This window comes from Novosphingobium sp. TCA1 (assembly GCF_009811895.1).
Lineage (GTDB): Bacteria > Pseudomonadota > Alphaproteobacteria > Sphingomonadales > Sphingomonadaceae > Novosphingobium > Novosphingobium panipatense_A.
Window position 1 is genome coordinate 227,282 of the sequence record NZ_BLJH01000005.1, and the last position, 85,035, is coordinate 312,316.

At 65.2% G+C, this 85,035-nt stretch carries 79 protein-coding genes, 2 tRNA genes and 1 pseudogene (1 of these 82 running past the window's edge); 39 read left to right on the plus strand and 43 right to left on the minus strand.

From position 1 onward, the window contains the following. A protein-coding gene (locus tag NTCA1_RS08895; RefSeq protein WP_159830078.1) for a sterol desaturase family protein crosses the window boundary here: on the minus strand, window positions 1-137 show its start. 385 nt of this gene lie to the left of the window's left edge; the window shows 137 of its 522 coding nt (coding positions 1-137); its start codon is at window positions 135-137; its stop codon lies off the left edge, out of view. A gap of 287 nt (window positions 138-424) precedes the next feature. Here NTCA1_RS08895 and NTCA1_RS08900 point away from each other — a divergent pair, with 287 nt between their 5' ends. The 8 genes from NTCA1_RS08900 (at window position 425) to NTCA1_RS08930 (ending at window position 5,390) form a co-directional block, all read left to right on the plus strand. Beyond that, window positions 425-799: a hypothetical protein gene (locus NTCA1_RS08900; protein WP_086490231.1), complete on the plus strand. Its 375-nt coding sequence runs from the start codon at window positions 425-427 to the stop codon at window positions 797-799. 97 nt (window positions 800-896) lie between these two features. Beyond that, window positions 897-2,330, plus strand: a complete 1,434-nt coding sequence (gene leuC / locus NTCA1_RS08905; protein ID WP_159830080.1) for a 3-isopropylmalate dehydratase large subunit — start codon at window positions 897-899, stop codon at window positions 2,328-2,330. Window positions 2,331-2,337: 7 nt separating this feature from the next. Then, window positions 2,338-2,502 (plus strand): hypothetical protein, encoded by a 165-nt coding sequence (locus NTCA1_RS28475; RefSeq protein ID WP_167381806.1) that lies wholly within the window; start codon window positions 2,338-2,340, stop codon window positions 2,500-2,502. Continuing rightward, window positions 2,502-3,101, plus strand: a complete 600-nt coding sequence (gene leuD / locus NTCA1_RS08910) for a 3-isopropylmalate dehydratase small subunit (RefSeq protein ID WP_159830082.1) — start codon at window positions 2,502-2,504, stop codon at window positions 3,099-3,101. The genes NTCA1_RS28475 and leuD overlap by 1 nt, the downstream gene beginning before the upstream one ends. 213 nt (window positions 3,102-3,314) lie before the next feature. Further along, window positions 3,315-3,632, plus strand: coding sequence for a DUF1476 domain-containing protein (locus tag NTCA1_RS08915; protein ID WP_159830084.1), 318 nt, complete (start codon window positions 3,315-3,317; stop codon window positions 3,630-3,632). 21 nt (window positions 3,633-3,653) lie between these two features. Continuing rightward, a complete protein-coding gene (locus NTCA1_RS08920) occupies window positions 3,654-3,887 on the plus strand; it encodes a BolA/IbaG family iron-sulfur metabolism protein (RefSeq protein WP_086490235.1) in 234 nt (77 codons plus the stop codon). Window positions 3,888-3,916: 29 nt separating this feature from the next. Beyond that, entirely contained in the window at window positions 3,917-4,246 is a 330-nt protein-coding gene (gene grxD, locus NTCA1_RS08925) for a Grx4 family monothiol glutaredoxin (protein WP_086490236.1), read from the plus strand. Between the two features lie 349 nt (window positions 4,247-4,595). Next, the gene (locus tag NTCA1_RS08930; protein WP_159830086.1) at window positions 4,596-5,390 is read left to right on the plus strand and encodes an NUDIX domain-containing protein; all 795 of its coding nucleotides are present in this window, start codon (window positions 4,596-4,598) and stop codon (window positions 5,388-5,390) included. A gap of 108 nt (window positions 5,391-5,498) precedes the next feature. Here NTCA1_RS08930 and NTCA1_RS08935 read toward each other — a convergent pair whose 3' ends face one another. The 4 genes from NTCA1_RS08935 to NTCA1_RS08950 form a co-directional block, all read right to left on the minus strand. Continuing rightward, window positions 5,499-6,767, minus strand: coding sequence for an MFS transporter (locus tag NTCA1_RS08935; RefSeq protein ID WP_159830088.1), 1,269 nt, complete (start codon window positions 6,765-6,767; stop codon window positions 5,499-5,501). 150 nt (window positions 6,768-6,917) lie between these two features. Continuing rightward, the gene (locus NTCA1_RS08940) at window positions 6,918-7,247 is read right to left on the minus strand and encodes a PilZ domain-containing protein (protein ID WP_086490239.1); all 330 of its coding nucleotides are present in this window, start codon (window positions 7,245-7,247) and stop codon (window positions 6,918-6,920) included. A 35-nt stretch (window positions 7,248-7,282) separates the two neighbouring features. Continuing rightward, window positions 7,283-8,278, minus strand: a complete 996-nt coding sequence (locus tag NTCA1_RS08945; RefSeq protein ID WP_086490240.1) for a bile acid:sodium symporter family protein — start codon at window positions 8,276-8,278, stop codon at window positions 7,283-7,285. Window positions 8,279-8,374: 96 nt separating this feature from the next. Further along, a tRNA-Arg gene (locus NTCA1_RS08950) sits at window positions 8,375-8,451 on the minus strand. 99 nt (window positions 8,452-8,550) lie between these two features. Between NTCA1_RS08950 and NTCA1_RS08955 the strand changes: the two genes are divergently transcribed. Together NTCA1_RS08955 and recF are read left to right on the plus strand one after the other, a co-directional pair. Next, window positions 8,551-9,390 carry a queuosine precursor transporter gene (locus NTCA1_RS08955; protein WP_159830090.1) on the plus strand — a complete coding sequence of 280 codons (840 nt, stop codon included), beginning with the start codon at window positions 8,551-8,553 and terminating at the stop codon, window positions 9,388-9,390. Window positions 9,391-9,442: 52 nt separating this feature from the next. Next, window positions 9,443-10,546 carry a DNA replication/repair protein RecF gene (gene recF, locus NTCA1_RS08960; RefSeq protein ID WP_133084314.1) on the plus strand — a complete coding sequence of 368 codons (1,104 nt, stop codon included), beginning with the start codon at window positions 9,443-9,445 and terminating at the stop codon, window positions 10,544-10,546. Between the two features lie 139 nt (window positions 10,547-10,685). On the opposite strand, the gene NTCA1_RS08965 is transcribed toward recF, so the two are convergent. Continuing rightward, complete coding sequence (locus tag NTCA1_RS08965) at window positions 10,686-11,408, minus strand: arylesterase (protein WP_236549191.1); 723 nt, start codon at window positions 11,406-11,408, stop codon at window positions 10,686-10,688. Window positions 11,409-11,445: 37 nt separating this feature from the next. Here NTCA1_RS08965 and NTCA1_RS08970 point away from each other — a divergent pair, with 37 nt between their 5' ends. Continuing rightward, a complete protein-coding gene (locus NTCA1_RS08970; RefSeq protein ID WP_159830170.1) occupies window positions 11,446-12,156 on the plus strand; it encodes an ABC transporter ATP-binding protein in 711 nt (236 codons plus the stop codon). 31 nt (window positions 12,157-12,187) lie between these two features. Next, a complete protein-coding gene (locus NTCA1_RS08975; RefSeq protein WP_159830172.1) occupies window positions 12,188-14,689 on the plus strand; it encodes an ABC transporter permease in 2,502 nt (833 codons plus the stop codon). A 4-nt stretch (window positions 14,690-14,693) separates the two neighbouring features. On the opposite strand, the gene NTCA1_RS08980 is transcribed toward NTCA1_RS08975, so the two are convergent. Next, the gene (locus NTCA1_RS08980) at window positions 14,694-15,158 is read right to left on the minus strand and encodes a DUF805 domain-containing protein (RefSeq protein WP_159830092.1); all 465 of its coding nucleotides are present in this window, start codon (window positions 15,156-15,158) and stop codon (window positions 14,694-14,696) included. Between the two features lie 730 nt (window positions 15,159-15,888). Here NTCA1_RS08980 and typA point away from each other — a divergent pair. After that, window positions 15,889-17,715 (plus strand): translational GTPase TypA, encoded by a 1,827-nt coding sequence (gene typA / locus NTCA1_RS08985; protein ID WP_159830094.1) that lies wholly within the window; start codon window positions 15,889-15,891, stop codon window positions 17,713-17,715. A gap of 230 nt (window positions 17,716-17,945) precedes the next feature. Here typA and NTCA1_RS08990 read toward each other — a convergent pair whose 3' ends face one another. Next, window positions 17,946-18,818 (minus strand): outer membrane protein, encoded by an 873-nt coding sequence (locus NTCA1_RS08990; protein ID WP_159830096.1) that lies wholly within the window; start codon window positions 18,816-18,818, stop codon window positions 17,946-17,948. A gap of 267 nt (window positions 18,819-19,085) precedes the next feature. On the opposite strand from NTCA1_RS08990, the gene NTCA1_RS08995 reads away from it, so the two are divergent. The 3 genes from NTCA1_RS08995 (at window position 19,086) to NTCA1_RS09005 (ending at window position 21,537) form a co-directional block, all read left to right on the plus strand. Then, window positions 19,086-19,466: a hypothetical protein gene (locus NTCA1_RS08995; protein WP_086490248.1), complete on the plus strand. Its 381-nt coding sequence runs from the start codon at window positions 19,086-19,088 to the stop codon at window positions 19,464-19,466. A gap of 275 nt (window positions 19,467-19,741) precedes the next feature. After that, a complete protein-coding gene (locus tag NTCA1_RS09000) occupies window positions 19,742-20,242 on the plus strand; it encodes a hypothetical protein (protein ID WP_159830098.1) in 501 nt (166 codons plus the stop codon). Window positions 20,243-20,385: 143 nt separating this feature from the next. Further along, a complete protein-coding gene (locus NTCA1_RS09005; protein WP_086490250.1) occupies window positions 20,386-21,537 on the plus strand; it encodes a glycosyltransferase family 1 protein in 1,152 nt (383 codons plus the stop codon). A 163-nt stretch (window positions 21,538-21,700) separates the two neighbouring features. On the opposite strand, the gene NTCA1_RS09010 is transcribed toward NTCA1_RS09005, so the two are convergent. Then, complete coding sequence (locus NTCA1_RS09010) at window positions 21,701-22,138, minus strand: hypothetical protein (RefSeq protein WP_159830100.1); 438 nt, start codon at window positions 22,136-22,138, stop codon at window positions 21,701-21,703. An 89-nt stretch (window positions 22,139-22,227) separates the two neighbouring features. Between NTCA1_RS09010 and NTCA1_RS09015 the strand changes: the two genes are divergently transcribed. From NTCA1_RS09015 to NTCA1_RS09030, 4 genes are all read left to right on the plus strand, one after another. Continuing rightward, window positions 22,228-23,550: a replication-associated recombination protein A gene (locus NTCA1_RS09015; protein ID WP_159830102.1), complete on the plus strand. Its 1,323-nt coding sequence runs from the start codon at window positions 22,228-22,230 to the stop codon at window positions 23,548-23,550. Window positions 23,551-23,560: 10 nt separating this feature from the next. Further along, on the plus strand, window positions 23,561-24,445 hold the full coding sequence (locus NTCA1_RS09020; RefSeq protein WP_159830104.1) for a hypothetical protein: 885 nt from the start codon (window positions 23,561-23,563) through the stop codon (window positions 24,443-24,445). An 85-nt stretch (window positions 24,446-24,530) separates the two neighbouring features. Continuing rightward, window positions 24,531-26,279: a DUF885 domain-containing protein gene (locus NTCA1_RS09025; protein WP_159830106.1), complete on the plus strand. Its 1,749-nt coding sequence runs from the start codon at window positions 24,531-24,533 to the stop codon at window positions 26,277-26,279. A 262-nt stretch (window positions 26,280-26,541) separates the two neighbouring features. Next, window positions 26,542-26,617 (plus strand) — tRNA-Thr (locus NTCA1_RS09030). A gap of 16 nt (window positions 26,618-26,633) precedes the next feature. On the opposite strand, the gene NTCA1_RS09035 is transcribed toward NTCA1_RS09030, so the two are convergent. From NTCA1_RS09035 to NTCA1_RS09050, 4 genes are all read right to left on the minus strand, one after another. Continuing rightward, window positions 26,634-27,605 (minus strand): MarR family transcriptional regulator, encoded by a 972-nt coding sequence (locus NTCA1_RS09035; protein ID WP_159830108.1) that lies wholly within the window; start codon window positions 27,603-27,605, stop codon window positions 26,634-26,636. A 243-nt stretch (window positions 27,606-27,848) separates the two neighbouring features. After that, window positions 27,849-28,871, minus strand: coding sequence for a ferrochelatase (hemH, locus tag NTCA1_RS09040; RefSeq protein ID WP_159830110.1), 1,023 nt, complete (start codon window positions 28,869-28,871; stop codon window positions 27,849-27,851). Further along, window positions 28,871-31,156 (minus strand): molybdopterin cofactor-binding domain-containing protein, encoded by a 2,286-nt coding sequence (locus NTCA1_RS09045; protein WP_159830112.1) that lies wholly within the window; start codon window positions 31,154-31,156, stop codon window positions 28,871-28,873. The genes hemH and NTCA1_RS09045 overlap by 1 nt, the downstream gene beginning before the upstream one ends. Beyond that, the gene (locus tag NTCA1_RS09050) at window positions 31,156-32,124 is read right to left on the minus strand and encodes an Mrp/NBP35 family ATP-binding protein (protein WP_159830114.1); all 969 of its coding nucleotides are present in this window, start codon (window positions 32,122-32,124) and stop codon (window positions 31,156-31,158) included. Before NTCA1_RS09050 ends, NTCA1_RS09045 begins: the two co-directional genes overlap by 1 nt. Window positions 32,125-32,244: 120 nt before the next feature. Here NTCA1_RS09050 and hflK point away from each other — a divergent pair, with 120 nt between their 5' ends. From hflK to NTCA1_RS09065, 3 genes are all read left to right on the plus strand, one after another. After that, a complete protein-coding gene (gene hflK, locus NTCA1_RS09055) occupies window positions 32,245-33,537 on the plus strand; it encodes a protease modulator HflK (RefSeq protein WP_236549192.1) in 1,293 nt (430 codons plus the stop codon). Next, entirely contained in the window at window positions 33,537-34,376 is an 840-nt protein-coding gene (hflC, locus tag NTCA1_RS09060) for a protease modulator HflC (protein ID WP_159830176.1), read from the plus strand. The genes hflK and hflC overlap by 1 nt, the downstream gene beginning before the upstream one ends. 169 nt (window positions 34,377-34,545) lie before the next feature. Continuing rightward, window positions 34,546-36,078 (plus strand): Do family serine endopeptidase, encoded by a 1,533-nt coding sequence (locus NTCA1_RS09065; protein ID WP_201282448.1) that lies wholly within the window; start codon window positions 34,546-34,548, stop codon window positions 36,076-36,078. Between the two features lie 239 nt (window positions 36,079-36,317). On the opposite strand, the gene NTCA1_RS09070 is transcribed toward NTCA1_RS09065, so the two are convergent. From NTCA1_RS09070 to NTCA1_RS09090, 5 genes are all read right to left on the minus strand, one after another. Further along, window positions 36,318-38,531, minus strand: a complete 2,214-nt coding sequence (locus tag NTCA1_RS09070) for a transglycosylase domain-containing protein (protein ID WP_159830116.1) — start codon at window positions 38,529-38,531, stop codon at window positions 36,318-36,320. Window positions 38,532-38,664: 133 nt separating this feature from the next. Continuing rightward, a complete protein-coding gene (locus tag NTCA1_RS09075) occupies window positions 38,665-39,537 on the minus strand; it encodes a dienelactone hydrolase family protein (RefSeq protein WP_159830118.1) in 873 nt (290 codons plus the stop codon). Between the two features lie 77 nt (window positions 39,538-39,614). Beyond that, the gene (locus NTCA1_RS09080; protein WP_086493878.1) at window positions 39,615-40,016 is read right to left on the minus strand and encodes a VOC family protein; all 402 of its coding nucleotides are present in this window, start codon (window positions 40,014-40,016) and stop codon (window positions 39,615-39,617) included. Window positions 40,017-40,074: 58 nt separating this feature from the next. Beyond that, complete coding sequence (gene purU, locus NTCA1_RS09085) at window positions 40,075-40,929, minus strand: formyltetrahydrofolate deformylase (protein ID WP_159830120.1); 855 nt, start codon at window positions 40,927-40,929, stop codon at window positions 40,075-40,077. 12 nt (window positions 40,930-40,941) lie between these two features. Next, window positions 40,942-41,955 (minus strand): nitronate monooxygenase family protein, encoded by a 1,014-nt coding sequence (locus NTCA1_RS09090; RefSeq protein WP_159830122.1) that lies wholly within the window; start codon window positions 41,953-41,955, stop codon window positions 40,942-40,944. 243 nt (window positions 41,956-42,198) lie between these two features. On the opposite strand from NTCA1_RS09090, the gene NTCA1_RS09095 reads away from it, so the two are divergent. Both NTCA1_RS09095 and NTCA1_RS09100 read left to right on the plus strand, forming a co-directional pair. Then, window positions 42,199-43,734 (plus strand): catalase, encoded by a 1,536-nt coding sequence (locus NTCA1_RS09095; protein ID WP_159830124.1) that lies wholly within the window; start codon window positions 42,199-42,201, stop codon window positions 43,732-43,734. Between the two features lie 213 nt (window positions 43,735-43,947). Continuing rightward, window positions 43,948-45,243 carry an acetyl-CoA hydrolase/transferase family protein gene (locus NTCA1_RS09100; protein WP_159830126.1) on the plus strand — a complete coding sequence of 432 codons (1,296 nt, stop codon included), beginning with the start codon at window positions 43,948-43,950 and terminating at the stop codon, window positions 45,241-45,243. A 59-nt stretch (window positions 45,244-45,302) separates the two neighbouring features. Here the strand turns inward: NTCA1_RS09100 and NTCA1_RS09105 are convergent, their stop codons facing one another. Further along, window positions 45,303-46,547, minus strand: a complete 1,245-nt coding sequence (locus NTCA1_RS09105; protein ID WP_201282449.1) for an aspartate kinase — start codon at window positions 46,545-46,547, stop codon at window positions 45,303-45,305. Window positions 46,548-46,645: 98 nt separating this feature from the next. Here NTCA1_RS09105 and ubiG point away from each other — a divergent pair, with 98 nt between their 5' ends. Beyond that, the gene (gene ubiG, locus NTCA1_RS09110; RefSeq protein WP_159830130.1) at window positions 46,646-47,395 is read left to right on the plus strand and encodes a bifunctional 2-polyprenyl-6-hydroxyphenol methylase/3-demethylubiquinol 3-O-methyltransferase UbiG; all 750 of its coding nucleotides are present in this window, start codon (window positions 46,646-46,648) and stop codon (window positions 47,393-47,395) included. Between the two features lie 163 nt (window positions 47,396-47,558). On the opposite strand, the gene NTCA1_RS09115 is transcribed toward ubiG, so the two are convergent. From NTCA1_RS09115 to NTCA1_RS09130, 4 genes are read right to left on the minus strand one after another with little or no spacing between them, the layout of a single operon-like run. Next, on the minus strand, window positions 47,559-48,065 hold the full coding sequence (locus tag NTCA1_RS09115; RefSeq protein ID WP_159830132.1) for an AAA family ATPase: 507 nt from the start codon (window positions 48,063-48,065) through the stop codon (window positions 47,559-47,561). Further along, on the minus strand, window positions 48,062-48,628 hold the full coding sequence (pnuC, locus tag NTCA1_RS09120) for a nicotinamide riboside transporter PnuC (protein ID WP_159830134.1): 567 nt from the start codon (window positions 48,626-48,628) through the stop codon (window positions 48,062-48,064). The genes NTCA1_RS09115 and pnuC overlap by 4 nt, the downstream gene beginning before the upstream one ends. Before the next feature lie 10 nt (window positions 48,629-48,638). Then, window positions 48,639-48,986 (minus strand): ArsC family reductase, encoded by a 348-nt coding sequence (locus tag NTCA1_RS09125; RefSeq protein ID WP_159830136.1) that lies wholly within the window; start codon window positions 48,984-48,986, stop codon window positions 48,639-48,641. Continuing rightward, on the minus strand, window positions 48,983-49,297 hold the full coding sequence (locus tag NTCA1_RS09130; RefSeq protein ID WP_147219627.1) for an antibiotic biosynthesis monooxygenase: 315 nt from the start codon (window positions 49,295-49,297) through the stop codon (window positions 48,983-48,985). The genes NTCA1_RS09125 and NTCA1_RS09130 overlap by 4 nt, the downstream gene beginning before the upstream one ends. Window positions 49,298-49,391: 94 nt before the next feature. Here NTCA1_RS09130 and aroC point away from each other — a divergent pair, with 94 nt between their 5' ends. After that, window positions 49,392-50,459 carry a chorismate synthase gene (aroC, locus tag NTCA1_RS09135; RefSeq protein WP_159830138.1) on the plus strand — a complete coding sequence of 356 codons (1,068 nt, stop codon included), beginning with the start codon at window positions 49,392-49,394 and terminating at the stop codon, window positions 50,457-50,459. Between the two features lie 6 nt (window positions 50,460-50,465). Beyond that, window positions 50,466-50,975, plus strand: a complete 510-nt coding sequence (locus NTCA1_RS09140; protein ID WP_159830178.1) for a GNAT family N-acetyltransferase — start codon at window positions 50,466-50,468, stop codon at window positions 50,973-50,975. Here NTCA1_RS09140 and NTCA1_RS09145 read toward each other — a convergent pair. The 3 genes from NTCA1_RS09145 to NTCA1_RS09155 form a co-directional block, all read right to left on the minus strand. Continuing rightward, complete coding sequence (locus NTCA1_RS09145) at window positions 50,959-51,540, minus strand: Smr/MutS family protein (RefSeq protein ID WP_086493910.1); 582 nt, start codon at window positions 51,538-51,540, stop codon at window positions 50,959-50,961. The two genes, NTCA1_RS09140 and NTCA1_RS09145, sit on opposite strands and share 17 nt — an antisense overlap. Before the next feature lie 7 nt (window positions 51,541-51,547). Then, a complete protein-coding gene (locus NTCA1_RS09150) occupies window positions 51,548-52,789 on the minus strand; it encodes a murein transglycosylase A (RefSeq protein WP_374705169.1) in 1,242 nt (413 codons plus the stop codon). 179 nt (window positions 52,790-52,968) lie between these two features. Further along, complete coding sequence (locus NTCA1_RS09155) at window positions 52,969-53,667, minus strand: Tim44/TimA family putative adaptor protein (protein WP_159830140.1); 699 nt, start codon at window positions 53,665-53,667, stop codon at window positions 52,969-52,971. Between the two features lie 404 nt (window positions 53,668-54,071). On the opposite strand from NTCA1_RS09155, the gene secB reads away from it, so the two are divergent. The 3 genes from secB (at window position 54,072) to trpS (ending at window position 57,491) form a co-directional block, all read left to right on the plus strand. Next, window positions 54,072-54,584, plus strand: coding sequence for a protein-export chaperone SecB (secB, locus tag NTCA1_RS09160; RefSeq protein WP_086493891.1), 513 nt, complete (start codon window positions 54,072-54,074; stop codon window positions 54,582-54,584). A gap of 123 nt (window positions 54,585-54,707) precedes the next feature. Then, on the plus strand, window positions 54,708-56,279 hold the full coding sequence (gene murJ / locus NTCA1_RS09165; protein ID WP_159830142.1) for a murein biosynthesis integral membrane protein MurJ: 1,572 nt from the start codon (window positions 54,708-54,710) through the stop codon (window positions 56,277-56,279). A 195-nt stretch (window positions 56,280-56,474) separates the two neighbouring features. Further along, window positions 56,475-57,491 (plus strand): tryptophan--tRNA ligase, encoded by a 1,017-nt coding sequence (gene trpS, locus NTCA1_RS09170; protein WP_159830144.1) that lies wholly within the window; start codon window positions 56,475-56,477, stop codon window positions 57,489-57,491. Window positions 57,492-57,526: 35 nt separating this feature from the next. On the opposite strand, the gene NTCA1_RS09175 is transcribed toward trpS, so the two are convergent. Then, window positions 57,527-58,204 carry an MOSC domain-containing protein gene (locus NTCA1_RS09175; protein WP_086493894.1) on the minus strand — a complete coding sequence of 226 codons (678 nt, stop codon included), beginning with the start codon at window positions 58,202-58,204 and terminating at the stop codon, window positions 57,527-57,529. 203 nt (window positions 58,205-58,407) lie between these two features. On the opposite strand from NTCA1_RS09175, the gene NTCA1_RS09180 reads away from it, so the two are divergent. Further along, window positions 58,408-59,094: a DUF4136 domain-containing protein gene (locus NTCA1_RS09180; RefSeq protein ID WP_086493895.1), complete on the plus strand. Its 687-nt coding sequence runs from the start codon at window positions 58,408-58,410 to the stop codon at window positions 59,092-59,094. A 172-nt stretch (window positions 59,095-59,266) separates the two neighbouring features. After that, on the plus strand, window positions 59,267-59,434 hold the full coding sequence (locus NTCA1_RS09185; RefSeq protein WP_236549196.1) for a hypothetical protein: 168 nt from the start codon (window positions 59,267-59,269) through the stop codon (window positions 59,432-59,434). 15 nt (window positions 59,435-59,449) lie between these two features. On the opposite strand, the gene NTCA1_RS28670 is transcribed toward NTCA1_RS09185, so the two are convergent. Both NTCA1_RS28670 and dut read right to left on the minus strand, forming a co-directional pair. After that, a complete protein-coding gene (locus NTCA1_RS28670; protein WP_236549197.1) occupies window positions 59,450-60,019 on the minus strand; it encodes a dUTP diphosphatase in 570 nt (189 codons plus the stop codon). Window positions 60,020-60,077: 58 nt separating this feature from the next. Beyond that, window positions 60,078-60,548 (minus strand): dUTP diphosphatase, encoded by a 471-nt coding sequence (gene dut / locus NTCA1_RS09195; RefSeq protein WP_037515999.1) that lies wholly within the window; start codon window positions 60,546-60,548, stop codon window positions 60,078-60,080. 142 nt (window positions 60,549-60,690) lie between these two features. Between dut and NTCA1_RS09200 the strand changes: the two genes are divergently transcribed. Beyond that, window positions 60,691-61,323 (plus strand): sce7726 family protein, encoded by a 633-nt coding sequence (locus NTCA1_RS09200; RefSeq protein ID WP_146037330.1) that lies wholly within the window; start codon window positions 60,691-60,693, stop codon window positions 61,321-61,323. On the opposite strand, the gene NTCA1_RS09205 is transcribed toward NTCA1_RS09200, so the two are convergent. The 5 genes from NTCA1_RS09205 to NTCA1_RS09225 form a co-directional block, all read right to left on the minus strand. After that, a complete protein-coding gene (locus tag NTCA1_RS09205; protein ID WP_146037329.1) occupies window positions 61,280-62,365 on the minus strand; it encodes a beta family protein in 1,086 nt (361 codons plus the stop codon). The genes NTCA1_RS09200 and NTCA1_RS09205 overlap by 44 nt on opposite strands. 11 nt (window positions 62,366-62,376) lie before the next feature. Beyond that, on the minus strand, window positions 62,377-63,642 hold the full coding sequence (locus tag NTCA1_RS09210; protein ID WP_037516014.1) for an XRE family transcriptional regulator: 1,266 nt from the start codon (window positions 63,640-63,642) through the stop codon (window positions 62,377-62,379). Then, window positions 63,639-64,094, minus strand: a complete 456-nt coding sequence (locus tag NTCA1_RS09215; protein WP_201282443.1) for a hypothetical protein — start codon at window positions 64,092-64,094, stop codon at window positions 63,639-63,641. Before NTCA1_RS09215 ends, NTCA1_RS09210 begins: the two co-directional genes overlap by 4 nt. A 334-nt stretch (window positions 64,095-64,428) precedes the next feature. After that, window positions 64,429-66,333, minus strand: coding sequence for a UvrD-helicase domain-containing protein (locus tag NTCA1_RS09220; RefSeq protein ID WP_037516019.1), 1,905 nt, complete (start codon window positions 66,331-66,333; stop codon window positions 64,429-64,431). Further along, on the minus strand, window positions 66,330-68,645 hold the full coding sequence (locus NTCA1_RS09225) for an AAA family ATPase (protein ID WP_037516022.1): 2,316 nt from the start codon (window positions 68,643-68,645) through the stop codon (window positions 66,330-66,332). The genes NTCA1_RS09220 and NTCA1_RS09225 overlap by 4 nt, the downstream gene beginning before the upstream one ends. A gap of 239 nt (window positions 68,646-68,884) precedes the next feature. Between NTCA1_RS09225 and NTCA1_RS09230 the strand changes: the two genes are divergently transcribed. Next, window positions 68,885-69,121 (plus strand): hypothetical protein, encoded by a 237-nt coding sequence (locus tag NTCA1_RS09230; protein WP_037516025.1) that lies wholly within the window; start codon window positions 68,885-68,887, stop codon window positions 69,119-69,121. Between the two features lie 34 nt (window positions 69,122-69,155). Here NTCA1_RS09230 and NTCA1_RS28480 read toward each other — a convergent pair. Further along, window positions 69,156-69,680, minus strand: a pseudogene (locus NTCA1_RS28480) (GIY-YIG nuclease family protein); the annotation flags it as partial. 347 nt (window positions 69,681-70,027) lie between these two features. Between NTCA1_RS28480 and NTCA1_RS09240 the strand changes: the two are divergent. Continuing rightward, window positions 70,028-70,999 (plus strand): hypothetical protein, encoded by a 972-nt coding sequence (locus tag NTCA1_RS09240; protein ID WP_037516029.1) that lies wholly within the window; start codon window positions 70,028-70,030, stop codon window positions 70,997-70,999. A gap of 435 nt (window positions 71,000-71,434) precedes the next feature. Here the strand turns inward: NTCA1_RS09240 and NTCA1_RS09245 are convergent, their stop codons facing one another. The 5 genes from NTCA1_RS09245 to NTCA1_RS09265 form a co-directional block, all read right to left on the minus strand. Beyond that, window positions 71,435-74,677, minus strand: coding sequence for an efflux RND transporter permease subunit (locus NTCA1_RS09245; protein WP_037516031.1), 3,243 nt, complete (start codon window positions 74,675-74,677; stop codon window positions 71,435-71,437). Further along, window positions 74,674-75,825 carry an efflux RND transporter periplasmic adaptor subunit gene (locus tag NTCA1_RS09250; RefSeq protein WP_037516039.1) on the minus strand — a complete coding sequence of 384 codons (1,152 nt, stop codon included), beginning with the start codon at window positions 75,823-75,825 and terminating at the stop codon, window positions 74,674-74,676. Before NTCA1_RS09250 ends, NTCA1_RS09245 begins: the two co-directional genes overlap by 4 nt. Next, window positions 75,822-77,090 carry a TolC family protein gene (locus NTCA1_RS09255; RefSeq protein ID WP_037516042.1) on the minus strand — a complete coding sequence of 423 codons (1,269 nt, stop codon included), beginning with the start codon at window positions 77,088-77,090 and terminating at the stop codon, window positions 75,822-75,824. Before NTCA1_RS09255 ends, NTCA1_RS09250 begins: the two co-directional genes overlap by 4 nt. A gap of 53 nt (window positions 77,091-77,143) precedes the next feature. Further along, the gene (locus NTCA1_RS09260; protein ID WP_103097430.1) at window positions 77,144-77,521 is read right to left on the minus strand and encodes a hypothetical protein; all 378 of its coding nucleotides are present in this window, start codon (window positions 77,519-77,521) and stop codon (window positions 77,144-77,146) included. A 65-nt stretch (window positions 77,522-77,586) separates the two neighbouring features. After that, the gene (locus tag NTCA1_RS09265) at window positions 77,587-78,921 is read right to left on the minus strand and encodes an MFS transporter (protein WP_103097443.1); all 1,335 of its coding nucleotides are present in this window, start codon (window positions 78,919-78,921) and stop codon (window positions 77,587-77,589) included. 91 nt (window positions 78,922-79,012) lie between these two features. Between NTCA1_RS09265 and NTCA1_RS09270 the strand changes: the two genes are divergently transcribed. Beyond that, the gene (locus tag NTCA1_RS09270) at window positions 79,013-79,282 is read left to right on the plus strand and encodes a metal-sensing transcriptional repressor (RefSeq protein WP_037516050.1); all 270 of its coding nucleotides are present in this window, start codon (window positions 79,013-79,015) and stop codon (window positions 79,280-79,282) included. 10 nt (window positions 79,283-79,292) lie between these two features. Here the strand turns inward: NTCA1_RS09270 and NTCA1_RS09275 are convergent, their stop codons facing one another. From NTCA1_RS09275 to NTCA1_RS09285, 3 genes are read right to left on the minus strand one after another with little or no spacing between them, the layout of a single operon-like run. Further along, on the minus strand, window positions 79,293-80,018 hold the full coding sequence (locus NTCA1_RS09275) for a superoxide dismutase (RefSeq protein ID WP_037516052.1): 726 nt from the start codon (window positions 80,016-80,018) through the stop codon (window positions 79,293-79,295). Window positions 80,019-80,022: 4 nt separating this feature from the next. Next, a complete protein-coding gene (gene chrA, locus NTCA1_RS09280; RefSeq protein WP_037516055.1) occupies window positions 80,023-81,435 on the minus strand; it encodes a chromate efflux transporter in 1,413 nt (470 codons plus the stop codon). After that, entirely contained in the window at window positions 81,432-82,385 is a 954-nt protein-coding gene (locus tag NTCA1_RS09285; RefSeq protein ID WP_080727134.1) for a chromate resistance protein ChrB domain-containing protein, read from the minus strand. The genes chrA and NTCA1_RS09285 overlap by 4 nt, the downstream gene beginning before the upstream one ends. Before the next feature lie 127 nt (window positions 82,386-82,512). Here NTCA1_RS09285 and NTCA1_RS09290 point away from each other — a divergent pair, with 127 nt between their 5' ends. Together NTCA1_RS09290 and NTCA1_RS09295 are read left to right on the plus strand one after the other, a co-directional pair. After that, window positions 82,513-83,775, plus strand: a complete 1,263-nt coding sequence (locus NTCA1_RS09290; RefSeq protein WP_236549199.1) for an alginate export family protein — start codon at window positions 82,513-82,515, stop codon at window positions 83,773-83,775. 413 nt (window positions 83,776-84,188) lie between these two features. Beyond that, window positions 84,189-84,722, plus strand: a complete 534-nt coding sequence (locus NTCA1_RS09295; protein WP_037516058.1) for a hypothetical protein — start codon at window positions 84,189-84,191, stop codon at window positions 84,720-84,722. Window positions 84,723-85,035 lie beyond the last annotated feature (313 nt).

Consider the following 85,035-nt stretch of genomic DNA (forward strand, 5'->3'; position numbering starts at 1 on the left):
TTGTCGTGCGGCTCGTGGTGGTCGCGGTGCCAAGCCCAGCCGAAGCCATGCATGATGTACTTGTGGCTGGCCCAGGCCACGAATTCCATGGCGGCGGCGGAAGCCAGCACGATCAGGGCGGCGGAGAGGAAGGACATGATCGCCTTCTAGCTCTTTGCGCCATCGATGTCAGGGTGTCTCGAAAAAGAACGGGAATGCAGATGCAACCGCGACGACGCGGGGTGGTACACGGCTGTACCTGCATTCCTCTTTTTCTTTCAGGCGCCCTCTCCCGTCGGGTCGCAAGAGCCCTCTACAGCCTCTGCCCGGCGACACTTAGTTACAAATGCCGACAGGACTGTGACCTGTGAGTCTTCTCCCGTTCATATTCGCCAGCCTAATTCTGAATGCACGGAACAAGACCCAAAAAAAGAAGGAAAGTCCCATGCGCAAGATCGCCCGTTTCATCGCCCCCGCCCTGGTCGCCACGCTGGGTCTCTCGGCCATCGCCCCGGGTATCGCCGAGGCTGCCGCACCGCACCGCGAAGCCGCCCGCATCACTCCGAATCGCGAAGCCCGGATCCGCTCGGACATCGCCGGCCTGCGCAGCCAGATCGATCGCGCCGCCGCACGCCGCACGATCAGCCAGCGCGAAGCCAAGGGCCTGCGCAACGACGCCGCCCAGGTCCAGCGCCTCCACACCGCCTATGCCCGCGGCGGCCTGACCGCCTACGAGGCACAGACCCTGGAAGGAAAGGTCAACCGCATTCGCGGCGCCCTCCACCTGGAGCGCAACGATCGCAACGGCTATCGCCGCTAAGAAGCTCCAGTTGACCGCTTAGCGAATAATGTTGCGCGAAAAGGCGCGCCGGTTCCCCTTGAATTGCGGGTCCGGCGCGCCTAATCGCGCTTTCACCATGACCACGAAACCGCGCACCCTCTACCAGAAGATCTGGGACGCCCACGTCGTCGACACGCGCGACGACGGAACCAGCCTCATCTATATCGACCGTCACCTCGTTCACGAAGTGACGAGCCCGCAGGCCTTCGAAAGCCTACGCGTGGCCGGTCGTCCGGTGCGCCGCCCCGATCTTACCCTCGCGGTTCCCGATCACAATCTGCCGACCACGGCGCGCAAGGACGCGGAAGGGCGCGTCCTGCCGATCACCGATCCCGAAAGCGCGCAGCAGCTGGCCGCGCTGAAGCGCAACGCGCCCGAATTCGGCGTGCGCTACATCGACGCCACCGATGCCGAACAGGGCATCGTCCACGTCGTCGGTCCCGAGCAGGGCTTCTCCCTGCCCGGTGCCACGATCGTCTGCGGCGACAGCCACACCGCCTGCCACGGCGGCATCGGCGCGCTGGCCTTCGGCATCGGCACCAGCGAGGTCGAGCACGTGCTCGCCACCCAGACCCTGCTGCTCAAGCAGTCGAAGAGCTTCGAGGTCCGCGTCGACGGCCAGCTTGGCGCCGGGGTCACGCCCAAGGACGTGGTCCTGCACATCATCGGCGTGATCGGCACCGCCGGCGGCACCGGCTATGTGATCGAGTTCCGCGGCAACGTCTTCGAGGAAATGTCCGTCGAAGGCCGCCTCACCGTCTGCAACATGGCCATCGAAGGCGGCGCCCGCGCCGGCCTAATCGCGCCGGACGAAACCACGATCGCCTATGTCGAAGGCCGTCCCTATGCGCCCAAGGGCGAAGACTGGGACAAGGCCGTGGCCTGGTGGAACAGCCTCGCCACCGATGCCGGCGCGACGTTCGACAAGACCGTCTCGATCCGCGCCGAGGATATCCAACCGACCGTCACCTGGGGCACCAGCCCCGAGGATACCTCCGCGATCGGCGGCGTGGTCCCCGCGCCGGAAGACTTCGCCGACGCTTCCAAGCGCGACGCGGTAAAGGTCAGCCTCGACTACATGGGCCTGACGCCCGGCACCCGCCTCACCGACGTGGAAGTGCAGAACGTCTTCATCGGCTCCTGCACCAACAGCCGCATCGAGGACATCCGCGCCGCCGCCGCCGTGCTCAAGGGCCGCCACAAGGCCGACAACGTCAAATGGGCGATCGTCGTCCCCGGCTCGGGCCTGGTCAAGGCGCAGGCCGAGGCCGAGGGGCTGGACAAGATCATCGTCGAGGCGGGCCTCGAATGGCGCGAACCGGGCTGCTCGGCCTGTCTCGCCATGAACCCCGACAAGGTTCCGGCCGGGGAGCGCTGCGCCTCGACCAGCAACCGCAATTTCACCGGCCGCCAGGGACCCGGCAGCCGTACCCACCTGATGAGCCCCGCCATGGCCGCCGCCGCCGCGGTTACCGGCAGGCTCACCGATGTGCGCGAACTGGTAGGATAAGCACGACATGTCGAACGATTCGGAAAACAACCTGGCCGGCAAGGCCGCTCTCGCTGCCGGTGCCGCCATCGGTTCCGCCGCCATCGCCGCAGCGCTGCTTTTCGTGAAGCGCCGCAAGGCCCGCGCCAGCGAAAAGCCGCTGCACCCCGAACAGGCACCCGAGACCGATTGATGAAGCCGATCTCCCACGTTGCCGGACGGGCCATCCCGTTCGGCCGCAAGAACGTCGACACCGACGTCATCATCCCGGCGCACTGGCTCAAGACCATCACCCGCGAAGGCCTCGGCAAGGGCGCTTTCGAAGCGGTGAAGAAGGAAGAGGGCAATGTGTTCGAGAACCCCGAGTTCTCGGGCGCGCCGATCCTGATCGCGGGCGACAACTTCGGTTGCGGTTCGAGCCGTGAACATGCCGCCTGGGCCCTGCTCGACATGGGGATCACCAGCGTGATCGCCCCGAGCTTCTCGGACATCTTCTCGGGCAATGCCTTCAAGAACGGTATCCTTACCGTGGCCCTGCCGCAGGAAGCGATCGACCGGCTGATGGAAGTCGCGCAGACCGACCCCATCGACATCGACCTTGAAACGCAGACCGTCACCACGCGTTTCCAGGACCGCTACAGCTTCGAAATCGACCCGTTCCGCAAGCACTGCCTGCTGGGCGGTCTGGACGAAGTGGGCCTCACCATGGCCCAGGGCGATGCGATCGCGGCCCATGAAGCGAAGGCCCGCGACGCCCTGCCGTTCCTGGCGAAGACGCCCGCGACGACTTGAAAAGTCGTCCTGATAACCCGTCGTCCCGGACTTGATCCGGGACCGCTTGCCGTGAACAGCCTACCTCGCGGCAGGGCGCTCTCAAGCAAGCTACCGCCTCAAGAACTGCCAGCGGTCCCGGATCAGGTCCGGGACGACGATGTATAAATCATCATTGCCCCCGCCCGCTTCGCCCCCTATCGGCAGGGTGAAGTTCCAATCCGAGGGTATCCGATGACGAGTTTCCAGGATCGCGAGCGCGCCGAAGAGGCGAAGTTCGTGCATGATGCCGACACCCAGTTTCGCATCCAGGCGCGCCGCAACCGGCTGCTGGGCGAATGGGCTGCCGCGCGCATGGGCCTTTCCTCGGCGGAAACGGAGGCCTACGCCAAGGCCGTGGTCCAGGCGGACTTCGAGGAAGCCGGCGACGAGGACGTGATCCGCAAGCTGCTGGGCGACCTGATCGCGGCGGGCGTCGATGCCTCGGAACCCGAAATCCGCGTCGCTCTCGAAGAAAAGCAGGTCGAGGCGCGCCGCGCTTTCCTCGGCTGAATTTAGGAAAGAACCGTCACCATGGCGATGCCAGCCAGTGAAATCGAAGCCATGATCCGCGCTGCCCTGCCCGACGCGGAAGTGGAGATCACCGATCTTGCCGGAGACGGCGACCACTATGCCGCGCGCGTCACCAGCGCCGCCTTCGCGGGCAAGCCCCGCGTCGCCCAGCACAAGATGGTCTACGAAGCGCTGGGCGGCCGCATGGGCGGCGTGCTCCACGCCTTGCAACTCACCACCGCCGTCCCCAATTGATGTCGGCACAGTCTGAAGGTTTAACTGAAATGTCCGACGTCAACGCCCGTATCGACGAGATTGTAAAGAACAACGACATCGTCCTGTTCATGAAGGGCACGCCGCTGTTCCCGCAGTGCGGCTTCTCCAGCCGCGCGATCGCCATCCTCGAGCAGCTTGGCGCGCCTTACGAAAGCGTGGACGTGCTCCAGGACATGGATATCCGCCAGGGCATCAAGGCCTATTCGGATTGGCCGACGATCCCGCAGCTCTACGTGAAGGGCGAATTCGTCGGCGGCAGCGACATCATGATGGAAATGTACGAGGCAGGCGAACTGCATCAGCTGTTCATCGATACCGGTCTCGCCACCCAGGGTTGATCCCAAGGTTTATCTGGGGGCTGGTTTCAGCCCGAACGAATTCGCGAAGCGCCCGGGGGCAACCTCGGGCGCTTTTTCGTAGCTTCGGGGAAGGGGAGATTCTCGGGGAGACGGGGCCGGGAGACAATCGGCCCCGTCTCGGTCGAGATTTACTCGAGGGTACGTTATCCTATAAGCACGAGCCGTGCCACTTTGCCCTTTCCCGCACGATTTCGGCATTTTCGAGCAAGCCCCGGTCCCCGCGGCAGACGGAACTGTAAAGTATTCCGGCAATCCCGCGTCGGCGGCATGACGATGCAATGACGCAAAACCGCTTGCCTCTCGCGGTCCAGGACGCAAACTCGCGAACATGATCCTCTATGCCCCCAGCAACGAGCCGATGCCGGCGGACGGCCCGAAAGTGATACCGGCGGCAACCCTGGTGATCTTCCGCAATGCCGCCCATGGCGGTCCCCCCGAATTGCTGATGGTCCAGCGCGCGCGAGCGATGCGTTTCGCCGGCGGCGCAGCGGTCTTTCCCGGTGGCCGCGTCGATCCCGCCGACCGCGAGCTTGGCGCTGCGCTGATGCCGGATCAGCCGATCGAGCTGGCGGCCGCGCGGATCGCCGCCATTCGCGAAACCCTGGAAGAGACCGGCCTCATGGTCGCCATCCGCCGTCCGGTCACGGCCGAGGAAGCGGCGCAGGGGCGCCTCATGCTGCTGGAATGCGGCGCGCTCGCCCCGGTGCTGGAGCGGTTCGGCTGGGAAATCGTCCCCAAACGCCTGGTTCTCTACGCCCACTGGTGCCCGCCGTGGGACAAGGGCTTCGACACCCGTTTCTTCGTTACCGATCTCGGCACCGGCGCCGTCGACGTGACCGTCGACGCCACGGAGAACACGCGGCTGTTCTGGACCAGCGCCGCAGAGGCGCTCGCCATGGCCGCGCGCGGGGAGATCGCCGTGATCTTCCCCACCCGCCGCAATCTGGAACGGCTGGCCCGTTATGGCAGCCACGAGGACGCGATCGCCGATATCGCCCGCCACCCCGTCGAACGCATTCATCCCGGCATCGAGATGGTCGATGGCGAGGCGTGGCTGATGATCCCGGACGGCCACGGCTATCCGGTGCGCGGCCAGCTCAAGGCCCACGCCGATCGCGGTTGACCCGCGATCGGCTTAAGAGCCTGTTTGAAAATGCCCTAAAGGGGCATTTTTGTGCGGCACCGCCAAAATCCGCCTGCGGCGGATTTTCAAACAATCTCATACAGGAAATCAGGCAGGTTCGGGTTCCGGCTCGGGCGCTGCGAGCGGTCCTTCGATTTTCGGTCCGGTCGCACCGTAGAGCCCCAGCACCACGGCCAGCACGAAGAACACCGTCATCGCCTTGATCGCCGGATCGTAGCTGCCCGTCAGCGAGAATGCCTTGGCCGATCCGATCACGGAAGAGGCGATGAAGGGCAGGCCGATCAGCGTATTGAGCCCGAAACCGCGGCTGTAGCTCGCTTGCCCGAAGCTGTCCGACAACCCCCGCCCCAAAGTCGGGATCGCGCCGCCTCCATGCAGGCCGATCAGACCGACGACCACGGCGGTCACCGCGAAAGGCGGATGGAACAACAGGATCGCCCAGAGCAGTGCGCAGTTGAAACCGATCAGCGCCAGCGAGCGGCCTCCACCGAGCCGGTCGGCGATCCAGCCGAACATAACCGATCCAAATATGCCGGCAAGCGACATGACCGACTGCAATTGCGCCGATTCGGCCCTCGTAAAGCCCCAGGATTCGCCCATCGGCACCAGCAGCGAACCCAGCATGACCGAACTCGCCATGCTGGCGACCGCTGCCAGGCAGAGCGCCCAGAACCGGGGCCTCGCAAGCAGTTGGGCGACGCTGAGCGACCCGTCCGAAGTGCGCCTGTCGCGCGAGACCGGGGCTACCGTTTCCTGCCCCGGCGGATGATCGACCGCCAGAAGGCTGAGCGGGACGAGGATCGCTGCAGTGACCAGCCCGATCGCCATGTAGAGCGTGGTGGGTGCCATGCCGTCCAGCGCCTTGTGCAGGAGCCAGGGCATGACCGCGATGACGACCGGCAGATGGACCACGCCCAGCGCCAGCCCGCGATTGCGGTGGAACCAGCGCGTCACCAGTGTCGCCGGCCCCACCGAGCCTGCAAGGCTGAGCGCAGGGCCGAAGAACAGGCCATAGGCAACAAGATAGAGCGCATAGCTATGGGTGAGTGCCAGCAGGACGTAACCCGCCGCGGCCAGCAACGCGCCCGCCAGCAAGAGCAGCCGCAGCGAGACTTTCGCGATCAGCACGCCCACGAAAGGCGCCAGTATCGACGATCCGACAAGGACCAGCGGAATCCCGGCCGCGGCCGCTTCGCCGCTGACGCCGAGCCGCTGCTCTACCGATGCCAGCATGATCCCGAAGGATCCCATTATCGTACCGATAACCAGATTGTGCGCGACCCCCGCGATCACGCCCATGCGGACGGCCAGAGGGTGGTTCGGAATATCCGGCGCATTGCCGGCTGCATGGGCCATGGCTCTCTCTCCCAGATGGCGACCAGATGGCTAAGTGCCGGCTTTTGCCGGGCATGACTTTGCCGGGAGGATAGGGCTCGGCGCCGTGCTGGCGAGGAGATTGGACGCGGCGCGGGGAAATAACGCCCTGGCGTAGCAGGCCGGAAGCGATCAGCCGACCGCGCGCCACTCCGGCGTGAAAGTCGCGTGAAGGCGGACGAGATGGTCCACGACCGGCGTGTAGAGCGGACAGTCGAACTCCACCCCGGCGCAGTTTCCGCTTACCCAGCGGACGATGCCGGTCAGCCCCTCCAGCCCCTGCGGCCGGATCACCAGACGCATGCCGACTCGAAAGAACAGCCCCGTCACGCGCAGGCAGCAACCTTCGGCGGTGATGTCGGAAATCTCGCCCTGGTCGCGCAAGCCATTGGCAGTGCGGCATTGTGCCGCGAGGGAGACCGGCTGCCGTCTGGATCTGCGCTGGAGGAAGGGGCGATTCATGCTGCCGATTATCGCACGAACCGGTTGATCAACCCTTAAGCAGGCGCCTGAACGCCCGAGCCTTCGACCGCTTCGGCCTTGGCGGCCAACCGCTTGGCCAGGACCGCGCAGACCATCAGCTGGATCTGGTGGAAGAACATCAGCGGCAGGATGATCGCACCCACTTGCGCGGCGGGGAAAAGCACGCCCGCCAGCGGCACGCCCGTGGCAAGGCTCTTCTTGGAACCGCAGAACAGGATCACCACGCGGTCCTCATGGCTGAAGCCCAGCAGGCGCCCCAGCACGTTGCCGATCACCATGATCGCCGCCAGCAGCGCCAGCGAGAGGGCGGCGATCAGCGCCAGTTCCTGCACGGTCACCTTCTGCCACAGCCCTTCCAGCACGGCGGCCCCGAAAGCGGTGTAGACCACCAGCAGGATCGACCCCCGGTCGGTATAGCCGAGCAGCTTCTTGTGGCGCTGTACGAAGCCGCCGATCCACGGGCGCAGCAGGTGCCCCGAAACGAAGGGCAACAGCAGTTGCAGCGAGATCGAGATGATCGGGTCGGTGGAAAAGCCCTGCGCCTTGCCGGTGATGAGCAGCGCCGTCAGCACGGGGGTGATGAATATGCCCGCCAGGTTCGAAAACGAGGCACTGCACACCGCCGCCGCGACGTTGCCTCCGGCAATCGCGGTGAAGGCGATGGACGACTGTACGGTCGAGGGCAGGAGCGTCAGGAACAGGACGCCGGTGGCCAGCGACGGCTCAAGCCCCGGAATCGCCCTGATCCCCAGGCCCAGCAGCGGGAAGATCACGAAAGTCAGGCAGGCGACCGTCAAATGCAGCTTCCACGCCCGCGCCCCGTCGAGGATCGCCTCGCGCGAGAGCTTGGCGCCGTGAAGGAAAAACAGCAGCGCAATCCCGGCATCGGCCACGCCCCCCGCGATTCCCGCCCAGATGCCGCGCGCGGGCAGCACCGAGGCAAGGCCGACGGTCGAAACCAGCATGAGCAGATAGGGGTCGATGTTCAGGCGCGAGAGCAGGCTTTTCATGAGACCTCTCTAAGCGCGCCTGCCGCCGAGCAAAACCCCGCCATGCCGCGCCACGCGCACAAAAACTTGAAATCCTGCGTCCCGTTACTCGGGAATTGGCGCGCCCGACAGGGTTCGAACCTGTGACCCCAAGCTTAGAAGGCTCGTGCTCTATCCAGCTGAGCTACGGGCGCGCGTCGCGCTCCCCATAGCGCGGTTCGCCGTTCACGCAAACCGCATGAACGGTTCAACTTGTGCTTTGCGGCATCGCAGCAGGAGGTTACGCACAGCGAATGAGCGAAGCAGACCTTCCCGCCGGCCACCTTTCCCGCGCCCATCTTTCCCGCATCGACGGCATGACCGGCGCCCGCCGGCATTTCCGCTATTTCGATTTCGTGATGGTCGCCTTCGTGGTGATCCTGCTGCTCTCCAACCTGATCGGCGCGGCCAAGCAGGCGCAAGTGGACTTTCCGCTGCTGGGGCCGGTCACCTTCGGCGCGGGCGTGCTGTTCTTCCCGGTTTCCTACATCATCGGCGACGTGCTGACCGAAGTATACGGCTATGCCAATGCCCGCCGCTGCATCTGGGCGGGCTTCTTCGCGCTGCTGTTCATGGTGCTGATGAGCGTGGTCGTGGTGGAAATACCCGCCAATCCCGAATGGGCGCTCGCCTCGGCCACGTACACGGTTGCGGGCCGGGAAGTGACGGCGCCCAACCAGGCGGCCTATTACGCGATCTTCGGCCAGACCCCGCGCATCGTCTTCGCCTCGGTCTGCGCATTCTGGGCAGGCGAGTTCGTGAACTCCTTCGTGCTGGCGCGCATGAAGGTCATGACCCAGGGCAAGCACCTGTGGACCCGCACGATCGGCTCCACGGTGTTCGGCCAGGGCGTGGACAGCGCGCTGTTCTACCCGCTCGCCTTCCTGGGCGTAGCCGGGTTCACGCCGCATTCCATTGCCTTGCTGGCGGTGACCCAGTGGCTGATCAAGACCGGCTGGGAAGTGGTGCTGACCCCGGTGACCTACCTCGTCGTCGGCTGGCTGAAGTCGCGCGAAGGCGTGGACGTGTTCGATCGCAATATCGACTTCTCGCCTTTCGCCAAGGCGCGCAAGACAGCGACAATCCCGGAATAAACCGCCCGCCGCGCTTGGCAGGGCCGGCCCGCCCCGGTAGGCCCCGCAGGCCATGCTCGACCGCATTCTCCTGTCCCGTTTCCGCAACCACCGTGAGACCGCGGTGGAAGGCACGGCCCAGTTCAACCTGCTGGTGGGCGAGAACGGCGCGGGCAAGACCAATGTGCTGGAGGCGATCTCGCTGCTTTCGCCGGGCCGGGGGCTGCGGCGCGCAGGGCTGGCCGACATGCCGGGACAGCAATTCGACGGCGGTTTCGCGGTAAGCGCAGCGCTTACGCCGCCGGGCACGCCTCAGGGCGAGGAACCGGTGCAACTGGGCACCGGCGTCCTGCCGGAGCGCCCCGGCAGGCGCCTCGTCCAGATCAACGGCGCCGAGGCACCGGCGGTGCGGCTGGCCGAATGGCTGTCGATCGGCTGGCTGACCCCGGCGATGGACCGGCTTTTCGTCGAAGGCGCGGGTGCGCGGCGGCGCTTTCTCGACCGGCTGGTGCTGGCGGTGCGGCCGGACCATGCCGGTAATGCCACCCGGCTCGAAAATGCCCTGCGCGAGCGCAATCGCCTGCTCTCGGACGACCTTCCGCCCGATCCGCGCTGGCTAGATGCGATCGAGATGCAGCTTGCCGAAGCCGGGGCCATGGTCGCGGCAGCCCGCGCGGAACTGGTGGAGCGGCTGGAGCAGGCGCTAGGCGCCCTGCCCGACTCGCCTTTCGCGCGCCCATCGCTCGCCTATCAGCCGGGCGGACCGATCGAGGCCGAGGCCCTCGCCCGCGCCCTGCGGAGCGGCCGCCCGCGCGAGCGCGCGGCACAGCGCACGCTCACCGGGCCGCACCGCGACGAAGTGCTCGTCACCATGGCGGGCAAGGACCAGCCTGCCGCCGAATGCTCCACCGGCGAACAGAAGGCGATGCTGATCGCCATAACCCTGGCCCATTCGCAGCTGCTCGAAACCAGCCTGGAACAACGCCCGCGCCTTCTGTTGCTGGACGAAGTGGCCGCCCATCTCGACCCGCTGCGCCGCGAAGCCCTGTTCGACCGCCTTCGCGCGGGTTCGGCGCAAGTCTGGCTGACCGGCACCGAACTCGCCCCGTTCGAGGCTATCGCCAACGAGGCGGCAGTATGGGAAGTCAGTTCGGGCTCGGTGCGCCGACTGGACTAGGGCGGATCGACATTCAGCCCATGCGGGCCTGCGAAGCGCGATTTCCTGCGCTTCGGTGCTCACGGACCGAAAGTCCGCTGCGCTCCGATGCTCGAAAATCACGCTTCTCGGCTCCACCTGAACTGAATATCGATCCGCCTTAGGTCGACTTGCGGGGCAGCGCCGCCGCCACATCGTCCACCGTCGCCGTCACGATCGCGTCGATGCCCAGTGCCGTCGGATGGACGTGGTCCTTCTGCATCAGGTCCGGCTTGTCGATCACCGGCTGGAGGAAGAACGGCACCAGCGTCGCGCCATATTCCTGCGCAAGCTGCGGGTAGATCGGGTTGAATTTCTCCGCATAGTCCTTGCCGAGATTGGGCGCCGCCATCATGCCCAGCAGCACCACGCGGATATTGTCGCCCTTCAGCCGCTTGAGGATAGTTTCGAGGTTGCGGCGCGTCTCGGCAGGCGGCAGCGATCGCAGCATGTCGTTGCCGCCCAGGCTGACGATGGCGAGTTCGGGCTTGGGAGACTGGCTGCCGAGCGTGAAGTCGAGCCGCTCCAGGCCCGCCGCCGTGGTATCGCCCGAGACCCCGGCATTGGCGATCTTGGCATTCACCCCGCGCGCGCGCAGCGCCTGTTCGAGACGGTCGGGATAGCTCTCTCCGTCGTCCAGGCCGTAGCCCGCCAGCAGCGAATCGCCGAAGGCCAGGATCGGTCGCTCCGGCCCCATGACCGGAATCGCGGGCGGCGCATCGACCGCGCTCTGCGTCTGCTCCTGCGCGGGAGCCGCCGCACTGTCCCTAGAATTGTCACAGGCGCTCAGCAGCACCGGCAAGAGCAGAGAGGCCACCAGCAGGATTTTCGCGTGAGCGCGCAAGGCTTTCTCCTTGAACTACGAGGCTTTGCCTACCCATATGGGGCAAGTGAGCGATCCTTCCCAGCCCCCCGCCCCGTCAATTCTTGCGCAGGACCTGCGCCTCACCCTCGGCAGCGGCACAAGCGCGGTCGAAATCCTGAAGGGCATCGACCTTGTCGTGCCGCAGGGGCAGACCTTGGCGCTGCTGGGGCCTTCGGGGTCCGGCAAGTCCTCGCTGATGTCGGTCCTGTCCGGGCTGGAGCGGGCAAGTTCCGGGGCGCTGAGCGTGGCCGGGCAGGATTTTTTGGCCATGGACGAGGATGCGCTGGCCCAGGCGCGCAGGGGGCGGATCGGCGTCGTGCTCCAGGCCTTCCACTTGCTGCCGACGATGACGGCGCTGGAAAACGTGGCCACCCCGCTGGAACTCGCAGGGCTTGACCATGCCCGCGAACGGGCCGAGGCGGAACTCGCCGCCGTCGGCCTCGGCCACCGGCTTTCGCACTATCCCGCCCAGCTTTCCGGCGGCGAACAGCAGCGCGTGGCGATCGCCCGCGCGCTGGCGCCGCGCCCTTCGCTGGTCTTCGCCGACGAGCCGACCGGAAATCTCGACGCCGCCACCGGCGCCACGATCGTCGACCTGCTGTTCGCCCGCCGCGCGGAAGCGGGCGCGACCCTGCTCATCATCACCCACGACGAAAGCCTCGCCCACCACTGCGAGCGGGTCGTGACTCTGGCCGACGGCCGGATCGCGAGCGACCGGCTTGCCTGAGCGCGGTCCCGCTTCCGCGCTGCCCTGGGCCATGGCCTGGAAGCTGGCGCGCCGCGATCTCTCGGCGCGCTTCAAGGGCCTGCGGCTGCTGCTGGTCTGCCTGTTCCTCGGCGTCGGCGCGCTGGCCGCGATCGGCACCCTGACCGGCTCGATCGAACGCGAACTGACCTTGCGCGGCCGGGAAATGCTGGGCGGCGATATCGAGCTGCGCACCTGGCAGCGCAGTCTTTCGGATGAGGAACGCGCGGCGCTCTCCCGTTATGGCAAGGTCTCCGCGGGACTGCGCCTGCAAGCCATCGCCCGCAAGGGAGACCTTACCGCCCCGGTCGCGCTCAAGGCCGTCGATGCAAACTGGCCGCTTTACGGGAAGCTCGAACTCAAGGACGGCCGCAATCTGGGCGCGCCGCCCGCAGGGGTCGTCTGGCTTTCCGAGGGCACGGCTGCCAGGCTCGGGGTGAGGCCGGGCGACACCGTGTCGCTGGGCGGCGTGGAACAGCGCGTCGGCGGCCTGATCGCCGCCGACCCGGAGAAGCTGTCGGAAGGCTTCGCACTGGGCGACTCTGCGATTTCCGCGCTGGACCTGCCCGAACGCGCAGGGCTCACCCAGCCGGGCGCCATGTATCGCAGCGCCACGCGGGTGAAGTTCGCCGATCCCGGCCGCGATCCCGAGGCCGTGGTCGAAGCCCTCGACAAGCGCTTCGGCGACGATGCCTTCGACACGCGCACCCGCAATTCCGCCTCGCCCTCCACCCAGCGCTTCGTCAGCCGCATGAGCCAGTTCCTTGCGCTCGTCGGCCTTGCGGCGCTGGTGATCGCCGGGATCGGCATTGGCGGCGGCGTATCCTCCTACCTCGAAGCGCGGCGCACCTCGATCGCCACGCTCAAGGTGCTGGGCGCGACCAGCCGCGACATTTCGCGCATCTATCTGCTGCAGGTCGGCGCGGCGGCCTTGGCAGGCAGTCTTGCCGGACTGCTGGCGGGCGTTCTGGTGACGCCGCTGCTGGCACGCGCGCTCGGCGCGCTGCTGCCGGTCGATACCGGCTTCACCGTCTCGCCGCTCGCCCTATTGACGGCGGCGGGCTACGGGTTGCTGGTGGCGCTGGTCTTCGCCGCCCCGCCGCTCGCGCGGGCGCGCAGCTTCCCGGCCATGGCGCTGATGCGCGCACAAGTCTCTCCGCTCGGCGGCGGGAGGCGGGCATGGCTGTTGCCGGTCGGACTGGGCCTTGCCGCGATCGCCGCCATTGCCCTCATCAACGCCGCGCAGCCGCTGGTGACGCTCGGCTTCCTCGGCGGCGCCGCGTTGATGCTCGCGATCCTGGCCCTGGTCGGGCTCGGCATCCGCCGCCTTGCCGCCGCGCTCCCCCGCCCGCGCGACCCGATGCTGCGCGCGGGCCTTGCCAATCTTCACCGCCCCGGCGCCCAGACCGGCGCGCTGGTGACGGCGCTGGGCTTCGGTCTTTCCGCCTTCGTGCTGATCGCGGGCGTCCAGACCAGTCTCGACGCCAATATCCGCAAGACCGTGCCCGACCGCGCGCCCGACTTCTTCGTGCTCGACGTGCCCAAGGCCGAGGGCGACAGATTTGCCGGGATCGTGGAGCGTCAGGTTCCCGGCTCGGCCGTGCGCATGGTGCCTAACATGCGCGGCCGCATCCTCGCCTATGGCCCGAAAGACCGCATGACCCGCGTATCGGATCTGAAGGAAATTCCCGAGGACGCCTGGGCCCTCAAGGGCGAGCGCGGGCTTACTTATGCGGCGCGGGTACCCGAAGGCAGCACCGTGACGTCGGGCAAATGGTGGCCGCAGGACTATCGCGGCGAGCCCCTCGTCTCGGTGGATGAAAAGTTCGCCCAGACCGTGGGCCTGAAAGTGGGGGACAGCATCACGGTGGGCCTCCTCGGGGTCGAGCGCACCGCCCGGATCGCGGCGCTGCGCCGGATCGACTGGGACACCCTGGGCTTCAACTTCGTGCTGGTGTTCTCGCCCAATGCGCTGGCAGATGCCCCGCACAACCTGGCCGCGACGATCGAGGTTCCACGTGGAAAATCGACCGCAGGGCTGCTGCCCCGCCTCGCGCGCGCCTTCCCGTCAAGTTCGGTGATCGAGACCGGCAGCCTGCTGCGCGATGCGCGCGACTTGCTGGACCAGATGACGCTGGCCATCCTCGCCGCCGCCTCGGTCACGGTGCTCGCGGGGCTTGCCGTGCTGTTCGGCGCGATCGCGGCGGCGCGCGCCAGCCGCACTTACGACAATGTGATCCTGCGCGTGCTGGGCGCCAGCCGGGGCCAGCTGCTGCTGCTGCAAGTCGCGGAATATGGGCTGATCGCGGCGGTGCTGGCCGTCGTGGCGCTCGGCGCGGGCAGCGCGATGGCCTGGGCGGTGATCGTCAGGCTGTTCGAGTTCGACTGGCTGCCCGACTGGCCGCGCATCCTGGCGGTGCTCGCCGCCGGTATCGTGCTGATCCTGGGCTTCGCCCTGGCCGGTTCGCTGCCGCTGCTGCGCGCGAAACCCGCCAGGGCGCTGCGGGAACTTTAAAAACTCAGGCGAAGACTTCGGCGCCGGTGGGATCGCGCGGATCCATGCCGAAGCGGTTGGGGCCGGGCGTGCCGGGCAGGCAGGTGATCACGAACGACGCGATCGTGGCGATCCAGCCGACGAACGGGATCAGGCCGAGCACGATGAAGCCCAGATACCACCAGCCGCTCATGTCGCGGTCATGGAAGCGGCGCACCGCGACGGCGATGCTGGGGATGAACACCGCAAGGCTGTAGATACCGGCGAGGCCGACCAGCGTGAAGAAACCCGCGCCGAACAGCACCGAAGGATCGCCGCCCTGTTCCACCTGCTGGAACGCGCCGAACGAGAAGCCCAGAACCATCGAAATGCCGAGGATCACGGCATAGACGATGAAGTTGAGCAGGGCGAAACCCCAATATTCGATTCGCAGCGAGCGCCCCTTGAAGTCGGCATAGCGCTTGAACGGCATGACCATATAGTCGAGCATGTCTTTCCCCTCGTATTCAATCCATTGAATTATAAGGACCGAAACGCGCGGAGCAAGCTTGTGAAATGGTTAAGATATTAACCATGAAATATCCGCAGGGTTTGTTTGAAAAATGCCCGAAGAGGGCATTTTGAGCGGCACCGGCCCACACCCCCACCCACCACCCGCAGGATACTACCGTTGGGTGGTGGGTGGGGGTGTGGGCCGGTGCCGCAAAAATCCGCCCGCGGCGGCTTTTCAAACAGTCTCTCATATCCAGAAAGACGATAGCAAAGGAAAAGGGACGCACAGGCGTACCCGCGCGTCCCTGGCTGAGTTTGCGGTTCCTGCGTCTCCTCCCCTGCCGCCGGCTCCGCTTGTCACGCTCCGGCTGTGCGCCGGTAACGCGCCGCCGTGCCATGAAGGCGCGGCTGGATCTGTGTCTTGATGGCGAAGCCTCGCCCGGGGTGGGGGAAACCTTGCGCATCCTCTCTCCGGCCGCGGTGCATTTTTCGCATCACCGTCGTGCCTGATAATGAGGCGATCCTAATGGAATAATGCGGCGGAAACAATGGCTCTTTCGGGGGTTCATCCGTATCATGGCCATGCTTCCGCCCGGATGTGACAGAAGCGCCACAATTGCACGCAGCGCCTTGCGTGCTTGCCGAATTTGCCGGGATCGGTTAAGGGCGCGCCAATTTTGCGGCGCAGCATGCGCTGCTGGCCAACTCCTCGAACCGATAGGCAACGCATGTCCGCCCCGCTTCCCTTGCGCAATATCGCAATTATTGCGCACGTCGACCACGGCAAGACCACCCTCGTCGACCAGCTTTTCCGCCAGTCCGGCACGTTCCGTGAGAACCAGCGCATCGAAGAACGCGCCATGGACTCCAACGACCTCGAAAAGGAACGCGGGATCACCATCCTTGCGAAGCCGACTTCGATCGAGTGGAACGGCTACCGCATCAACATCGTCGACACCCCCGGCCACGCCGACTTCGGCGCCGAAGTGGAACGCATCCTCTCGATGGTCGACGGCGTCGTCCTGCTGGTGGACTCGTCGGAAGGCGCGATGCCGCAGACCAAGTTCGTCACCGGCAAGGCGCTGGGCCTCGGCCTGAAGCCGATCGTCGTCGTCAACAAGATCGACCGTCCCGACGGCCGTCACGCCGAAGTGCTGGACGAAGTGTTCGACCTCTTCGTCAGCCTCGACGCCAACGACGAACAGCTCGACTTCCCGACCCTCTACGCTTCGGGCCGCAACGGCTACGCCAGCTACGATCCGGACGCGCGCGAAGGCAACCTGACCCCGCTGTTCGAAAAGATCGTCGAGCACGTTCCCGCGCCCGACCTCGACCAGGACGCGCCGTTCTCGTTCCTCGCCACCCTGCTCGACCGTGACAACTTCATGGGCCGCGTCCTCACCGGCCGCGTCCAGACCGGCAAGCTCAAGGTCAACGACCCGATCCGCGCCATCGACGCCGACGGCAAGGTCATCGAAATCGGCCGCGCCACTAAGGTGCTGTCGTTCCGCGGCCTCGATCGCGTTCCCGTGGAAGAAGCCCGCGCCGGTGACATCATCGCCCTGGCCGGCCTCGAAAAGGCGACCGTGTCGAACACCATCGCCGACCCGCAGGTCACCGTGCCGATCAAGGCCCAGCCGATCGATCCGCCGACCCTGGCCATGCGCTTTGCCGTCAACGACTCGCCGCTCGCGGGCCGTGAAGGCGACAAGGTGACCAGCCGCATGATCCGCGACCGCCTGATGCGCGAAGCGGAAACCAACGTCGCCATCCGCGTCACCGAATCGGCCGACCGCGACAGCTTCGAAGTGGCCGGTCGCGGCGAACTTCAGCTGGGCGTCGTGATCGAAACGATGCGCCGCGAAGGCTTCGAGCTGGGCATCAGCCGTCCGCGCGTGCTGTTCGGCACCGACGAGAACGGTGGCCGCACCGAGCCGTACGAAACCGTCGTGATCGACGTGGACGACGAATTCTCGGGCACGGTCGTCGAGAAGATGCAGCGCCGCAAGGCCGAGCTTACCGACATGCGTCCTTCGGGCGCCGGCAAGACCCGCATCACCTTCTCGGCCCCTTCGCGCGGCCTGATTGGCTACCACGGCGAGTTCCTGTCGGACACCCGCGGCACCGGCATCATGAACCGCCTGTTCGAGAAGTATGACGCGCACAAGGGCCCGATCGAAGGCCGCCAGAACGGCGTGCTGATCTCGAACGGCACCGGTGAAGCCGTCGGCTACGCACTGAACAGCCTCGAAGATCGCGGCATCCTGTTCGTGAAGCCGCAGGAAAAGATCTACGAGGGCATGATCATCGGCGAAAACGCCAAGCCCGACGATCTCGAAGTGAACCCGATGAAGTCGAAGCAGCTGACGAACTTCCGTTCGACCGGCAAGGACGACGCCATCCGCCTCACTCCGCCCCGCGTGATGACGCTGGAGCAGGCGATCGCCTATATCGACGACGACGAAATGGTCGAAGTAACCCCGCAGTCGATCCGTCTGCGCAAGGCCTTCCTCGACCCGAACGAGCGCAAGAAGCAGAGCCGCAAGAAGGACTGATCCTTCGGCAGCTTCGGCTTTCGCCGAATGAAAAAGATGACGGGCGGCAATCTCGCGATTGCCGCCCGTTTTCTTGTGGCCGTTTTGGCCCTCTCCCAATTTTGGTTGGGGGGCGGCACCGGCCCTCTCCCCCACCCGACCTCTCACGAGTGTATCCTAGATGGGAGGTCGGGTGGGGGAGAGGGCCGGTGCCGCCAAAATCCGCCTTCAGCGGATTTTCAGACTGCCCCTTAGAACTGGTAGCCGATCGTCGCGCGCAGCGAGTGATAGGAGAAGTTCTTGTTCGATCCCTTGATGTTGGTCGAGCCCGAATCGATCAGGAACGGATTGGTCGCGGGCGCCGTGCCCGGACCGACCTCGACGTTGTACTTGTTATCGCTGTAGCGGTTGTAGAGATATTCGAGGCCGAGGCTGACGTTGCGCGCGACCATGATTTCGCCGCCGCCGCCGGCCTGCCAGCCCCAGACCATCTTGTTGCCCCGCTGCGGGTCGAACGAGTTGGCCGTGTTGGTGGTGAGGAAGTCGTGGTCGATCTTCGCCACGCCGCCGCCGCCGGTCACATAGAACAGCGCACCGCCGCCGGGCGTATAACCGGCGCGCGCACGGGCCGAGACGCCGTAGTCGAGCTTGCGCTGGATGACGTAGCTGGCAGGCGTCGTGCTGAAGCCCGAAGTGGCGTCCTTCGCCTCGCTCTTCACGCCTTCGACGAGGCCGCCGAGCACGAAATTGCCCATGCGCTTGTCGTAGCCGAAGCGGACGCCGTATTCCGCGCCGTCCTTGTCGCTGCGGCAACCGTCACCCGGCGTAGCGCCCAGCGCGCGGCCGTTGCAGAAGCCGGGGCTGAAGGCATTGGCGCCTGCCGCCGTATTGACGGTGTTGTCGTGGCGGCCGTCGCCATCGGTATCGAAGCGCAGGCTGTCGCCGCCATCGCTTCCGCGCGTGGACAGACCGCCGAACGCCTGGACGTAAGGGCCATCGAAATGGCTATCGCGCGCCGGGGTATCGACGGCGATGGGGGCCGCGTCATCCTGGGCCATGGCCGGAAGAGCCACGACGGCGACCGTCAAGCCGATCGCCGAGGAAAGGAGGCGGGTAATTCTCATGGTAATATCCCTGTCAAAATCCATGTCTGGCCCTCCCCGAAGTCCAAACCACGGATTTTGTTTCCCTTTATGCGGCGAAGCGAGGTCAGGTTTCCGATGGACCGACAGAAGCATGCAAACGATTCATACAAACTCGTACAAAGCTGAACGAAATCTGCCTTGTTCGCTTCGATCCGGTTCAGCCGGGAGGGCGTAGAAGAAACTCAACAAGGGACGAGACCCCGGCCCCACCCACCGGAGCCCCTGCCCAGCAAGGAGTTTCGAACTATGACTTTCTTCCGCAATGCGATCCTGGCCTCGACGCTCGCCGCGACGGCACTGGCCACTGCTACGCCCGCCATGGCCCGCGACCACTATCGCCACAACGACAACACTGCCGCCGTCGCCATCGGCGCGGGTGTGATCGGCCTGGCGCTCGGCGCGATCATCGCCTCGAACAACAACGACGACCGTTATCGCGACGACCGCTACTACAACACCGGCTATGCCTACGGTCCGGCCTATACCAGCGGCTGGGAATACCGGGACGGCTGGTACTGGGACCGCCAGGGCGGCCGCCACAGCCGCAACGACTACGACCGCTACCAGCGCGGCGACTACCGCCGCGGCTACGATCACGACCGCGGCGATTTCCGCCGCGGGTACTGATCCTCACAAGCCATCCACACTGGCCACCGAGGCTGACCGGGCATCCCCTCCCCGGTCGGCACCAGACGCCCGGCCCCTCCAGGCCGGGCGTCGTTGTTTGAAAATCCGCCTGCGGCGGATTTTTGCGACATCGGCCCACGCCCCCAACAAAACCTCAGCTCGTCGCAAGGTTCTGCGAATTCACGCCAAGTTCACCCCCGGAAGCGGATTTTCAGGGTCCGACGCGCCCGCCGATTCCGCCGTAACTTGGTTGGCCCGGAAAGGAGTGCGATATCATGAAACTGAACTGGAAGACCCTGGGCTTCGCCACGGCGCTCGCCGCATCGGCGCTGACCGCTTCCGCGCCTGCCATGGCGCGGGACTATTACGACCGGGGCGGCAACGACGCGGCCGTGGCTATCGGCGCGGGCATTCTCGGCCTGGCCGTAGGCGCCGCGCTCGCCGATCGCGACGATGGGCGCTACTACGATCGCGGGTACTACGATTCCCGCCGCTACGTCACCGTGCGCGGCCGTCCGGGATACTACTATTACTACGACGGCTATCCCAACCGCTACTACCGCGACCGGTACTACGACCGCTACTATGCGCCCTATTACCGGGATCGCTGGAACGGGCGCGACCGCTGGCGCGATGGTCGCCATGCCTGGCGCGATGACCGCCGGGGCTGGCGCGGCGATCGCAACTGGCGGGACGACCGCCGCTGGGATCGCGGCCGCGACCACTGGCGTGACGATCGCAGGCGCGAAGACCGCAGACGCGACTGGCGCCGCTGAACACCGTTCCTGGCGCGCTCTCCCGGCGCGCCAGGAACAACACGTCAAGAATGTCACATATCGGGCGGTTTTCCGCAGGAACGGGGCAAGAGCCATGAAGCCCACTCGCCAATCACGGCGCGGAAGGCTATGGGGCGCCCACCATGGAAACCGCCGATCTGCGCATTGCCCTGTTTTCGGGCAACTACAACTATGTCCGTGACGGAGCCAACCAGGCCCTCAACCGCCTCGTCGGCTACCTCCTGCGCCAGGGCGCGCAAGTGCGGGTCTATGCTCCCGTCGTGAAGAATCCCGCGTTCGAGCCGACCGGAGACCTGATCGGCATCCATTCGCTGCCGATTCCGAACCGCCCCGAGTACCGCGTCCCCATCGCCATCTCGGCCAAGGCGCGGCGCGACCTCAAGGCTTTCGCGCCCAACGTCGTCCATGTCTCCTCACCCGATCCCGTAGGCCATCAGGCCGTGACATGGGCACGCGCGCGGAACCTGCCCGTGCTTGCCTCCGTCCACACCCGGTTCGAAACCTATCTGCGCTATTACAACATGGCCTGGGGCGAACCCGTGATCGAGGCGATCCTGCGCCGCTTCTATCGCCGATGCGACGCCCTGGTGGCGCCTTCGGAATCGATGGCCCAGCTCCTGCGCCAGCAGCGCATGAACTACGACGTCTCGATCTGGTCGCGCGGCGTCGATCGCGAGATCTTCCACCCCGACCGCCGCGACCTGGCATGGCGCCGTGCGCAAGGCATAGCCGACCATGAAATCGTCGTCGGCTTCCTCGGCCGTCTGGTCATGGAAAAGGGGCTGGACGTCTTTTCCGACACACTGGATGACCTCACGCGCCGAGGCATCGCCCACCGCGTACTCGTCGTCGGCGAGGGACCGGCGCGCGAATGGTTCCAGGACCGCCTGCCGCAGGCCGCCTTCGTGGGCTTCCAGCAGGGCGAAGACCTTGCCCGCGCGGTCGCCAGCATGGACATGCTGTTCAACCCTTCGGTCACCGAGACTTTCGGCAACGTCACGCTGGAAGCGATGGCCTGCCGCCTGCCGGTCGTCGCCGCCGCCGCCACCGGCAGCCAGAGCCTGGTCGACGATCACGTCTCCGGCCGCCTGATCCCGCCCGGCGCCATCCACCAGTTCGCCGAGGCCCTGAAGGCCTATATCGAAAACCCGCAGCTGCGCGCCAGCCACGGTCTTGCCGGAGAAAACCGCGCGCTCGATTTCAGCTGGGACCGGATCAACCAGGCGGTTGCCGAAACCTACGTGCGCCTGGTCCGCCAACGTTCGCGTGGCTGACGGGTTTACGCTCGAACCTTACTCTACGTCATCCTGAACTTGTTTCAGGATCCATCGTGCCGATCGAACCACCGTCGATGGTCAGAAATGGATCCTGAACCAAGTTCAGGATGACGTATGAGTATGAGACAAGCGTTGCAACATTGGGGAAGTGCATAAGCCCCTAGCGCAGCACCCCGGCACTACGCAGCCGCATCGCATACCAGAGCAGAAACAGCGCCACGGCCCAGATCACCAGGGTAATGCCGATGCTGGCCGGGCTGGTCAGCATCGCCGGCACGTCGGAGACGAAGGGGTAGATCTGGTTCACCGCCAGCCCCAGCAGCGAAACCGTGAAGGCCGCCACTGCCCAGCGTGAGCGCAGAAGGAGCAGCAGCGATCCCGCCAGTCCGCCCCAGACCCCCAGCGCCCAGGTGACGATGGTCCAGCTTGGCGCGGCATCCAGCCAGTCGATCATCTCGGGCGAGAGCGGCGCCAGCCACTCGGGATTGCGGGTGACGGTCATCGAGAAGTCGGTGCATCCGAAGGCGTTCCACACCAGCGCCAGCACACCGACGATCCAGATATGCCGCGGCGTTCGGGCTCCCAAGGTTCCTGCCATCGCTAGCCTCCCTGTCTCCATTATGGCCCCGCAGAATACCCCTGCGCCGGAAGCGATGCAATTCCCGGAACAATAGCTAGATAGTCCCCATGGCCGATCTCTTTGCCGATGACCTTCCGCCCTCCTCCGCCCCCGGCGAACCGCGCGAGGATGCCCCTCTGGCGGACCGCCTGCGCCCGCGCACGCTGGACGACGTGGTGGGGCAGGAACACCTGACCGGCCCGGAAGGCCCGATCGGGCGCATGGTGGCGGCGGGCCGCCTCTCCTCGATGATCCTCTGGGGGCCGCCCGGCACCGGCAAGACCAGCACCGCGCGCCTGCTGGCGGACGCGGTGGGCATGCGCTTCACGGCCGTCTCCGCCGTGTTCTCGGGCGTGGCTGATCTCAAGAAGGCTTTCGCCGAAGCCGATCTCGCCGCCCGCGCGGGGCAGCGCACGCTGTTGTTCGTGGACGAGATCCACCGCTTCAACCGCGCCCAGCAGGACGGCTTCCTGCCTTTCGTCGAGCGCGGCACGGTCACCCTCGTCGGCGCGACCACGGAAAATCCCAGCTTCGCGCTCAACGCCGCCCTGCTCAGCCGTGCGCAAGTGCTGATCCTGCACCGCCTCGGCCCGGAAGCGCTCGGCGGCTTGCTGGACAAGGCCGAAGCGCTGGAAGGCCCGCTGCCGCTGGACGACAACGCCCGCGCGGCGCTGGTCGCCTCGGCGGACGGCGACGGACGCTTCCTGCTCAACCAGGCGGAGACGCTCTACGCCGCGCGGATCGCCGAGCCGCTCGATCCGGCCGGGCTCGGTCAGTTCCTGCAACGCCGCGTCGCCGTCTACGACAAGGACCGCGACGGCCACTACAACCTGATTTCCGCCCTGCACAAGGCAGTGCGCGGATCGGACCCGCAGGCCGCGCTCTATTATCTTTCGCGCATGCTGACCGCGGGAGAGGAACCCCTGTTCCTCCTGCGCCGCCTGGTACGCATGGCGAGCGAGGACATCGGCCTTGCCGATCCGCAGGCGCTCGCCCAGTGCCTCGCCGCCAAACAGGCCTACGAGTTCCTCGGCTCGCCCGAAGGCGAACTGGCGATCGCCCAGGCCTGCCTCTATGTCGCCACCGCGCCGAAATCGAATGCGGCCTATGTGGCGTACAAGGCCGCCACCCGCTCCGCGCGGGAGACGGGGTCGCTCATGCCGCCAGCCAATATCCTCAACGCTCCGACCAAGCTGATGAAGGATATCGGCTACGGCAAGGACTATGCCTACGACCATGACGCGCCGGACGGCTTCTCGGGCGACGACTACTGGCCCGAGGAAATGACGCCGCAGACCTTCTACGAGCCCGTCGAGCGCGGCTTCGAGCGGGAGATCCGCAAGCGCATCGAATGGTGGGACCGCAAGCGGGCCGAGCGGCGCGAGGAATAGCGCGAACGCGATGCCCCGGTTCCGGCATTTCATGGCGATCGACTGGTCCGGCGCGCTCGGCCCGCGCCAGAAGGGCATTGCCGTCGCCCTTTGCGACCTCGACGGCACGCCGCGCCTGCTGCGCCCGCAAAGCCATGCCCACTGGTCGCGCGAGGAGGTGCTGCGGCTGCTGCTGGACGGGCTGCCCGAAGATACCCTGGTCGGCCTCGACCTCGGCATATCGCTGCCTTTCGCGGATGCCGGGGCCTTCTTCCCCGACTGGCCGGACAGCCCCCCGGATGCCCGCGCGCTCTGGGCACTGGTCGACACAGTCTGCGCGCAAGACGAGCACCTGGCCGCCGCCAGCTTCGTCGACCACCCCGAACTCAGCGCCTACTTCCGTCGCCACGGCGGCCGGGAAGGCGCACGCTTCCATCTCCCCGCCGCACTCCACCGGCGCGGGCGCATGCGCGTAACCGAGGAAGCGCAGGCCCGCGCGGGGTGCAAGCCCTATTCCAACTTCAACCTCGTGGGCGCAGCGCAAGTCGGAAAGTCCAGCCTCACCGGCATGAGATTGCTGCACCGGCTCGGCGCCGCACTTCCGGTCTGGCCGATCGATCCCCTGCCGGAAAGCGGATCGGTAGTGACCGAGATCTACACCACCCTCGCCGCCGTCGCCGCCGGACGCACGGCAGGCCGGGCCAAGGTGACCGATCGTGCCGCCCTCAACCACGCTCTCTCGGCGCTGGGCTCCGCCCCCGTCACGGGAACCGGCCCGATCGACGATCACAGCGCCGACGCCCTGCTCACCGCCGCCTGGCTGCGCACCGCCGCGCCGCGCGCCGACCTGTGGAAACCCGTTGATCTGACACCCGAACTTGCCCGGACCGAGGGCTGGACCTTCGGCGCGGCATAGCCCAGAACCATGGCCATCGGGGCGGCGCAAGATCCGCTCCCAACATGGCCAACAGGGCCAAATGACTGACAGGGAAAGTTCCGATATGAAACATGCGTTGCTGGCAGGGATCGCCTGCCTTGCTCTGGGTCTCGGAGCACAAGCCTCGAACGCGGCACCCGCGCCCCGATCCACGCCGGGACCGACGCCCGTATCGGTCGCCCTGGGCAAGCCGGCCACGCCGTGGAAGGCCTTCGTCAACCGCACAATCGAAGCCTGGATGGCGCAGGACCCGTCGTTCGCCGTCTACCAGGGCGCGCATCAGTTCGACGGCAAGCTGCCCGACTGGAGCCCGGCAGGCCTCAAGGCGCGGGGCGCGTTCCTGAAGAAAGTGATCGCCGATGCCGGCGCCTTCACCGGGCTCTCCGCCGAGGACGGGTTCGAGCGCGACTATCTCGTCCAGGTCGCCAAGGGGCAGTTGTTCTGGCTGGAAGACGCCGACAAGCCGCACAACAACCCCGGCTACTACATCGAGAGCGGCCTCGATCCGAACGTCTACGTCAGCCGCGCCTATGCCGACAAGCCGACGCGCATGAAGGCCATGATCGCCTTCTTCAAGGCGGTGCCCAACGCCGCCGCGCAGATTCGCGGCAACCTGAAGACGGCCATGCCCGCCAGCTTCATCAAGCTCGGCACCGCAGGCTTCTCGGGCTTTGCCGATTACTACCGAGGCGATGCCCGCGCCGCCTTTGCCGATGTGAAGGACGCGAAGCTCCAGGCCGAGTTCAAGGCCAGTTCGGAAAGCGCGGCCAAGGCCATGCAGGATCTGTCCGACTGGCTCGGCAAGGTCACGCCCACGCAGGACTTCGCCATGGGCGCAGAGCGGTTCTCGCGCATGCTCGCCGCCACCGAGGCCGTCGATGCGCCCTTGAGCGAGTTGGAAGCCGTGGGCCGCGCCGATCTCAAGCGCAATCAGGACCTGCTCAAGGCCGCCTGCGCTGAATATGCGCCGGGCAAGGACATCCAGGGCTGCTTCGACAAGATGCGCGCCGACAAGCCGGAAGGCGGCCCCGTCGCCGCCGCGCGCCTCCAGATCCCGGAACTGACCGCTTTCGTGCGCCAGCACGACATCGCCACGATCCCCGGCACCGAACAGGCGCTGGTGGAGGAAAGCCCGCCCTACAACCGCCAGAACTCGGCCTATATCGATCCTGCCGGGCCGCTGGAGAAGGGCATTCCCTCGGTCTACTACATCTCGCCGCCCGACCCTTCGTGGTCGCAGCAGATGCAGCAGGACTACATCCCCGGAAAGAACGACCTGCTGTTCACTTCGGTGCATGAGGTCATGCCCGGCCACTTCCTGCAATTCCTCCACTCGAACCGCTCGCCTTCCTGGGTAGGCCGTCTCTGGGTCGGCTATGCCTATGCCGAAGGCTGGGCGCACTATGCCGAGGAGATGATGTGGGACGCGGGCCTGGGCAACGGCGATGCGGGCGTCCATGTCGGCCAGCTTTCGAACGCCCTGCTGCGCAACTGCCGCTATCTCTCCGCCATCGGCCTCCATGCGCGCGGCATGACGCAGGCGCAGTCCAAGCGCCTGTTCATGGACGAATGCTACCAGGATGAAGGCACCGCCGAACAACAGGCCGCGCGCGGCACATACGATCCGGCCTACCTCAACTACACGCTGGGAAAACTGATGATCCGCAAGCTGCGTGACGACTGGACCGCCTCACGCGGCGGCCGCGCGGCCTGGAAACCGTTCCACGACCAGTTCCTGAGCCACGGCGGCCCGCCGATCCCGCTCGTGCGGCAAGCCATGATGAAGGAAGACGCCCCTCACGCGATTTTCTGAGAGTCATTCTGAAAATCCGCCGCAGGCGGATTTTGGCGGCACCGGCCCCAGTTGGATTTAGGCGCCCCCACCCGACCTCCCACGAGTGTATCCTGATGGGAGGTCGGGTGGGGGCGTGGGCCGGTGCGGATCAAAAATGCCCTTCAGGCATTTTTCAAAAAGATCTGAGAAGATATTTCATAAAAGCAACTGGACCGGCGCCCCTCCCTCGCGGTAAGGGCGCCGGACTTGTTTCGCGCATCGCGATCTTCCGATGCGCCGGGCCGGCTTAGCTCAGTTGGTAGAGCACCTGATTTGTAATCAGGGGGCCACGGGTTCGAATCCTGTAGCCGGCACCATATCCATCTTCCAGAATCAGACGGGAAGCGCTTCCATCGACGAGATCTCGTCGAAGTAGCGGCCGAGGCGGTCCACGGCCTGTTCGGTGAGTTCGATGAAGGCGCGGCGGCGGTCGTTTTCGTCGCAGACGCGTTGGAACAGGTCGGCCTGGACCAGTGCGCCGATCCAGCGCAGCGCGGTCGTCGGCGGGACGCCGGAGGCGATGCAGAGCGAGGTTACCGACACCTGTTTGCCCTCCACACGGGCGGCGGCGAGATCGAGCAGCATGTCCCAGGCGGGATCGGCGAAGAGATCGCCATCGATGAAGCGCGCGCGCAACTGGCGCTGGCGGATGATCCGGCGGATCAGGCCGGATTCGGGCAGAGCCGATGTTCCCGGCGAGCCTGAATATCCATGCAAGGGCACTGCCCGCTTTTCGGCCGGGCCGCGCGTCGCAGCCGCCACGGGCGCCTCGCGCGGTGCCATCCGGTCCATCTGTCCGGCGATCTGACCGACCTGTTCGCTGAGACGCAGCAACATCAGCCGGTCGTCCTCGGAAAGTTCGCGCAGGCGGGCGGCGGGAAAACCGGCGAGAACCTCACCCAGCGCCATGACCCGTTCGGCCCGGTTCGGATCCACCAGCAGGAGCGGCGAGGACATGTCCATGCAGGCGAAGACATCGTCCAGCGCATCGACGCTGGTGGATACGATCAGCCGCGTGCCCCCCTTTGCCGCGCGCAGATCCAGCCGGGCGAGCGCGGCCATCGTGGCGGCGTCCAGAAGAGGGCAATCGAGCAGCACCACGTCCGCCAGCGCGCGTCCATCATTGTCCAGAAGTTCGCCGAGCGGCGCGGAAAGGGAAACGTGCAGACCGGCCGCTGCCGCATCCTCGCGCATGGTGGCGCGAAGGTGCGGCCTGTCCGCGAAGATCGACAGGGACACGCCGGTGCCCCCCGATGCCTCCGGCGAGACTCCATAGGAAAAATCGGCGGATTCGCTGCCCTGCATGATCGCTTGCCCCCAAGCCTGAACGCGCTTCAGGGGTAGAAGAGAGGCCCGCAGAGTCAACGCAGGCTATGGTTAAAACCTTGTTAGTGAGGTGCTTGAGAAATGCCTGAAGAGGCATTTCAAAGAGCGGCACCGGCCCGCGCCCCCACCCACCACCCGCAGGATACTACCGTTGAATGGTGGGTGGGGGCGCCTATAGAGATTTGGGGCCGGTGCCGCTCTAAATCGGCCTGCGGCGGATTTTCAAACAGACTCATCCAGCCAGCCGGAAAGCTCCCTGAGCACCAGCGCCTCCAGCATCTCCATGCCGGATTTCCCGTCGTTGAGGCAGGACAGCACCGCGATCCTCGTGCCACCGGCTTCCTCGAAGACTTCCCGCCCGCGGATCGCCAGTTCTTCCAGCGTTTCCACGCAGTCGGCCGAAAAGCCGGGTGCGGCAATGGCGATCCGGCGGGTTCCGGCTTTCGCCTCGGCGGCGAGAACGTCCTCGGTCGAGGGTTCCAGCCACTTGGCGCGGCCGAAGCGGGACTGGAAGCTCGTCTCGATCCTGATGTCCGGCCGCGCCTGCGCAAGGCGTCCGCCCAGCAGGCGCGAGGTTTCCAGGCAGTGGCGGTAATAGGGGTCGCCAAGGTCGGCCGTGCGCTGGGGCATGCCGTGATAGGAAAGCAGCAGCACTTCCGGCACGAAATCCAGCGCATCGAACTGCCGCAGGAGATCGGCCTCCAGCGCATCGATATAGGCCGCGTCGGCGTAATAGGGCGGCAGGGTGCGGATCGCGGGCTGCGCGCGCATGGCCGAGAGCGCGTCGCCCAGCTTGTCCATGACCGAGGCCGTGGTCGCGCCAGAATATTGCGGGTAGAGCGGCGCGACGAGAACGCGGTCGCACCCGGCCTCCATCATCGCCTGAAGCCGCGCGGGAATGGAAGGATTGCCGTAGCGCATGGCCCAATCGACATGCGCGCGGGCGCCCAGTTTTTGCTTCAGGGACAAGGCCTGCGCCCGGGTGATCGCGGCGAGCGGCGAACCCTCTTCGGTCCAGACTTGCGCATAGGCATGGGCGGACTTGGCCGGACGGGTGCGCAGGATCACGCCGTGGAGGATCGGCTTCCAGGCGATCGCCGGGATTTCCACCACGCGCGGGTCGGAGAGGAATTCGGCCAGATAGCGCCGCACTGCCGGAGCCGTGGGCGCGTCGGGCGTGCCGAGATTGACGAGGAGCACGCCGATGGCACCGTTACTGTCGGCAGGCTGATCATGGGCAGGCATCACATATCCTCGGCAAAGAGCGGCAGGCGGCGGAACCGCAGGCCTGTCGCGGAATAGAGCGCATTGGCGACGGCGGGCGCGACGACGGCGGTGCCCAGCTCGCCCGGATCGGCGGGGTCGGCGTCGCTCTCGATAAACTGGACTTCGATCGCGGGGCAGTCCGCCAGCGTCGGCAGGGAGAGGTCGGACAGGCGCTCGCCGTCGGGCCTGCCGCCCGCATAGCCGGGGCTGCACCCCAGCGCGAGGCCGAGGCCGAAGACCAGCCCGCCCTCGATCTGCTGGCGGGCCACGTCATGGTTCACGATCCGGCCGATGTCGGCAACGGCACTGAGCCGGTCCACCCGCACGCCGTTCTCGTCGCGGCGGGCACTGGCGACAAGGGCGATGCGGCCCTCGCCAATGACGTGGCAGGCAATGCCCTGCCCGCTGTTGTCGCCCCCGCCGCCCCACTGCGCAAGGCTGGCGGCGCGCTGGAGACATTCGGCCAGGCGCGGATCGTGGCCGAGCATGGCCATGCGGTACGACAGCGGCTCGCGCCCCGCCCGGTGCGCCAGTTCATCCACGAAGCTCTCATTGAAGAACGCCGTATAGCCATGGGCATTGCCGCGCATGCGCCCCGTCGGCAGGCCGATTGCGGCGGGGATATGGTCCACCGCCAGATCGGGCACGGCATAGGCGGGAACCGCGCCCTCCACCGCCATGGGATCGGCGACCGCTGCGACGGCATCGAGTGCGTCGAACGGGGCGAGGCCGGAGAACATGCGGCGGCCGAATTCGCGCGCGGTGGCGGGCGCGGCGATGCGGGCGCGCCAGGCGGTGGGCCTGCCTTCCGCGTCGGGCCGCGCCGCCATGACCGCCACGACGGGCGCGCGGGGGAACGTGGCGAAGTGCTCCTGCCGCCGCGACAGGGTAAGCTGGACGGGACGGCCGGCTTCCCTGGCCAGAACCGCGACTTGCCCGGCATGGGCACATTCCAGCCGCCGGTCGAAACTGCCACCGATCGCCATCGGATAGAGCACCACATCGCCCGCCGCGATCCCGATCGCCTCGGCCGCAGCCGCGCGGGCGGCGCCCGGCGCTTGAGTGCCGATCCAGAGTTCGAGCCGCCCGTTCGCGTAGCGCGCCGTGGCCGAGGCCGTTTCGATGGTGGCATGAACGGCAGGCGCGACTTCGTAGCGGATCTGGACCGGCAAGGCGCCTTCGACCGCGCCCGCTTCCCCCGTCAGGTGGACGCGGGTGGGAGAGCCCATGGTCATCGCCTGTTCCAGGGCTTCATCGACCTCGCCGCTGTCGCTGCCGCGCGCCACGCGAAAGCGCGGTGCGGCGCGGGTAAGCGCGGTTTCCGCCGTCCACCAGTCCCTGGCCAGCGCCGCGACCCAGTCCGGCCCGCGCACGAAGCGGAGGAAGCCCGGAAGGTCCTTGCCCGCGTTCTCGTCGAGCCGGGACAGGCTGGCCTTGCCGATCGGCGCATGGCGGATGGCGGCGCGGAGCATGTCCGGCAGGCGCACGTCGCCCGCGAACATCCACGATCCGTCCACCTTGGAGGGCATGTCGAGACGCGGATAGCGCAAGGGCGCGCCGGGCGGGAACTCGCCGGGCTTCTCCGCCATCGGCTCGGCCCGCAGCGGCGGCGGATCGGGTGGGGAGAAGGCGGCGGCCTCGGCCGCCAGCGGACCGAAGTTCAGCCGCCTGTCACCGTGGATGGCGTCGCCGTGGATGACAAGGCCGTTCGCCACCTCGCATTCCTCGGGCGCCACCCCCCAGCGCGCGGCGGCAGCCCGGACCAGCACCGCGCGGGCCGAGGCGGCGGCGGCGCGGGCCGGTGCCTCGTAGGCGGCCAGCGAGGTGCCGTCGGCGGTGGCGTTGAAGCGGTGATCCTGCGCCCAGCGCTGCGCGAGAAAGCCGTCCGGCGCCTCGGCAAGGCCGGGCATGACCGGAAACCACAGCGGCGCCCACTTCGCCGCCAGCACCGTATTGACATAAAGCGCGCTGACCGGCGCGGGCTCCACCGCCACCTGCCGCCAGTCGGCGCCGAGTTCGTGGGCGACGATCTGCGGCAGCAGCGTCGTCACCCCCTGCCCCATCTCCACTTGCGGCACGGCGACGCTGACCACGCCGTCCGCCGCGATCTTGATCCAGGCGCCGAAGGCATATTCGTCGCGCCCCGGCTCCAGCGGCAGCGGAAAGCGGCGCGGGCGCAGCAGGTATCCCACCGCAAGCCCGCCGCCTGCCAGCGCGCCGATCAATATTCCCCTCCGGGAAACAGGCGCGCGCGGCGATGCCATCAGTGGCTGTCCAGCCAGTCGGACACTTGCGCGGCCAGTGCGGCGAAAGCCTCTGCCTGCGGGCCGTCTCCGGCGGCGGGCGGCCTGCCCGCGTCGCTTTCGCGCCGGATCGCGATGTCGAGCGGGATGCGGCCGAGGAAGGCCTGTCCCATGTCCCGTGCCGCCGCCTCGGCACCGCCGACGCCGAAGGGATCGCTCACTTCGCCGCAATGGGGGCAGGCATAACCGGCCATGTTCTCGACCACGCCGACCACCGGCACGCCGCTCTTCTCGAACAGCTCCACCGCGCGCGTGGCGTCCATCAGCGCCAGATCCTGCGGGGTGGAGACGATCACCGCACCGGCCGGCTTGAACTTCTGGAGCATGGTAAGCTGCACGTCGCCGGTGCCGGGCGGCAGGTCCACCACCAGTATCTCGGCATTGTCCCAGTGGCCTTCGAGCATCTTGGTGAGCGCGCCCGCCACCATCGGCCCGCGCCAGGCGATCGCCTGTCCCGGCTCCAGCAGGTTGGCCATCGACAGCACCGGCACGCCGAAAGCACTGGCAAGGGGCACCAGCCTGCTTTCATGGGCGACCGGGCGCTGCCCCTCGGTGCCGAGCAGGCGCGCCTGCGACGGCCCGTATATATCCGCATCGACAAGACCGACCTTGCGCCCCATGCGCGATAGCGCGACCGCGAGATTGGCCGCCAGGGTCGACTTGCCGACCCCGCCCTTGCCCGATCCCACCGCCAGGATCCGCCGCACCGGCTTGTCCGCCATCACTGCCACGCGCACTTCGGCCACGCCCGGCTGGCCCTCTAGCGTTCCGGCGACAAGCTGCTCCAGCCCCGCCCGGTCCTGCACGGAAAGCCCCGAGGCGTCGATCACCAGGCTGGCCTTGCCATCGGCCAGCCGCAGCGACTGGACCCTACCGGCCACCTCGTCAGGCAGGAGGGCTTTCAGTCGATCGGCATCGGGGCTTGTCATCTCGTCCTTTTCCAAAGTTCGTATCTGGGAGGGGGGAATTTGCCGTTCAGGTGGAGCACGAGGCGAAAAAGGGCAAGAGAGGCACTGTATTTTGCCAATAGCGCACTTATAGATGAACATATGAAAGCTATTGGTGATGCAATCTCGCCCGACGGTCTTGCCATGAGCGGGCGCCAAAGCCCCTGGGGCGGCGGCGGAAATTCGGGCGATGGTTCCGGCGGTGAACCGGAACAGGGGCCTGAACAGGGCGGCGACAGCGGCAATTCGGAAACCGGAGGCTTCGGCGACGAAACGCCCAAGGGCGAAAGCGCCGAGCCCAAGCCTTCGGATCGGCCCGCGGACAAGCCCGCCGACCGGAAGGGACCGCGCAACCCCTGGCTTCCCAGCGGCGACGGCCCGCCGCGTCGCTCGGCCGGTCTCGACGACATCTTCCGTCCGCGCGAACCGCGCCGCGGCGGCGGTGGCGGAGGCGGCGGTTTCGGCCCCGGCGGCGGCTTCCCCAACATCCCGCGCCGTGCGGACGGCAAGTCGTGGCTGCCGCTCGGCATCGGGGTGGCGGTCGTCGCCCTGCTGGCAATTTCCAGCGTCCACATGCTCGGCCCCAAGGACCAGGGCATCGTCACCCGCCTCGGCGGCTATTCGCGCACCATCGATTCCGGTCTTTCACTCACCATGCCCTGGCCCTTCGAGGCGGTGGACGTGAAGGACGTGCGCAGCTTCAACGTCTATTCGATCCCCGATGGAGAGGGCGAGAAGCTGATGCTGACAAGCGACAAGAACCTTGTCGACCTCAGCTATCTGGTGCGCTGGAACATCAAGAACCTTAAGGACTACACCTACCGCCTTGCCGACCCGGACGAGACGGTGCGCGAAGTGGCCGAAGCGGCGATGCGCGCCTCGATCGCGCAGATCTCGCTCAACGATGCGCTTTCGGGCGCAGGCCGCGCGGTGGTGGAGCAGGACGTGCGCGACCGCACCCAGCGCATCCTCGACTATTATCACGCCGGGGTCGCGATCCAGGGCGTGGAAATCAAGAAGGCGGACCCGCCGGCCAAGACCCGCGAGGCCTTCGACCAGGTCAACGTCGCCCAGCAGGAAGCCGACCGCGACCGTTCCAAGGCCCGCGCCTGGGCCCAGCAGACCATGGCCCGCGCCCAGGGCGCCGCGGCCTCGTTCGACAAGGTCTACGAACAGTACAAGCTGGCGCCCGAAGTAACACGCCGCCGCATGTACTATGAAACGATGGAGAGCGTGCTGCGCGACAACGATGTGGTCGTCAGCGATTCCAAGAACATGACGTCCTATCTGCCCTTGCCCGAGGTGAAGCGCCGCGCGCCCGCCAGCGAAGAAACCGTGGTGACCGTGCCTGCCGGTTCGGTTCCGGCCGCGCCCGCCGCCAAGGGAGGCCAATGATGAACAGCTTCTGGCAGGACTACAAGGTTCCCCTCGCCCTCGGCGGCGTCGCGCTGGTCGCGCTCATGCTCAGCCTGATCGTGGTGCCCGAAACCGAGCAGGCCGTCGTCGTGCGCACCGGCCGCCCGGTCGCCGTCTACAACCGGTTCAACCCCAAGGCCGATTTCGGCCAGACCGACGCGGGCGTGCATTTCCGCATTCCCATCGTCGACCGGGTCGTGCGCATCGACAAGCGCCTGCTCTCGGTGGACATGCAGCAGCAGCAGGTGCTCTCCACCGACCAGCTGCGCTTGAATGTCGATGCCTATGCCCGCTATCGCATCATCGATCCGATCAAGATGGTGGAGACGGCCGGAACCACCGAACGCGTGACCGAGCAGCTCGAACCGATCCTCTCCTCGGTGCTGCGCCAGGAACTGGGCAAGCGCACCTTCCAGTCGCTGCTGACCGCCGAACGCGGCAAGGCCATGGAGAACATCCGCGACGGGCTCGACCGCGAGGCCCGCGAATACGGCGCCCAGGTGGTGGACGTGCGCATCAAGCGGGCCGACCTTCCCGAAGGCGCGCTGGAAAGCGCCTTCACCCGCATGCAGGCCGCCCGTACCGAGGAATCGCGCACGATCGCCGCACAGGGGCAGAAGGACGCGCAGATCATCCAGGCCGACGCGGAAGCCCAGGCTGCCAAGATCTATGCGGACAGCTTCGGCAAGGATCCGCAGTTCTACGACTTCTACCGCTCGATGCAGAGCTATTCGGTGACTTTCGCCAAGGGCGACAACGGCAAGACCATCCTGCTCTCGCCCGATAACGCCTATCTCAACCATTTCAGGGAACCGTAACCGGGGCGAGGAGTCTTCCTGTGAAAAGCCCCCTGGGGCTTTTCCGCTGCGGCAAGAGCCCGCTCCCCCATCTATTCAAACCCGGTTAAGCTCATACTGCTTCAATCGGAACCAGTCGGCGAATAGTGATGCTACCGCCCAGACGGAGGAATTAAAGGACGTGAAGCCCGTGCGATACGCTTATGGATTGACCACAGCGCTCCTGCTGGGGGGCGCCACCGCCACTTTGGTGACAGGCTTCCCCGCGGGAGCCCAGGTCGCCCAGAACGAAGCCAGCCAGATGGCCCGCGTCGTGCCCCGCGCCGGCGCGCCTGACAGCTTTGCCGACCTGACCGAGCAGCTTCAGCCTGCGGTCGTCAACATCTCCACGCGCCAGCGCGTGCAGGTGGCGGGGGGCGGCAACAATCCCTTCGCGGGCACGCCGTTCGAAGGCCTTTTCGGCGGCGGTGGCGGCGGTACGCCGCAGACGCGCGAAGCCCAGTCGCTGGGTTCGGGCTTCATCATCTCGGCCGACGGCTACATCGTCACGAACAACCACGTGATCACGGCCGAGGGCAAGGGCGAGATCGAATCGATCACCGTCATCATGCCCGACGGCACCGAGTACCCCGCCAAGCTGATCGGCAAGGACGCGCAGTCCGACCTCGCGGTGCTCAAGATCACTGCCGGCAAGGCCCTGCCCTACGTCAAGTTCGGTGACAGCTCGAAGGCCCGCGTGGGCGACTGGGTGCTGGCGATCGGCAACCCCTTCGGCCTCGGCGGCACGGTCACGGCGGGCATCGTCTCGGCCGTCTACCGCAACACCGGCGCGGGCGGCGCCTATGACCGCTATCTCCAGACCGACGCCTCGATCAACCGCGGCAACTCGGGCGGCCCCATGTTCGACATGAAGGGCCAGGTGATCGGCATCAACAACGCGATCTTCTCGCCCACCGGCGGCAGCGTCGGCATCGGCTTCGCAATCCCTGCCGAAATCGCCTCGCCCATCGTCGAGAAGCTGATGAAGGGCCAGGCGATCGAGCGCGGCTATCTGGGCGTCACCATCCAGCAGCTCAACGAAGACCTCGCGGATTCGATGGGCCTTGAGCACAACAAGGGCGAGTTCATCCAGAGCGTCGTTCCCGACGGTGCCGGTGCCAAGGCGGGCATCCAGGCCGGCGACGTGGTGGTCAAGGTGAACAACAAGGAAGTCACCCGCGACCAGACGCTCTCGTTCCTCGTCGCGAACACCGCGCCGGGCACGCGTATCCCGATCGAGTTGATCCGCAACGGCCGCCGCCAGACGGTGACCGCGACGGTCGCCAAGCGTCCCACCGACGACGAGCTTCAGCAGAGCTTCGATCCCAGCACCGGCAGCGACGATCCGCTCGGCAATGCGCCCCAGCAACAGGGCGAGAACGCCGTGCAGAAGGCGCTCGGCCTTTCGGTCATCCCGCTGACGCCGCAGATCTCCCGCCAGCTCGGCGCAGCGGAAGGCACGCGCGGTCTGGTGATCGTGGGCGTCGATCCCAGCTCGGATGCCGGCCAGAAGGGCTTTGCCCGCGGCTTCATCATCCTCTCGGCCAACAATGCGCCGGTCGCGACGCAGGCCGACCTCGAAAACGCGATCAAGGCCGCCAAGGCAGAGGGCCGCTCGGCCATCCTGCTGCGCGTCCAGCCGCGCGGCCAACCCGCAGCCTACGTCCCGGTGCGCCTGCGCTGAGACGCCTGCGCTGAGACTGGGCTTCAGCCGAAAACAGAAACGCCCGCCGGAGCGATCCGGCGGGCGTTTTCTTTTGTCCTGACATCCTTCGACAGGCTCAGGATGAGCGAATCTCGGCAAAGCACACCCTAAAAACCCGCCCAGCCTGAGCCTGTCGAAGGCCCCTCGCCCACACACCCATCCCGCAACAAAAAAGCCCGCCAGAACCGGCGGGCTTTCTCGTTACCACTGACGCGGCCTCAATCCCCCGGCGTCCGCGTGGGGTTGGGACGCGGGTTGGGGGCGCCTTGACGCTGCCCCGCACCGCCCGTTCCCTGGCCTAGTCCCTGCCCTGCACGAAGGCCGGGATCCTCGCTGCGCGAGCGGCCAGTGGCGCGGTCGAGGAAATCCTCGCCCGCTGCCGGCGGAGCCGCAGCCGGGCCGTAGTCAGGCATCTGCGGCGCGCCCGGACCGGAGCCGGGGCCCATCGAGCCGTCCTCGTAGCGCGGCTGCCCATCCGGCCCCTGTGCGCCGTCTTCGGGCCGCACGATGTTGCCGTTCTCGTCGACGTAGTAATAGTCGTCGGGATTGCCCTGCATCGCCTCGTCGTCGGGTTCGAGCTGCCATTCGGGAAGCTTCACTTCCGTCTGGAACTGCTCGACCGGGCGCTTCGCCACCGCGACCTTCATGTAATCCGAGAAAGCGCGCGCCGGAGCATGGCCGCCCGAAAGACCGGGAACCGCGCGGGCATCGTCGCGGCCCATCCACACGCCGGTGGTGATGCCGCTGGAAAAGCCGAGGAACCAGCCGTCCTTGTTGGAACTGGTCGTGCCGGTCTTGCCCGCGACCGGACGACCGATCTGCGCGGCGCGGCCGGTGCCGGTGGCCACTGTCGTCTGGAGCAGGTCGGTGATCCCGGCCGCGACATTGGGCGGCACCAGCACCTGCCCGCGCACGGACTTGTGCTCATAGAGCACTTCGCCCGAAGCCGCCGTCACCTTGACGATGCCGTAAGGCTCCACCGACGTGCCGCCCGCCGAGATCGCCGCGAAGGCGCGGGTCATGTCGATGACGTGTACTTCGGACGTGCCGAGGACCATCGCCGGCTTGGTGTTGATCGGGGTCGATACGCCGAAACGCCGCGCCATGGAGGCCACCGTGCCGAAGCCCACTTCGTTGCCGAGCTGGGCGGCGACGGTGTTCTTCGAATAGGCGAAGGCCGTGCGCACGTCGATCTGGCCGGCGAAGTTGCGGCCGTCGTTCTGCGGGCTCCAGCCGTCGATCGTCACCGGCTCGTCCACCACGCGGTCGTCGGGCGTGTAGCCCGCCTCCAGCGCGGAAAGGTAGACGAACAGTTTCCAGGCCGAACCGGGCTGGCGCAGCGCGGTGGTCGCGCGGTTATAGTTGGAGTTCACATAGTCCGTGCCGCCGACCATCGCCAGCACGGCGCCGTCGCGGTCGAGGCTGACGAGCGCGCCCTGCGCGCCCTTGGGCGCATTGGCGATGATCGCGCTGGTTGCGGCCTGCTGCATCTTCGGGTCGAGCGTGGTCCAGACCTCGATCGGCTCGTTGGTTTCGGGCAGCAGGGTTTCGAGCTGGGGCAGCGCCCAGTCGGTGAAATAGCGGACGGCGTTCTGGCCCTTTTCCTTCACCACCTTCACATCGGCGATGTCGGCCTGGTCGGCCTCGCTCTGGCTGATCGCGCCGTTCTTGACCATCAGCCCCAGCACGACCTCGCCGCGATCCTTCGCCGCCTCCACGTCGGCGGTGGGCGAATAATTCGAAGGCGCCTTCACGAGGCCCGCGATGATCGCCGCCTCGGCGGTCGAAAGTTCGGTGGCGGGGTGGCCGAAGAACTTGCGGCTGGCCGCGTCGATGCCATAGGCGCCGCCGCCGAAATAGACCTTGTTGAGGTAGAGTTCGAGGATCTGGTCCTTGGAGAACTTGCGCTCCAGCGCCAGTGCCAGCACAGCCTCGCGCGCCTTGCGCGTGAACGAGCGACTGTTGTTCAGGAACACGTTGCGCGCCAGCTGCTGGGTGATCGTCGAGGTCGCCTTGGCGCGGCCGCCCGTCGTCGTCGAGACGTAGACGGCGCGCACGAGGCCCAGCGCATCGACGCCGATATGTTCGCGGAAGCGGCGATCTTCCACGGAGACCATCGCACCCTTCATCACTTCGGGGATCTGCTCGTAGCTCAGCCACTTGCCATAGCTCGGCCCGAGCGAGACCAGCTCGGTGCCGTCCCGCGCGCGCACGACGATCATCTTGCCGTTCTGGCTGCTCTTGAGCGCGTTGTATTCCGGCAGTTCGCTCATCGTGAAGACGACGGCGGTGCCCAGGAAAATCACGCTGAGAACCGCGAGCGCGGCACTCCAGATCAGCACGCCGCGAACGATTCGGCGCCAGAGTGGTTTCTTCTTGGCAGGAGACGAAGGCCCGCTGGTCGAGCGGCGCCGGCCGGAATCATTGGCCATTTTCTAGGTACAAATCCCTTAAGCGGACCACACGGCCCGAGCGCTTCCTACACTCTGGACGCGGCTATTGTAACCCGGCGTTAACAGGGAAATGACGAAACCGGCCATCCATCCCGGCGTCCACCACCTGCCGTTACAGGCGCGCGAAGAGCGCCAGCATCCGCTGCCAGGCCTTGTCCGCGGCGTCAGGATCCCATGCCGGGGAATCCGGCACGCACCAGCCATGGTCCGCCGGATAGACCTCCACTTCGGCCGGACGTCCGGCAGCGGCGGCGGCGGCCTTCAGGTCGGTCTTCTGGCTCGGCTGCCTGGCATCGTCGTTGCGGGCGATGGCGAAGAGATAGGACGCCTGCGTGCGCGCCAGCATGCGGTGCGGGCTTTCGGGCTTGTCGGTCACCAGCCCGGCGCCGTGGAACGAGGCGGCGGCGCGAACGCGGCCGGGCTCCGCCGCAGCCGTGCGCACGGTGAACGGCCCGCCCATGCAATAGCCGCTGGTACCGATGCCGCGCTGGCGATCCACCGACTTCTGCCCGTCGAGAAACGCCACATAGGCCTTGGCATCGCGGGTGATCGCATCGGGCGTGAGCGCGGCGCGCAGCGGCTCCACTTTCGCCTGTCCTTCCGGGGTGCGGAAACCGGCGAAGCTTTCGAACACGGGGGCCGGTTGCCCCCGGTAGTAGGGGTTCACGACAAGCACCGCATGGCCTTCCGCCGCGAGCGTGCGCGCCATGATCTTCTTCGCCTCGCGAAGCCCCGCAATGTCCGGCCACATGATCACGCCGGGATGGCTGCCCTTGGCGGGATGGACGAAGAAGGCATCGGCCACGCCGTCCGCCGTGGTGATCGAGACCATGCGTTCCTGCACGGAGTTGGCGGGGTGCGTTTTCATGATGCTGGTGCAGCCCGCCAGCGCCGCGCTGGCCCCGAGCGCCGTAAACGCGCGCCGGTCGAGACCACGCCTGGCCAGGTTCGCCTGTTCGGCTTCCGCCGTGAAGTCATCGCACATCGAAAGAGCGCTCCGGTCCTTGGAAAATCAGCTTGTTGCGGCCAAGCTACCGAACCGGGAGCGGGATGGCGAGCCTTTCAATTGCCCGCGAAGTTGAGTTCCAGGTTCACCGCATTGGGATCGACCAGGAAAACCTGCCGCAGGCCCAGCGTCGGATGCTCGGCCACGCGGTGCGCAAGGCCCCGTTGCTCGATTCTGGCCACGGTTTCGGCAAAGCCGGTGCAGCGCAGGGCAAAGTGGTGGAGCGCATTGGTCGGCTGTCCGGGATGGTAGGCTTCGTAGCGCGTCCCGGCCGTGGTGCGGTCCACCAGATGCACGATCGCCTGCCCCGCCGCATCGCGCATCCAGTATCCGGCGATACCCTTGGCGATCGTCGGATTCTCGCTGCGCGCAAGGCCGAGGACCTGCTCGTAGAAAGAGGCTGTCGCTTCGAGATCGTCGGTAAGGATATTGACGTGATCGACGCCGTTTACCGGCATGGCCGCTCTCCCATGGCTAGGGCGACACCATCAACCGATGCGCGCCGCCCCGCAAGTCTCAGCTGCGGAAGACCACCGTGCGTGCGCCGTTCAGCAGCACCCGGTCCTCAAGGTGAAGCCGCACGGCCTCGGCCAGGACGCGGCGTTCGATGTCGCGGCCCTTGCGGACCATGTCCTCGGGCGTGTCCGAATGCGTTACGGCTTCGACGTCCTGATGGATGATCGGGCCTTCGTCGAGGTCTGCCGTCACGTAGTGCGCGGTCGCGCCGATCATCTTCACGCCGCGCGCATGGGCCTGGTGGTAGGGCTTGGCGCCCTTGAAGCCCGGCAGAAACGAGTGATGGATGTTGATGCATCGGCCGGAGAGAAAGGCCGCCATCTCGTCCGAAAGGATCTGCATGTAGCGGGCCAGCACCACCAGTTCGGCGCGCGTCTCTTCCACCAGGGCGCGGATCCGGGCTTCCTGCTCCGCCTTGCTGTCCTTGGTGATCGGCAGGTGATGAAACGGAAAATCCCCGATCATCAGCGAATTGATCGCCTCACGCGGATGGTTGGAGACGATGCCGACGACTTCCATCGGCATTTCCCCGATGCGCTGGCGATAGAGCAGGTCGGCCAGGCAATGGTCGAACTTGCTGACCAGCAGCAGCACCCGGCGCGGCCGGTCGCGGCGCGTCATCGACCAGGCCATGCCGTATTCGTGCGCAATGGCGCCGAAGCCTTCGCTGAACGCCTCGCGGTCTGCGGAGCCCGGATCGAAGGCCACCCGCATGAAGAACTTGTCTTCCTCAAGGTCGTTGAACTGCTGCGCCTCGATGATGTTGCCGCCCGCCTGCGCGAGATAGCCGGTAACACGCGCGACGATGCCCGGACGGTCGGCGCAGGAAAGCGCGAGGATAAGCGGTTCGGCCATCGATCGGGGTCCTCAGGCGGCGCGGTTAGTAAGGGCGGCCTCGGATTCGGCCATGAGCGCGGCGATGATCTCGCTCACCGGCTCTTCCTTGCTGACCATGCCAACCGACTGGCCCGCCATGATCGAGCCGTTCTCGACGTCGCCCTCGATCACCGCGCGGCGCAGGGCACCGGCCCAGAAGTGCTCGATCTTGAGCTGCGCTTCGCCCATGTCCACCTCACCGGCGTCCAGCAGGCGCGCCACTTCGATCTGCTTGGCGGTGAACTCCTCGGTGCCCTTGTTCTTGAGCGCGCGCACCGGGATCACCGGCAGGCGCGGATCGACCTGCACCGAGGCCACGGCATCGCGGGCATTGGCGCGGAAGAAGGCCTTCTTGAAGTCCGGGTGCGCGATCGATTCGGTGGCACAGGCGAAACGGGTGCCGAGCTGCACGCCAGAAGCGCCCATTTCGAGATAGCCCGCCATGGCCTCGCCGCGGCCGATGCCGCCCGCCACGAAGACCAGGTGATCCTCGGCCAGGGCAGGCAGGATTTCCTGCGCCAGCACCGAAGTGGAGACCGGGCCGATGTGGCCGCCGGCTTCCATGCCCTCGATCACCAGCGCGTCCGCGCCGGAGCGCAGCAGCTTCTTGCCCAGTGCCAGCGTGGGCGCGAAGCAAATGACCTTGGCGCCTGCTTCCTTGATGGCTTCCACGCTGCCCTTGGGCGGGATGCCGCCTGCCAGCACGACATGGCCGACCTTGTGCCGGGCGCAGACCGCGATCAGGTCGAACAGCTGCGGATGCATGGTGATCAGGTTCACGCCGAAAGGCTTGTCGGTCAGGGCGCGGGTGGCCTCGATCTCCTTGTCGAGGAGTTCGGGATTCATCGCGCCGCAGGCAATCACGCCGAAGCCCCCGGCATTGCTGATGGCCGAGACGAGGTTACGCTCCGACACCCAGGACATGGCGCCGCACAGGATCGCATATTCGGTACCGAGAAATTCGCGTCCGCGCGTCATCAGTGCGGAAGTCTTGGAGGTGGCCATCGATGCTCCCATAGCCGGCAAATTCGAGAAATGAGCCTGCGCCATAGATGGCGGCAGCGCTGCGCACAAGCGCCCCCGCCGGAGAGCGTTCCGTTGTAATCACCGGAGAGCCTTTCCTTGTAACTAATCGCCTCGTCCGATCACACTTACATCTTGGTATAGTTTCATCGATCGCCATTCCTGCGTTAAACCCCTCCCGTAGCCGGGAAAACCGGCCGGAATGACACGACAAGGAGTGAGACCATGACCGACACGACAGCCAGCGGCGGTAAATGCCCTTTCGCGCACGGCGAGACCTCCCTCACCCCCACCCCGCTCACCACGGCTTTCGGCGCCCCCGTCGTCGATTCCTCCAATTCCATGACCGCCGGTCCGCGCGGACCACTGCTGATGCAGGACGTCTGGCTGCTGGAAAAGCTGGCCAACCTCAACCGCGAGGTCATTCCCGAGCGGCGCATGCACGCCAAGGGCTCGGGCGCCTTCGGCACTTTCACCGTGACGAACGACATCTCGAAGTACACCCGCGCCCGGTTCCTCGGCGACGTGGGCAAGCAGACCGAACTCTTCGCCCGCTTCACCACCGTTGCCGGTGAGCGCGGCGCCGCCGATGCCGAGCGCGACATTCGCGGCTTCGCGGTGAAGTTCTACACCGAGGAAGGCAACTGGGACATGGTCGGCAACAACACGCCGGTGTTCTTCGTGCGCGACCCGCGCCACTTCGCCGACCTCAACAAGGCGGTGAAGCGCGATCCGCGCACCAACATGCGCAGCGCCCGGAACAACTGGGACTTCTGGACCCTGCTGCCCGAAGCCTTCCACCAGGTCACTTATGTCATGGGCGACCGCGGCATCCCGAAGTCCTACCGCCACATGGACGGCTTCTCCAGCCACACCTACTCGTTCTACAACGAGGCGGGCGAGCGATTCTGGGTGAAGTGGCACTTCAAGACCCAGCAGGGCCACGCGCACCTGACCGACGCGGAAGCCGCCGAAGTTGTGGCCGGCGATCGCGAATCGAACCAGCGCGATCTCTACGAGGCGATCGAGCGCGGCGAATTCCCGAAGTGGAAGGTCATGGTCCAGATCATGCCGGAGGAAGAGGCGGCGACGTGCGGCTTCCATCCCTTCGACCTCACCAAGGTCTGGTCGCAGAAGGTCTATCCGCTGATCGAGGTCGGCATGATGGAGCTTAACCGGAATCCCGAGAATTTCTTCGCGGATGTCGAGCAGAGCGCCTTCTCGCCCTCCAACCTCGTGCCCGGCATCGGCGTCTCGCCCGACAAGATGCTCCAGGCGCGGCTTTTCGCCTATTCGGATGCGCAGCGCTATCGCCTGGGCGTCAACCACCACCAGATCCCGGTGAATGCCGCGCGCTGCCCGGTGTTCAACAACCACCGCGACGGGCAGGGCCGGGTCGACGGTAATTACGGCGGGTTGCCGCACTACCAGCCGAACTCGTTCGGCCTCTGGGAAGGGCAACCGGAATTCCGCGAGCCGCCGCTCAGGATCGACGGAAACGCCGACTTCTGGAACTTCCGCGAGGACGATGACGACTACTACAGCCAGCCCCGCGCCCTGTTCGAACTGATCGACGCCGACCAGAAGCAGCGCCTGTTCGACAATACCGCCCGCGCCATGGGCGACGCGCCGGACTTCATCAAGCAGCGGCACATCGACAACTGCACCCGCTGCCACCCGGCCTACGGCGAAGGCGTGGCCAAGGCGCTGGGCATGAGCCTCAGCCCCGCGCTGTCGCCCGTGCCCGAAACCGCAGACTGACCTTAAGGCCGTCGCATCCCCCCCCCCCCCGCCCTCGCGACGGCCTCGATCCCGCCCCCTCCCCCGGGGGGCGGGATCCTCTCTTCCGAACCGTACCAGCCTTCCGAACGGACGGTTACATTTCATGGCTCCGAAAGGGTGCGCTTCCCGCGCCCTTCCCCTCGCCCCGCAGCGATGGCACACCTGTGCGAAATCGAAAAAGCGAGTGGGAACATGGACGTCAGGCAGATCTACGCCGCCAAGCTGACTTCCGCCGATGCGGCGGTCATGGCCCTCGCCAGCGACAGCGACCTTGCCATGGGCATGGCCGTGGCCGAGCCGCCCGCGATCCTCGCCGCGCTGGCCCGGCGCGCGGAAGCGGGAACCTTGCGCGACCTGCGGGTCTGGTATCTCCTATCCCAGACTCACGCGGGATCGACCATCCTGCGCCGCGACCTGCTGGGGGCGATCCGACCGCGCTGCCTGTTCATGAGCGGCGTGGAGCGCGCCCTGATCAAGGCCGATCCCACCGCCGAGGCCCTGATCGATTTCGTGCCCTGCGCCTTCAGCGGCTCGCCCCGGTTGCTGCGCGACGAGATCGCGCTGGACGCCTGCGTGCTGACGGTCTCGCCGATGGACGACGACGGCTACTTCAGCTTCGGTGCCGCCAACGACTATACGTCGGTGGCCGCGCACTGCGCGAAGACGGTGATCGTCGAAGTGAACCCGGCCATGCCGCGCGTCGCCTGCTCGACGCCGCTGCACGTCTCGCAGGTCGCGGCCATCGTCGAGAACCACATCCCGCTGCTGAGCTTCGCGGAAGGTGCGGCCTTGTCGGAAGACGAGGCGATCGCCGCGCATATCGCGGACATGGTCGATGACGGCGCCTGCCTGCAGATGGGCATCGGCAACCTGCCCGCCGCCGTCTGCCGCCGCATCGGCAACCGCCGCGACCTTGGCATCCATACTGAGCTGCTCACCCCGGCGATGGCAGGGCTGGTCCACTCCGGCGCCGTCACCAACCGGCGCAAGACCACGCATCCCGGCCGCAGCGTCTATTCCTTCGCCATGGGCGACGAGCCCTTCTACCGCTGGATGGACGGCAACCCCGAAGTCTATTCGCTGCCCGTGGACGTGGTGAACAATGCCGCCGAAATCGCCCGCAACGACCGCGTCGTCTCGGTCAATGCGACGATCCAGGTCGATCTCCAGGGTGCCTGCAATTCGGAGTTCATGGGCGGAATGCAGCACTCGGCGGCGGGCGGCCAGCTCGATTTCGTCCGCGGCGCCTACGGCTCTAAAGGCGGCATCTCGGTGATCGCCTGCCGTTCCACCGCGAAAGGCGGCACGGTCAGCCGCATCGTCCCCAGCCTCGACGGCCCGGTGACGACGCCCCGCAACGACGTCCATTGGATCGTCACCGAACACGGCGCCGCCAACTTGCGCGGCAAATCCTTGCGCGAGCGCGCCGAACTGCTGATCGGCCTGGCCGATCCCAGGTTCCGGGACGAGCTGGCACGCGGGCTCTAGAAACGAAAAAGGCGGCGCTCACCGCGCCGCCTTTTCCTCATTCGCGCTAAGTCGCGTTATTACGCGGCAGCGTCGAGCCCGTAGGCCGTGTGCAGCACGCGCACCGCCAGTTCGGTCTCGTCGGTGTCGATCAGCACCGAAACCTTGATCTCGCTGGTCGAAATGGCGATGATGTTGATGCCGCGATCGGCCAGCGTCTTGAACATGGTGGAGGCGACACCGGCATGGCTGCGCATGCCGACGCCGACGACGCTGATCTTCGCGACGTTGCTGTCGGCGATCATGCGGTAGTAGCCGATCGATTCCTTGCGCTCTTCCAGCAGCGACTGCGCGCGGACGAGGTCGGCCTGCGGCACCGTGAAGGTGACGTCGGTCTCGCCCTTGTCCTTGGCGACGTTCTGGATGATCATGTCGACGTTGATATTCTGCTCGGCAAGCGGCGCGAAGATCGCGGCCACGGCGCCGGGACGGTCGGGCACGCGGGTCAGCGTGACCTTGGCTTCGTTCTTGTCAGCGGCGATGCCGGTGATCAGCTGGCGTTCCATATCGCTTCCTTCGAGTTCTTCGTCGCTGACGATCATCGTTCCGGGGAGGGTGTCTGCGGCCGGGGCATTCTCGTCGATGAACGAGGAGAGCACCTGCACGCGCACGTTCTCCTTCATCGCGAGGGAGACCGAGCGGGTCTGCAACACCTTCGAGCCGACCGAGGCCAGTTCGAGCATTTCTTCATAAGTCACCAGCGGCAGCTTGCGCGCCTTGGCGACGATGCGCGGGTCGGTGGTGTAGACGCCGTCGACATCGGTGTAGATGTCGCAGCGGTCGGCCTTCACCGCAGCCGCCACGGCCACCGCCGAAGTGTCCGAACCGCCACGGCCCAGCGTGGTGATGCGGCCTTCCGGCGAAACGCCTTGGAAACCGGGAATCACGGCGATTTCGCCCGCCGCCATCGAGGCCAGCAGCGCGTCCGAATCGAAGTCCTCGATACGGGCCTTGGCATGGGCGTCATCGGTCTTGATCGGCAGCTGCCAACCCAGCCACGAGCGCGCCTTGCAGCCCATCGCCTGCAAGGTCAGCGCCAGTAGACCCGAAGTGACCTGCTCGCCCGAGGCGACGACCACGTCATATTCCGCCGGATCGTAGAGGGCATTGGCTTCGCGGCAGAAGTTCACGAGGCGGTCGGTCTCGCCGGCCATGGCCGAAACGACGACGGCGACTTCGTGGCCCGCTTCCTGCTGGCGTTTGACAATGCCCGCCACGCGCCGGATTCGCTCGGTCCCGGCCATGGAAGTGCCGCCGAATTTCATCACGATACGTGCCAAGGTGCCACTGCTCCCCGTCGGTTGTTGCGCAAAGAAGAGATGCGCGTGTGGATAAGAGTCGGGCGCGCTGTTAGGGGGGAGTGATGGACAATGCAACTGCTTCGAACACGCCTTCTCGCGCAACAATCGATCCGAAAGAGGCTGCTCACTTCGGTGCGCTCGCGGCGGAATGGTGGGATCCCAAGGGTTCCTCGGCCATGCTGCACAAGCTCAACCCGGTCCGGCTCGGCTTCATCCGCGGCGAGATCGACCGGCATTTTTCCGCCGACTCCCGCACGCTGCGCCCGCTTTCCGGCAAGCGTGCCCTCGATGCGGGTTGCGGCGCGGGCCTGCTCTGCGAACCGCTGGCCCGCCTCGGCGCGGCCGTGACCGGCGTGGACGCGGCGGCGGAGAACATCGCTGCGGCTTCCGCCCATGCCGAAGCGATGGGCCTTGCCATCGACTACCGCCACGGCGAACTGGGCGCTCTGGGCCTCTCCGGCTACGACCTGGTCTGCTCTCTGGAAGTGATCGAGCACGTCACCGACAAGGCGCTGTTCATCGGCCAGCTTGCCGATGCGCTCGCGGACGACGGGCTGATGTTCCTCTCCTGCCCCAACCGTACCCCCGCCTCGCGCCTGCTGCTGGTGGAAGCCGCCGAACGCCTCGGCAAAGTGCCGCGCGGCACCCACGACTGGAACGCCTTCGCCACGCCGGACGAACTGCGCGACCTTGCGGATGGCGCCGGGCTGGTGCTGGGCGAACCGAAGGGCATCGCCTGGTCGCCGACGGCGGGCCTGCACCTGTCGGACGATCTCTCGCTGAACTTCATCGCTACCGCGCGGAAGAAGTAGGAGAAAACGCAGGGGTTAACACCCCTGCACCCCATTACCGTCGATGTAGCGCGCGCCCTATCTGTCCGCACCCATGGCGGCGCCGGGAGACATATTGGCTGCGCCGCAGGGAGCGCAAAACCGCAATCCGCGCGCAAGATCGACATTCCGAGGGTCTGGGGGATCATCCCCCAGGACTTTCCAATTCCCGAATAATCCTGCGAGCTTGCGCCTCGCGCTCATCCCACGAACCGCCGATCCGCGTGAACGGCACCCCGGCCCGCACCAGCATCGCCTCGGCCAGTGCGGCGAAGCGGCCCCGGGCATCGTCGGTCCCGAAGAACCGCGTCCCGTCATCGCGCCACGGCACATCGGGCGAGAACAACAGGTAGTGGTCGGCCTTGGGGTAGCTCAGCAGAACCTCGGGCACTTCGCCGAAGAGCATCTGCGCCCAGGCGGCGGTCATGAGCTGGTCGGTGTCGAACAGGAGCACCGGCGGGCGCGCCGCCATGGCCTTGCGGTTCTCCTCGGCCTGCCCCTCGGCAATCGCCAGCAGGTCTGCCATCGTCAGGTCGGTGCCGTGTTCCTCGCAGTAGGTCCGGCCATATTCCGGCACCCAGGGATGGCCCAGCCGCCCCGCGAGTACCGACTTGCCGGTGCTTTCCGCGCCGTGGAGGCAGACGGTGATCACGCCTCTTGCGCCTTTTCCGCCGCGATCCACTCGCGCAGGCCCAGCACCGACATGACCAGCAGCACCAGATAGAGCGCGGCGGTCGGCCAGAGTTCCTTGTAGAGATAGACCCCGATCGAGGCGAGGTCGATTGCGATCCACAGCACCCAGTTCTCGATACGGCGGAAGCCCAGCAGGATCTGCGCGGCAATGCTGGCGCCCGCTATGGCGGAATCCGCATAAGGCAGCGAGGCGTCGGTGAAGCGGTGCATGACCCAGCCGAGATTGAGCGCCAGCGCCGCCGTGCCGGTCAGCCAGAGCAGCCGCGCAAAGTGGCCCAGCCGCCGCACCGGCACCCGGCTTTCTCCGCCACCCGCGCGGACCCACAACGCCCAGCCCCAGACTTGTGCGGCGAAGAAGAACACTTGCAGCCCGGCCTCGCCATAGAGCTTCGCTTCCCGGAACACGACGAAGTAGAGCGCGACCATCGCCATGCCGAACGGGAAGTTCCACACGCTGCGCCGCACCAGCAGCGCAATATTGGCAAGACCAAGCCCTGCCGCCACCCATTCGACCGTGTTCATGAAACCCCGATCAGCCGAGCGCCGCTTCCCATTCCGGCTCCTTGAAGCCCACCAGCAGCCCGCCCGGATGCTCGACGACCGGGCGCTTGATGCAGCTGGGGTTGGCGACCATGATCGCCACCGCCTTGGCCGCATCGATATCGGCCTTGTCCTCGTCCGGCAGCTTCTTGAAAGTGGTGCCCGCACGGTTGAGCACTTTCTCCCATCCCGCTTCGGCCACCCACGTCTCCAGCCGCGCGGCGTCGGCGCCTTCCTTCTTGTAGTCGTGGAAGGTGTAGTCGGTGCCGCGCGCCTCCAGCCACTTCCGGGCCTTCTTGACGGTGTCGCAGTTGGGAATGCCGTAGAATTCAAGGCTCACGATTCGGTTTCCCTCTCGAAATGCCGCACGCGCGGTTCGTTGCAGGCGAAGGCGGTGTAGCTCTGGTAGTAGTGCTCGCGGCCCTTGGCCTGCACTTCGGCATGGGCGGCAACGCGGCGCCATGCAAGGGCGGCGGCTTCGTCCTGCCATTCCGACAGCGCGATCACTTCGCCGTCCTCGCTGGTGTAGCTCTTGAAGGAGAGGAAGCCGGGCTGCGCGCGGGCGAGCGCATCCATGGCCTCGGCATCGGCGGAATAGGCAGCCGCGTCGATGTCGGCGCGTTTGCGATTGCGGAATACTACCAGGAACATGGCCGCGCTCATGGGCCTTCGCGGGGCCTTCCGCAAGCATCTGGCTCGCACCCCATGCTGGACAATCCGAAGATTGCGCGCCAAGGCGCGGGGCATGAGCGTGAACACTTTCGGCCGTCTTCTGCGATTCACCACCTGGGGCGAGAGCCATGGCCCTGCCATCGGCGCCGTCGTCGACGGGTGCCCGCCGGGCCTTGCCATCGACGAGAGCGTGATCCAGCCCTTCCTCGACGCGCGCCGCCCCGGCCAGTCGAAGTTCACCACCCAGCGGCAGGAGCCGGATCAGGTCCGCATCCTCTCGGGCGTGTTCGAGGGCAAGACTACGGGTACGCCGATCAGCCTGATGATCGAGAACGTGGATCAGCGCTCGAAGGACTATTCGGACGTCGCCAAGGCCTACCGCCCTGGCCATGCCGACTATGCCTATGACGCCAAGTACGGCTTCCGCGACTATCGCGGCGGCGGTCGCAGCTCGGCGCGGGAGACCGCTAGCCGCGTGGCAGCGGGCGGCGTGGCGCGGCTGGTGATCCCGGACGTGACAATCCTGGCCTATGTCTCCGAGATCGGCGGCGACGCCATCGACATGGCGAACTTCGACGTGGCCGAGATCGCCAACAACCCCTTCTTCTGCCCCGACGCCAAAGCCGCGAAGCGCTGGGAGAAGATCGTCGACGATGCACGCCTTGCCGGGTCCTCGGTGGGCGCCGTGGTCGAATGCGTCGCTACCGGCGTTCCGGCAGGCTGGGGCGCGCCGCTCTACGGCAAGCTCGATGCCGATCTGGCCGCCGCGATGATGGGCATCAATGCCGTAAAGGGCGTTGAGATCGGCGACGGTTTCGCCGCCGCGCGCCTCACCGGAGAGCAGAACGCCGATCCGATGCATCCGGGCTCCGAAGGCCCCGAATTCAGCGCCAACCACGCAGGCGGCATCGCGGGCGGTATCTCGACCGGCCAGCCGGTGGTCGTGCGCGTGGCCTTCAAGCCGACCAGTTCGATCCTCACCCCGCAGCCGACCATCAACCGTGACGGCGAGGCGACCGAGCTGTTCACCAAGGGCCGCCACGACCCCTGCGTCGGCATTCGCGGCGTGCCGGTGGTAGAGGCGATGATGGCGCTGGTCCTGGCCGACCACAAGCTGCTCCACCGCGGCCAGTGCGGGTGAACTGCGATTAGCGCGGTCACCCTTCGCCCCGAGCGGGACGGCGACGCCGCCGCCATCCGGGCGCTGGTGACCGCCGCTTTCCTCGGCGCCGAACATGCGAGCGGCACGGAAGGCGCGATCGTCGATGCCTTGCGGGATTCCGGCGCGCTCACGATCTCGCTGGTGGCCGAAAGCGATGACGCGATCGTGGGCCATGTCGCCTTCTCGCCGATCACCATTGATGGCGCGGAGATCGGCTGGTTCGGCCTCGGCCCTGTGGCGGTCGCCCCCGACCTTCAGCGCGGGGGCATCGGCGCCCGGCTGATCGAAGCCGGACTTGCACGACTACGGGAAATGGGCGCGCAAGGCTGCGTGGTGCTGGGCGATCCCACTTACTACGCCCGCTTCGGCTTCGTGAGCGATCCCGCGCTGGCTTATCCCGGCGTCCCCGCCGAATACTTCCAGCGCCTGGTGATGACCGGAGCGGCGCCCGCCGGAACCGTGGCCTATCACCAGGGCTTCAACGCCGCTTCCTGAGCACCACGTAGATCGCGCCCTGCCCGCCATGACGGCGGTGCGCGCCGCGAATGGCAACGATATCGTGGGCATGGTCGCTGGCGGCCAGCCAGTCGGTAATCTTGGCGCGGATCGCGCCGCGCGCGGTTCCCCGGTCCATGGCATCGACGGGGCGGGGCTTGCCGGTCACGATCAGCACCACCCGCGCGCCCATGGCCTTGGCCTGCGTCAGCCCGTGCATCAGCCGCACATAGGCCTGGTCGAGGTTGGAGCCATGAAGGTCCAGGCTGAAATCGGGAACCAGCGTGCCCTTGGAAATCCGCTTTTCCCAGGATCCGTCGAGATGGAGCGGCGCATCCGCTTTCGGCGCCTGGACGACGGGCTTCGGGGCAAGCGGCGGCGGTATGCGGCCTTTCACTTTCTTCGGCGGCGGCGCGGACGGCAGCACGACCGTCTTTACGGGTGCCGGTGCGGGCGCGGCGGGTGTGGCGACAGGTCTGCGCTTCTCGAGCGGCGTCACCGTCCGGGCGACTTGCGCCCAGATTTCCGCCTCATCCGCCGTCAATCGCCGCCCCGGCCGCCGCATCATCCGTCTACCGCACGCCGAGGCGTGCGAGCGTGCCCTTCGGCACGAGGATCAGCGCCTCGCCCCGGCCGCTCATGCCGCCCGCCGTCAGCCGTGCCTGGTCGCCTGAGCCCCAGAATGTGTCGAAGCGGTTCGCGCCCTTGATCGCGCCGCCAGTGTCCTGCGCCACCCAGAGCCCGGTCGCCTCGCGCCGGTCGAGCCGCAGCCATACCGGCGCGCCCAGCGGCACGAAGCGGGGATCCGCCGCGACCGAGGCATGGGCGCGCACCGGCACGCCGAGCGCGCCCAGCGGGCCGTCGCCTCTCAGTTCCTTGAAGAAGACCCACGACTTGTTCTCGCGCATGAGCGCGGCGCCGTCGCGCGGGTTGTCGTGGATGTACTGGATGATCCCCTGCATCGAGCCGGAATATTGCCCCGGCCCGGAGCCGACGAGGCCCCGGTCGCGCATCACGCCGCCGATCCCGGTGTAGGGTAGGCCATTCTGTCCGGCATAGCCGATGCGCATGACGCTGCCGTCCGGTGCGCGCAGGCGGCCCGAGCCCTGCACCTGCAGGAAGAAGAATTCGATGGGATCCGCCACCCAGGCGATCTCCAGCCCCTTGCCCGAAAGCGCGCCCTGCTCGATCGCGGCACGGTCGTGATAGGGCACGAAGCTGCCGCCCGCATCGTAGCGGCCAAGCGGCATGCGCCCGCTGGAGGTCGGCGTGGCATCGCCCGGCTTGGCGCGCACGAGATCGCCCGGCATCGCATAGACCGGCACGGCATAACCGGGCACCGGCAGGCGCGATCCGGCGATTTCCGGTTCGTAATAGCCGGTCGCGAAGCCCCGGCCGTCGCCGATGCGGGCAGTCTCGAAGTAGCTTGCGAAGAACTGGGCGGCAGGCTTTGCGCCCCAGCTTGCGGCAGCGGCGCAGGCCGCCCGCCAGTCCGCCGGGCGGGTAAGGCCGCTGGCGTCGTTTCGCACGGTGACGCGGGGGCAGCTTTCGCGGAACGAGGCCAGCGCGGCGGCGGCATCGCTTCCGCCCAGCGACAGCGACGACACCGCAGGACCTGCCTTTACCCCCGCCGCGACCGCGCTGGCAGGCTGCGGCTGCGCGGGCTGCGTAGACGGAGCAGGCCGGGGCTTCTGCACCGGCGGCCTTGCCGCAGGACGCGACGCCGCAGGACGTGAAGGGCCCTTGGGTCCGGGCACCACCTGGACGCAGGCGGCTAGGAGAACCGGCAGGATGAAGGCAGACAATCGGCGCAATGGAAAACGCGGCTCCTGACGCCGCGACACGCTCGCTCCCCGCAAGATCGATCTCCGAAAACCTGATGCGACGCCGATGACGCGCCGATAATGACACCAATAACAACAAGGCCGGACCTCTCGGCCCGGCCTGTCGATCCTTGTGGGATCACTGGCGCGAAATCAACCGCGCGAGGCGATCAACCGGCGTCGGTTTCGTCGAGCAGCCAGTCGGGGCCGGACGAATTGAGCTGGCGGCTGAAAGTCCAGACGTCCACCGCCTCGATCGCATCGTCGAGCGAACCGGCGATCACATGCCCCTCGGCATCGCGCGTGACGGCGGCAATGTCCGAACGGAAGCGCAGGGTGATGCGGGCCTGGCCGCTTTCCACGCCTGCCGAGACGATCGCCACGTCCTCGATGCGGATGAGGCGGTTGTCCATGGTCTCACCGGCGGCCGCACGGGCGTCGATCGCAGCGGCGAAGCTGTCGTAGACGTCGCCGTCGCAGAGCGTGCGAAGCTCGGCCTTGTCGCCCTTCCAGAACGATTCCAAGATCAGGCGATAAGCGCTGCGCGCGCCTTCCAAGAAGGCATAGGCGTCGAAGCGACGATCCGCGCTGGAAATTTCCGCAAGGCCGCGCTCGACGGAAGGCGGCGCCAGCGGCATTTCGCGCAGGCGTTGGGGCTGACCGATCCGGCCGCGCTCGTCTCCCTTGGCTTCCGCCTTGGCGTCAGTCTTCGGGGTCGGGACGCGCGGCGCACCGGGCTGGCCCTGGCGGCCTTCGAAGCGCCCCTGGATCGGCTCTTCCTCATGCTCGGCACGGCGGCCGAGTACCGAATAGAGCCGCAGGCCGAGGAAGGCTGCGATCATGGCCAGGATCACGATTTCCGGTGTCACGTTCCTTTGTCCATCCTTGTGTTGGACGCTTCGGGGGGCACGGGTGGAGCGTTTTCGCCATCCGCCCGAAGGCGCCATCATAGACCCAGATAGGTACGGTTTTCAAATGAACAACGCGTGAGTGCCGAATACCGTCGTTTCTCCGGGGCTTTTCCGCCGATATTCCGGCATCAAGGCAAGCAACGTTTCGTGCCCGCCCCGGTTCCACCCCGGGCGCCCGGTACGGCGGCAATGGGCGAATCGCGCGCGGCTCATCGCCGCCCCTGCCGTTCGCCCGCCATTTTCGAACAATTTACGCCCCCTTGGGTGTTCCACAGGCCCGCAAAATGCTTTAGGCGCGCGGCCAGACTTTCCATGCGCAGGCCTTTCATGGGCACTCGCGTGCTTTAACGGGAACGAAGCAAATGGCCGACGAAGGCAACGTCATCTCCGACCTCAACCTCGGCAACGGCGAGGATTCCGCGCCGGCCGCCGGCATCATCTCGCAGTACGTCAAGGATCTCTCGGTCGAGAATCCCAACGCGCCGCAGAGCTTCTCGTGGCAGGACCAGCCGCAGATCGAAGTGCAGTTCAACATCGGCGCGCGCCAAATCGACGGCGAAGTCCATGAAGTCGAACTGAAGATCACCTGCGCCTCGAAGGGCCCGCAGGGCACCGCTTTCGCGGTCGAGCTGGCCTATGGCGCGCTGATCGGCATGCGCAACCTCGAAGAAGGCCAGGCCCACGCATTCCTCTATGCCGAAGCCCCGCGCATCCTGTTCCCCTTCGCCCGCCGCGTCGTTGCCGATGCCGTGCGCGATGCCGGTTTCCCGCCGCTGATGCTGGAGCCGATCGATTTCAACGGCCTCTACATCCAGCAGCTCCAGGCGCAGCAGCAGGCAGACGCCACCCAGGGCGAGCCGGTCGGCCACGCCTGAGCGTCCGCTTGAACGGCGTATGACGCACGTTCCTGCACAATCGGCCCGCGCCTCCAACCCGGAGACGCGGGCCGTTGGCGTATCAGGGCCTTCCCTTTCGGCGATCATCAGGAGCCTGCGGGCATGAACCTTACCAAGGCGCTGGCCAGCGTCGGCGGCCTCACTCTTGCCAGCCGCGTGCTCGGCCTCGTCCGCGACAGCCTATTCGCCCGCTTCGTCGGCGCGGGGTTCGCCTCGGACGCCTTCCTGATCGCCTTCCGCCTGCCCAACATGTTCCGCGCGCTTTTCGCGGAAGGGGCTTTCGCCTCGGCCTTCATCCCGATGTTCAACCAGAAGGTCGCGGACAAGGACGGCCCCGGCCTGCCTGCGGGCATCACTTTCGCGGAACAGGCGCTCGCGGTGCTCCTGCCGATCCTGATCGCCATGACGGTCGTGCTGGAAGTCTTCGCCTGGCCGGTGACGTTCCTGCTTTCCGGCAAGTTCAACGGCGTCACCCACGAACAGTTCGCCTATGCCGTGCAACTCAGCCGGATCACGATTCCCTATCTGGCCTTCATCAGCCTGGTCTCGCTGCTCGGCGGAGTTCTCAACTCGCTGAACAAGTTCTGGGTCAACGCCGCCGCGCCGATCCTGCTGAACCTGACACAGATCGTAGCCATTCTGGGATTCCATTCGACTGACGCACTGGTGACAGCACGAAACCAAGCCATTGCGGTTTCGGTGTCCGGTGCGCTCCAGCTGCTGTGGCTGATATGGGCCTGCCGCGCCAATGGCGTATCGCTGAAGTTGCGGATGCCGGCTTGGAATCCGGACGTGAAGCGCTTGATGAAGCTGATCCTGCCCGCCGCAGCCGGAGCAGGCGCCATGCAGATCAACCTCATGATCTCCACTGCGCTCGCCGCCTCCCTACTTGTCCACGGCTCGGTGACGTACATTTACCTGGCCGATCGGCTGAACCAGCTTCCGCTCGGCCTCATCGGTATCGGGCTCGGCACCGTGCTGCTGCCGACGATCTCGCGCCAGCTCGGCGGCGGCGAGCATGCGGCGGCGATGGACACGCAGAATCGCGGCATGGAACTGGCCCTGCTGCTCACCCTGCCCGCCGCCGTCGCCCTGATCGTCTGCGGCCAGCCGATCGCCGCCGCGCTCTTCGGCTATGGCAAGTTCGACGCGAACGACGTCGCCCGCACCGCCGAGGCGCTGGCGGCTTTCTCGATCGGCCTGCCCAGCTACATTCTGGTAAAAGTGCTGACCCCCGGCTTCTACGCCCGCCAGGACACCAGGACGCCAGTCCGTTTCGCAATGATGTCGATGGTGGTGAACCTTGTAGGCAACCTCGTGCTGATCGTGCCGCTCCAGCACATGGGCCCGCCGCTGGCGACCGCCATCGCCTCCACTGCCAATGTCGCCATGCTCTACTGGACGCTGGTGAAGCGCGGCCATTTCCAGGCCGATGCCCGCCTCAGGCGCCGCGCCCCGCGCCTGGCACTGGCCGCCGTGGCCATGGGCGTGGTGCTGTGGTTCGGGCAGGACCTGCTGACGCCCTACCTCCACGGCACCTGGCTGGTGCGTGGCCTGGCCCTTGCCGCGCTCGTTTCGGCCGGCGGCGCGGTCTATGCGGCAGCGACACTGGTGACGGGCGCCTTCACCCGCGCCGACCTCGCCCTGCTGCGCCGCCGCCGCGCAGCGTCGTGAGGGTTCCATCCATTTGCGTTTGTGGTATGAGCCCCGCCCATGCAGGACCTTTCGCTCTCGAAGTCTGCCCTTTCTCGCCGCACTTGGCGATGGCGGAACGCCGCGCGCTCGTCGCGCTGACCGCACCTGCATCTGTGCCTTTCGGGGCGCAACCTCCACACTTCTGACAACCCACAACTCGCGAAGGACGCGTCCATGCGTATCGTCTCCGGCATTCAGCCCACCGGCAACCTGCACCTCGGCAACTATCTCGGCGCGATCCGCAATTGGGTGAAGATGCAGGACGATGTCGCCGCCGAAGGCGGTGACAGCCTTTATTTCCTGGCCGATCTCCACGCGATCTCGATGCCGCACGATCCGGCCACGCTCTCCGCCAACACGCGCGAGATGGTAGCGGCGCTGGTGGCCTGCGGCGTCGATCCCGACCGCTCGATCCTGTTCAACCAGACCCAAGTTCCTCAGCATGCCGAACTGCAATGGCTGCTCAACGGCACCGCGCGCATGGGCTGGCTTAACCGCATGACGCAGTGGAAGGACAAGGCGGGCAAGAACCGCGAAGGCGCCTCGGTGGCGCTGTTCACTTATCCCGTGCTCCAGGCCGCGGACGTGCTGCTCTACCAGGCCACGCATGTCCCCGTCGGTGAGGACCAGAAGCAGCACCTCGAACTCGCGCGCGACATCGCGCAGAAGTTCAACAACGATTTCGGAACTGATGAAGACCCGGTCTTCACCCTGCCCGAACCGATCATCCCCCCCGAAGCCGCCCGCATCATGAGCCTGCGCGACGGTGCGTCGAAGATGAGCAAGTCCGATCCCTCGGACATGGCCCGCATCAACCTGACCGACGATGCCGACATGATCATGCAGAAGGTTAAGAAGGCCAAGACCGATCCCGAGCCGCTTCCCTCGGAGAAGCAGGGCCTCGAAGGCCGCGCCGAGGCGCGCAACCTGGTGGGTATCTATGCGGTGATGGCCGGAACCACGGTCGAAGCCGTGCTCTCCGACTTCGGCGGTGAGGGCTTCGGCAAGTTCAAGCCCGCGCTGGGCGAACTGCTGGTGGAGAAGCTGGCGCCGATCAACGCGCGCTTCGTGGAACTGCGCGAAGACCGGGGCGCGCTCGACGCGATCCTGCGCAAGGGCTCGGAAAAGGCGCGCGCACTGGCCGTGCCGACGCTGGAGAAGGCCTACGAGGCGCTCGGCCTGGTACGCTGAGATACCGTCGTCCCGGGCTTGACCCGGGACGACGATCAGTCGAGGCCCAGCAGCTTGGCCCGGCGCCGGATCCAGGGGGCGGCAAGCGTGGCGACTTCACCCAACGCCTCCAGCCCTTCGCGGTCCTTCTTGTGATCGCCCGCGATCAGCAGCCCGAAGACCCGCTGCACGGTCCAGTCGGGATAGGGCCGCTCGGCCAGCACCATGCGGTCTCCGGCCGCGACCTCGCCGTCCTCCAGTACCCGGTAGTACCACCCCGCCCGGCGCGACCGGACCACGCCGGCATTCACCGCCGCGCCGCCGAAGCGGTGGTCCAGTTTCCAGCACGGCTGGCGCCCCTGGCTGACCTCCACCAGCGCAGTGCCCATGCGCCAGCGATCGCCCACGCAGATGGTGTCCTCGGTCAGGCCCTCGGTGGCGATGTTCTCGCCGAAGGCGCCGTAGTTCGACAGCAGTTCATGGCCGCCGATTGCCTCACGCCAGAAGGCGTAATGGTCGTGGGGATAGTGGTGGATCGCCTTGTCAGGCCCGCCGTGAACCGCAAGATCGGCCTGCTCGTCGCCCTCCAGGCCAAGCCGCCCAACGCGAATCGGGCCTGCCACCGGCACCTTGCCGATGGCGCTGGGTTCGTCCTCTCCGCGAAAAGGGCTGACTTTTCCGCATTGAATCGAAAGAATCACGGCGGATTGCGAGTCGGGGGAACTGGTCAACATCCTGACGGCTTCCTACATGACAACCCTGATCTCAAGCCGTGACTTGCGGCTGAATGGCGCATCAGGCCCGGAATCGTTCCGCCGCCGCCCTGCCTCCATTCAACCGCTATTCAGGGCATTGATATTAAGGCAGAGTCGTTATGAATCACAGGCCACGCTTGGGAAGGGCGTTTCGGGCCTGTCGGGTTCGTGGAGTGAAACCGATGACAGAAAATCCCGGAACCCATCTCGGAAAGGTCAGGCTCGTCGCCGTGACCGTGCTGCTGATGGCCCTTGCCGCCTGCGCAACGCCCTTCAAGGCCGACGTTTCGCGCTTCCAGTCGCAGCTTCCGGCACCGTCCGGCCAGAGCGTCGCCGTCGTGGCCGACGATCCCAAGCTTGCGGGCGGCCTTGAATTCGCCACTTACGCCCGCCTCGTGAGCGACCGGCTCCAGAAGCTGGGCTATGCCACGGTGGACGATCCCGCCAAGGCCACCCTGATCGCCCGCTTCGATTACGGCGTCGACAACGGCCGCGAACGCATCCGCTCCTCGCCCGGCATGGGCGGCTACTGGGGCCCGTGGTACGGCGGCGGCTGGGGCGGCCGCGGCTTCTACGGTCGCGGCTGGGGCGGCGGCGGTTGGGGCTGGGGCGGCCCGTGGCGCTATGGCTGGTATGATCCGTTCTTCGACGGCGGCGTGGATTCCTACACCGTCTTCACCAGCGGCATCACCCTGAAGATCGACCGCGCAGCCGACAACCAGCGCCTGTTCGAAGGCAAGGCCGAGGCCGTTTCGACCTCGAACCACCTCCAGTACATCGTGCCGAATCTGGTCGAAGCGATGTTCACCAATTTCCCCGGAAATTCGGGCGAGACGGTCCGCATCACGGTGGCGCCTGAAAAGAAGTAGTTACATCAAGGAAACGACTGGCTCCCCCTGAAAAGAGGGAGACACCGAGGGACGGGTCCGCTGAAATATGCGGGCCCGTCCTTTCTTTTTGCCGTTCCGGCCCGTATCGCGAGCCCCTCCGGTTGACCCTCGCCAACCGCCTTGGAATGCTCACCGCACGATGAATACGTTCATGGCCATCATGTCGCAGCTCTTCTGGGGCGTGACCGTGGGCGCGCTTTCCGCAGCCTTTTCAACGCTGGCCAAAGGGCTTGCGCTGATCCTCGGCGTGGGCGGCGTGGGCTGGTATTCGCTCAGGCGTCGCCGCGAGAAGCGCGCGCGAATCGAGCGCAAGAACTGAAGCGGGTCGAGAGCCTCAGCTCCCCAAAGACACCACACCGCCGGTAGAGCCGAACCCGCCCTCGCCGCGCTCGGTCGATTCCAGTTCCTCCACGGTCAGCCAGGCCGCGCGCGTTACCGGGGCCAGCACGAGCTGGGCCACGCGGTCGCCGCGCAGGATCTCGAAGGGCTGTGCGCCGTGGTTGATGAGGATCACCTTCAGCTCACCGCGATAGTCAGGCTTCAGGTCACCAGTTTGGGTGAACCCTATATGGAATAGGGGTGTTTGTAGGTTCACCCATTTTCTTTGGGTGAACCTGACCCCTGATTCGCGACGGTTGTTGGTAAGACCGACGCCCATTCTGGACGATCGGTTGACTTCGAAATTTATTTTCGAAGTCAACCGATCGTAACCGCCGAAGGCGGCAACTCGCTCGCCAAGTGCACTGGTGTCGCTGAGGAAGCGCCTGCGGGCAAGCCAAGGAGCGCGGGTGACCGGGCTAAAGCCAGGTACTTCACCGCTTGGATGCCACTTGAAGGGTTGTCGCCTAAGAGCCGCACTGGTCACTTTAATGTCCTCTTTCAGTTCCGTCAGATTCGCCCCCATCCTTGAACGCCGGCGAGCGCCCAAATGTCTGGGAGTGATCTACTGAAACCTTTCGATCTCAAACACCGGTTGAGCCAAACCCACCCATCCCACGAGAGGTGGTGGCTGAAAATTCCTCTACAACGCGGAACGAAGGTCGCAGGATAGGCAAGAAGACGAGTTGTGCGATGCGATCGCCCGGATTGATCATGACCGGATCGCTCCCCGGCGGGGTACGCAGCCACGTGCTAATAAAGATCTGATTGGCATAATCAGCATCGATGGTGCCTACGGACTGGCCGAGTATGACACCCTTTTTGTGACCCAGCCCCGACCTAGCGAGAAGAAAAGCGACAATGTTAGGGTCGTTCATAAGTATCGCCACGCCGGTTGGGATAAGCACCGCATCAGCTTGAGGCTGAAGTTCGAGTGGCTCATCAAGGCATGCATACATGTCGATACCTGCCGACATATCCGTCTGAAACGAGGGAAGGCCCCATTCTCTGACTCGTTCATCAAGCACGCGCAGTTCAAATTCAGGGGTGTTCAACTCATTTCCTTCGAAAATTTGTTTTCTAAATCTGGCTAGGCACCTAGGTTAGCCTAACCTCGCAGAGCTATAAAGGGGGGCACCAACACACCGTACATTCCCAATCCGATAAGTCATGGCAGGCCCGGCGTAACATTGACCGTTGCCACTCAGCTATAACCACGGCTATCGATTCGGGATGGCTTTGAGACGGCTTCGAGACAGTGATATCAGGCAGGCCGCCTATCGGCGGTTGCTGACGCACGCCCGAGCCTGTCCCGATACTCTGGTCATCGACGAACTCGGCCTCGATCACGGCAACTGCCGGATCGACATTGCTGTGATCAACGGGCACATCCGTGGCGTCGAAATCAAGGCAGAGGCTGACACTCTCGAGCGCCTGCCCAGGCAGGTGGCCGCCTATGGCGAGGTCGTCGATAAGGCCTTGTTGATCGTCGATCCCAAACATCTCGCATCGGCCATGACGATGGTGCCTGATTGGTGGGGCATCATGGTCGCCGAGCGCGGCGCGACCCAGGGCGTGCGGTTCCGTCGTGTCAGACCGGAACGAGCAAACAAGGGTATCGATCCACTTATTCTGGCTCGTCTGCTGTGGCGACCTGAAGCGCAAGCGATCCTGAGAAGTCTTGGCGTCTCGGAGCGAGAACTCCGCGCTCCACGCGCGACGCTCTACAAGATGTTGGTGGATAGGCTGCCGCTGCGCCGTCTATCGCAGACTGTCCGCGAGACTCTCAAGGCCCGAACATCGTGGCGAGATCGGCCACCACTTTTGTGATGTGATGGTTCGAGCCTACCCACCGCCATGTGGACAGGCTCCCGGTGCCGGCAATCCCGTCTCGGCACTGCTCGATATAGTCACTGCCGGGCGAGAAACCCGAACCCAGAAAGTGGGCTGATCCTGTAACGGTGCCGCTGCATCCCCGATACTGCCCGAACCCGTTGTCACGCACGTTGACACCCTTGGCAATAATCCAGCCATCGTCACAGGCGTAGCGGATCGTTGCCGAAGGCTTCACTTTCCTCATGTCCATTTGTGAGTACCCATTGGCGGCAATGGCATAGTCAGCAAATGTCGGTTTGCGGAGGGTCTCGCCCAGATTAGCCAGTAGCGCCCGGAAAAACGTCCATTCCCGCCGAGGCCAGAACTGAATGGGTCCGGTCACCTCGCCCATAGAAGCGGGAAATGATGTACCCGCGAGGATGAGGCTGCGCGCAGTCGCCATGGCATTCGATGCTTGGATCGCAGCGGTGACTATGTTGATCAGCACGTCCTGAGGATCCCAGGCAGGGGCTTCGAGGTCGAGAACCACATCGCATTCGGCGATGGTCACACCGAGTTGCTGAAGTGCTACACCAACATTGCGGTCGAAATCGGGATCCAGAGCTTCGTCCAGAGAACAGCGCAATATCACTCCGGTCTGCATCAATGCGTTCGCGGCTCTCACGGCCGTGCGATAGCCTGCGTTGCTGTTCAGTCTAATGACCGGGACAAGCGTGGCTCCCTGTGCGAAAGCCTCCTCGCACAGGTATAGCATTGGATGCTTTCCGCCCTGCATCACCTCAGCCGGATCCAGCAGGCCGCAGTCGAGCAGCGCGAGGCGCGTTCCCCATTTGGCTCGAAAGCGAGCGGCAAACTTTGCAACGTGATCGTCGATCGACTTCGAAGGTGTCCACGCCTCGAAATCGAAATCCGGGGGTGTGATCTCGATAAGAGGAACGGTCCTGTCCTTAACGGCGTCCGGCAGGCGAAAGAGCGCTTGGTACTCGCCCTGCCGCCATTTGAGGATCGGCACGTAGTCGGTGTGCGTAATTGGCATGTCGTCGTCCCTCAAATATCGAACTGGCGGCGAACTTCGCCATTGCCGACGAGCGTCCGGAACAGCGTGTAGTCATTCGCGTCCCGCCGGATCCGGCCAGCGATCACCGCAGGTGCCACGCCAAAGCGTTTGGCATCGGCCACGACCGCCTTGTCGTTGCGGGTGAAGCGCGACACAGCAAGGTTCCAGTTTGCCTCTGGGATCAGGGCTTCCTGCGCAAAATAGTCGGCATCCTGCTCAACCTTGTCGGCTGCCGGCGAGTCGTTGTCGTCAAAGATCGCCGCGTATTCTCCCAACCGGATGTGCAGCTTCAGATGGCCGATCTCGTGGAGCAACGTGAACCAGAAGTTGTCGAGCCGGTCGTGACGCAGGGTCATCGCGACAATGGCATGATGATCGGCTGACGCCAGCGCGGCACCGTCAAGCAACGTGCCTGGCAGGTGGCGTTCGATCACCAGCGATATGCCTACATCGCGCAGATAGTCGGCTGCAAGGCGTGGTCCATTGTGTTCCAGACTGAGCCCGACCAGGCCGCGCACCCATTCCGCAGTGAGACGGTCTCGGTCGAACGCGCAGTCGGGCGGATTTCGATCGGCCAGTGCCCGAACTCGCGCTTCCCAAGCGGCAATGGAGGCTTCATGGACTTGTCCGCTCGATCGTACCGACTTGCGGTGAAGGGCCATCGGCGCAAACTGCGAGTGAGTACCCCGCAGGAATGACGGGATTAGATCGCTGGCAGTCTTCTTTGCCTGTGAGAGCGTGCCCGAGAAGTCCTCGAACCAGCCGCGTTTATACATTTCGGCGACCGGGAATGCCTGCCAAACCGTCGGATCGACGCTATCGAGTCTCGGGCCTCCGACCAGTTGGGCGCGCTCGACGATGCGCACGTTCAGGGCGTCGGCCACCTCCGTGAGTCGGTCGAGGCTTGCCATGCGATAGCGGTCGGATTCGTAGCGCTGGATTTGCTGTTCGGCGACGCCGAGGAAATCCCCGAGATCCTTCTGGCTCATGCCGCGCGCGATGCGGGCCTGAATGAGGATATCAGGAAGATCGTGAAGGCTATCCGCCGAGAATTCCGAAATTTTGCCCGCGCGGAGGTCTTCGTAGAAGCGCACGTCCTCCTCGAGTTCGTCGATTTGGCTGCGCAGTGCCGAGCGCTGCGCCTTCGCGAACACTTCAGGGAAGTCGCTGGTCGGCGTCTCGAGTGCGGCAAAGGCTTCCGCGAGCTTTTCGATCGAAGCCTTCGACGACCTGTACTGCTTTTCGTTGGTGATCATGGCGTCGCTCCTTTCAGCGGCGCGAGCGGAATGCGGAGAATGCCCTTGGCTTGGCCGGATGACTTCTCGACTTGGAAGAAGTCGAGAAAGGGTGCGCCCGGCCCGTTGGGCATTCCGGCAATGAACATCTCACCGAGGTATTTTGCTTTTTGCGCTGCTCGCTTGTTGTCGAAATCGAGAAGAACCGGATCGAGCTTGGCCGGGTCGACCCCGACATGCTCCCAGCAGCCGTCGTAGTCACCGGGGTGCGGTTTCGCGGTCACGAAGCTTCCATCCAGATAAACATAACGGCAGCCGGCGGCGGCCAGAACCTGAACCATGCGGACGAAGCCATCGAACAGCCACTTGCGATGAGGTGTGGTCGCGAAGCGAGCCTCTACCTCAGCGAGGGTCGTGTCGTGAATGCCGGGCGGCAGCACGGCCCAAGGGCAAGGTGAGCCCAGCTCGATCAAGTCTGGTATCATGAACACAACTATATCGTTGTGTCCATTTCTGTCCAGCGAAATAGTGGCGTTTGCGGTTTGCGAGAACCAAGCATTCGCCTCATTTGACGGCGACTCGTCGGCTGCTGCTGAAAGCGAAACTCCGCATCGTGGAACAAAACCGCCATTCACCGACGAAGCGACGAACGGCGGGCATTGTCAAATACCGACGTTCTGCGATCGCACCGCTAATCTTTTTGGCCGACTGAGATTGGACCGCCTGCTGACATATTGCTTTCAGCTGCGGGAGGCAAAATGCGGCTATTTGACAGGTTTCGCAACCACTCGGTTGTGACACTCGGCCTCAGTTCACAATCTCGATTTCATCTTCTGCGAACCAACCCTGCTGCAGCAGCGCGTCGCGCGATGCTGTGGGATTCTCAGCGTAATAGACGACTGCCAAACTCCGCTCGGCGCGGCTGCACGTCACATAGAAAAGGCGCCGTGTACGATCGATTGTCGTCTCTTCGCCTGCCGCCTCATTGTCGAGATCGGTCTTGCTCTTCCCCTTTGCGCCGAACAACTTGTCATAGTTGAATAAGAAGCCGCGAGCCTCCTCGTCGCTGATGACGACCATCACCCTTGGAAACTCCAAGCCCTTCACGCCCTGATGGGTGTCGAACTGCGAAAAGCCGCAGACATAGCGGTCATATTTGTCGATCTGACCGAACGGCGCCTCAAGCGCTTGCCGCCAGGCGGCGATCTCACTCTTAATGTCGATTTCTTCCTCGTCCTCGTCCGCGTCGTTCCCGTCTACCGGGTCGGGGTCGGGGTCGGCGGCGGCAAAGGGCAACAGCACGTCCGGCACAGTGAACAATCGGTGCTCGGCGACATAGCGCAACACGTCACGCAGGCTCGCCGAGGGTTGCCCGTCGACCAGCGCCAGCAGCCCCGAACAGGCCCCTTTCGCTCGATCGAGCAGGTCCTGCTGCGCCTCGCCGGCATCCCTCAGCGCGTCACGGTCAAGCAGCGGCGAGGTCTTGCGGATTATTGCCGCCGTCGCGAACCGATCGCCAACTCGTAGGGCCTTGACCAACGGCAGGATCTCACGCGTAAAGATGCCCAGGCCAGCACCAGTCCCGTCGAGCAGCCCGGTGTTGATACGCTGGACGGCATAGAGCGGTTCGAAGAACTGCTCGAACCCGAACCGGCGCGCCGACATCATATGCTCAAGCGCCAGCGTCTTTATCGCTTCCGAACCGTCTGCCCAGGCTGGATCTCCAGCAATATCAGCCATTCGTTGCGCGATCGCTGCTTCCGCCGCTGACTTGTTTGCGGTCGTATGGGGAAGCAGGAAGAGCCGGGCTACCCCCGGTTGCGCATCGGCGCGCGGCCGCTGTTCTTGGCCGTCATCGTCACGCCGAACCTTGTTGATAAGCTCAATGACCCGCGTCGGACAGCGGTGATTCATCTCTTTACGCGGCTTTGCCCAGTCTTCTGGAATGGCTTCGGCAAGGCCGGTCTTTCCATCGGCATAGATGCGCTGCATCGTGTCACCGAACAGGCCCAGGATGAAGCTTTCGCGATGCGCCGCTTGAACGTCGAGCAGCGCATCCATCAGCCGTCGGCTTGTGTCCTGGCTCTCGTCAATCAGCAGGATTGGAAATCGCGTAACTAACAGCCGACGTAGACCAGGCTTGGCCGTCAAGAACTCCGCTGTCATCGCGATCACCTCGGCATGATTGAGGGCATCGCGTGTGCGGTTGTCTCCGGTTGGGCTGTAGATGAACCGCTGAATAGCATCGAGCCCGGCATGGCGTCGGCGCTTACTCTCGATCGAACGGGCACGATCGATCGCGGCCTTGCTCGTCGCGCGGCCCTTGGCCTGCGCTTTTTCCAGTTCCGCGATGTCCTGCAGCATTCGGGCAGCGACCCATTTGCGGATGTCACCGTCGTAGCCGCCGATCAGCGACCAGGCGAAGGCGTGGATGGTCGAGACCTCTACGCGGGGATCGAACTCAAGACGCTGCTTAATCTCGTCGCAGGCGGCATTGGTATAGGTGATGACACCAATCTTCTGTCCGGCGAGCGAGAGACGCCGCCCCTGTTCACGGCACACGATACGGATCGCTTCGACCAGCGATCGCGTCTTGCCGGACCCCGCACCGGCATAGAGGAAGAAGCTTTTAGGCTTGTCGAGATCAAGGCAGGCAAGGATGGTCTCGTCGGCCTTAGCGTCAAAGACATCATCGTCAGGCACGGTGCTCACACGGCTACCTCCACCTTGGGCAGGATCTCGACGCGCTTCTTCTTGAGCTGCAGTAGCAGCCACTCGAGCCCTTCAGCGATGTATCGCGGAACGACAAGATCTTTGAATCCTTCGGTCTCAATCACGTCAAGGGCGAATTCAGCCTTCTTGCCATTCTTGAGGGCAAGGTACATCTGCTCGCCGATTGCGGCGGCCCCGCCGCCTGCCTCGATTGCGTCGCTGAACTTGCGTACGAGACCGGTGCCCTTCAACGCAGCAAAGAACGCCAAATTCTCGAACACCAGCGCGTCCTCGAACGTGTAGGGCAGAGCGATCTCCGGGGCATCGGTTCCCGGCAGCGTCACGGTAAGCGGGGTCTGATAAGCGACACGCACCGCAAAGAGCTGATCTTCAGGCTGCGACTGGATCTTATACGCGACTGGTGCATCGAGCAGCGTGTCGACGTCATCGGTGCCCGGCACCCAGGTCTTGAGGGTCGCATTGTTGGTTTTCTGATCAACACCCATTGCCGGCTGCACCGATGCGCCGCCCGTTTTGTCGAGCGTGTCGAGGTCGGTAACGATAAGGGTAAGTAGGCCAAGATGATCGATCAGCGATTTCAAGCGATGCGCGTGACTGCCGCCAATCTCGAGCAGCGTGATGTAGCATTGGTTGAGCTCGTCGTAATGCGCGCGGATGAAGTTCGGCAGCAGCATGCGCTCGGCCGGACCCTCGACCAAGATGGCCGCGTCGGCGAAGAACAGATCGGCATGCTGAGCACGCAGGTAGCGCGTCACGAACCGCTCGGTATCGTTGCTGGTCCCGAATACCTCGGAGAGGTTGATGACCGTCGAGACCGGCACTTTTGCCACCATGCCGGCCGGCAGCCTGCGGAAGTAACGCAGGCAGGCGAACGACGTCTCGTGTGCGACGTGGCTCGAATGGGTGCTGACGACGAGCTGGGTGCGCAGCTTGTCATTGCCGATCAGGTCGTCATGCGCGCGCAACACCGCATAGGCCTTTTTGATGAAGACCTGTTGCACCTGGGCGTGCAGATGCGCCTCGGGTTCTTCGACGAGCACGAGGTGCAATGGTTCGGTGCTATTAATGACACCGCCCTTTGAGGCCTTGCCCACCCGCATCCAGGCGTCGCGGAAGCTCATAAGCCGAAAGATCATCGAGATGAGGTTCTGATAGCCTAAGCCGTTGTTAGCCTCGGGTAGCCGTAGAAGCGGCATGGTCACACCATCCTCTGCGATGACATCGACTTCAAAGCTGACCGCGGCTGAGTGGTTGAGCCCGTCAATTGCCTTGAGCCGCGTCGAGACTCGAGGCCGGGGATCGGTGACGCCGGGATAGCCCATGCCCTCGACCTCGCTGAACGCCGCCGTGAAGCTTTCGGTCAGCCGCTTATCGAAGGCGTCCTGCGCAGCTTCAATTGCCTGCAGAGCACCGAGATCCTTAGGGTCGGGGCCCTTGGTCGGGTCGAGATGCTTCGCATAATAGCTGCGCAGCTGGTCCGAGAGCCGGTTGCTCGATGCGGACACCGGCGTATCGTCATCATCGTCCCCCGACTGCTCTTCGCCGAAGCCGCGCTGGGCGGGGATATCATGGACCCGGATAAGACCCTTCAGCGGATCGCCCTCGATCGGCAACGAGGCGAGAGGCAGTGCTTGCGGTTGGGCCTGTGATTTGACCGGGTCGACAAGCAGCGCCGGATCGAGCGTATAGGCGCGGATCGTGAAATGCGCAGAGAGCCGCTTGCTGAGAAAGTCGATCAGGTTGGTCGGCCATACCGTTAGCTTGGGCGGGTCGGGCTGCGGATCGACGTCCGGGTGCTCGACCGCGACCGCGGCGATGGCAGCGGCCTTCATGGCCTCGGCATCGGTCACGGCGCCCATGAAATCCTTGTAGAGCAGCCCGAGATCTTTGGGCTCGTACCGTAGCCGGACCCCGAGACGGCCGCCCTCCCAGTCTAGCGTCGGTATGAGATCGCGCACATGGTGCATCTCGCCCGTCTCGACATGAAGCCAGAGATCGAGCGTCGGCAACGAACTCACCCACGGTGCGATCGTCAGATCGACGACTTCATCCGCATCGCGTGCTGCAATCCAGCTTTCACCGAGCGTAATAAGGTTCGGCCAGTGGCATAGAGTCAGGTCGTGAATCTCAAACGGGCAGCGTCGCGGCGAGAGGAACCGCCGCATTGCAAGCATCGCCGAGGTCTTGCCGCTATTGTTTGCCCCGACAAACAGCGTTGTTGTGGTAGAAAGATCGACACGCGCGGACAGCAGCTTCCTAAAATTGGCAATCTCGACAAACTCGATGTGCACGCGGACCCTCCCGGCTTTTGGGCTATATAATGTGACGCCAAATTCTTGAGACGCAACACTATTGGCGCCTGACCTGCTGCCGCATCTGAGTTGGGAAGCCAAAGCCAAGCCGTGAGACCGTTGTGGATTTTCCCAATTTCACAACCGCTCTTTCGCGGCGCTGTTGTCGCCACCATCTCCAGGGTGTTTCGTCGGCCCTTCGCTATAACGCGTCAGCTTCGCCGGGCGAGGAGAGGTCGATGGCTGGCATGGAAATGATGTTTGACGCGATGATGTCGGCGGGCGGCGCAATGACGGTGGGCGCGGTCGAGCAGCGCCTGCCGAGGCTCGCCGCGCGGTTGGACAAATTCGACCGGGCGGCGACGCTGGCGAAGTTAGGTGGTCTTCTGCGGCGCACGGCAGCGTTGCGATCGCGCCATCACCGGTGCGTCGGCCTCGAACCAATCCAGATCAATCATCTCTGGATCGAGATGTAGATGCGATCACGGATCTCAGCTTGGCGCTGACGGACTAACGCAGACGTCCATTGCGGCGAAGATGCTCGGGATAATCCGGTGCGCCGCCCAAAATCGCGAGCCGGTCCATTCCTGTGGGGGGAGCCGGAGGATTGTCCGCCAGCCAGGCGCGATATGCCTCTTCAGTGTCGAAGTCTGGCGTCTGATGGGAGAAGTCGCTCAGACGTCCGCAGCTGATGCAATGATAGGCTTGGGATGCCTCCTGGAAGTGCATCCCGCACATGGCACCACAGAATGGACAGCATTCTTCGAATTCGAGGTCCGCCCATTCCCAGACACCGAGATATTCTGGGACGGCGTCACGATCATGGCCGATGATTTCGAATGCGTCGGCATGCCGAGCGACGAAGCCATCGCTGCCGGCGTGCACCAGATCCTCCAGAATTTTGCCGGGCTCGAGATGGAACCACTCGCCTGCGACGCGGTGGGCATGGTACTTGCGGTGCAACTCTGCCTCAAGGAGGCTTTCCGTATTGGACTCAATCCACCCAACCAGCACCAGCGTATGCGGATTTCCGGTCTGTAGCGCGTCGCGGCGCTGTTAAATGTCCTTGGCGCGTCCAATTTTCAGCAACGGCTCGCCAGCGCTCAATTGGTAGATGAAGTAGACAGGCATAGCTCTTGCACTTTCAGTTTGAGCACTGACGGAAATCTCTATTGGGCGGGGCGGAAGTTCGCTGATGCGGGTCGTTCCTACGCGACATATCATCACGTCCATTTCCTCCACTCAACACTTTGTCTACACGCTGAGTTATGCCTCACTGCCGGAGCGAGTCAGTTTCCTCGCCCCGAACTTCGCTTGGCCGATAGAAGAATCATCGCCAATCATCTAATTGGCAGGCATTCATTGCAATCTCCTGAGAGACTATGCCTTCATTGTTAGAGAACGCGACTGCTTCGATCCGGATGGGAGTCGAGGATTTCCGCCAGCAGGATCACGATCGCGATATTTCAGCGGTCCGTAATTTCTATGCGGGTGTGCTCCTGCTTGCGAAGGAGGCGCTGATCCGAGCAGTCCCGAATGCTGATCCGCAGCACGTCATTGGTGCCAAGCTTAAGCCTGTGCCAGACGGTCAGGGCGGCATCGAGCTGGCACAAGTAGGCCATTCGACCATAGACTTTCAGCAAATCGGTGAACGCGCCAAAGATTTCGGAATATCCTTGGACCATAAGGCGCTCAAAGCGCTCAACACCATCCGCAACGATATGGAACATCACTACACATCGGAGTCGGCGACCGCGATCCGCGCGGCGATCAGCAAGGGTTTTCCGGTTGTGGCTTCCCTGTTTCGCCAGATGGAGGAAGATCCAGTCGCGCTTTTGGGAGAAGCATGGACAACCATGCTGGAAACTAAGGAGTTGTACGACCAAGAGCTCCGGGAAGCGCGGGCCACACTAGAGAAAATTAGATGGCGATCTTCCTCAATCATGGCTGAAGTCATCAAATGCGGAGATTGTCAGTCCGAGCTCGTCGAGCAGGTCGAACCCGAAAACGAGAGCCAAGATTACGCACAGCTGCGCTGCAAGACCTGCGGGCAAGATGTAGATGTAGCCGATGCCATCGAACAGGCGATCGAGAAGGCGCATGGAGCCGAGGCGTATGTCCGTTACAAGGATGCATTCGAGGATGGCCCGATCTATCAGTGTCCCGTTTGCGGGCGGTCGACGTTGTTGGAAGGGGAAGACGGTTGTGCGAACTGCGGCGAAGCTTTGGATTTTAACGCTGAATGTTTTCGCTGCGGAGCAGGCATCAGCATACAGGATTATCTAGACGGGCTCGATGAAGGGCTTTGCTCCTACTGCTCTCACATGCAGGAAAAGATTTTGCGGGAAGACTGAGATGCTTCCTCGCTCATGTCCAAATTGAGGCAATCAGGCAGTTGCCCTAGTGGCGCCCCATCGACAGTTGCTTTTTGATTTGGACGTCTGCCAGGCAGATCTAAACGACCTTTTTTCGTCGGCAGCGGAGTCAGAGTAAGCGTCAGCTATTCCCGCAATCCGGCTCCTGATTGGACAGTCGTTTACACCGGCTTTCCGCCGTGGTCGGGGCTCCAGAGAATGTTTGGTTCTGGGAAACTGAAATGAGAACCTGAAAGGCAACGATGGGTCGAGGGCGGCAAAGGCTTCTACGCGCCCAACCAAGCCGTTCAACTGGGAAAATGGCGTGCCCATGAGTCGCCAGTCCGCTTGTGACCGGGGCTGGGACTAAGCCGCCATTTGGCGCCCGCAGCGCCAATGGCGGCTATTGTCAAAAGCGGCCGCAGCTGCGACGTCTCAGCCAGATTGTGAAATGACTGGGGTCTGCGCTTGCACTCCATCAAATCGGGTCCGCCATCGATCGACGAATGCAGCAATTGCCGGAAGCACGAGCAATGTGAGCGCCGTGGAGGTTATGAGACCTCCGATCACGACGGTCGCCAATGGTCGTTGAACTTCCGCGCCAGTTCCGGTTGCTAGCGCCATCGGAACGAACCCGAGGCTTGCGACCAGTGCCGTCATCAGCACGGGACGCACGCGCTCCATGGCGCCATCGATGATTGCTTTGTCCCCGCCCGCACCGTCGTCCCGTCGCTTACTGATTGCGCTCATCATCACGAGGCCGTTGAGGACCGCGACGCCTGACAATGCAATAAACCCTACCGCCGCAGTGATCGAGAACGGGATGCCGCGCAACAGCAGCGCGAAGACGCCGCCCGCAAGCGCCATCGGCACGGCCGAGAACACGATGGCTGCGGGAATAAACCCGCCAAGCGCCAGATAGAGCAGCGCATAGATCGCGACGAAGCAGATCGGCACGACTATCAAAAGCCGCAGCCGTGCCGATTGCAGGCTCTCGAACGTGCCGCCCCATTCCGTGTACATGCCCGGCGGCAGCGTCATCGCCCCGATCCGTGCCTGCGCGTCCGAGACGAACCCGCCCAGATCGCGACCGCGAACATTCACCTGAACGGTGACCATGCGCTTGCCATTCTCACGGCTGATCTGGTTGAGACCCTGCGTGTAGCTGAACCGCGCCACTTCCCTCAGCGGGATCGATCGCGCGACCTGCCCGTCCGAAGCGGGCAGCATGATCGGGATAGCCCCCAGCGTTTCGAGATCGTCGCGCTGCGCGTCGGGAAGCCGGACCACGACCGAGAAGCGTCGGTCGCCTTCGAACAGAAGGCCGGCCTCGCGACCGCCGAGCGCCGCGGATACCGTGTTCGCAACCTCCTCGACCGTCAGACCGTAGCGGGCCGCCGCCAGTCGATCGATCTTGACGTCGAACGTCGGCGCACCGTCGGTCTGTTCGGCGCTGACATCTCCCGCACCGGGGATCGAGCGCAGCACGCCCGCGATGCGCCGCGCCTCACCGCTCATCTGGTCGAGATCGTCGCCATAAAGCTTGACCGCTACATCGGCGCGCACGCCCGCAATCAACTCGTTGAACCGCATCTGGATCGGCTGCTGAATCTCGGTGCGGTTGCCGATCAGCGGCTTCATCCGCGCCTCGATGCGCTTGAGGATATCCTCCTTGCTCCGCACCTCGGCCGGCCACTCACTCTCGGGCTTGGGAATGACATAGGTGTCCGAAGCATTTGGCGGCATTGGATCGGTGCCGAGATCGGCGTTGCCGTTCTTGGAAAAGACCAGCGCCACCTCGGGCAGGGTCTTGAGGGCATTCTCGATCTGGAGCTGCATCTGCGTCGACTGATCGATCGAGGCGGACGGCACCCGGAAGTTGGTGACCGTGATGTCCTTCTCGTCGAGCTGAGGCATGAACTCCTCACCGAGCAGCCCGAACGCGAGCACGGCCGCGAGGAATATGCCCGCGCCGCCGAGTACGAACGGCAAAGGGCGAGCGACTGCGCGTTCGAGCAGCGGGGCGTACTTCTCCTTGAACCATCGGATCGGCTTGACCTCTGTCTCGCTGACCTTGCCCTTGATGAGGATCGCCAGCATCGCCGGAACGAAAGTCAGCGACAGGACGAACGCGCTCGCCAGCGCGACCATGAGCGTCACCGCCATCGGCGAGAAGGTCTTGCCCTCGATACCCTGGAAGGTGAGCAACGGCACGAACACGAGGAAGATGATGAGCTGGCCATAGACAGTTGGGCGGATCATCTCCTTGGCCGCAAGCGTGGTCTCTTCAAGCCGCTCGTCCATGCTCAGCAACCGCCCTTCATGCTCCTGTCGTTCGGCAAGGCGCCGCAGGGCGTTCTCGACGATGATCACCGCGCCATCGACGATCAGGCCGAAGTCGAGGGCGCCCAGACTCATGAGATTGCCCGAGACGCCGAGGCCATTCATCCCCGCCGCCGTCATCAACATGGTGATCGGGATGACCGCCGCGGTGATCAGGGCCGCGCGGACATTGCCGAGCAGCAGGAACAGGATAACGATGACCAGCAATGCGCCTTCGACGAGGTTCTTCTCGACCGTCGCGATCGTCGCGTTGACCAGCTTCGATCGGTTGTAGACCGGCTCGGCGAAGACGTCGGGCGGCAGCGCCTTGTTAATCTCGGTCAGGCGCTCGGCGGCGCTGTTGGCGACGATGCGGCTATTCTCGCCGACCAGCATCAGCACGGTCGAGATGACCGCCTCCGATCCCATGCGACTGCCCGAGCCGGTTCGCACCGCGCCGCCGATCACGACCTGCCCGACATCCTTGACCCGCACCGGGGTGCCGCCGCGGGTCGCGACCACCGCTTCTTCGATCTCGCTGATCGAGCGGAGCCGCGCGTCGGCACGCACAAGGAAGCTTTCACCGGCGCGCCGCACATAGTTGGAGCCTGCCGACAAATTGGCCTTCTCCAGCGCATCGGCCAGCTCGGTGATCGAGAGGCCGTAGGTCGCGAGCGCATTGAGGTTCGGCTCGACCAGATATTGCTTCACATAGCCGCCGTTGGAATCGACGCCGGCAACGCCTTTCACGTTGCGCATCTGCGGACGGATGATCCAGTCCTGCACGGTGCGCAGATAGGCTGCCTTCGCCAGTTCGGTAGTCAGCCGCTCACCCTCGGGCGTGAGGTAGCTGCCGTCGGTCTGCCAGCCGGGCTTGCCATCGACATGCTCGGCACCGCCCTTGCCGTCGGGGTGACGAAAGGCGACCGAATAGAAGAAAATCTCGCCAAGGCCGGTGCTGAGCGGCGCGAGATTGGGCTGGACGCCGGCCGGAAGGCTGTCCTTCGCCTGCGCGATCCGCTCGGTCACCTGCTGGCGCGCGAAATAGATGTCGGTCGAATCCTCGAACACGGCGGTCACCTGACTGAAGCCGTTGCGCGAGAAGCTGCGCGTCATCTGCAGCCCGGGAATACCGGCGAGCGCGGTCTCGACCGGGAAGGTCACCTGTTTCTCGATATCGACTGGACCGAGCGTGGGCGCGAAGGTGCTGATCTGCACCTGCCGGTTGGTAACGTCGGGAACCGCGTCGATCGGCAGTTTGGTGATCTGCCACGCGCCGAAGCCGATGACGATGAGCGTGAGGAACGCGACGAGCCATCGTCCGCGAACCGAGAGCGCAAGGATGCGACCGATCATTCCGCCGACTCCTTCTCGAGTTCGGCCTTGAGCAGAAAGGCGTTGGTCGTAGCGATCTGTGTCCCGCCCTTGAGGCCGGAGACGATCGCGACCAGCCCGCCACTGCGCGCGCCTGCCTGCACCGTCTGCGCCCTGAACCCGGCGGCTGTGCGAACGAACACTACCGTGCGCTCGCCGAGCGTCTGCACCGCATCCTGTGGCACCATCACGCCGCTTTTGGTCGCGCCGCCACTGGCGAAGATACGCGCCTGCACGAGCTGCCCTGGCGCAAGCACGCTGCTCCCGGCACTCGCCTCGATGACGACGGTCGCCCCCCGAGTTTGCGCATCGACGACCCCGGTCGACGACCGGACCCGCCCGGCGATGATCGCGCCATCGGCGAGGCTCAACTCGACGCGGTCACGCACCCGCACGCGGGTCGCATCAGCGGGCGGCACGCTCGCCGTGATCTGCAACCGGCTGGGATCGGCGACGCGGAACAACTCAGCTTCGGCGGAGACGAACTGGCCAAGATTTGCCGACGCGGCGGTCACGCGCCCGCTGACCGGGCTCACCACTGCGACCGAGCGGCCGTCACCCGCCACCCGCGCGGCCCCTGCGGCGGCGCTGGCACGCATCGCATCTGCGCGGGCAACCGCGAGATTGGCTTCGGCGGTTTCATAATCGGCGCGCGGGCTGACGCCCTGGGCCAGCAGGCTGCGCTCGCGCGCCAGCTGCTTCGTGGCGAGCGTGACCCGGGCACTTGCCGCCGAGCGGTCGGCGGCGATCGCCGAAGCGTCGCGGCTCTCGACCAGCGCCAGCGTTTCGCCTGCGCGCACCGGATCGCCGATGCGCTTGAAGATGCGAACGACGGTACCGGCCGCGCGCGGTGTCAGCACCGCTTCGGCGTCGGGAGTCGAATCCACCGTGGCGCTGGCTGCGATCGCGGCGTCGAGTTCGCCTGAGGCAGACTGCGCCACCACGATCTGCGAGCTGCGGATACCAGCAGCGTCGATGGCGACATCGTCGCCCGGCTTCGCCTCGGCGGCGGGGGTTTGCGCAGCGGGTGGCGCGGGCTGGGTGAAACGGGCGATGCCGAACCCGGCGCCGGCGGCAAGCAGGAGAGCGACGGCGGAGCCGATATACAGGCGGTTCTTGTCGGAGGTCATGGGATCAGGTCTCCGGTGATGGTGCGGCCCTGGAGGCGGGCGAGCGTAGCGTTGGCGGCGAAGCGCGCGGCGAGCGTGTCGAGCACGACCCCGCGAGCACTGCCGAGATTGTGGCGGGCGGTGAGCAATTCGATCAGCGGTGCCTTGCCGGATTCATAGGCGATCCGGGCGAGCCGATAGGCTTCATCGGCCGTTGCGAGCGACGCTTGCGCGGCCGTCACGCGGCTCTCGCTCGCCTCGGCCTGGGCGATGGCGCCGCGCAGTTCGGCTTCGGTCTCGATCCGCGCAGCCTCGGCGCGCGAGGCCGCTCCCTGCGCCTCGGCGCGGACCGCGGCGACATTGCCGCGATTGCGGTCGAACAGCGGCAGGGGCACCGAGACCCCGACGATCATCGCGGTCGCATTGTCGCGCTCCAGACGGCGCACGCCGAGCTGCCCGGTGACGTCCGGGATTGCGCGCTTCTCCTCGACCCGGATGCGCAGCGCCGCCGCGTCGCGTTCGGCGAGCGCCAACCGGTAGATCGCCGAGCTGCCGGCATCGACCGGGCCGACGATCGCCGGCCGCTCGAACATGGCGAGCACCGAGCCGCTGATGCCGGTAAAGGTCTGGGGCGCACCGGCAAGGGCGGACAGCCGCGCCAGCGCGCCGGTCAAATTGGCGCGTGCGAGGTCGCGATCGGCCCGCAGCGCGTTCAGCGCGGACTCGGCCTGAAGACTCCGCAATCTTGCTTCCTTGCCGACATCAACCAGCGCGCGTGCGAGCTTCAGGTCGGCCTCGGCTTCCTCGACCTCGTCATCAGCCAGTTCGACGCGGCGCTGGGCGATTTCAACCATGGCGTAGGCGAGCGCGAGATCGTGGGCATAGGTCGCCCTGGCACCCGAGGCTCTTGCTCTCGCGACGCCAACCTCGGCCTCTCCGGCAGCAATACGCGCCGAGCGCTTGCCGCCCAGTTCGAACGGCTGGTTATACTGGAGCGTGTTCTCCGCCCCGTCGAAGCCGCGATAGGGCGCGCGGCCCGCGATGTTCTCGGCCATCACGCTGACGGTCGGGTTGGGGCGGGCACGAGCCTGTTCGGCAAGCCCTTCGGCGCGAGCGACATCGGCGGCAATCGCTGCCGAACGGGGTGCGTTCTCGCTGTCGCGCAGCAAGGTGGCGAAGGGCGGCGCAACCTGCGCGCGCACTGACTGGACAAGCAGCAGCGCGCCGCTCGCGACCAGCATGCCGGTCACCGCAATGCGCGGCAGCCGGCCTGAATAGGCTCTCATGGATCAATCCCCTTAACGGCATGTCGAACGCGCGCCAGATCGGCGCCGAGCGTTCAGCCGCGTGGGGGTCGCAATATCTCGACGGGCCTCGCCGAGACCGGCAGGCTGGTGGTGACCAGCGTCCAGCGCAGCGACACGATGAACAGCGTTACGCTAACCAGCGGTCGCGAAGAGAGGTCCACGGTCTGGGCAACGGCATGAGCTGCCAGATGGAGCGCGTCCGACGGATCGGGCTGATCCGAGGGAGCATGGTCATGGTGGTCGGTATCGATGCTCGCGGCATGAACTGGCGCATGGCTGTGCGGCAGGCCGTCATGCCAGGTCGCAAGCCCGATCACGCCGATCATGGCGAGCAGTCCCAACAATGCGGCGACGCACTGCAGACGGCTCGCCGGCGCGCGGCGGGAAGCAAGGACCAACGGTCGGGCCATGGCGCGCAACCTATCGCCACGGTGCATGAGCGGCAAGTAATCCCGCACTATCGCAAATATTGCTGTCATGACCGGCGCGGCCAGCGTGGATGAAGATCGTCGATCACATAGTCGTGTCCCGACTTTCCGTGATCGCGCCAGTGCGGATGATCGGCCGGAAGATCGTCATGATTGTGTTCGACCGTGGTCGCGTCGCGTGCCGGCCAGACCAGCAAAGCCGCAACCGTACCGAAAGCCGCCAGACCCGCCATGGCGGCAAACGCCGCTGACAACCCAGAGGCCGCACCCAGCTGCCCGGCGAGCGGATAGGCTATCAGCCAGCAGACATGGCTGAGCGCGAACTGGGCCGCGAACAGGGCCGGCCGGTCCTCGGCGTTCGCCGAGCGCTTGATGAGGCGGCCCGATGGCGTGATGCTTGCCGCATAAGCCATGCCGAGGAACGGCCAACCGATGAGAATGACCGGCCATGCGAGCGAGTGGCCCGGCGCCGTCAAGCCGGCTGCGGCAAGGCCCGCGAGCAATATGGCCAGCGCCACCGACGCGATCAGCATCACGCGCCGATCGGAAAACCGGTCGAGAATGCGCGGCAGTGCAAAGGCGGCCAGCATCGAACCACCGCCATAGGCGGCGAGCGTGATCGCGACCTCGCGCTGGCCGAGCCCGAGCGCGCGGACGATCACGACCGTGTTGACGATGACCATCGCGCTCGCGGCAGCGGCGGAAAGCGTGACCGCGAGCAAGCCGCGCAGACGCGGCGTGCGCAGATAGATGCGGATGCCGCGCGTGGTCTTGGCATATATGCCGTCGCGGACGGCGGTCGATTGACTGACGAGGCTGGGCAGGCCGGAGCTGACGACGAGCGCGGCCGATGCAAGGAAGCCGAGGGCGGTGCCCGAGAACAACCAGTGGAAGTTTATCACGGTGAGCAGCGCGGCCGCCAGGACCGGACTGGTCAGTGTCTCCATGTCGTAGGCGAGCCGGGAAAGAGAGAGCGCGCGGGTATAGTCGCGCTCTTGCGGCAGCACATCGGGAATGGTCGCCTGAAAGGTCGGTGTGAACGCGGCCGATGCCGATTGCAGGACGAAGATCAGGACGTAGATCTGCCAGACTTCGCTGACGAACGGCAGGAACACCGCGACGCCGGCCCGGACGAGGTCGAGCGCCACCAGCAGGGCCTTGCGCGGTACGCGATCGGCGAAGGCGCCCGCAATCGGCGCGACGAGGATATAGGCGACCATCTTGATGGCGAGCGCCGTGCCGAGCACGGCACCGGCATTGCCGCCGGCAAGGTCATAGGCAAGCAGCCCGAGCGCCACCGTCGCGAGGCCGGTGCCGACCAGCGCGATCACTTGGGCGAGGAACAGATGGCGATAGACGCGATTGGCGAGCACCTCGAACACCCACATCCCATATCCCCCCTGGGGGATACATGTCTATCCCCCCGGGGGGATATTTTCTCGACAGCGATCGTCGCCCGTGGGATAGGATTGCATGGCCCATCAGACCCATTCCTCCCATCCCGCGATCATCAAGCGCCTCAATCGTGCGGCGGGGCACCTCAAGAGCATTGTCGGGATGATCGAGGAGGAGCGCGCCTGCGTCGACATCGCCCAGCAATTGCAGGCGGTGGAAAACGCTATCGCCAGCGCCAAGCGAGCGCTGATCAACGACCATATCGATCACTGCCTCGTCCACGCCGAGGAAGGCGAAGGCCCACAGCACGCGATCGACCAGTTCCGCGCCATCTCCAAATATTGGTGAGGGGCTCTCGTCAGCCGCGCGCGATGGCAGCCGCCCGCGCGTAACGCCGGTCGACCTCCTCCCAGTCGAGATTGGCGAACCAGGCGTCGATATATTTGGCGGCCTGCGTGCCATAGTCCATGTGGAAGCTGTGCTCGTACATATCGAGCACCAGCAGCGGAATGCCGGCGGCCGGCGCATGCATATGGTCCCACGACCAGCTGGTGCCGAGCGCGCCGGTGTGGAGATTGTAGGAGAGGATCGTCCAGCCCGATCCGCCGGCGAGCGACATGGCAGTGCGCCGATATTCGGCCTCCCAGGTCGCGAACGAGCCATAGGCGGCGTCGATCGCCTGCTTGATCCGGCCGCCCGCCTGACCGTTGCCGCCAAGCCCGTCGAAATAGAGTTCGTGCAGCACGACCGAGCCGGTCCGGTGCGCCTCTTCGCGCTTGAGACCGCCATATATCGCTGGCGGCGCATCCTTGTCGGCAAGGGCCGAGGCAAGACGCGACCGCACTGCGTTCAGCGTCTTGACCGACCCCTGATAGTTGTTCTCCCAATGCGATTTCAGCAGTCGCTCCGAAAGGCCGGGCAGCTTGGCGGGATCGAACTTGAGCGGCTTGGGCTGGAAGCTGCCGGTGAAGGCGGGTACGGGAGCGGCGACGCCCGATTGCGCAACCGCACCATCGGCTGCGGCGACGAGCAAGGCGCTCGCTCCAAGGGTTTTTACAGCACCTCGTCGTGTAACGTCGGTCATGGGCTCATACTCCTTGAGCGAAAAGGAACCAGGCCGCGCCGATCGCCGCGGAGCCGGCGAGGACGGTGAGCACACCTAGCTTGAAGCGGAAGATCGCCAGTGCGGCGGCGGCCGACAGCAGCGCCGCCGGCCAGTTGATCGAGGCCAGCACCGGCGCGTCGAAGCGGTGGCCCATGATTCCGATCGGCTGCACGCGGCCGAACAGCGTGTGGATCGCGAACCAAATGGCGAGGTTGAGGATGACGCCGACGACCGCGGCCGTGATCGCGGTCAGTGCTGCCGACAAGGCCTTGTTACCGCGCAGCCGCTCGATGAACGGCGCACCGGCAAAGATCCAGAGGAAGCACGGCACGAAGGTGACCCAGGTGGTCAGGATGGCGCCGAGCGTCGCGGCGATTAGCGGAGCCAGCCCGCCGGCATCGCGATAGGCCGCGAGGAAGCCGACGAACTGCGTGACCATGATCAACGGCCCGGGCGTGGTCTCCGCCATGCCGAGCCCGTCGAGCATCTCGCCGGGCTTGAGCCAGCCATATTGGTCGACCGCCTGCTGCGCGACGTAGGCGAGCACCGCATAGGCGCCGCCGAAGGTCACCACCGCCATCTGGCTGAAGAACGTGGCGATGCGCGCATAGACGTCGTCGGAACCAAGCAACAGGACGAGCGCCAGCACTGGTGCAAGCCAGAGCATGAGCAGCGCGCCCGAGATCTTGAGCGACCACCCGAGATTGGCGCGGGCATGCTCGGGCAGCGCTTCTCCCAGCGCGGTATCACGGTCATGCACGATCGCGCCGCCGCCCGGACCATGGCCCCCGCCGCCGCGAAACGCTGGACTGCCAGATCGGCCGCCGACATAGCCGACAATGCCGGCGAGCAGCACGATCAGCGGGAACGGCGCGCCGAGGAAGAAGATCGCGACGAAGGCGGCGACGGCGATACCGCGCATGACACTGTTCTTGAGCGCGCGCGATCCGACGCGAACCACCGCTTGTACCACCACCGCCAGCACGGCGGCCTTGAGCCCGAAGAACAGGCCCTCGATCAGCGGGACATGCCCGAGTAATACGTAAACGTAACTGAGCCCGAGGATCGCGAGGAAGCCCGGCAGCACAAACAATGTGCCTGCGACCAGCCCGCCTTTCGTCTTGTGGAGCAGCCAGCCGATATAGATGGCGAGCTGTTGGGCTTCCGGCCCCGGCAGGAGCATGCAGTAGTTGAGCGCGTGGAGAAATCGCTCCTCGCCGATCCAGCGTTTCTCATCGACGAGGATGCGGTGCATCACCGCGATCTGCCCGGCCGGGCCGCCGAAACTCAGTGCTGCGATCCGCGCCCAAACCCGCACCGCTTCGCCAAAGGCAATGCCGTGATCATGCGCCTTGAGCCGGAGCGCGATCTGCTCGTCGGTGATAACGCTGCTCATCGCTCGACCCTCCGGGCACTGAAAAAGGCGTGGAACTGGTCGAGCGCATCGCCGGCCTTTGCGATACGCTCCAGATCGTCGTCGGTGGATGCGCACACGCCCGACAGCATCGCGCCGAGACCCGCTGTTTCAGGCCGGTTGAACTTGGCGTCAGCAATGTCGAGGTCGTGGATGATCTCGCCGATTGCGACGAGTCCGGCGTCTTCGCCCAGGCCTGCGCGCATGACGATGGTCTCGAAGCTGCACCGATCCTCTTCATGAGTGAACTCTGCATCGGCCATGTCGAAGCGAAGCTCTCCGGCTTCGGGCGCATAGCTGCGTCCATCGACGAACTTGAAGACTGCATTGCGGTCGATGAACCGGCGGATGAGCCAGGCACAGGCGATGCGATCGACATGCACGCCGCGCCGGGTCACCCAGGTTTTACCGATTAGATCGCGCGGTTCGTCCGAGGCCGGCATCGACCGACTGACGTCGGGATGCTGGTAGCGCTGACGGTCAAGCTCGGCGAGCGCAGCCTCGGCATCCTGCCGCCCATGTGCCCCAAAGAAGTCGAGCATTGCGGCGTCGCCGAGGCGCTTCTCCAGCTTCACGATCTCGGCGCCGCTTGCCGGCCCGGTTTCAAGCAGCAGGCGGGCCGCCTGCGCTATCTCGGAATAATCGGCATCGCGCGCGGCATCGAATAATCCGCGCACGTCGGCATCGCTCTGTCCCGCCAGCAGGATCGCATCGAGCAGGATGGCGTCGCCGCCCGCCACGACGATCTCCTCCAGCAAGACGCGTAGGGTCGCTTCGTTCGCATCGCTCTTGGGAAGGACGTGCACAGCATTCTTGAGCGGCACCGCCCCGATCGTCTGGAGCCTCCGCCAGACCTTCACCCGCAGATAGGGTGGCTTGGTCGGGAGCTGATGGAGCAGAGCCAGCCAGTTCGCAGTTTCGATCGATGCCATAATGGTGCATGTATATCATACAATGCGATTCGATAGAACACATATATCACAACTAACTTGGCTGGTATCAGCGCTGGTCGTGGCTACCGCTCCAGGCGCCGCGCAGGCGCAGCAGGCAGGCGACGGCTTGTCGCTCTCGGGCGCGATGCGCCTGCGCTACGAGGTCATCGACGGTCAGCCGCGTGTCGGATTCAATCAAAGCGATGATCTCGTGAACCTGCGCACCAACATTCTCGCCGAATATCGTTCGGACCATTGGCGTGCGGCGATCGAGCTCTACGACAGCCGCGTGTGGGGCGAGGGTGATGGGACGCCCGTCACCACCAACGAGGTCAACACGCTCGAGCCGGTCCAAGCCTATGTCGCGGGCGACTTCGACAATGTGTTCGGGAAGGGTTCGAAGCTGACGCTGACCGCCGGGCGCATGATGCTCAATCTCGGCTCGCGCCGGCTGGTCGCCGCCGACGACTATCGTAACACTACCAATGGCTATTCCGGGCTTCGCGCGGATATATCGGCGCGCGGCGGTTGGAAGGCGACGCTGATATACACGTTGCCGCAGGTTCGGCTTCCTGACGACAATGCCAGCCTGCGCAGCAGCAAGGTCAGGCTCGACCGCGAGAGTTTCGATCTCGTGCTCTGGGGCGGCCAGATCAGTAAGGCGAAGGCGATCGGCCCGGCGATGGCTGAGATGACCTATTTTCATTTGGGGGAGCGCGATGCGCCAGGCCGTCCGACCCGAGATCGGTCGCTCGATACCATCGGTGGCCGGCTCATCGCAGAACCGCGCGCCGGCAAGGTCGATTTCGAGATGGAAGCACTCTATCAGACCGGTCACATCAGCATGTCGACGGCCGCGCTTGCGCCTTCGCAGTTGGTAAGGGCGAGCTTTCTGCACGCGGATGTCGGCTTTAGCTTTGCCGGTCCTTGGAAACCGCGCCTATCGATCGAATTCGATCGGGCGAGCGGCCACAAACCAGGTGGCCATTACGGGCGCTTCGATACGCTTTTCGGCATGCGCCGCGCCGAGCTGGCACCGGCCGGCCTGTATAATGCCATCGGGCGCGCCAATCTCGTGACACCTGGTGTTCGACTAGAGGCGACACCGAACAAGCGGCTCGACTGGTTAGTCGTTTATCGCGCGATGTGGGCTGACGCGCGTGAAGACAGTTTTTCTACGACCGGCGTCCGCGATGCCGGCGGGCTGTCGGGAAGCTTTGCCGGGAATCAAGTTGAAGTGCGGCTTCGTTACTGGCTTGTTCCTGATCGACTACGTTTCGAATTTGATGGGCTTTTGCTGGCGAAGGGGCGTTTGCTCCGTGAAGCGCCCAACGCACCGGCAAAGGGATGGACGCGCTATGGGTCATTCAATCTCACCGCCGTTTTCTAAGCGACTTAGAATTTTGTTCTGGGAGCCGGGCAATGTGAGTGGATCGCATGGCGGACGCTATCGTAGCGCTGTAGCGTAGGCATATTGCCCATCTTCATCGGGCTGAGCCCGCCAAGCTGTCTCGCAAAGTTCGGGCGTTCTCGATAGATTGCTGACGACCGATGATGGGGCGCGATGCTGATGGTCCGCTTGGACCGGAATGATCGGCCGCTTTCGGCATACCCAGACCTTATAGGGAGCAGTTGTGAACGACTGAGTCTGGTCGGCAGCCGACACCGAGTGAGCGTCAGCTATCTCAGAAACCCAACTCGGAACCGGACGGTCGCCTACCGGCCAGAGCCGGACACATGCGCCTCCTTCGGAAAACACGCTCTCGCATCCGGGAACATACACATGAGCAGCTGCGGGAGCGTTTGCTCGATTGGATCATCGAAGCCGGCCAGGAGCTTCACGAAGAGTGCCCATTCCGTAAGGATCGTCATCACGCCCCGCACGGCTATCAAGGGCGGCGGGAATCCGTCGTCGATGGCATCCCGCTAACGCTGTCGCTGCGTGTGCACTGGTCCGAAAGTGGGCGCCACGACGGGGCGCTGTTTCTCTCGCGAAAGGCAGGGGTTGATATTGAGGAACAGCGACTGATTCGTATGCGGACGGCCTTGGACAAGAAACTGCCCAAGCTGACTGAATGCACGGTTCTGGGCGATACGACCTTCCTCATTCTCGAATGGTCCGACATTGCGCTCAGCAACCATGTGGTCATAGGCCGCGCGCTCGAAGCCGCGCTCGCTGGACGGAGCGACTGCCCAGATTACGTCTTTTTGGCTGATACCGCGACCGAGCAGTGGCACTTCTTCCAGCCCGTCATAGCTGGAAATTCTCGATCGACATGGAGTACATTGAGATCGACAGGCGGATGGAGACCCGTTTGGCGTGACGATCGTGCCTAACGCGGATCTCCACAGCAGCCGCTGTTAACGCGAACTGACGACTTGCAGATGCGCGGATGATCTGCGACCTACGCAGTGTCGTCGATCAAACCCGGCGATGGGGCGTGGAAACCCCGAATTCGGTAGACTCGGTTTCTCTATGAGGCCGGGTGGCATGCGCGCATGTCCAACCCGTGAGGGTAAAGGCGCATGCGCCTGCTCTACCGATCAGGTTTCCAACACCCGGCTTTTGCCGGTCGCCCTTGTCGAAACGTTAGCGTCCGCGCTCGTGGTGTAATTTCCGGTTTAGATTGAGGCGATCGCATGGGGTGGG

Bases quoted from the DNA above. Each gene is read 5' to 3' on its own strand.
- NTCA1_RS08900 (WP_086490231.1), top strand. From the start codon at position 425: ATGCGCAAGATCGCCCGTTTCATCGCCCCCGCCCTGGTCGCCACGCTG.
- leuC (WP_159830080.1), top strand. From the start codon at position 897: ATGACCACGAAACCGCGCACCCTCTACCAGAAGATCTGGGACGCCCAC.
- NTCA1_RS28475 (WP_167381806.1), top strand. From the start codon at position 2,338: ATGTCGAACGATTCGGAAAACAACCTGGCCGGCAAGGCCGCTCTCGCT.
- leuD (WP_159830082.1), top strand. From the start codon at position 2,502: ATGAAGCCGATCTCCCACGTTGCCGGACGGGCCATCCCGTTCGGCCGC.
- NTCA1_RS08915 (WP_159830084.1), top strand. From the start codon at position 3,315: ATGACGAGTTTCCAGGATCGCGAGCGCGCCGAAGAGGCGAAGTTCGTG.
- NTCA1_RS08920 (WP_086490235.1), top strand. From the start codon at position 3,654: ATGGCGATGCCAGCCAGTGAAATCGAAGCCATGATCCGCGCTGCCCTG.
- grxD (WP_086490236.1), top strand. From the start codon at position 3,917: ATGTCCGACGTCAACGCCCGTATCGACGAGATTGTAAAGAACAACGAC.
- NTCA1_RS08930 (WP_159830086.1), top strand. From the start codon at position 4,596: ATGATCCTCTATGCCCCCAGCAACGAGCCGATGCCGGCGGACGGCCCG.
- NTCA1_RS08935 (WP_159830088.1), bottom strand. From the start codon at position 6,767: ATGGCCCATGCAGCCGGCAATGCGCCGGATATTCCGAACCACCCTCTG.
- NTCA1_RS08940 (WP_086490239.1), bottom strand. From the start codon at position 7,247: ATGAATCGCCCCTTCCTCCAGCGCAGATCCAGACGGCAGCCGGTCTCC.
- NTCA1_RS08945 (WP_086490240.1), bottom strand. From the start codon at position 8,278: ATGAAAAGCCTGCTCTCGCGCCTGAACATCGACCCCTATCTGCTCATG.
- NTCA1_RS08955 (WP_159830090.1), top strand. From the start codon at position 8,551: ATGAGCGAAGCAGACCTTCCCGCCGGCCACCTTTCCCGCGCCCATCTT.
- recF (WP_133084314.1), top strand. From the start codon at position 9,443: ATGCTCGACCGCATTCTCCTGTCCCGTTTCCGCAACCACCGTGAGACC.
- NTCA1_RS08970 (WP_159830170.1), top strand. From the start codon at position 11,446: ATGGGGCAAGTGAGCGATCCTTCCCAGCCCCCCGCCCCGTCAATTCTT.
- NTCA1_RS08975 (WP_159830172.1), top strand. From the start codon at position 12,188: ATGGCCTGGAAGCTGGCGCGCCGCGATCTCTCGGCGCGCTTCAAGGGC.
- NTCA1_RS08980 (WP_159830092.1), bottom strand. From the start codon at position 15,158: ATGCTCGACTATATGGTCATGCCGTTCAAGCGCTATGCCGACTTCAAG.
- typA (WP_159830094.1), top strand. From the start codon at position 15,889: ATGTCCGCCCCGCTTCCCTTGCGCAATATCGCAATTATTGCGCACGTC.
- NTCA1_RS08990 (WP_159830096.1), bottom strand. From the start codon at position 18,818: ATGAGAATTACCCGCCTCCTTTCCTCGGCGATCGGCTTGACGGTCGCC.
- NTCA1_RS08995 (WP_086490248.1), top strand. From the start codon at position 19,086: ATGACTTTCTTCCGCAATGCGATCCTGGCCTCGACGCTCGCCGCGACG.
- NTCA1_RS09000 (WP_159830098.1), top strand. From the start codon at position 19,742: ATGAAACTGAACTGGAAGACCCTGGGCTTCGCCACGGCGCTCGCCGCA.
- NTCA1_RS09005 (WP_086490250.1), top strand. From the start codon at position 20,386: ATGGAAACCGCCGATCTGCGCATTGCCCTGTTTTCGGGCAACTACAAC.
- NTCA1_RS09010 (WP_159830100.1), bottom strand. From the start codon at position 22,138: ATGGCAGGAACCTTGGGAGCCCGAACGCCGCGGCATATCTGGATCGTC.
- NTCA1_RS09015 (WP_159830102.1), top strand. From the start codon at position 22,228: ATGGCCGATCTCTTTGCCGATGACCTTCCGCCCTCCTCCGCCCCCGGC.
- NTCA1_RS09020 (WP_159830104.1), top strand. From the start codon at position 23,561: ATGCCCCGGTTCCGGCATTTCATGGCGATCGACTGGTCCGGCGCGCTC.
- NTCA1_RS09025 (WP_159830106.1), top strand. From the start codon at position 24,531: ATGAAACATGCGTTGCTGGCAGGGATCGCCTGCCTTGCTCTGGGTCTC.
- NTCA1_RS09035 (WP_159830108.1), bottom strand. From the start codon at position 27,605: ATGCAGGGCAGCGAATCCGCCGATTTTTCCTATGGAGTCTCGCCGGAG.
- hemH (WP_159830110.1), bottom strand. From the start codon at position 28,871: ATGCCTGCCCATGATCAGCCTGCCGACAGTAACGGTGCCATCGGCGTG.
- NTCA1_RS09045 (WP_159830112.1), bottom strand. From the start codon at position 31,156: ATGGCATCGCCGCGCGCGCCTGTTTCCCGGAGGGGAATATTGATCGGC.
- NTCA1_RS09050 (WP_159830114.1), bottom strand. From the start codon at position 32,124: ATGACAAGCCCCGATGCCGATCGACTGAAAGCCCTCCTGCCTGACGAG.
- hflK (WP_236549192.1), top strand. From the start codon at position 32,245: ATGAAAGCTATTGGTGATGCAATCTCGCCCGACGGTCTTGCCATGAGC.
- hflC (WP_159830176.1), top strand. From the start codon at position 33,537: ATGAACAGCTTCTGGCAGGACTACAAGGTTCCCCTCGCCCTCGGCGGC.
- NTCA1_RS09070 (WP_159830116.1), bottom strand. From the start codon at position 38,531: ATGGCCAATGATTCCGGCCGGCGCCGCTCGACCAGCGGGCCTTCGTCT.
- NTCA1_RS09075 (WP_159830118.1), bottom strand. From the start codon at position 39,537: ATGTGCGATGACTTCACGGCGGAAGCCGAACAGGCGAACCTGGCCAGG.
- NTCA1_RS09080 (WP_086493878.1), bottom strand. From the start codon at position 40,016: ATGCCGGTAAACGGCGTCGATCACGTCAATATCCTTACCGACGATCTC.
- purU (WP_159830120.1), bottom strand. From the start codon at position 40,929: ATGGCCGAACCGCTTATCCTCGCGCTTTCCTGCGCCGACCGTCCGGGC.
- NTCA1_RS09090 (WP_159830122.1), bottom strand. From the start codon at position 41,955: ATGGCCACCTCCAAGACTTCCGCACTGATGACGCGCGGACGCGAATTT.
- NTCA1_RS09095 (WP_159830124.1), top strand. From the start codon at position 42,199: ATGACCGACACGACAGCCAGCGGCGGTAAATGCCCTTTCGCGCACGGC.
- NTCA1_RS09100 (WP_159830126.1), top strand. From the start codon at position 43,948: ATGGACGTCAGGCAGATCTACGCCGCCAAGCTGACTTCCGCCGATGCG.
- NTCA1_RS09105 (WP_201282449.1), bottom strand. From the start codon at position 46,547: ATGAAATTCGGCGGCACTTCCATGGCCGGGACCGAGCGAATCCGGCGC.
- ubiG (WP_159830130.1), top strand. From the start codon at position 46,646: ATGGACAATGCAACTGCTTCGAACACGCCTTCTCGCGCAACAATCGAT.
- pnuC (WP_159830134.1), bottom strand. From the start codon at position 48,628: ATGAACACGGTCGAATGGGTGGCGGCAGGGCTTGGTCTTGCCAATATT.
- NTCA1_RS09130 (WP_147219627.1), bottom strand. From the start codon at position 49,297: ATGTTCCTGGTAGTATTCCGCAATCGCAAACGCGCCGACATCGACGCG.
- aroC (WP_159830138.1), top strand. From the start codon at position 49,392: ATGAGCGTGAACACTTTCGGCCGTCTTCTGCGATTCACCACCTGGGGC.
- NTCA1_RS09145 (WP_086493910.1), bottom strand. From the start codon at position 51,540: ATGCGGCGGCCGGGGCGGCGATTGACGGCGGATGAGGCGGAAATCTGG.
- secB (WP_086493891.1), top strand. From the start codon at position 54,072: ATGGCCGACGAAGGCAACGTCATCTCCGACCTCAACCTCGGCAACGGC.
- murJ (WP_159830142.1), top strand. From the start codon at position 54,708: ATGAACCTTACCAAGGCGCTGGCCAGCGTCGGCGGCCTCACTCTTGCC.
- trpS (WP_159830144.1), top strand. From the start codon at position 56,475: ATGCGTATCGTCTCCGGCATTCAGCCCACCGGCAACCTGCACCTCGGC.
- NTCA1_RS09175 (WP_086493894.1), bottom strand. From the start codon at position 58,204: ATGTTGACCAGTTCCCCCGACTCGCAATCCGCCGTGATTCTTTCGATT.
- NTCA1_RS09180 (WP_086493895.1), top strand. From the start codon at position 58,408: ATGACAGAAAATCCCGGAACCCATCTCGGAAAGGTCAGGCTCGTCGCC.
- NTCA1_RS09185 (WP_236549196.1), top strand. From the start codon at position 59,267: ATGGCCATCATGTCGCAGCTCTTCTGGGGCGTGACCGTGGGCGCGCTT.
- NTCA1_RS28670 (WP_236549197.1), bottom strand. From the start codon at position 60,019: ATGGGGGCGAATCTGACGGAACTGAAAGAGGACATTAAAGTGACCAGT.
- NTCA1_RS09205 (WP_146037329.1), bottom strand. From the start codon at position 62,365: ATGCCAATTACGCACACCGACTACGTGCCGATCCTCAAATGGCGGCAG.
- NTCA1_RS09210 (WP_037516014.1), bottom strand. From the start codon at position 63,642: ATGATCACCAACGAAAAGCAGTACAGGTCGTCGAAGGCTTCGATCGAA.
- NTCA1_RS09230 (WP_037516025.1), top strand. From the start codon at position 68,885: ATGGCTGGCATGGAAATGATGTTTGACGCGATGATGTCGGCGGGCGGC.
- NTCA1_RS09240 (WP_037516029.1), top strand. From the start codon at position 70,028: ATGCCTTCATTGTTAGAGAACGCGACTGCTTCGATCCGGATGGGAGTC.
- NTCA1_RS09245 (WP_037516031.1), bottom strand. From the start codon at position 74,677: ATGATCGGTCGCATCCTTGCGCTCTCGGTTCGCGGACGATGGCTCGTC.
- NTCA1_RS09250 (WP_037516039.1), bottom strand. From the start codon at position 75,825: ATGACCTCCGACAAGAACCGCCTGTATATCGGCTCCGCCGTCGCTCTC.
- NTCA1_RS09255 (WP_037516042.1), bottom strand. From the start codon at position 77,090: ATGAGAGCCTATTCAGGCCGGCTGCCGCGCATTGCGGTGACCGGCATG.
- NTCA1_RS09260 (WP_103097430.1), bottom strand. From the start codon at position 77,521: ATGGCCCGACCGTTGGTCCTTGCTTCCCGCCGCGCGCCGGCGAGCCGT.
- NTCA1_RS09270 (WP_037516050.1), top strand. From the start codon at position 79,013: ATGGCCCATCAGACCCATTCCTCCCATCCCGCGATCATCAAGCGCCTC.
- NTCA1_RS09275 (WP_037516052.1), bottom strand. From the start codon at position 80,018: ATGACCGACGTTACACGACGAGGTGCTGTAAAAACCCTTGGAGCGAGC.
- chrA (WP_037516055.1), bottom strand. From the start codon at position 81,435: ATGAGCAGCGTTATCACCGACGAGCAGATCGCGCTCCGGCTCAAGGCG.
- NTCA1_RS09285 (WP_080727134.1), bottom strand. From the start codon at position 82,385: ATGGCATCGATCGAAACTGCGAACTGGCTGGCTCTGCTCCATCAGCTC.